Source organism: Antiquaquibacter metalliresistens, from assembly GCF_029211225.1.
Taxonomy (GTDB): domain Bacteria; phylum Actinomycetota; class Actinomycetes; order Actinomycetales; family Microbacteriaceae; genus Rhodoglobus; species Rhodoglobus metalliresistens.
Genome location: NZ_JARGEM010000003.1, coordinates 165,876 through 276,955, shown reverse-complemented (window position 1 = coordinate 276,955; position 111,080 = coordinate 165,876). Strand labels below are relative to the sequence as shown.

Annotated in this window: 118 protein-coding genes, 1 tRNA gene and 2 pseudogenes (2 of these 121 cut by a window edge); 44 read left to right on the top strand and 77 right to left on the bottom strand. The window is 67.3% G+C overall.

Annotation, left to right across the window (positions count from 1 at the left end; genetic code table 11):
• On the bottom strand, positions 1 to 264 hold the 5' portion of the coding sequence (locus PYV02_RS06950; RefSeq protein ID WP_275757533.1) for a low molecular weight protein tyrosine phosphatase family protein. It extends 48 nt beyond the left edge of the window; 264 of the gene's 312 nt are visible here — the first part of the coding sequence; its start codon is at positions 262 to 264; the stop codon falls past the left edge of the window.
• Between the two features lie 601 nt (positions 265 to 865).
• Between PYV02_RS06950 and PYV02_RS06945 the strand changes: the two genes are divergently transcribed.
• Positions 866 to 2,323 (top strand): SDR family NAD(P)-dependent oxidoreductase, encoded by a 1,458-nt coding sequence (locus PYV02_RS06945; RefSeq protein ID WP_275757531.1) that lies wholly within the window; start codon positions 866 to 868, stop codon positions 2,321 to 2,323.
• Positions 2,317 to 2,517, top strand: a complete 201-nt coding sequence (locus PYV02_RS06940; RefSeq protein ID WP_275757529.1) for a putative acetyltransferase — start codon at positions 2,317 to 2,319, stop codon at positions 2,515 to 2,517. The genes PYV02_RS06945 and PYV02_RS06940 overlap by 7 nt, the downstream gene beginning before the upstream one ends.
• Here PYV02_RS06940 and PYV02_RS06935 read toward each other — a convergent pair.
• The 3 genes from PYV02_RS06935 to PYV02_RS06925 all read right to left on the bottom strand — a co-directional run bounded on the left by PYV02_RS06935 (position 2,506) and on the right by PYV02_RS06925 (position 4,644).
• On the bottom strand, positions 2,506 to 3,144 hold the full coding sequence (locus PYV02_RS06935) for a MarC family protein (RefSeq protein WP_275757528.1): 639 nt from the start codon (positions 3,142 to 3,144) through the stop codon (positions 2,506 to 2,508). The genes PYV02_RS06940 and PYV02_RS06935 overlap by 12 nt on opposite strands.
• 131 nt (positions 3,145 to 3,275) lie before the next feature.
• Entirely contained in the window at positions 3,276 to 4,211 is a 936-nt protein-coding gene (locus PYV02_RS06930; RefSeq protein WP_275757526.1) for an ice-binding family protein, read from the bottom strand.
• A gap of 166 nt (positions 4,212 to 4,377) precedes the next feature.
• Positions 4,378 to 4,644 carry a putative antibiotic biosynthesis monooxygenase gene (locus PYV02_RS06925; RefSeq protein ID WP_275757524.1) on the bottom strand — a complete coding sequence of 89 codons (267 nt, stop codon included), beginning with the start codon at positions 4,642 to 4,644 and terminating at the stop codon, positions 4,378 to 4,380.
• An 88-nt stretch (positions 4,645 to 4,732) separates the two neighbouring features.
• Here PYV02_RS06925 and PYV02_RS06920 point away from each other — a divergent pair, with 88 nt between their 5' ends.
• Together PYV02_RS06920 and PYV02_RS06915 are read left to right on the top strand one after the other, a co-directional pair.
• The gene (locus tag PYV02_RS06920) at positions 4,733 to 5,338 is read left to right on the top strand and encodes a TetR/AcrR family transcriptional regulator (protein ID WP_275757522.1); all 606 of its coding nucleotides are present in this window, start codon (positions 4,733 to 4,735) and stop codon (positions 5,336 to 5,338) included.
• Between the two features lie 4 nt (positions 5,339 to 5,342).
• Positions 5,343 to 5,912 carry a TetR/AcrR family transcriptional regulator gene (locus PYV02_RS06915; protein WP_275757520.1) on the top strand — a complete coding sequence of 190 codons (570 nt, stop codon included), beginning with the start codon at positions 5,343 to 5,345 and terminating at the stop codon, positions 5,910 to 5,912.
• Position 5,913: 1 nt separating this feature from the next.
• Here PYV02_RS06915 and PYV02_RS06910 read toward each other — a convergent pair whose 3' ends face one another.
• Genes PYV02_RS06910 through PYV02_RS06900 form a run of 3 tightly spaced genes read right to left on the bottom strand, consistent with a single transcriptional unit; the run spans position 5,914 to position 9,101 of the window.
• Complete coding sequence (locus PYV02_RS06910) at positions 5,914 to 7,584, bottom strand: FAD-binding oxidoreductase (protein ID WP_275757518.1); 1,671 nt, start codon at positions 7,582 to 7,584, stop codon at positions 5,914 to 5,916.
• 11 nt (positions 7,585 to 7,595) lie between these two features.
• Positions 7,596 to 8,255, bottom strand: a complete 660-nt coding sequence (locus PYV02_RS06905; RefSeq protein ID WP_275757516.1) for a lysophospholipid acyltransferase family protein — start codon at positions 8,253 to 8,255, stop codon at positions 7,596 to 7,598.
• 33 nt (positions 8,256 to 8,288) lie between these two features.
• Entirely contained in the window at positions 8,289 to 9,101 is an 813-nt protein-coding gene (locus PYV02_RS06900) for an SDR family NAD(P)-dependent oxidoreductase (protein ID WP_275757514.1), read from the bottom strand.
• An 81-nt stretch (positions 9,102 to 9,182) separates the two neighbouring features.
• Between PYV02_RS06900 and PYV02_RS06895 the strand changes: the two genes are divergently transcribed.
• From PYV02_RS06895 to PYV02_RS06875, 5 genes are all read left to right on the top strand, one after another.
• Positions 9,183 to 9,989: a hypothetical protein gene (locus tag PYV02_RS06895; RefSeq protein ID WP_275757512.1), complete on the top strand. Its 807-nt coding sequence runs from the start codon at positions 9,183 to 9,185 to the stop codon at positions 9,987 to 9,989.
• On the top strand, positions 9,986 to 12,313 hold the full coding sequence (locus tag PYV02_RS06890) for an SDR family oxidoreductase (RefSeq protein WP_275757510.1): 2,328 nt from the start codon (positions 9,986 to 9,988) through the stop codon (positions 12,311 to 12,313). The genes PYV02_RS06895 and PYV02_RS06890 overlap by 4 nt, the downstream gene beginning before the upstream one ends.
• A gap of 16 nt (positions 12,314 to 12,329) precedes the next feature.
• Positions 12,330 to 13,124 carry a ferritin-like domain-containing protein gene (locus PYV02_RS06885; RefSeq protein ID WP_275757509.1) on the top strand — a complete coding sequence of 265 codons (795 nt, stop codon included), beginning with the start codon at positions 12,330 to 12,332 and terminating at the stop codon, positions 13,122 to 13,124.
• An 85-nt stretch (positions 13,125 to 13,209) separates the two neighbouring features.
• A complete protein-coding gene (locus PYV02_RS06880) occupies positions 13,210 to 13,704 on the top strand; it encodes a cation:proton antiporter regulatory subunit (RefSeq protein ID WP_275757507.1) in 495 nt (164 codons plus the stop codon).
• Positions 13,705 to 13,708: 4 nt separating this feature from the next.
• On the top strand, positions 13,709 to 14,902 hold the full coding sequence (locus PYV02_RS06875; RefSeq protein WP_275757506.1) for a cation:proton antiporter: 1,194 nt from the start codon (positions 13,709 to 13,711) through the stop codon (positions 14,900 to 14,902).
• Between the two features lie 6 nt (positions 14,903 to 14,908).
• On the opposite strand, the gene PYV02_RS06870 is transcribed toward PYV02_RS06875, so the two are convergent.
• The 15 genes from PYV02_RS06870 to PYV02_RS06800 form a co-directional block, all read right to left on the bottom strand.
• A complete protein-coding gene (locus PYV02_RS06870) occupies positions 14,909 to 15,541 on the bottom strand; it encodes an alpha-ketoglutarate-dependent dioxygenase AlkB (protein WP_275757504.1) in 633 nt (210 codons plus the stop codon).
• 45 nt (positions 15,542 to 15,586) lie between these two features.
• The gene (locus tag PYV02_RS06865) at positions 15,587 to 16,354 is read right to left on the bottom strand and encodes a hypothetical protein (RefSeq protein ID WP_275757502.1); all 768 of its coding nucleotides are present in this window, start codon (positions 16,352 to 16,354) and stop codon (positions 15,587 to 15,589) included.
• Positions 16,355 to 16,936: 582 nt separating this feature from the next.
• The gene (locus PYV02_RS06860) at positions 16,937 to 18,151 is read right to left on the bottom strand and encodes a hypothetical protein (protein WP_275757500.1); all 1,215 of its coding nucleotides are present in this window, start codon (positions 18,149 to 18,151) and stop codon (positions 16,937 to 16,939) included.
• A 60-nt stretch (positions 18,152 to 18,211) separates the two neighbouring features.
• A complete protein-coding gene (locus PYV02_RS06855; RefSeq protein WP_275757498.1) occupies positions 18,212 to 19,024 on the bottom strand; it encodes a GIY-YIG nuclease family protein in 813 nt (270 codons plus the stop codon).
• 28 nt (positions 19,025 to 19,052) lie between these two features.
• Positions 19,053 to 20,735, bottom strand: a complete 1,683-nt coding sequence (locus tag PYV02_RS06850) for a UvrD-helicase domain-containing protein (protein WP_275757496.1) — start codon at positions 20,733 to 20,735, stop codon at positions 19,053 to 19,055.
• Positions 20,736 to 22,343 (bottom strand): ATP-dependent nuclease, encoded by a 1,608-nt coding sequence (locus tag PYV02_RS06845; protein ID WP_275757494.1) that lies wholly within the window; start codon positions 22,341 to 22,343, stop codon positions 20,736 to 20,738.
• Positions 22,340 to 24,160 (bottom strand): hypothetical protein, encoded by a 1,821-nt coding sequence (locus PYV02_RS06840; RefSeq protein WP_275757492.1) that lies wholly within the window; start codon positions 24,158 to 24,160, stop codon positions 22,340 to 22,342. Before PYV02_RS06840 ends, PYV02_RS06845 begins: the two co-directional genes overlap by 4 nt.
• Positions 24,157 to 24,882, bottom strand: coding sequence for a M48 family metallopeptidase (locus PYV02_RS06835; RefSeq protein ID WP_275757490.1), 726 nt, complete (start codon positions 24,880 to 24,882; stop codon positions 24,157 to 24,159). Before PYV02_RS06835 ends, PYV02_RS06840 begins: the two co-directional genes overlap by 4 nt.
• Entirely contained in the window at positions 24,869 to 27,955 is a 3,087-nt protein-coding gene (locus PYV02_RS06830) for a type I restriction endonuclease subunit R (RefSeq protein ID WP_275757489.1), read from the bottom strand. Before PYV02_RS06830 ends, PYV02_RS06835 begins: the two co-directional genes overlap by 14 nt.
• Positions 27,952 to 28,680: a TIGR02391 family protein gene (locus PYV02_RS06825; RefSeq protein WP_275757487.1), complete on the bottom strand. Its 729-nt coding sequence runs from the start codon at positions 28,678 to 28,680 to the stop codon at positions 27,952 to 27,954. The genes PYV02_RS06830 and PYV02_RS06825 overlap by 4 nt, the downstream gene beginning before the upstream one ends.
• Positions 28,677 to 29,885 carry a restriction endonuclease subunit S gene (locus PYV02_RS06820; RefSeq protein WP_275757484.1) on the bottom strand — a complete coding sequence of 403 codons (1,209 nt, stop codon included), beginning with the start codon at positions 29,883 to 29,885 and terminating at the stop codon, positions 28,677 to 28,679. Before PYV02_RS06820 ends, PYV02_RS06825 begins: the two co-directional genes overlap by 4 nt.
• Positions 29,882 to 32,338, bottom strand: coding sequence for a type I restriction-modification system subunit M (locus tag PYV02_RS06815; RefSeq protein ID WP_275757482.1), 2,457 nt, complete (start codon positions 32,336 to 32,338; stop codon positions 29,882 to 29,884). The genes PYV02_RS06820 and PYV02_RS06815 overlap by 4 nt, the downstream gene beginning before the upstream one ends.
• Positions 32,339 to 32,775: 437 nt before the next feature.
• A complete protein-coding gene (locus PYV02_RS06810; protein ID WP_275757480.1) occupies positions 32,776 to 33,282 on the bottom strand; it encodes a DUF3846 domain-containing protein in 507 nt (168 codons plus the stop codon).
• Positions 33,282 to 33,827: a DUF3846 domain-containing protein gene (locus tag PYV02_RS06805; protein WP_275757478.1), complete on the bottom strand. Its 546-nt coding sequence runs from the start codon at positions 33,825 to 33,827 to the stop codon at positions 33,282 to 33,284. The genes PYV02_RS06810 and PYV02_RS06805 overlap by 1 nt, the downstream gene beginning before the upstream one ends.
• A 142-nt stretch (positions 33,828 to 33,969) precedes the next feature.
• Positions 33,970 to 34,287, bottom strand: coding sequence for a hypothetical protein (locus PYV02_RS06800; RefSeq protein WP_275757476.1), 318 nt, complete (start codon positions 34,285 to 34,287; stop codon positions 33,970 to 33,972).
• A 362-nt stretch (positions 34,288 to 34,649) separates the two neighbouring features.
• On the opposite strand from PYV02_RS06800, the gene PYV02_RS06795 reads away from it, so the two are divergent.
• Positions 34,650 to 35,399: a hypothetical protein gene (locus tag PYV02_RS06795; protein ID WP_275757474.1), complete on the top strand. Its 750-nt coding sequence runs from the start codon at positions 34,650 to 34,652 to the stop codon at positions 35,397 to 35,399.
• 6 nt (positions 35,400 to 35,405) lie between these two features.
• On the opposite strand, the gene PYV02_RS06790 is transcribed toward PYV02_RS06795, so the two are convergent.
• Entirely contained in the window at positions 35,406 to 36,224 is an 819-nt protein-coding gene (locus tag PYV02_RS06790; RefSeq protein WP_275757472.1) for a helix-turn-helix domain-containing protein, read from the bottom strand.
• Positions 36,225 to 36,317: 93 nt separating this feature from the next.
• Here PYV02_RS06790 and PYV02_RS06785 point away from each other — a divergent pair, with 93 nt between their 5' ends.
• Both PYV02_RS06785 and PYV02_RS06780 read left to right on the top strand, forming a co-directional pair.
• Entirely contained in the window at positions 36,318 to 36,575 is a 258-nt protein-coding gene (locus PYV02_RS06785) for a hypothetical protein (protein ID WP_275757471.1), read from the top strand.
• Positions 36,572 to 37,120 (top strand): uracil-DNA glycosylase family protein, encoded by a 549-nt coding sequence (locus PYV02_RS06780; protein ID WP_275757469.1) that lies wholly within the window; start codon positions 36,572 to 36,574, stop codon positions 37,118 to 37,120. The genes PYV02_RS06785 and PYV02_RS06780 overlap by 4 nt, the downstream gene beginning before the upstream one ends.
• A 4-nt stretch (positions 37,121 to 37,124) precedes the next feature.
• On the opposite strand, the gene PYV02_RS06775 is transcribed toward PYV02_RS06780, so the two are convergent.
• A complete protein-coding gene (locus PYV02_RS06775; RefSeq protein ID WP_275757467.1) occupies positions 37,125 to 37,898 on the bottom strand; it encodes a hypothetical protein in 774 nt (257 codons plus the stop codon).
• On the bottom strand, positions 37,895 to 38,614 hold the full coding sequence (locus tag PYV02_RS06770; RefSeq protein ID WP_275757465.1) for a hypothetical protein: 720 nt from the start codon (positions 38,612 to 38,614) through the stop codon (positions 37,895 to 37,897). The genes PYV02_RS06775 and PYV02_RS06770 overlap by 4 nt, the downstream gene beginning before the upstream one ends.
• Positions 38,615 to 38,682: 68 nt before the next feature.
• Between PYV02_RS06770 and PYV02_RS06765 the strand changes: the two genes are divergently transcribed.
• Positions 38,683 to 39,872 (top strand): IS3 family transposase gene (locus PYV02_RS06765; protein ID WP_275757463.1). Its coding sequence is split into 2 segments (ribosomal slippage): positions 38,683 to 38,961 and positions 38,964 to 39,872, totalling 1,188 coding nucleotides; the frame shifts between segments, so codons are not numbered across the junction.
• Between the two features lie 429 nt (positions 39,873 to 40,301).
• Here PYV02_RS06765 and PYV02_RS06760 read toward each other — a convergent pair.
• Entirely contained in the window at positions 40,302 to 41,123 is an 822-nt protein-coding gene (locus tag PYV02_RS06760; protein WP_275757461.1) for a hypothetical protein, read from the bottom strand.
• A gap of 105 nt (positions 41,124 to 41,228) precedes the next feature.
• Here PYV02_RS06760 and PYV02_RS06755 point away from each other — a divergent pair, with 105 nt between their 5' ends.
• Both PYV02_RS06755 and PYV02_RS06750 read left to right on the top strand, forming a co-directional pair.
• Entirely contained in the window at positions 41,229 to 41,510 is a 282-nt protein-coding gene (locus PYV02_RS06755; protein ID WP_275757459.1) for a helix-turn-helix domain-containing protein, read from the top strand.
• 325 nt (positions 41,511 to 41,835) lie between these two features.
• Positions 41,836 to 42,336: a hypothetical protein gene (locus PYV02_RS06750; protein WP_275757457.1), complete on the top strand. Its 501-nt coding sequence runs from the start codon at positions 41,836 to 41,838 to the stop codon at positions 42,334 to 42,336.
• A gap of 64 nt (positions 42,337 to 42,400) precedes the next feature.
• Here PYV02_RS06750 and PYV02_RS06745 read toward each other — a convergent pair whose 3' ends face one another.
• The gene (locus PYV02_RS06745; protein WP_275757455.1) at positions 42,401 to 43,441 is read right to left on the bottom strand and encodes a hypothetical protein; all 1,041 of its coding nucleotides are present in this window, start codon (positions 43,439 to 43,441) and stop codon (positions 42,401 to 42,403) included.
• Positions 43,442 to 43,577: 136 nt separating this feature from the next.
• Between PYV02_RS06745 and PYV02_RS06740 the strand changes: the two genes are divergently transcribed.
• The 14 genes and pseudogenes from PYV02_RS06740 to PYV02_RS15380 form a co-directional block, all read left to right on the top strand.
• A complete protein-coding gene (locus tag PYV02_RS06740; protein ID WP_275757453.1) occupies positions 43,578 to 43,754 on the top strand; it encodes a hypothetical protein in 177 nt (58 codons plus the stop codon).
• Between the two features lie 11 nt (positions 43,755 to 43,765).
• A complete protein-coding gene (locus PYV02_RS06735; protein ID WP_275757451.1) occupies positions 43,766 to 44,047 on the top strand; it encodes a hypothetical protein in 282 nt (93 codons plus the stop codon).
• A gap of 18 nt (positions 44,048 to 44,065) precedes the next feature.
• Positions 44,066 to 44,380: a hypothetical protein gene (locus PYV02_RS06730; protein WP_275757449.1), complete on the top strand. Its 315-nt coding sequence runs from the start codon at positions 44,066 to 44,068 to the stop codon at positions 44,378 to 44,380.
• A complete protein-coding gene (locus tag PYV02_RS06725) occupies positions 44,380 to 44,673 on the top strand; it encodes a hypothetical protein (protein WP_275757447.1) in 294 nt (97 codons plus the stop codon). The genes PYV02_RS06730 and PYV02_RS06725 overlap by 1 nt, the downstream gene beginning before the upstream one ends.
• Before the next feature lie 72 nt (positions 44,674 to 44,745).
• On the top strand, positions 44,746 to 45,138 hold the full coding sequence (locus PYV02_RS06720; RefSeq protein WP_275757446.1) for a hypothetical protein: 393 nt from the start codon (positions 44,746 to 44,748) through the stop codon (positions 45,136 to 45,138).
• A gap of 108 nt (positions 45,139 to 45,246) precedes the next feature.
• A complete protein-coding gene (locus PYV02_RS06715; protein WP_275757444.1) occupies positions 45,247 to 45,624 on the top strand; it encodes a hypothetical protein in 378 nt (125 codons plus the stop codon).
• A 184-nt stretch (positions 45,625 to 45,808) separates the two neighbouring features.
• Complete coding sequence (locus PYV02_RS06710; protein ID WP_275757442.1) at positions 45,809 to 46,432, top strand: MT-A70 family methyltransferase; 624 nt, start codon at positions 45,809 to 45,811, stop codon at positions 46,430 to 46,432.
• The gene (locus PYV02_RS06705; protein WP_275757440.1) at positions 46,432 to 46,629 is read left to right on the top strand and encodes a hypothetical protein; all 198 of its coding nucleotides are present in this window, start codon (positions 46,432 to 46,434) and stop codon (positions 46,627 to 46,629) included. The genes PYV02_RS06710 and PYV02_RS06705 overlap by 1 nt, the downstream gene beginning before the upstream one ends.
• Before the next feature lie 193 nt (positions 46,630 to 46,822).
• Positions 46,823 to 47,029, top strand: coding sequence for a hypothetical protein (locus tag PYV02_RS06700; protein ID WP_275757438.1), 207 nt, complete (start codon positions 46,823 to 46,825; stop codon positions 47,027 to 47,029).
• Positions 47,022 to 49,166 carry a type IV secretory system conjugative DNA transfer family protein gene (locus PYV02_RS06695; protein ID WP_275757437.1) on the top strand — a complete coding sequence of 715 codons (2,145 nt, stop codon included), beginning with the start codon at positions 47,022 to 47,024 and terminating at the stop codon, positions 49,164 to 49,166. Before PYV02_RS06700 ends, PYV02_RS06695 begins: the two co-directional genes overlap by 8 nt.
• A gap of 166 nt (positions 49,167 to 49,332) precedes the next feature.
• Positions 49,333 to 50,154, top strand: coding sequence for a replication-relaxation family protein (locus tag PYV02_RS06690; RefSeq protein WP_275757435.1), 822 nt, complete (start codon positions 49,333 to 49,335; stop codon positions 50,152 to 50,154).
• An 18-nt stretch (positions 50,155 to 50,172) separates the two neighbouring features.
• The gene (locus PYV02_RS06685; RefSeq protein ID WP_275757433.1) at positions 50,173 to 50,466 is read left to right on the top strand and encodes a hypothetical protein; all 294 of its coding nucleotides are present in this window, start codon (positions 50,173 to 50,175) and stop codon (positions 50,464 to 50,466) included.
• Positions 50,463 to 51,287 carry a hypothetical protein gene (locus PYV02_RS06680; RefSeq protein ID WP_275757431.1) on the top strand — a complete coding sequence of 275 codons (825 nt, stop codon included), beginning with the start codon at positions 50,463 to 50,465 and terminating at the stop codon, positions 51,285 to 51,287. Before PYV02_RS06685 ends, PYV02_RS06680 begins: the two co-directional genes overlap by 4 nt.
• Positions 51,190 to 52,362: pseudogene (locus PYV02_RS15380) on the top strand (recombinase family protein); the annotation flags it as partial. The gene PYV02_RS06680 and the pseudogene PYV02_RS15380, both read left to right, overlap by 98 nt.
• Here PYV02_RS15380 and PYV02_RS06670 read toward each other — a convergent pair.
• Together PYV02_RS06670 and PYV02_RS06665 are read right to left on the bottom strand one after the other, a co-directional pair.
• Positions 52,333 to 52,650: a hypothetical protein gene (locus PYV02_RS06670; RefSeq protein ID WP_275757427.1), complete on the bottom strand. Its 318-nt coding sequence runs from the start codon at positions 52,648 to 52,650 to the stop codon at positions 52,333 to 52,335. The pseudogene PYV02_RS15380 and the gene PYV02_RS06670 overlap by 30 nt on opposite strands.
• Before the next feature lie 655 nt (positions 52,651 to 53,305).
• A tRNA-Ala gene (locus tag PYV02_RS06665) sits at positions 53,306 to 53,381 on the bottom strand.
• 78 nt (positions 53,382 to 53,459) lie between these two features.
• Here PYV02_RS06665 and PYV02_RS06660 point away from each other — a divergent pair.
• The gene (locus PYV02_RS06660) at positions 53,460 to 54,035 is read left to right on the top strand and encodes an antibiotic biosynthesis monooxygenase (RefSeq protein WP_275757425.1); all 576 of its coding nucleotides are present in this window, start codon (positions 53,460 to 53,462) and stop codon (positions 54,033 to 54,035) included.
• Here the strand turns inward: PYV02_RS06660 and rsfS are convergent.
• From rsfS to rplU, 9 genes are all read right to left on the bottom strand, one after another.
• Positions 54,004 to 54,381, bottom strand: a complete 378-nt coding sequence (gene rsfS / locus PYV02_RS06655; protein WP_275757423.1) for a ribosome silencing factor — start codon at positions 54,379 to 54,381, stop codon at positions 54,004 to 54,006. The genes PYV02_RS06660 and rsfS overlap by 32 nt on opposite strands.
• Before the next feature lie 43 nt (positions 54,382 to 54,424).
• Positions 54,425 to 55,963, bottom strand: coding sequence for a hypothetical protein (locus tag PYV02_RS06650; protein ID WP_275757421.1), 1,539 nt, complete (start codon positions 55,961 to 55,963; stop codon positions 54,425 to 54,427).
• Positions 55,960 to 56,562, bottom strand: a complete 603-nt coding sequence (gene nadD / locus PYV02_RS06645; protein ID WP_275757419.1) for a nicotinate-nucleotide adenylyltransferase — start codon at positions 56,560 to 56,562, stop codon at positions 55,960 to 55,962. Before nadD ends, PYV02_RS06650 begins: the two co-directional genes overlap by 4 nt.
• Positions 56,563 to 56,577: 15 nt before the next feature.
• Complete coding sequence (locus PYV02_RS06640; protein ID WP_275757417.1) at positions 56,578 to 56,778, bottom strand: hypothetical protein; 201 nt, start codon at positions 56,776 to 56,778, stop codon at positions 56,578 to 56,580.
• Positions 56,779 to 56,787: 9 nt separating this feature from the next.
• A complete protein-coding gene (locus tag PYV02_RS06635) occupies positions 56,788 to 58,056 on the bottom strand; it encodes a glutamate-5-semialdehyde dehydrogenase (RefSeq protein WP_275757415.1) in 1,269 nt (422 codons plus the stop codon).
• Between the two features lie 26 nt (positions 58,057 to 58,082).
• Positions 58,083 to 58,865 (bottom strand): glutamate 5-kinase, encoded by a 783-nt coding sequence (proB, locus tag PYV02_RS06630; protein WP_275757413.1) that lies wholly within the window; start codon positions 58,863 to 58,865, stop codon positions 58,083 to 58,085.
• Positions 58,862 to 60,385 carry a GTPase ObgE gene (obgE, locus tag PYV02_RS06625; RefSeq protein ID WP_275757411.1) on the bottom strand — a complete coding sequence of 508 codons (1,524 nt, stop codon included), beginning with the start codon at positions 60,383 to 60,385 and terminating at the stop codon, positions 58,862 to 58,864. Before obgE ends, proB begins: the two co-directional genes overlap by 4 nt.
• Positions 60,386 to 60,509: 124 nt before the next feature.
• The gene (gene rpmA, locus PYV02_RS06620) at positions 60,510 to 60,764 is read right to left on the bottom strand and encodes a 50S ribosomal protein L27 (RefSeq protein WP_275757410.1); all 255 of its coding nucleotides are present in this window, start codon (positions 60,762 to 60,764) and stop codon (positions 60,510 to 60,512) included.
• A 14-nt stretch (positions 60,765 to 60,778) separates the two neighbouring features.
• A complete protein-coding gene (rplU, locus tag PYV02_RS06615; RefSeq protein ID WP_275757408.1) occupies positions 60,779 to 61,087 on the bottom strand; it encodes a 50S ribosomal protein L21 in 309 nt (102 codons plus the stop codon).
• Between the two features lie 149 nt (positions 61,088 to 61,236).
• Here rplU and PYV02_RS06610 point away from each other — a divergent pair, with 149 nt between their 5' ends.
• On the top strand, positions 61,237 to 61,500 hold the full coding sequence (locus PYV02_RS06610; RefSeq protein ID WP_275757406.1) for a DUF4031 domain-containing protein: 264 nt from the start codon (positions 61,237 to 61,239) through the stop codon (positions 61,498 to 61,500).
• Here the strand turns inward: PYV02_RS06610 and PYV02_RS06605 are convergent.
• From PYV02_RS06605 to PYV02_RS06590, 4 genes are read right to left on the bottom strand one after another with little or no spacing between them, the layout of a single operon-like run.
• A complete protein-coding gene (locus PYV02_RS06605; RefSeq protein WP_275757404.1) occupies positions 61,497 to 62,882 on the bottom strand; it encodes a hypothetical protein in 1,386 nt (461 codons plus the stop codon). The genes PYV02_RS06610 and PYV02_RS06605 overlap by 4 nt on opposite strands.
• Positions 62,863 to 63,573 carry a TIGR03943 family putative permease subunit gene (locus tag PYV02_RS06600; protein ID WP_275757402.1) on the bottom strand — a complete coding sequence of 237 codons (711 nt, stop codon included), beginning with the start codon at positions 63,571 to 63,573 and terminating at the stop codon, positions 62,863 to 62,865. The genes PYV02_RS06605 and PYV02_RS06600 overlap by 20 nt, the downstream gene beginning before the upstream one ends.
• Positions 63,574 to 63,592: 19 nt before the next feature.
• Positions 63,593 to 64,633: a permease gene (locus PYV02_RS06595; RefSeq protein WP_275757400.1), complete on the bottom strand. Its 1,041-nt coding sequence runs from the start codon at positions 64,631 to 64,633 to the stop codon at positions 63,593 to 63,595.
• A gap of 28 nt (positions 64,634 to 64,661) precedes the next feature.
• Positions 64,662 to 67,148, bottom strand: coding sequence for an Rne/Rng family ribonuclease (locus PYV02_RS06590; RefSeq protein WP_275757398.1), 2,487 nt, complete (start codon positions 67,146 to 67,148; stop codon positions 64,662 to 64,664).
• A 346-nt stretch (positions 67,149 to 67,494) separates the two neighbouring features.
• Between PYV02_RS06590 and PYV02_RS06585 the strand changes: the two genes are divergently transcribed.
• Positions 67,495 to 68,091 (top strand): vitamin K epoxide reductase family protein, encoded by a 597-nt coding sequence (locus PYV02_RS06585; RefSeq protein WP_275757397.1) that lies wholly within the window; start codon positions 67,495 to 67,497, stop codon positions 68,089 to 68,091.
• Positions 68,092 to 68,099: 8 nt separating this feature from the next.
• Here the strand turns inward: PYV02_RS06585 and PYV02_RS06580 are convergent, their stop codons facing one another.
• The 5 genes from PYV02_RS06580 to ileS all read right to left on the bottom strand — a co-directional run bounded on the left by PYV02_RS06580 (position 68,100) and on the right by ileS (position 74,953).
• Positions 68,100 to 69,269 carry an Acg family FMN-binding oxidoreductase gene (locus PYV02_RS06580; protein WP_275757395.1) on the bottom strand — a complete coding sequence of 390 codons (1,170 nt, stop codon included), beginning with the start codon at positions 69,267 to 69,269 and terminating at the stop codon, positions 68,100 to 68,102.
• 123 nt (positions 69,270 to 69,392) lie between these two features.
• Positions 69,393 to 69,815 carry a nucleoside-diphosphate kinase gene (gene ndk, locus PYV02_RS06575; RefSeq protein WP_275757393.1) on the bottom strand — a complete coding sequence of 141 codons (423 nt, stop codon included), beginning with the start codon at positions 69,813 to 69,815 and terminating at the stop codon, positions 69,393 to 69,395.
• Positions 69,812 to 70,198: a DUF4233 domain-containing protein gene (locus tag PYV02_RS06570; RefSeq protein WP_275757391.1), complete on the bottom strand. Its 387-nt coding sequence runs from the start codon at positions 70,196 to 70,198 to the stop codon at positions 69,812 to 69,814. Before PYV02_RS06570 ends, ndk begins: the two co-directional genes overlap by 4 nt.
• Positions 70,195 to 71,688 (bottom strand): bifunctional folylpolyglutamate synthase/dihydrofolate synthase, encoded by a 1,494-nt coding sequence (locus PYV02_RS06565; RefSeq protein ID WP_275757389.1) that lies wholly within the window; start codon positions 71,686 to 71,688, stop codon positions 70,195 to 70,197. The genes PYV02_RS06570 and PYV02_RS06565 overlap by 4 nt, the downstream gene beginning before the upstream one ends.
• Complete coding sequence (gene ileS, locus PYV02_RS06560; RefSeq protein WP_275757387.1) at positions 71,681 to 74,953, bottom strand: isoleucine--tRNA ligase; 3,273 nt, start codon at positions 74,951 to 74,953, stop codon at positions 71,681 to 71,683. Before ileS ends, PYV02_RS06565 begins: the two co-directional genes overlap by 8 nt.
• Before the next feature lie 295 nt (positions 74,954 to 75,248).
• On the opposite strand from ileS, the gene PYV02_RS06555 reads away from it, so the two are divergent.
• The 3 genes from PYV02_RS06555 (at position 75,249) to PYV02_RS06545 (ending at position 77,925) form a co-directional block, all read left to right on the top strand.
• Positions 75,249 to 75,773, top strand: coding sequence for a hypothetical protein (locus PYV02_RS06555; protein WP_275757385.1), 525 nt, complete (start codon positions 75,249 to 75,251; stop codon positions 75,771 to 75,773).
• A gap of 113 nt (positions 75,774 to 75,886) precedes the next feature.
• Positions 75,887 to 76,540, top strand: coding sequence for a hypothetical protein (locus PYV02_RS06550; RefSeq protein WP_275757383.1), 654 nt, complete (start codon positions 75,887 to 75,889; stop codon positions 76,538 to 76,540).
• A gap of 65 nt (positions 76,541 to 76,605) precedes the next feature.
• Positions 76,606 to 77,925 carry an MFS transporter gene (locus tag PYV02_RS06545; RefSeq protein ID WP_275757381.1) on the top strand — a complete coding sequence of 440 codons (1,320 nt, stop codon included), beginning with the start codon at positions 76,606 to 76,608 and terminating at the stop codon, positions 77,923 to 77,925.
• On the opposite strand, the gene PYV02_RS06540 is transcribed toward PYV02_RS06545, so the two are convergent.
• A complete protein-coding gene (locus tag PYV02_RS06540) occupies positions 77,926 to 78,900 on the bottom strand; it encodes a DUF1648 domain-containing protein (RefSeq protein ID WP_275757379.1) in 975 nt (324 codons plus the stop codon).
• Positions 78,897 to 79,247, bottom strand: a complete 351-nt coding sequence (locus PYV02_RS06535) for a GntR family transcriptional regulator (RefSeq protein ID WP_275757377.1) — start codon at positions 79,245 to 79,247, stop codon at positions 78,897 to 78,899. Before PYV02_RS06535 ends, PYV02_RS06540 begins: the two co-directional genes overlap by 4 nt.
• Positions 79,248 to 79,374: 127 nt before the next feature.
• On the opposite strand from PYV02_RS06535, the gene PYV02_RS06530 reads away from it, so the two are divergent.
• The 5 genes from PYV02_RS06530 (at position 79,375) to PYV02_RS06510 (ending at position 83,808) form a co-directional block, all read left to right on the top strand.
• Positions 79,375 to 79,989 carry a hypothetical protein gene (locus tag PYV02_RS06530; RefSeq protein ID WP_275757375.1) on the top strand — a complete coding sequence of 205 codons (615 nt, stop codon included), beginning with the start codon at positions 79,375 to 79,377 and terminating at the stop codon, positions 79,987 to 79,989.
• Positions 79,990 to 80,109: 120 nt separating this feature from the next.
• Positions 80,110 to 82,656, top strand: a complete 2,547-nt coding sequence (gene valS, locus PYV02_RS06525) for a valine--tRNA ligase (protein ID WP_275757374.1) — start codon at positions 80,110 to 80,112, stop codon at positions 82,654 to 82,656.
• A complete protein-coding gene (locus PYV02_RS06520; protein ID WP_275757372.1) occupies positions 82,653 to 83,144 on the top strand; it encodes a hypothetical protein in 492 nt (163 codons plus the stop codon). The genes valS and PYV02_RS06520 overlap by 4 nt, the downstream gene beginning before the upstream one ends.
• Positions 83,141 to 83,587 (top strand): GNAT family N-acetyltransferase, encoded by a 447-nt coding sequence (locus tag PYV02_RS06515; protein WP_275757370.1) that lies wholly within the window; start codon positions 83,141 to 83,143, stop codon positions 83,585 to 83,587. Before PYV02_RS06520 ends, PYV02_RS06515 begins: the two co-directional genes overlap by 4 nt.
• Positions 83,587 to 83,808 (top strand): hypothetical protein, encoded by a 222-nt coding sequence (locus PYV02_RS06510; protein ID WP_275757368.1) that lies wholly within the window; start codon positions 83,587 to 83,589, stop codon positions 83,806 to 83,808. The genes PYV02_RS06515 and PYV02_RS06510 overlap by 1 nt, the downstream gene beginning before the upstream one ends.
• Positions 83,809 to 83,907: 99 nt before the next feature.
• On the opposite strand, the gene PYV02_RS06505 is transcribed toward PYV02_RS06510, so the two are convergent.
• The 3 genes from PYV02_RS06505 to PYV02_RS06495 all read right to left on the bottom strand — a co-directional run bounded on the left by PYV02_RS06505 (position 83,908) and on the right by PYV02_RS06495 (position 85,901).
• Complete coding sequence (locus PYV02_RS06505; protein ID WP_275757366.1) at positions 83,908 to 84,126, bottom strand: hypothetical protein; 219 nt, start codon at positions 84,124 to 84,126, stop codon at positions 83,908 to 83,910.
• An 86-nt stretch (positions 84,127 to 84,212) separates the two neighbouring features.
• Positions 84,213 to 85,028 carry an ArsR/SmtB family transcription factor gene (locus tag PYV02_RS06500; protein ID WP_275757364.1) on the bottom strand — a complete coding sequence of 272 codons (816 nt, stop codon included), beginning with the start codon at positions 85,026 to 85,028 and terminating at the stop codon, positions 84,213 to 84,215.
• 72 nt (positions 85,029 to 85,100) lie between these two features.
• A complete protein-coding gene (locus PYV02_RS06495) occupies positions 85,101 to 85,901 on the bottom strand; it encodes a methyltransferase domain-containing protein (RefSeq protein ID WP_275757362.1) in 801 nt (266 codons plus the stop codon).
• A gap of 22 nt (positions 85,902 to 85,923) precedes the next feature.
• On the opposite strand from PYV02_RS06495, the gene PYV02_RS06490 reads away from it, so the two are divergent.
• Positions 85,924 to 87,963, top strand: a complete 2,040-nt coding sequence (locus tag PYV02_RS06490) for a M3 family metallopeptidase (RefSeq protein WP_275757360.1) — start codon at positions 85,924 to 85,926, stop codon at positions 87,961 to 87,963.
• On the opposite strand, the gene dprA is transcribed toward PYV02_RS06490, so the two are convergent.
• The 12 genes from dprA to rplS all read right to left on the bottom strand — a co-directional run bounded on the left by dprA (position 87,960) and on the right by rplS (position 97,242).
• Positions 87,960 to 89,159, bottom strand: a complete 1,200-nt coding sequence (gene dprA / locus PYV02_RS06485; RefSeq protein ID WP_275757358.1) for a DNA-processing protein DprA — start codon at positions 89,157 to 89,159, stop codon at positions 87,960 to 87,962. The two genes, PYV02_RS06490 and dprA, sit on opposite strands and share 4 nt — an antisense overlap.
• The gene (locus tag PYV02_RS06480; protein ID WP_275757356.1) at positions 89,156 to 90,691 is read right to left on the bottom strand and encodes a YifB family Mg chelatase-like AAA ATPase; all 1,536 of its coding nucleotides are present in this window, start codon (positions 90,689 to 90,691) and stop codon (positions 89,156 to 89,158) included. Before PYV02_RS06480 ends, dprA begins: the two co-directional genes overlap by 4 nt.
• Before the next feature lie 13 nt (positions 90,692 to 90,704).
• The gene (locus tag PYV02_RS06475) at positions 90,705 to 91,061 is read right to left on the bottom strand and encodes a YraN family protein (RefSeq protein ID WP_275757354.1); all 357 of its coding nucleotides are present in this window, start codon (positions 91,059 to 91,061) and stop codon (positions 90,705 to 90,707) included.
• Between the two features lie 277 nt (positions 91,062 to 91,338).
• Positions 91,339 to 91,974, bottom strand: coding sequence for a DsbA family protein (locus PYV02_RS06470; RefSeq protein WP_275757352.1), 636 nt, complete (start codon positions 91,972 to 91,974; stop codon positions 91,339 to 91,341).
• A 62-nt stretch (positions 91,975 to 92,036) separates the two neighbouring features.
• Complete coding sequence (locus tag PYV02_RS06465; protein WP_275757350.1) at positions 92,037 to 92,396, bottom strand: hypothetical protein; 360 nt, start codon at positions 92,394 to 92,396, stop codon at positions 92,037 to 92,039.
• Positions 92,393 to 93,283, bottom strand: a complete 891-nt coding sequence (locus tag PYV02_RS06460; RefSeq protein ID WP_275757348.1) for a TIGR03620 family F420-dependent LLM class oxidoreductase — start codon at positions 93,281 to 93,283, stop codon at positions 92,393 to 92,395. Before PYV02_RS06460 ends, PYV02_RS06465 begins: the two co-directional genes overlap by 4 nt.
• Positions 93,280 to 93,603, bottom strand: coding sequence for a DUF2469 family protein (locus tag PYV02_RS06455; protein ID WP_275757346.1), 324 nt, complete (start codon positions 93,601 to 93,603; stop codon positions 93,280 to 93,282). Before PYV02_RS06455 ends, PYV02_RS06460 begins: the two co-directional genes overlap by 4 nt.
• A gap of 12 nt (positions 93,604 to 93,615) precedes the next feature.
• Positions 93,616 to 94,308 (bottom strand): YoaK family protein, encoded by a 693-nt coding sequence (locus PYV02_RS06450; RefSeq protein WP_275757344.1) that lies wholly within the window; start codon positions 94,306 to 94,308, stop codon positions 93,616 to 93,618.
• A 10-nt stretch (positions 94,309 to 94,318) separates the two neighbouring features.
• Positions 94,319 to 95,359, bottom strand: coding sequence for a cupin domain-containing protein (locus tag PYV02_RS06445; protein ID WP_275757341.1), 1,041 nt, complete (start codon positions 95,357 to 95,359; stop codon positions 94,319 to 94,321).
• Between the two features lie 66 nt (positions 95,360 to 95,425).
• Positions 95,426 to 96,091, bottom strand: a complete 666-nt coding sequence (locus tag PYV02_RS06440; protein WP_275757339.1) for a ribonuclease HII — start codon at positions 96,089 to 96,091, stop codon at positions 95,426 to 95,428.
• Positions 96,088 to 96,828 (bottom strand): signal peptidase I, encoded by a 741-nt coding sequence (lepB, locus tag PYV02_RS06435; protein WP_275757337.1) that lies wholly within the window; start codon positions 96,826 to 96,828, stop codon positions 96,088 to 96,090. Before lepB ends, PYV02_RS06440 begins: the two co-directional genes overlap by 4 nt.
• 66 nt (positions 96,829 to 96,894) lie before the next feature.
• A complete protein-coding gene (rplS, locus tag PYV02_RS06430; protein ID WP_275757335.1) occupies positions 96,895 to 97,242 on the bottom strand; it encodes a 50S ribosomal protein L19 in 348 nt (115 codons plus the stop codon).
• Positions 97,243 to 97,462: 220 nt separating this feature from the next.
• Here rplS and PYV02_RS06425 point away from each other — a divergent pair, with 220 nt between their 5' ends.
• Both PYV02_RS06425 and map read left to right on the top strand, forming a co-directional pair.
• On the top strand, positions 97,463 to 98,128 hold the full coding sequence (locus tag PYV02_RS06425) for a TetR/AcrR family transcriptional regulator (protein ID WP_275757333.1): 666 nt from the start codon (positions 97,463 to 97,465) through the stop codon (positions 98,126 to 98,128).
• A complete protein-coding gene (map, locus tag PYV02_RS06420; protein ID WP_275757331.1) occupies positions 98,125 to 98,892 on the top strand; it encodes a type I methionyl aminopeptidase in 768 nt (255 codons plus the stop codon). The genes PYV02_RS06425 and map overlap by 4 nt, the downstream gene beginning before the upstream one ends.
• 5 nt (positions 98,893 to 98,897) lie before the next feature.
• Here the strand turns inward: map and trmD are convergent, their stop codons facing one another.
• Complete coding sequence (gene trmD / locus PYV02_RS06415) at positions 98,898 to 99,587, bottom strand: tRNA (guanosine(37)-N1)-methyltransferase TrmD (protein ID WP_275757329.1); 690 nt, start codon at positions 99,585 to 99,587, stop codon at positions 98,898 to 98,900.
• A gap of 304 nt (positions 99,588 to 99,891) precedes the next feature.
• Here trmD and PYV02_RS06410 point away from each other — a divergent pair, with 304 nt between their 5' ends.
• On the top strand, positions 99,892 to 100,707 hold the full coding sequence (locus PYV02_RS06410; RefSeq protein WP_275757327.1) for an endonuclease domain-containing protein: 816 nt from the start codon (positions 99,892 to 99,894) through the stop codon (positions 100,705 to 100,707).
• Positions 100,708 to 100,775: 68 nt separating this feature from the next.
• Here the strand turns inward: PYV02_RS06410 and rimM are convergent, their stop codons facing one another.
• The 12 genes and pseudogenes from rimM to PYV02_RS06350 form a co-directional block, all read right to left on the bottom strand.
• A complete protein-coding gene (rimM, locus tag PYV02_RS06405) occupies positions 100,776 to 101,369 on the bottom strand; it encodes a ribosome maturation factor RimM (RefSeq protein ID WP_275757325.1) in 594 nt (197 codons plus the stop codon).
• Position 101,370: 1 nt separating this feature from the next.
• Positions 101,371 to 101,607: an RNA-binding protein gene (locus PYV02_RS06400; protein WP_275757324.1), complete on the bottom strand. Its 237-nt coding sequence runs from the start codon at positions 101,605 to 101,607 to the stop codon at positions 101,371 to 101,373.
• 140 nt (positions 101,608 to 101,747) lie between these two features.
• Positions 101,748 to 102,146: pseudogene (gene rpsP, locus PYV02_RS06395) on the bottom strand (30S ribosomal protein S16); the annotation flags it as partial.
• A 135-nt stretch (positions 102,147 to 102,281) separates the two neighbouring features.
• Complete coding sequence (locus PYV02_RS06390) at positions 102,282 to 103,214, bottom strand: DMT family transporter (RefSeq protein ID WP_275757320.1); 933 nt, start codon at positions 103,212 to 103,214, stop codon at positions 102,282 to 102,284.
• 78 nt (positions 103,215 to 103,292) lie between these two features.
• Complete coding sequence (locus PYV02_RS06385) at positions 103,293 to 104,642, bottom strand: amidase (RefSeq protein ID WP_275757318.1); 1,350 nt, start codon at positions 104,640 to 104,642, stop codon at positions 103,293 to 103,295.
• Positions 104,643 to 104,687: 45 nt separating this feature from the next.
• The gene (locus PYV02_RS06380; protein ID WP_275757316.1) at positions 104,688 to 105,470 is read right to left on the bottom strand and encodes an LLM class F420-dependent oxidoreductase; all 783 of its coding nucleotides are present in this window, start codon (positions 105,468 to 105,470) and stop codon (positions 104,688 to 104,690) included.
• 10 nt (positions 105,471 to 105,480) lie between these two features.
• Positions 105,481 to 106,221, bottom strand: a complete 741-nt coding sequence (locus PYV02_RS06375) for a glycoside hydrolase family 16 protein (RefSeq protein ID WP_275757314.1) — start codon at positions 106,219 to 106,221, stop codon at positions 105,481 to 105,483.
• A 12-nt stretch (positions 106,222 to 106,233) separates the two neighbouring features.
• Positions 106,234 to 107,277, bottom strand: a complete 1,044-nt coding sequence (locus PYV02_RS06370) for a LacI family DNA-binding transcriptional regulator (RefSeq protein ID WP_275757949.1) — start codon at positions 107,275 to 107,277, stop codon at positions 106,234 to 106,236.
• 17 nt (positions 107,278 to 107,294) lie between these two features.
• On the bottom strand, positions 107,295 to 108,653 hold the full coding sequence (locus PYV02_RS06365; RefSeq protein WP_275757312.1) for a glycoside hydrolase family 13 protein: 1,359 nt from the start codon (positions 108,651 to 108,653) through the stop codon (positions 107,295 to 107,297).
• A gap of 4 nt (positions 108,654 to 108,657) precedes the next feature.
• Positions 108,658 to 109,479: a carbohydrate ABC transporter permease gene (locus PYV02_RS06360; RefSeq protein ID WP_275757310.1), complete on the bottom strand. Its 822-nt coding sequence runs from the start codon at positions 109,477 to 109,479 to the stop codon at positions 108,658 to 108,660.
• Positions 109,476 to 110,417 (bottom strand): carbohydrate ABC transporter permease, encoded by a 942-nt coding sequence (locus PYV02_RS06355; protein ID WP_275757307.1) that lies wholly within the window; start codon positions 110,415 to 110,417, stop codon positions 109,476 to 109,478. Before PYV02_RS06355 ends, PYV02_RS06360 begins: the two co-directional genes overlap by 4 nt.
• A gap of 3 nt (positions 110,418 to 110,420) precedes the next feature.
• Positions 110,421 to 111,080, bottom strand: the 3' portion of a protein-coding gene (locus PYV02_RS06350; protein ID WP_275757305.1) for an ABC transporter substrate-binding protein. It continues 606 nt past the right edge of the window; only the last 660 of its 1,266 coding nucleotides appear in the window; its start codon lies off the right edge, out of view; its stop codon occupies positions 110,421 to 110,423.

The following is a 111,080-nucleotide window of genomic DNA, read 5'->3' as shown; positions in this document are numbered from 1 at the left end:
CTGCATGAACGTGTAGTCGTCTGGGATGTCGAGACACACGACCCGCTTGCCCGCCAACTGTCGCGGGAACGCCCGCTTCAGCTTCGATCGGTGCGACTTCTCCATCACAACGATGAGATCGGCCCACTGCACCTGGTCGCCCGAGAGACGCAGCTCGGCGTCGGGTGCGAGGCCCGCCGAATCCGTCTCGGCATGGTCGGCGAACACACGCTCGGCAGTCGGACTGCGCAGGCGGTTACGGCTGCAGAGGAACAGGATGTTCACGGGGTCAACCAGTCAGATGAATCGGACGACCGCAAGGACCGCTCCGCAAGATAGTTGTGAGCTCCGTCTACGGACCGCTTGCGGCGCCGGCGTTCTCACGACTGCATCAGGCCTTTCCTTCAGCCACCGCCCGTCGGGCAATCTCGAGGCGGCCTCGAAGCCAACCTTTCGGATCGCAATCGTATGCTGCGCAGTCCGCCTTCCACCGTTCGAAGTCCTGCCTCATCTCGAGATCAGACTTGCGCAGCACCTCGTAGCCGTGGATGTACTGCAGGCCGCGCATAACCATGAGTTCCCGTGGCTCGACACTACGCTCCACCCATTGGGCAGCCCATTGATGCCCCTCACCACGTGTCGTGCCCCCAGCAATCATGCCCATCCAGACGCGCTCGACGTCGGCCCTCTGGGGCGCACCCTCAGATTCCACCTAAACCAGATGCCCTTCTCGACTTACCCACCAGCGACCCAGCAGTCAAGGCCCCGCAACCCAGCGCCGCCCCGACGGGCCACAGTCAACAAGCTGTGCATCCACCGCGTCAAGAGTATTGGAGAGAAGAACTCACATCCCGTGAGCTCACGGGTCGCCCGGGTACAATCTTCTGTGACCTCCGAGACCCCCGCCATCGATCCCGCAGATCTGGAGGCGACCCTCCGAGTGCTGCGCGGCATGGCCGAGCTCGATGAGGAACACCCCGACTTCGTGGCCGTGCGCCAGGCCACCGCGAAGATGTTCAAGGCCGTCAAGAAGGCCCGCCGCCTCGAACTGCGGGCGGTCGTCGCCGATGCCGATCGGGCGGTCGTGGCCGCGACCGCCACGGGTGCACCGGACCGCATCGATGACGAGACCCGCGGCATCCCCCTCGAACAGCGCATCAGCGCGCCCACCGCGGGCACCCTGATCAAGGCGCGCGCCTGCTACATCTGCAAGCAGCCGTACACGGTCGTCGACGCGTTCTATCACCAGCTCTGCCCGGACTGCGCGGCGATGAGCCACGCCAAGCGCGACGCCCGCGCCGACCTCACCGGCAAGCGCGCGCTGCTCACCGGCGGCCGCGCGAAGATCGGCATGTACATCGCGCTGCGGCTGCTGCGCGACGGCGCACACACCACGATCACGACGCGCTTTCCCCGGGATGCCGTGCGCCGCTTCACGAGCCTGCCCGACTCCCCCGAGTGGATCGACCGCCTCAAGGTCGTCGGCATCGACCTGCGCGACCCCGCCCAGGTGATCGGACTGGCCGAAGATGTCGCGGCCGCCGGCCCCCTCGACATCCTCATCAACAACGCCACCCAGACGGTGCGCCGCTCCCCCGGCGCCTACCAGCCGCTCGTGGATGCCGAGCTCGCCCCGCTGCCAGACGGTCCCCTGCCCGAGCTGGTCACCTTCGGTCACACCAACGACGCCCACCCGCTCGCGCTCGCCCGCTCGGTGACGGCGCACCCCATCCTCGCCGCCGCGGCGGCGAAGGCCGAGGAACTCACCGAGCAGGCGATGGCCGCGGGGTCGAGTTCGCTCGAGCGCCTCGCGGCGGGTACCGCGATCGACGCGGGCGGGCTTGTGCCCGACCTGCACGACGTGAACTCGTGGACGCAGAAGGTCGACGAGGTCGAACCGATCGAGTTGCTCGAGGTGCAGCTGGCGAACTCGACGGCGCCGTTCATCCTGATCTCCAAGCTGCGGCCTGCGATGCGTGCGTCCGCGGCCCGTCGAAAGTACGTGGTCAACGTGAGCGCGATGGAGGGGGTGTTCGGTCGCGGGTACAAGGGGCCGGGGCATCCGCACACCAACATGGCCAAGGCCGCGGTGAACATGCTCACCCGCACGAGCGCGCGCGAGATGTTCGAGTCGGACGGCATTCTCATGACGAGCGTCGACACCGGCTGGATCACCGACGAGCGACCGCACCCGACGAAGGTGCGCCTCGCGGAGGAGGGCTTCCACGCCCCGCTCGACCTCGTCGACGGCGCCGCGCGCGTGTACGACCCGATCGTGCGCGGCGAGGCCGGCGAAGACGTGTTCGGCGTGTTCCTGAAGGACTACCGGCCCGGCCAGTGGTGAACCTGCTGCCCGGAATGCGCGTGGTCGTGCGCTACCGGCTGCCCGACGGACGGGCCACCGACGCGCTCGGGATGCTGCTGACCGCGGACGAGTCGCATCTCGTGGTCGACGGCAAGCGCGGCGTGGAGACGATCGCGATCGCCGACGTCATCGCGGCGAAGCCGGTGCCACCGCCACCGCAATCACGACCCTGAGGTCGGAGCGGACCCCGCCCAGGCCGGGAACGCCAGTGCAAGCGCGGCGAGGATCGCCTGCAGAGCGATGGCCAGCAGCAGCAACCCGAACACTCGGGTGAGCACGCTCATCCCCGTGGACTTGAGCCCCCGCGCCACCCAGGGCCCCGCGGCGTAGACGAGCGCGACCGCGGCGCCGATCACGATGACGGTGGCGATGCCGAGCAGGTAGTCGACGAGGCCGGTGTACTCGTGCGCGAAGGTGATCACGAGCGCGATCGCACCAGGACCGGCGAGCACCGGAATCGCGAGCGGCACGACGACCGGCGATTGGCCCGGCTCGACGGCGACCGGATCGGACTTCGCGGTGAGCATCGCCCAGCCGATCGAGGCGACGAGCAGATTGCCGGCGATCTTGAACGCGGTCATGTCGATGCCGAAGGCGTCGAGCACGAAGGTGCCGCCGACGAGGGCCACCACCAGCACCACCACGACGGCGATCGCGACGAGCACGGCGGTGCGCCGCTGCTTCGCGGGCGGCATGTCCTTGGTGAGTTCGAGGAAGATCGGCAACGTGCCGATCGGATTCGTGATCGTGAACAGGGCGATGGCGCCGGTGACGAGCGAAGGGGCGCTGATCGAATCCATGGCAGGAGCCTAGCGAGCAGGGACTTCCCCCGGAGCCGAGACCCGCGTACCCCTCTGGTGGTCTCGACCCCGTGCTACGGATGCCCCCCGGCATCCCATTCGCGCCCGCGAACCCGACTGCGGGCGAGCGCCTATGAACGACGCGGTCGTCGACTCCGGAGGCCGAGGAAGACGCCGCCGAGCGCGAGCACGGCGACTGCGAAGGCACCCAGTGCGAGGGATGTGGTCTCCCCGGTCGCGGGAAGCCCGGGGGCGGCCGCGGTGCCGGTATCGGCCGTGACCACGGCTCGGGGAACGCCCGTGGCGGTGTCGAGCGGCGCGATCGCCGTTCCGATGGTCGTGCCGTCGCCACCGCCGGAACAACCCGGAGTCGTGAAGACGTTGTCGAGCAGCGTCACGGCCGCGGTCTGGGCGAAGAGGCGCCCCTCGATGGTCGCATTCGTGCCCACGGTCGCGCTCGCCTGTGCGATCGCGGTGCCGACGAATGCGGCACCGGTGCCGATCGAGACGGAGCTGCCGACTCGCCAGAAGATGTTGCAGGCCTGCACGGGGCCGATGAACGCGAAGTCCGCGCCCGCGCCGGAGGTGAGCGAGCTCACCGCGGTGAAGATGAACACGTCGTCTTCGTCGCCCTGAAGGGTGATGGTGCCGGTGTGGTCGAGCGAGGTCGCCGACGAGTACGAACCGGAGGTGTAGGTGAATCCGCCGAGGTTCGCGGAGCCGACGTCGTAGTTCGGCACGGCCATGAGCGCGTTGGCCGCCGTGGTCACGTCGTCCTGCGCCGTGAGCGCCACCGGTCCGGCCGAATAGGATGCCCCACCGAGGTTCGCCGGAACGAAGCCAACGAGCGCCGTGCCCGGGCTGACGCCCAGGTCGCCGGGGAGGAAGGTGCCTGCACCGGAGTTGGTCACGCTCGAGCCGGCAAGCACCGAGAACGTCTCAGCGGTGCCGAGGAATCCGACGTCGCCAGGCGCAGCGTGCGCCGCGCCGGCGGTGCCTGCGAAGGTGAGGGCACCGGCGAGCAGTGCCACCCCGGATGCGCGGAGAAGGGTTGGACGAAGAAGCATTTGCACCTGCTTTGATCATGAGTTCGGTCGCACCGTTCATGATCAGCGGGATGTGCGTCCCTCGGTTCGTGCCAACTGATCCTGTGCCCAGGCTGCGCTCCGCACCGGTAGATGTCAAGGTCTAGCCCCGTTCGGGGGGTGCGCAGTTCGGTAACGGGCGCGCGGCTCAGGAACGGCCGGCGCGCAGTCTCACGTAGAGGGCGAGGAGCCTCGGCACGACGATGTACACGGCGGTCGGCACCACCACGGCGGTGAGCACGAGCGCGCGGAGCACGGGATGCCACTCGGACGCGAACGAGGCCATGACGCTGAGGCCGACGGCCACGAGCGGGAAGATCGCGAGCCAGGTGATCAGCGCGCGCACGTGCACGGAAGGCGGGGCGGCTGGCGACGACGGCGCGGCGGCACGCTGGGGTGTTTCGAGTTCGGTCATGCTGTTCTCCAACTGTCTGGTTGGCAAAACCATACCGCCGGTGTCGCGAATCTGCAACTATTCGGTTGGAATCGCGTACCATGGCGATATGGCCTGGGACATCGAACGCACGAAGCAGCGGCTGCTCGACGCCGGCACCGCCGAGTTCAGCGCGCGCGGCCTCGCCGGCGCCCGAGTCGACCGCATCGCCGCGACCGCCGGTGTCAACAAGGAACGCATCTACCAGTACTTCGGCAACAAGGAGCAGTTCTTCGGCGCCGTGCTCTCCAACCAGCTCGCGCTCGTGATGGATGCCGTGCCGATCACCGGGCACGGGATCGAAGCGATCACCGACTATGCCGCGCGGGTCTTCGACTACCAGTGCGCGCATCCCGAGCTGGCCAGACTCACCTTCTGGGAGGGCCTCGAACTCGGCACCCCGGTGGACGAGGAGTCCCGACGCGAGCGCTCGACGGTGAAGGTGGAGCGCGTGCTCGACGCCGTTCCCGCGCTGACTCGCGAACAGGCGGAAGAACTACTGCTGACGATCCTGACCCTCGCCGACGGGTATCAGGCGCTGCCGAATCTCGACCGCCTGTACACGGGGATGACCTGGCCCGACCCCGGCCGTCTCACCCGTCGCCGCGCCGCCGTCGTCGCGACCGCTCGCGCAGCCCTCGACGCGATGCTCGCGGACCCGTCGCCCGTATCATGAGCACATGACGAGCCCGCTCGTGCAGCCCGCTCGCCGCTCCAAGGCGGACGAGCGCATCGTCGCGGCGACGCTCGACATTCTGCGCAGTCGTGGGCCGCTCGCGGTGAGCGTCGAATCCGTGGCCGCCGCCTCCGGTGTCGCCAAGACCACGATCTACCGCCGGTTCTCCAACCGCGCCTCGCTGCTGACCGGGGTGGTGACCTCGGCGTCGGCGGCCGTCGCGATCCCCACCGACCTGACGACCCGTGAGACGCTCGGCTGGGTGCTGCGCAACGCCAGCGACACGATCGAGCAGGTGATCGGCCGCGGTACGGTCGCCGCGGTGCTCGCCAACGAAGACCCGGAGTTCACCACCCTGCTGCTGGAGATGATCCGCACCTCCACCCGCCCCCTCCGCGACACGCTGCGTGCCCGGGTCGAGGCCGGCGAGATCCCCGACGAGATCGACATCGAACTCGTGATGAGCATGCTGCTCGGCGTGGTGATCGCCGAGCTCATCCGTGGACGGGAGACCGACGACGCCTGGGTCGAGTCCGTGCTCGGCTTGATCTGGCCGGCGTTCGAGGCACGCTGACTCAGCGCGGCAGCACCTTGCCCGGGTTGAAGTTGGCCCCGGCATCCGCACCCTCGAGCAGCGCGCGCATCACGACCACGCCCTGCTCGGAGATGTCCTGCGACAGCCACGGCGAATGCTCGACGCCCACGCCGTGGTGGTGCGAGATCGTCGCGCCGCTGTCGACGAAGGACTGCTGGATCGCGTTCTTCACCAGGTTGTACTCGGCGATCGGATCCTTGTCGAACACGAAGGCGAAGGTGAAGTAGAGGCACGCCCCCGAGTGGTACGAGTGCGAGAGGTGCGACATGATCCAGCCCTTGATGCCGAGCTGGTCGTAGGCGCCCTGGGCCGCGGCGTAGGCGTTCTCGTGCACGGCGATGAGCTTCGACCACGGCGCCGCGGTCTCCGAGACGTCGCCGGCCGCCCCCCGGTCGAGCAGGAAGTCGCGCAGATAGGGGGTGTCGAACTTCTTCTGGTCGTAGAGGATGCCGGGGCCCGTGCCCACGCCCATGCCGCCGTGCTTCTTGACGATCGCATCGACGAGCTTCTTCTGACGCTTGGCGTGGGACACGCTGCCCTCGTACCCGATGAAGCTCAAGCAGATGTCGTCGAGGTTCCAGCCCTTCGACTTCATGAGCCCGGGCAGCACCGTGCCCGCGAGGAACTTGTCGAAGCCCTTGCGGTCCTTGCTCGTCGCGAGCGAGAAGCCGGTCTCGTTGGAGTCGGAGATGCGGGTGATCGATGGCGTGGCATCCGACTCGCTGATCTCCTGCATCGCGGCGATGCCGGCCTTCCAGTTCGGGAAGAAGTAGGCGTAGACGTCGCGCTTGGCCGGGATGCGATGCACCTGCACGGTGACCTCGGTGATGACGCCGAGGCGGCCCTCCGAGCCGAGGATCATCTCGCGCACACTCGGTCCGCTCGACGTGCTCGGCAGCGGACGCAGCACCAGCACGCCGCCGGGACGCACCACGCGCATGCCGCGCGCGATGTCGGCGATGTCGCCGTACTTGTCGGACTGCATGCCGCTCGAGCGCGTCGCGACCCAGCCGCCGACGGTCGAGTGCGTGAAGGAGTCCGGGAAGTGACCGATGGTCCACCCCTTGGCCTTGAGCTGGGCCTCGAGGTCCGGCCCTTGTGCGCCGGCCTGGATGCGGGCGAGGCCCGAATCGGCGTCGATGTCGACGACCTCGCGCAGCCGGCCGAGGTCGAGCGAGACGATGGTGCGCTTCTCCGCGGGGATCGGCTCGAGGCTGCCGGCGATGTTGCTGCCGCCGCCGAACGGGATGATGACCGCGTCTGCGGCGACCGCAGCATCCACGATCGCCTGCACCTGGGCCTCGTCGGCCGGGTACACCACGACGTCGGGCGCACGCAGGATCATGTTGCCGCGAATGCGCACCAGGTCGCGCAGCGACTTGCCATAGGTGTGGATGACGCGCACCATGTCGTCGGTGGTCGCGTGCTCGGCGCCGACGATGGCGGTGAGCGCCTTCACGAACGCCGCCGACGCCTTGGACTTCGGCACCTCGAGCTCGTCGAACGAGGGCTCGACCGCGGTGGTCGCCGTCTTCAGGTCGAGGCCGACGGCCTCGAGCACGAAGGGCGCGAAGCCGGGCTTGTCCTCGTGGTGGAACCCCACCCCGTCGAGGCCCCAGCCCCACCACTTCATGTGCTTGACGTCGGTCATGCCTGCTCCTGTCATCGGGTACCTCGGTGCGATCCGGCCGGCAGCGGCAGGATCCTCTCGTGCAGTATCTGCACCGCGTCGTGGATGCGGTGGGTGAATTCTTCCGCGGTTTCGCCCTCGGCGCGCGTCATCGGCGCCCCGAACACCACGGCCACCGGCAGTCTGCCGCGTTTCGGCCAGTTCACGCCACGCGGCATCGCGGTGCTCGCTCCCACGATCGCCGTCGGCAGGCAGGGCGCGCCCGTCGCGATCGACAGCGCAGCGGCTCCCGGCTTGAAGCGACCGAGCTGCCCGGTCTTCGAACGCCCGCCCTCCGGGAAGATCAGCAGCGGCACCCCGCGCTCGAGCAGCGAACGGGATGACCCGGTGCGCTTGCCCTCGGAATTGCGCTCGATCGCGAACGCGTTGAAGAAGAGGGTCGTGAGCCACTTGCGCCAGCGGACGTCGAAGAAGTAGTCGGCGGCGGCACCGGCGGCGAGGTACCGGGCCTTGCGCCGCGGCAGCGCCCCGATGATCAACGGCGCATCCAGGTGGCTGGAGTGGTTGGCGACCACGATGAACGGTGCGTCCAGCGCGGCGATGTCGTCGAGCCCGTGCACCGAGACCCTGGTGAGCCGCCAGACGAGGGGCTTGAGCAGCCCGCGCTGCGCGACGAACCGCGCGGTCGCCATCGTCCGCGAAGTGAACCGGTCGTACGTGGGCATCTAGGGTCGGGCCTTCGCGGGGGTCACATCCTGCTGTTCGGAGCCGCCCGCCCTTCCGGATGAGGAGATACCGGCCGAGACCCACCGGATCGTGCGTTGCGGAAGGTGCCGGGCAAACCATCCGAGCACTCGGTACCGAACCGTGGGTATGCACACCACCTTGCCGCGGCGCGAATCGCGCAAGGCGATGCGCACCACCGCCTGCGGTTGCGTCCACAGGAACCCGGGCAGGTTGCTGCGGCGGCCGCCGGAGCGCTCGTGCCACTCGGTGCGCACCCACCCCGGCAACACGGCGGTCACCGTGATGCCGGTGCCGCGCAGTTCGACGGCCAAGCTCTGGCTGTATGCGGTGACCCAGGCCTTGATCGCCGCGTACGAGCCGGTCGCGAGGAAGCTCTGCAGGCTGGAGATGGTGATGATGCGGCCACCACGACCGCGCATCGCCCGGGCCGCCGCGCCGCCGAGCACCAGAATCGCGCGACACATGACTTCGAAGGCATGTTCATGCTGGGCCGTGTCCGCCGAGGCGAGCGGGGCGTGCACCGCGAACCCGGCGCTGTTGACGAGCACATCGATGGGACGCGCGGCGTCGCCGATGCGGGCTGCGACACGGGCGACATCCGCACGATCGCCGAGATCGGCGCGAAGACTCTCGACATTGATGCCGTACGCGGCATGGAGTTGGGCGGCACTCGTCTCGAGACGCGCCGCGTCCCTCGCCACGAGCACGAGATCGTGCCCTTCGGCAGCCAGCTGGCGGGCGAACTCTGCACCGATGCCGGAGGTTCCGCCCGTGATCAGAGCCGTTGCCATGACGCTGAGCTTACGCTACGGGCCCCGTAGCGTCAGGCGGCTAGACTCGTGAAAATCAGCGACGCAGCCATGGAGGAATCAATGCCGGAGCAGAAGGAGGCGCCCGTCGACATCATGCGCTTCCCGGCCCCCGACTTCGACGTGCGGGAGTACGCGCGCACCGCCGCCGGCACGCACCGCGAGCAGCTCGGACTCGACGCCTACCGGGCAACGCCGCTCAGCGCGGACGTGCTGCGCCTGCTGCGCTATCTGCAGATCGTCGAACGCGCCACCATGACCCATCTGCGCAGCGTGCTCGTGACGGCGACGCACAAGGATGCGCGCATCACCGCATTCCTGACCACCTGGGCGTTCGAGAAGTACTGGATCGCGGACGCGCTCGAGCAGATCCAGCTCGTTCATGCCCCGGAAGGCACACAACCCGACCGCGCCCCGTTCACCACCCCCGAGGAACGCACGATCCGGGAGTCGATCGTGGCCAACATCATCGGCCTGCCGATGATCACCGTGCACATGACGCTCGGCACGGTCGACCAATGGCTCAACATGGCCGCCTACACGCGCATCGAGCAACTCGCCGGCAACGCGCGACTGTCGGCCACGATCGCCGAGCTGCTGACCATCAAGCAGCGTCAGCTCGACTTCTTCGAGGCGCAGTCCCGGTTCCGGCTGACCGACGCCCCCCGCTCGCAGCGCCTGGTGCGTCGGCGGCTCGCCAAGACGCCGTGGCCGATCGGCGCGAAGGCCGAGCCCGCCCACGAGACCGAGTTCTTCTTCGACACCCTGTTCCGTTCCGCACCGGAGCTCGTCGCCGCGCTCGACGCCCGCGTGGACACGCTGCCCGGCCAGGCCAGCCTCGGGCTGATCCGGAAGGCCGCGCGACTGTGAGTCCCAAGAAGATCGTGAGCCCCGCGAACAGCGAGTACGCGCCCGTGCTCACGAACGAGCACGTGTTTCTCACGGGCGGCACCGGGTTTCTCGGGCAGGCGATTCTCGAGCGACTGCTGTCGTCGCATCCCGACACCCGCATCACCGTGCTCGTGCGCGGCAAGGGCAGCCTGAGCCCGGCGGCGCGCCTGACGAACATGCTGCGCAAGCCCGTGTTCGCCTCCTGGATCGAACGGGTCGGCGAGGATGAGGCCAAGCGCCAGTGGGCCCGTCGCGTCGTCGCCCACGACGGCTCGCTCTCAAACGTGGGCACCCTGCCCGACGACATCGACGTCGTGCTGCACAGTGCATCCACCGTCTCGTTCGACCCGCCCATCGACGAGGCGTTCGACACCAACGTCGGCGGCGCGCACGGCGTCTACGGGGCGCTCCTGGCCTCGAAGAGCGACCCGCACGTCGTGCACATCTCCACGGCGTACGTCGGCGGCATCCGTAAGGGCATCGCGCCCGAGGCATCCCTCACCCATGACGTCGACTGGCGGGCCGAGTACGAGGCCGCGAAGTCGGCCCGCGTGCGCGTCGAGCTCGAGTCCCGGCAGCCGGAGGCGCTGCGCCGCCAGCTGGAGCGGGCGAAGGCGCGGCACGGCAAGACCGGTCCGCAGGCGGTCGCCGCCTTCGCGGAGACCGCGCGCACCGAGTGGGTGCGCGAGCGGCTCGTGGACTACGGCCGCACCCGCGCCGAGAGCCTCGGCTGGACCGACGTCTACACGCTCACGAAGGCCTTCGCCGAGCGCGCGGCCGAAGAGCTCTGGGCCGACGCCGGGCACCGACTGTCGGTCGTGCGCCCCTCGATCATCGAGAGCGCGCTGCACCACCCCTTCCCGGGGTGGATCGACGGCTTCAAGGTCGCCGACCCGCTCATCATCGCCTACGGTCGCGGACAGCTGCCCGACTTCCCGGGCCTGCCCGATTCGGTGCTCGACGTCATCCCCGTCGACTTCGTCGTCAACGCCGCCCTCGCGGTCGCCGCCCGCACGGCCGTGCCGCGTGAACCGAAGTACTTCCAGGTGGTCTCGGGCAAGACTAATCCGCTGCCGTTCCACCGCATGTACGAGAACGTGCACACCTACTTCACGGCGAATCCTCTGCCCGACGAGAAGGGCGAGATCCGGGTGCCGAAGTGGCGCTTCCCGGGTGGGCAGAAGGTCGAGAAGGCGCTCACGCAGCGTGAGCGCCAGGCCGCGCGCGCCCAGCGCTGGGTCGAGAAGCTGCCGACCACCCCGCGCACCCGGCGTTGGCTCGACACCCTAGTCAAGGGCCAGCACGGGCTGCAGCAGTTGCGCGCCTTCACGGAGCTCTACCGCGCCTACGTGCAGACCGAGATCATCTTCGACGACACCAACACCAGGGCGCTGCTGGCGACCCTCTCCCCCGAGGTGCGCGCCGACGAGGGCTTCGACGTGCTCGAGATCGACTGGGAGCACTACTTCCAGCAAATCCACTTCCCCGCCGTCACCACCCTCACCCGCGCGTTCGGCAAGCGGCCCGCGGCCAAGGCGCGGGGCGCGCGGATGCTGCCCGCGCGATCCGATGTCGTCGCCGTCTTCGACCTCGAGGGCACCGTGCTCGAGTCGAACCTCGTCAAGCAATACCTCACGCTGTGGGCCGGCACCGTGCCGCGTTCACGGGTCGCGCACGACCTCGCCAACTTCGCGTTCTCGCTGCGCAAGTACCTGCGCGCCGAACGTCGGGACCGCGGCGAGTTCATCCGCACCTTCATGCGTCGCTACCAGGGCTTCAAGGTGGCCGAGATCGAGCGCGAGGTGCGCGGCGGGTTCGGGCGCGCCATGCTGCGCCGCGCCCTGCCCGAGGCGCTCGCGCGCGTGCAGGAGCACCGGGATGCCGGCCACCGCACCATCCTCGTCACCGGCTCGATCGACCTCATGGTCACCCCCTTCCTGCCGTTCTTCGACGAGGTGGTCGCGGGCCGCATGCAGGAGCGCGATGGCGTGCTCACCGGCTTCCTCGCCGACCCCCCGCTCGTCGACGAGGCACGTGCCGCCTGGCTGCGGCACTACGCGGCGCAGCACGGCTACGACCTCGCACACTCCTACGGTTACGGCGACAGTCACGCCGATCTGGTGTGGCTGCAGTTGCTCGGGCATCCGAACGCCGTGAACCCGGACATCCAGCTCTATCGACACGCGCGTGAGAAGCACTGGAACGTGCTTGACTGGAAGCGCCGACCCGCCCCGGCGCCTCGTGCAACCAGCTCCACACCCGAAACCCCGAGCGTCACGGAAGGAGTCGAGCGGGCGTCTTGACGCCGCTTCGGTAGCCATGGCCTTTGACATCGACAAGTACACGAGCACCTCGACGAAGGTCGCCTGGCAGGATCTCGACTTCGGGGACTTCGCCGAGCATCCGCTGCCGCCCGACACCCTGCGCGCGCTGCGCTACATGGCCGAGATCGAGTACCACACGGTCTGCTACCTGCGCGACCTGCTGGTCACCCCGTCCCACAAGGAGGCCGACGTCTCGGCCTTCATGACGATGTGGAATCGCGAGGAGTTCTGGCACGGCGAGGCGCTCGCCGCCGTGCTCGCCGCCCACGGCATCACGATGGACTTCGACGAGCTCAAGGCCACCCGCCTCAAGCTCGGCTGGAAGGACCGCCTCGACCCGATCAAGCAGTCGCTGCTGGGCAACATCGTCGGCAAGGACTTCATCGCGGTGCACATGATCTGGGGCGCCGCGAACGAGTGGTCGGCCGTCGCGGCCTACAACCGGCTGGCCGACCTCGAGAACCACCCCGTGCTCGCCGAACTGCTGCGCCGTATCGCCAAGCAGGAGGCGCGGCACGTCGCGTTCTACGCCACCCAGGCGCGCGAGCGGCTCGCCGGCAGCAAGAAGGCCCAGGTGCTCGCACGCTTCGCGCTCAAGAACGCGTGGGGCCCGGTCGGCTCGAGCGTGATGGGCCCGGTCGAGGTCAACTTCGTGATGGGCCACATCTTCTCCGGCGAGGAAGGGATGCGCGAGATCCGCAAGCTCGACGAGCACATCTCCCGCATGCCGGGGCTCGAGGGGCTCACCATCGTCGAGACGGCGATGAAGAAGTACGGGGTCGCGGCCTAGACACGCCTCGTCGCCCGCGGGATCGGGCTGGGTTCCGGCCGCAGCACGTGCGGAGCCGAGCGCCGCGCACTGCTACCGTAGCCCCGTGGGAGTGCGCATCGAGCGGGTCGATCTGCCGGGCATCGGCGTGCGCAACGACGTGATCACGGCGAGCGGTCGCCGCATCGCGGTGGTGTCGCACCGCTCGGGCGAGCGCGACCTGGCCCTCTTCGATGTTGACGATCCCGATGCCAGCACCGACTCCATCCCGCTCACCGACGACGAGGCGGCCGCCCTCGCGGAGGTGCTCGGCGCATCCCTGACGCTCAGTCGGCTCTCGAGCCTTGGCGAGAAGGCGACCGGACTCTACACGGAGGAGATCGCCCTCCCGGTCGGCTCCAAGTTCATCGGCAGGCCGATGGGCGACACGAAGGCGCGCACGCTCACCGGCTCCTCCATCGTCGCGATCGCGCGCGGCACCCAGGCGGTGCCATCGCCCACCCCGGACGTGATCTTCGAGCCGGGAGACGTGCTCCTCGCCGTCGGCACCCGCAAGGGCCTGGATGCCCTCGCCCAACTGATCGACCGCGGGCCGAGCTGACCGCATGCACGAGACCACCGTGCTGCTCATCGAGGTCGGCGCCCTGCTGCTCGTCTTGAGCATTCTCAGTCGCCTCGCCGCGCGGTTCGGGTTCTCGCCGATTCCCCTCTACCTGCTCGCTGGTCTCGCCGTCGGCGAAGGCGGCCTGCTGCCGCTGGATGCCAGCACCGAGTTCTTCGAGGTCGGCTCGCAGCTCGGCGTCATCCTGCTGCTGGCCATGCTGGGCCTGGAGTACTCGGCGACCGAACTCGTGCAGAGCCTCAAGCAGTCGCGCGTCGCGGGGGTGCTCGACGCACTGCTCAACGCCCTGCCGGGGGCGGCGTTCGCGCTGCTGCTCGGGTGGGGCCCGATCGCGGCGGTCGCGCTCGCGGGTGTGACGTGGGTGTCATCATCCGGGGTGATCGCCAAGGTGCTGCGGGATCTCGGCCGACTCGGCAACCGCGAGACGCCGGTCGTGCTGTCGGTGCTCGTGATCGAAGACCTCGCGATGGCCTTCTACCTGCCGATCCTCTCCGCGCTCGTCATCGGTGCAGGCCTGCTGCAGGGCGCGACGACGGTCGTGATCGCGGTCGGCGTGGTGGTCGTGATCCTCTTCCTGGCCCTGCGCCACGGCCGCATCGTCTCGGCGCTCTTCTCCGCCAACCATGGCGAATCGCTCCTGCTGGGGGTGCTCGGGCTAACCATGCTCATCGCGGGGCTCGCCGAGCAGGTGAGCGTCTCGGCGGCGGTCGGGGCCTTCCTGGTGGGCATCGCGCTCTCCGGGCAGGTCGCGCACCAGGCCGGCCGCGTGCTCACGCCCCTGCGCGACCTCTTCGCGGCCGTGTTCTTCGTGTTCTTCGGCATCTCCACGAGCCCCGCCGACATCGTGCCGGTGCTGGTTCCCGCCGCGGTGCTGGCGACCCTCACGATCGCGAGCAAGGTGCTCTCCGGGTACCTCGCCGCCAAGCGTGCGGGCATCGCCGTGCCCGGCCGTTGGCGCGCCGGGCTCGTGCTCACCCCGCGCGGCGAGTTCTCGATCGTCATCGCCGGCCTCGCCGTCACCGCGGGAATCGAACCGATGCTCGCGCCGCTCGCTGCCGCCTACGTGCTCATCACGATCATCGCGGGCCCGCTGCTGGCCAGGATCCCGGATGCCGCGTGGTTCAAGGCCGCCGTCAAGCGGCGACGCCTGGCGGCCGAGGCGCGAGCCGCGGCCTGAGGAGCGCTACCGCGGCCACACCGGCCGGAACTGGATGCTGATCCTCGGCCCGACCGCGCTCTTCGTCTTCAGGATCGCGTGCTCGTAGGTGCGCTGGCAGCTGCCGCCCATCACCACCAGATCGCCATGCCCCACCGGGAACCGCATCGTGGCGCCGCCGCCCTTCGGCCGCACCGACAGGGTGCGCTCCGCGCCGACCGAGAGGATCGCCACCATCGTGTCGCGGTCGATCGCGCGGCCCACCCGGTCGCCGTGCCAGGCGACCGAGTCATCGCCGGTGCGGTAGAAGCACAGCCCGGCGGTCTCGAAGACCTGACCGGGCGGCCGCCCATAGTGGTCGTTGAGCGCGTGCTGCGCCTCCGCGAGCACGGGGTCGGGCAGCGGCATCCCCGCCCCGAACCACGAGACGAGCCTCGGCACGTCGACCACGCGGTCGTACATCTCGCGCCGATCGGCCTTCCACGGCACCTGCACCGCGAGCCGCTCGAACAGTGCGTCGGAGTTCGACAGCCAGCCGGGTCGCACATCGATCCAGGCGCCCTCGTCGAGGGTGCGGCGCTCCACCATCGCACCGAGCGGCCGCAGTTCGGGCTCGGAGAAGATGTCGTCGAGAAGCGAGGTCTGGAACGCGATGCTCATGGCATCGAGCGTAGCAACATTCGAACGTGTGTTCGAGCGTTTCTTTCAGTCGAGGCCGCCCATGCGGCGCAGCACGGCCTCGAGCAGCGTCCCCTCCGCCGCCGGGATGACGTGATGGTTGAGGTAGATGCTGGCGAACCACTCGAGCACCTCGTCTTGGGGCAGGCCCACGGCATCCCAGTCCACACCGGGCACCGCGCGCATGATCGGCTCCTCGGTCTCCGCGTCGAGCCGCGCCTCCGCGATGGGCTGGTCGGGCTCGCCGGCGCCGTCGCCCCAATACAGCGCGACCGGATGCCCCTCCCCGTCCACGTGGTCGTTCGCCACCGTGCCGGCCCCGAGCCACGGCAGGGTCATGAGCTCGCCCTCGATCTCTACCTCGACCAGGTCGAGCTGCACCGGCTCCTCGACCTCGCACACGTAGAGGTCGAAGCCCGCCTCGTGCCAGGCCGCGGCATCCGTGATGTCGTCGAAGATGCCGGGGAGCAGCGCGTGGAAGTCCGCCAGCAGCAGGGATGCCCACCGCGTCAGCACCGCGGTGTCGTCGACCGGCCACGGGCTGCGGTCGCTCTCCGCGCCGTCACGGTCGTGGAAGTGGGAGTCGACGATGTCGTCGCCGCGCGTCTCCAGGTGCAACTGACCGTCGTCGTACTCCACGAACAGCGAGGCCACACCGTCGTCGGGATCCCAATCGGCGTAGAGATCGGGGGCGGCGAACCGGGTCGGCAGCGTGATGCTCGCCGCCCGCTTCGGGCCGAGGAGGAGCACCGCGCGAAGGCGCGTGTTCGGCAGACGCAGGCTGAGGTCGGTCACCGAGCAACTGTAGCCGAGTCTCCCCAGCGAGCACGGCCGTGCACTCCGGACCACGAAACGAGAAGAACCCCGACCTTGCGGCCGGGATTCTTCTCGTTGGTGGGCGTCCTGGGCGCTTACTCGAATACGAAAGTGACAACCCGTCAAGTTCAGTCTCTGATCGAGAAAGCACGAGCGGAACGTATCGAGCGAGAACCAACCGTTGCCAGGGTTCGACCACCGAAAGAGCTTCCCGCTGAGATTCAGCAAGCCATCTTGGAGGGCTACCGATCCGGGACTTCGATGAAGGACCTGGCGTGGCGATATGACGTTCATCGCACCACCATTCGTGCAGCGCTCAAGCGTCACGGAGAACTCCCAAGGGTTCACGCGATCTCCTCGGCGCAAGTTGCTACGGCCAGCCAGCTCTACCAGTCTGGACTGTCGCTTGCGGCGGTTGGCGAGAAGCTCGGCTTCAACGCGGCAACCATCGCGACCCATCTTCGGCGAGCCGGTGTCTCAATTCGTGATCCACACGGTCGCGTTCGGTGAGCGCAACACCGCCTGATTATGAAGCAATCGAGCAGAAAGTCAACACCCTGCTCAAGTGCTGGATTTGGAGGCGCCCTTCGCACCGGCGAAGACAGTCAGCGCCACGGCCCCGACCGCGCCAACACTGACCAGGGCCTTCTGTCCAATCTCTTTGCCAGCGGTCGCCCGCTGCTGCGGATCGCGGAACGCCTCGCGCCTCGTGATCGTCGTCATGGCGTCGCGAGAAGATTCGATACCGAGCGGGCCGTGAAAGTCGTCGAGGGTCGTCGCCGTTGCGTTGAGCGACCCGACCACCGCCCGCGCTGCTCCGGCGTGAAGCAGGATGTTCTCGTTCGCGATGCCGCCTGCCGCATCCATCTGTGCCATCAGTCGCGATGTCTGCGCTGTCACGACCGAACGTCGCTTCTCCCGCGCAATGGCCAGGCCCCGACGATGGCTTTCAAGGCGATCCGGCGCCGTTGCGAGCACATGGTCCAGCTCGACCACACGAAACTCATCCTGGAGCTCGAAGCACCGCGCCAGTACGGCGAGGTGGAGTGCGACCTCTCGCTCGATCTCTTGGGTCGCCTTCTTCAGCTCGCCAGCCTTGCGCTTGCCTTCGACCTTGTCGGCAAGGGCGCCTAGCGCGAGAAGCGCTTCTTCCTCGACGTTCGGAATCCACTTGGAGACGCCGCTCACTTTGTCCCAGATGGTTAGGGGGTCTCCACCTTCCGCGCGGAGAATCATCGCTTCCTCGATTGCGGCTGCGGAGCTTTTCATCCTGGCGAGCACGGCATCACGCTGCGCGCGGCGCACATCGTCGAGCTTCTCATCGATGCGGACCAACAGCTCTTGCAGCTCCCGAGCCTCCGCTTGCTGCGCGAACTGGCTCATGAGACCGCCCACACCTGCGAGTACCGCTGGATTAGTCAGAAGAGCACCAGCGCCGTCCTCGACTTGGAGCCACTTCAGCGAGTCCTTGCCCGTTTGACCGAGCATCGCGTGGCTCACGCCCTTGGTCTTCGTCTTCATCAGACCATCGGCATCCTTGAGTCGCTTCGCGGACTCCGGCGTGAGCTTTAGGTACATCGCCGACTGTTCAGCGACCTGCGAGACTGATGCCGCGAGATTGGAACCTGTCTTGAGGATCGGCCCCAGCTTGCTCAGGCTGAAGTCCTGCGCACGATCAAGCAGTCCAAGCTGCTTGAGGTACCGCTCAACTGCGGACCGCTTGCCCGCGATAATGGCACCATCGCCGTCGCTGACGATCTCAACTTCCCCAGCCATCATTCGATCCCTTCGCAGTCACGAGCAAACCTATCGGGTCGCACCGACACCAAGGGGAACCTAGTTGCGGTTCAATCCGTGCCGCCGCGAGTCGAGCGCGACCTTGAAATGGCTCTCCGACGCGTCAATCGCCGATGTCGGCGTCGACGGATCGAACACGCGCAGCAACGAGTAGCGGAACGTCGATGGATCGAGTCCCCTCAGTTCAACGTTGCCGCCGTGACCGTTCGTCGCATAGACGGTCCAGCGCTGACGGATGTTCTCTTCTCCATCCGCCTTGCCAACGTAGTGACGCCCATCGCGAGTGTCTGTGATCAGATAGATACCCACGACAGACGAGAGCGCCGTGCGCCACGAGGCGTAGCGATGCTCGCGCATGACTGCCTGCAGCTGCGAGTAGTCGAGCACGAGTCGATCGAAGCCGGGGAAGGGCACCGGCTCGGCATCGGCGATGCCCATCACGGGGTAGCTCGCGGCGGTACTGGCACGCATCCACCAGGTGCGTGGGGACCGCCAACCAATGACTAGACGCCCACGCAGATCCGCCATGTGTTCGGAGACGGCCATGTCGAAGATGCGGCGTACCCCGTCGTTCGCGATCTCGCTGCGGTTCTCGACCACTGCCCAGAGCCGAGCTTGGTCGCCTCCCTCCCGGATGAAGACCACCCAGAAGCGCGGTGGGTCGGCCGGGAAGCGCCGCGGGTTCGCCGACTGGTTGCGCGTGTACTCGAGAATCTCCGCGTCCGTCGAGTCCGCATGAATGCCCGAGATCCCGCTGTCCTCATGCTCACGCACATATGCATGACGGATCACCAGCGCGTCCGACAGGTCGATGCCTGCGTCGAGCAGGATCGGTCCGAGCGTCAAAGCCACGAGCTGACCTCCCTTTCAGTGGTGCGGTCTATCGGACCGCGATCGCCGCCCAATCAGCCGCGTTGAACCACTCGACCAGGCCTGTGTCGTTCAGCGGGCTCGCCGCCGCGATTTTGGTAAGGAATGAGGACGGCGTCCGATTCATCGGACGGCCAGCATTCGTCGGCACGGACGCCGCCCGACTGACGACAACTCCGTGACGCGCGCGAGAGAGCATCACTGAGAGCACTCTCGCTTCCTCGGTTTTCTCTTCTGCACTCGTCGCACGGAAGTCGGGAATGACGCCTTCTTCAAGACCCACCACTACGACCCAGTCAAACTGCTGGCCTTTGCCAACATGACCCGTCAGCAGATGGACTCCGGACGCCGTAATCAACGTGTTCGCATCACCGACTTGGATCCGGGAACGGATATCGGCCGCTGTTGCCCCGTCACGAAGAAGGTCATGGCACCAATGCAGGGCACCAAGTAGGCTCTCCCGCCCCGCCGGATCCGTGACTGATTCGAACCCGGCCGCGTCGCGAAGGAACGTCATCTTGTCGCCCGCTGCGTCATACCCTCGAGCGTCGAACCGCGCGAGCATGGACTTCATCGTGCGGGCCGTATCCGTGTCGAGGACACCATCGTCCCAGCGATAAAAGGCAACGCCAGCGATGGTCAAGGCGTCCTCTACGAAGCGGCGTCGACCGAGCGTCCTTGCGATGATTCCCACTCTCTGGCCGGGTACACGAGCAACCAGCGCGTTGGCCACCTGTGCCACCCATGTTCCCTCCGCGTCCGCTGTGGAGTGCGCCACGGAGGCCGCGAGCCCTCCGCTGGGCCATGAGGCAGGGTCGGCTGCTGTGAGCGGCGTTCCGGCTGTCAGCGTTGTCATGGCATTCACCATCGCCAGCACCGCGGGCGACGAACGATGCGACTCCGAGAACTCAATCACCTTGGTGCATTCGGCTCGGATTGCGGCATCAATCTCGGTCGGTTTCGCGCCGGCAAAGCCGTAGATGCCCTGAGCCAGGTCGCCCGCGTAGGTGGTCTTCTTGTACCCGATTCGGTTCACGATGCGCAGTTGCTGCGGAGTGAGGTCCTGGAACTCATCAACGACGACGCTCCCGAAATGTGCCTGGTACAGGTCCGCCACGAGGTCGTTCGCGAGGATTAGTTCTGCCAACCGTGGGAGGTCGTCGTACGTCAGCCGTCCTTCGGTGACGCGTAGTCGTTCGATTGCGAGCGCGGCTTCTCGCCCAGGTGCGCTGAGATAGGCTTCCACCTCTTCATCTGTTCGGGGTTCCTGCTTAGCCTTTCGCAGCGTCGTCTGCACGGCGGCCGACGTGTTGAAGTCGAACCCCTGGGCACGGCACTGTGCGCCGACCCAATCTCCGTCCGGAATGATCATCGACGGGTCAAGCCCGATGACGTTGGCGTGTGCCCGGAAGAGACGAGCCGCGAGCCCATGAAAGTTGGTGATGGTGACGCGATCACGAAGGGTCGCGCTCGGGAGGTAATCCTGCAGACGCTCGCGGATGTTGTCTCGTGCACGGTTCGAGAACGTGGTCACGAGAATTCTCTGCGGAGCGCTCACGTCGCCGCGCTGAAGGAGCCCCTGGATGCGCAGGGCCAATGCCTCGGTCTTGCCGCAACCGGCAGGGGCTATGACCAGGAGGTCCCGAGCAGCTGCGTCCCGGATCGCGGTCTGAGAGGGTGTCGGTTTGATCATTTACAGCGCGATCTCCGTGAGGAGGTCATCGATGCTCGTTATCGCGGACGCATTCGACGCAGTCAAGACCGGGAGCACGGAGAGCGCCGCTCGCACCTTGCGTTTGTTGACGCGGCAGAAGGACGCAACGTCTTCATCCGTGAATGCGCCTCCATCACCGGTCGGCACGCAGTTGCTGAGTTCGTTCTTCGAGAAGTGCCCGCCGCTTACCAGCGCGGTGTGGACGTTCGCGCCGCCGAGTGCTCGGACATATTCATCCTCGAGATCTCGTTGCGAGGTATGGACCGAGTAGGAGCGGAGGTCACCGACGGCAACGCCGAGCGTGTCTGCCAGTTCCTGCTCCGCGTCGAGATCTATGAGGCGCGAGACCGCCAGGTTGAAGCCGGTCGGGCCGAAGAGCTTGGCAATCGGCCGAATCTCACTCGCGCCGTCCGTTTCGATTACTGAAACGCCGAGGCGGTCAAGGTTGCGGTCCGTAAGGTCGGCGACACGCTCAAGGATGATGCGATCCGAGAGCCCCTCTACCGTGACGACGTGAGTCGCGGTGAGCGGCTCCAGCTTGTCTCTGACCCACCACTTGACGAATGTTCGCTCATCCGCCGCAAGGAAGCCAGCATCGGGCTGGACGATCTTGCCGCCCGGACGGACCACGACGATCGAGTCCGCATCGAACGCGCCGACGATATCCGAAGAGTGAGTCGCCAGCACTTTCTGGTTGCTGCTGGCCCGGAGCAATCGCGCCAGGCTGCGCTGAGACGTGGGGTGCAGATGAATCTCTGGCTCATCGATCCCTACGACGTTTGCGCCCGCGCTCATAAGGTCGTATAGAGCAATCGCATACAAGGCGCGCGTACCGTCGGACTGCTCGGAAAGCTCGTGCTCAACCCCGCCCTTTGTGACTCTGAGTCGGACATCGCTGAGTACGTCATCGTCAGCAGAAGCGCCGCTGACAAACGAAAGGTCCTTCTTCCTGAGCTTCTCGGGCAGAGCTTTCGAAAGCTGACGAGCTAGCTGCTTACGAAGGTCGCCGAGCGTATCCGACTCGTTGAGTGCGTTCTGAAAGCTCGTGGCGATTGCGTCAAAATCCGCCTTTTCCCTGCCAAGTTCGACCGCGCGCAACATGTCGTCAAGTGCAGAGCGCCGGTCCTCTCGAAGATCCCGCGTCTGAGCCGTTGCGCTGAGGAACTTCCACCCGAGCCCCGTGATTTGATCGCGGGACAGCTGACGCCCAGTGCCGGCATGCGGCCCAATTCTCGCGATACTGAGCGACTCACTCGCGTCGACCGAGGCCGTCAGCTGAATCGTGAGCGACCGGTCGTTCGTCACAGGGTCGACGAAGATCTCGTCGGCAAACAACGTCTTCTCGTCGGGGCTGAAGTCGACAAGCTCAACCTCGAAGCGGAGCTCCTGCTCTGGATCGCGGAAGTCGTCTACGCTCAGATTCGCGTACAGCTGGGCCGTGCTGGCGCCCAGCACGAGGTCGATCGCGCGCAGTAGCGATGACTTGCCGACATCGTTCGCACCCACGAGGACGAGGTGGTCCCGGACCTCGATTTCCGTATCCTCGAGTCGGCGATAGTTCTCAAGTTTGATTCGAGTCAGTTTCATCGACGGCCTCCTGCTTCAAGCCCAGGTTCCTTCTCTTCATCAATAGCCGAGTCGGTACTCTCCCGTAGGTCCGCCATCAAGGTCAGGTTCTGAGGCACAAGTGGTCCTCGACGGCCGACGAGTATCCCAAGAACGATCACCAGGAACCGCAACGCCCACCAGACCTTGCGGAAAAGCCACCAGGCAACGACAGCAGCGAGGATCACGGCGATGATCATCCAGGGCCCCCACCCACCGAGGCTCGCAAACCACTTGAACGGCGCGAGAAGCCAGGGGGCCTGCGCGAGGTCTGGAGTGTGCGAAGCCAGGGTGAGCAGATCCTGAAGTGCAGGTATCGCGACCAGCACTGCGAGGGTTGTGGCGATCACAGTCAGCACCATGGATCGGCGAGATTGGATCGTCGCCTGATGAGTTGCATCACTCTGTGACGCCAGGCCTAAAGCAGTTTCGATCGTGCGCCGCATGTCCTGGGCACCGAGTTCGTTGAGCAGACGCGTCGCGATCTCACGGGCCGAGCCGTATCGCAACTCGTGTTGCCGCATGTCGGTGAAGACGTCAACGCTGTCTCGCTGAAGCCGTGTGAGCTTCTTTCCGTAGAGACGCGGCTTAGCCACACGACCCTCGATGTCTTGCAGTCGAGCGTACTGAAGCATGACGTGCTCGACGAGCAAGACCGTGTTGAGTTCGTGGAACGGCTCGCGATCATCACTGATGAAGTCAATCAGCGTAGTCGAGCCGATATTCGTCGTCAGCAAACGATCGGTCTCCAGCGCGAGATTGATGCCTCGCAGGCGTTTACGGTCAAAACCTCCGTTGGGCTGATACCGCGCGGCCACTTGAGCAGCATCGTTCGGGTGTACGTTGCGCCAAGAGTCGTGCTCCCTGCAACACGCTCCTGCGGACGCAAAGACCGTTGCGTGGATGTTCCACTGCGCACTACCCATGCGCTTGAGGGCCTTGCGAACCACAAGCAAATGCTCGTGAATAAGGTCTGCGAGTGTCAGTCCCTCGCCCGCATCTCGCGCGAACAGACGCGCACCAGCATCTAGGTCGTCTGTCCACGTCCCTTCGGCCTGTAGCGCAAGGAGGGGCTCCGGGACTTGCGATGCCGCAACCGCCATCCTGTCCGATCGAGACAAATGAATCAGTTGAGACGTCGTAAGACTGGCGTGGAGCGGCACTGCGATGGTGAGTTGTAAGACGCCCGATGAATGTAGTAGGAGACGTGGTTCGAAGACGACATGTGCGGTTTCTGACGACGCAGGCAACCGAATATCGTGGTACGAGCCGCGGAGATTCAGACGCACGAAGCGGTCGAAGTCGCGACTCTGTCCACCAAACAGCCGTGCGTCCATCTCTCGCTCGACGGCCGATATCTTCTGTGCGTTGAGAATGACTTCTTGGCCAAACTCGAGTGCTTCATCGATCGACCCATCACCGCTGCTGGATTCCAGCTCTTCAGTAGACCCGCTGCTTCGAGCGAGTCCCCTCCACATGATCAGCGGATGCCTCAGCACGAAGCGCATCAAGGACCTCGCAGTGCGCTCCCGTCGATACAGATCCGCGTCGTCCTTCAGCCGTCTTGTCCGCTCCAACGTGCGCGCGAGCTTTCGCATCGACGGCGTTACACGGATCCCTAACTCTGAGGGCCAGGCCGCAGAGACCGCTACGTCATCCCCAAGAAGCCGTCGCACCGCAGTCCGTAGATCAAGGTCGCGGCCGAGGTGTGTCGTGAGCGTGAAATGCACCGTTGGCTGCGCAAACAGCGCCTCGTGCGCAGCCGTCTTCGCTTTGGCTGAGACCTTCGCCTTCTTCACGCGTACCAATCCTCTTCCGCAAGCGGCGCGCCATTGAGCTCGTCGCGGCGCGATCGCCAGTCCGGCAGACTACGGTCCATCAGGGCTGCGAAGCGCGCACCGTGGCTACCGTCGAAGTAGTGCGTGAGCTCGTGCACCACGATGTACTCAAGGCAATCCGGGTGCTTCTTTGCAAGCTCGACGTTGAACCAGAGGCCGTGGGTTTCACGGTTACACGAGCCCCATTTCGTCTTCATCTTTCGGATGGTCCACCTTGGGACAGTCACGTCGAGGCGCTGCTCCCACTTAACGATCAAACCAGGCAAAGCGGAGCGAAGCTGATCGCGATACCACCGTTCGAGATAGGTGCGGCGCTGCTCAACTGAGGCGTCTGGCGCGACGTACAGCGTGAGCCGATCACCGTCGACCTCAACATGCGCGCGTCCGGGTCGTTCGACTACTTTCAGCCGCTTCCGGAGCCCCCACACGTAGTGCGACTCGCCCGTAACCATCTCGCGAACGGATTGGCGTGCGGCGCTCTGCAACTCCTTGCGCTGACGTCGAATCCAAGCAAGGCGCTGAATCACGGCCAGCCGGATGTGCTCGTCATCGAAGCCCAACGGCGCAGCTACGCGAACTCGACCCGCGGGCGGGTAGACGCCGACGTGAAGATGTTTGATGTCCTTGCGGATGATGTCGATGTCGAGGCCGCGGACGCTGAGGTACGCGCTAGCGGTATTCATCGCGCGACCTCATGAGATCAAAGACCGCCTCGACCCGGGCATCGCCGTCGGGCAGCGAGCGGGCAATGGCTTGCTTAACTTGCTTCCGCTTCATCGGATTGTCGACCCAGTCGTGCTTCTTCACGTTGCGCACAGCGGAATCGATCACGAACGCGAGGTCGGCGTCGTCGTCAAGCGTGTCGATAAGCGCCCTCTGCCCACCGTGTTTCACCCACGTCGGGTAGCTCTTGCCGGATTCCTTGTTGCCGAGCTGCTGCGCGGCATCGAGGATCTTGGCGAGATAGGCCTCGTAGTCGAGCGCCTGTTTGCGTCGTTCTTCGAGGATCGCGTCGAGCAGTTCGCTCATCCGGTCGTAGAACTTCGGATTCAGCGCGTGCTCGTCGATGATGACTTTGCGCATGTTGTTGACGATGGTCTCGGCGACCGCGTCCTTGCTCTTCCTGATGCCGGGCGGGAGCTTGTCGATCGCCGCAGGACCGAGCTTCACGATCAGGTCGATAAGTCCGGTGTCTTCGAAGTTTGACACCACCTCCGACGCGCCGGCCTTGATGTAGGTGTCGAGCAGGAAGCGCATGTCGGCTTCGTAGGCCTTGAAGTCGACGTCTTCGCCAGCGGCGAGCTTCACTTCGGCACGCACGTCACTGTAATGCGCGATTTCCTTCTTGATCTTCTCGACGTCTGCAGGGCTGTAGCCGGCCTCCGCCATGTCGTTGGCAATGTTTGCGAAGGCGCGCGTGACCGCCGAGACCGCCTTATAGAGTTCGACGCGCTTCGGCTCGTTGGCCTTAATCTGATCGGCGCTGCCCGCGTCTTTCGCGACAAAATACGCACGGTACTGATCCGTGCCCTTGGGCGGGAGCACCGGCTCGCAGAGAGCACGGATCCGCTCCAGGGCATCGTCAAGATCATCCCGAGCCTTGTCGATGCGGTCTGTCAGCAATCCCTCGATGTCTTGCTTCTCATACCCCTCGAGTGCGCCCGAGGTGTAGTCATTGATGGCGCTTTCGAGTGAGTTGAACAGGTCCCGGTAGTCGACGATGTAGCCGTAGTCCTTGTCGTCGCCGTCGAGGCGGTTCACGCGGCAGATCGCTTGGAACAGCCCGTGGTCTTGCATCTTCTTGTCGATGTAGAGATAGGTGGCGCTCGGCGCGTCGAAGCCTGTGAGGAGCTTGTCCACCACAATGAGCAGCCGCATCTGTCCCGGCTCCTCGATGAACTGCTTCTTGACTGCAGCCTCGAACTCTTCTACGCGTCCCATGGCAGCGTCTTCGGATTCGTCGAAGTAGTCGGCCAGCATGCGGCGATAGATGTCGTACTGCGCAAGTTTCTCGGTCTTGCCCGCGCCCGCATCCTCTTTCGAGATCTCCGTAACGTTGGGCTGATAGCTCGTGACGATCGCGCACTTGCCTTTGAAGCCTGCGTTGACGAACAGGTCGTAGAACTTGCATGCCTGATAGATGCTGGCGCCGACGAGCATCGCGTTGCCGCGGCGGTCCATGAGCCGCGGCTTCGTCTCCATGTCGAGCAGGATGTCGGCGACGATCTGCTCCGCGCGAGACTTGCTGGAGACGACCTTCTGCATGGTGCCCCAGCGCTTCTTGAGCTCGGCGCGGGACAGGTCGGTCATGCCCTTCGTCTTTGCTTCGAACCACTTATCGACGTGTGCTGGCGAAGTCAGGTCCTGATCGATGTCGCGCGCTTCGTAGCGGAGGTCAAGTACGACGCCGTCGCTCACCGCCTCGTTGAACTTGTACGTGTGGATGAATGACCCGAAGGTCTCAATGCTGGTCGCCTTGTCAGCCTTCAAGAGCGGCGTGCCGGTGAAGCCGATGAACATTGCGTCGGGCAAGAGCTGCTTCATAGCGCGGTGCATCTTGCCGGACTGGGTACGGTGAGCCTCATCGACGAAGACGAAGATGTTGCCCTTGGCTCGGAAGTCCTTCGGAAGTGCGGCGCTGAGTTCCGCGATGTAGTCGTCGGTATCGGCGTCCATGTTGTCACCGCTGTCGCGGAACTTGTGAACGAGCGAGCTGATGAGCCACTCTTCCGACGTGTTCAGCGTCGAGATGAGATCGGTACCGCTCTTGGTTCGATAGATGGACTCGTTGACTCCCTTGAAGACCTTCTCGATCTGATCATCGAGTTCGGTGCGGTCAGTGATGATGAGCACGCGTGGATCGGTGCCGACTTGCGACTCGCGGATCCACTTTGCCAGCCACACCATCGTCAGGCTCTTGCCCGAACCTTGGGTGTGCCAGATGATGCCGCCCTCTCGTTGTGCGATGCGCTTCTGCGCCGCCTTGACGCCGAAGTACTGGTTGTGGCGCGGCCCCTTCTTGACGCCCTTATCGAACACAATGAAGTTGTGGATCAGTTCAAGGAAGCGGTCTTTCCCGCACATCTGCAGGAGCGCGCGATCCAGTGGCGAGTCGACTTCCGACTCTTCCTTCCACTCGAGCCAGTACTTCTCAGGCGTGTCGATGACGCCGTATCGAAGCCCCTCGGCGTCGTTGCCGGCGAACAGGTACTGGACGGTTGAGAAGAACGGACGGATGAAGTCCTTGCTCTGATTGCCGATGGACTGGCGAATGCCCTCGGTAAGGGACACCTTGGAGCGCTTCAGCTCGATGACGCCGAGTGCCAGCCCGTTGACGTAGAGGACGATGTCCGGGCGCTTGGAGTGGTGGCCGAGCACCGTGACCTCTTCAGCTAGCGCGAAGTGATTGGCGGACGGAGTCTGCCAATCGATGAGCCAAACCGTCTGCGTTGATTCACCAGCAGCTGCCTTGACCTTCACGCCGTAACGAAGTAGCTGGTAGACGTCCCGGTTCGCCTCGTACAAGTTGTGGCCGACACCAACGGCGGCCGCCTTCTCGAGCTGCTCAACCGCGCGAGTGATGAGAGCATCGTCGTAGTTCCGAGCGCGCAGGTTCTGACTGAGGAGATCGACCTCGATGCCGTTCGTCCGGTTGCCGTCGTGCCAGTCTCCGAGGTACTCGTAGCTAAGCTGCTCCGTGAACAGCCTCACGATGCGATCCTGTGTCTTCTTTTCGATCTGTCCTACTGTGCTCATGACGCGCCCCCTGCGTGCTCCACTGTTGATTCATCTACCCAGCGCGCGAGCACGCTCAGCGCTGCCAGGTACTCAAGCGCCACCTGCTCGGAAAGCTCCTGATCAGCCTCATGCGAGAGCGGGTTGCGGATGCCGGCAAAAACCCCCTCGGCAAACGCCATCGCCCCGCGCTGCAGCGACCGGTAGGTGTCGCTGTCTTCGGGCAGCATCCGCCGCAACCGCGATTTCCCGTGCTTCGCTTCATCGAGTGAGAACGACTGCTTAAAGAGATCCGTCTCGCTGACGTCCCGACGGCTAACCTTGTTCTGCGTCTCGGCGTTCAGCTTCGTCGCGGCGTCGCGTACAGCCTGGACGAAGTGGCCCGACTGCCACAGCGAACGCGCACCGCTCCAGATCCATGGGTGCAGGTTGGCTGCCGAGATTTCTGGAGCGTTCTCGCCGAGCTTTTCGCGCAGCTCTTGCTCTCGCTCGAGCTGAGTCCGTCCACGGCTGGCGGCCTCGCGCAAGCCATCCCACTTCCGAGACGTCTCACGGAGTCGTGCCCGCCAACCCGGAGTCGCTCGTTCGAGAATCTGTTCCACTACCTGCGCTTGGCCGGCGATCTCATCCGGTTTACCCCGGATGAAGGAACCGATGACACCAGGCGTACTTGAAGCCACATATGCGGTCATGTGGATAAACGCGTCGAGCTGTTCGATGGCCCAGTCCCGATCCATGCTGCTCATACCGCAGCCTCCACAGGCAAGCGGGTGCGGCCGGTTAGGAGTTGCTGCATCATGCCTTGCTTGACGTTCCGCGCCTTCGTTAGGCGCAGCTGCAGGCCCCGAAGGTCAGCGTCAGCATCCGAAAGTACCGCGCCGATCGCTGCTTGCTCATCGGCGGCAGGTGCCAAAATCTCGATCGTTGCTACCTTGGAACCGCTGATCTCCAGAAAGGTGCTTCCTGCGGCGCGAGAGACGAATCGAGATCTATGCTGCTGGACCCAGTAGTAGAGAAACTCGGTCGATCGCCGGTCGCTCGGAACGAGCGATGTAAATCCCTGGTTCGTTGCCACTGGACGGCCTGCGATCGCGCAGTGGCCAATGCTGGCACGCGAAGTCACCAGCACAGTGCCCTCGGGAAGCATCTTTGCGGCGCTCTTCTGGAGTCCAGCCTTGGTAATTGTGCGATCGGACGTCGTGACGACTCCTGCACCGGACTCAGGGATCTCTGCCGGAGTAAACCATGGAATCCCACCGCCCCACAGACTGGAGTCGCGGGTGGACGGTGTACCGCCACCTGACACGCTTGCCAGGTCACCGATGGTGGCCTGGCGCCAGGATGCGGTGAAGCCGGGGAGGCGAGTGGTACCCGTGAGGAGCTGCTGCATCATGCCCTGCTTGATCGCCTGCTTCTTGACGATGAGGCGTTCCAGCGCGGCAATCAGGTTGTCGGCGTCGTCGAGCGCCTTTCCGATCGCGCGCTGTTCAGCACCCCCGGGGGTACGCATCCGATACTCGGCGAGTTCCTCGCGATTGATCTTGGGAATGCCGCTTCTCGCAGAAACACTGACGGCGAAGTTGGTGAAGTCATGCCCGAGGAGCGAGTGCAGGATGAAGGAGGAGTCCACGTCGCCACGAGGCGTGAGCGGGTACATATCCGCGCTACAGAGGGCTTCAAAGTCACACCTGTATGCCTTCTGCAGGTATGGACGAATCTTGCTATAAATGACGTCACCGGGTCGCACGAAGTACTTGCCGCTGATAGCGCCCTGCGTCGATGCAGACTCCTTCTTGACGAGTCGGCCAGTTCCGGTGGCGATGTGATCCGGCGCAATCAGTGGCAAGTCTCGATAAGGAGACGCTCGAGGATCGACCTGACCACTCTTGATCGTCACTAATTCGAGCAGCGCCGTGTCGCGCCACCTCGGGGCGTCAGCCGTAGCGCTCACAACCCGACCCCCATTGCGGAAAGATGATTGGCGACCTTAGCCTCGAGCTCTTGCACCTTGGCGTCGAGGTCTGCGACGGTCGCCGCGTAGCGTTCCCCTAGCTGCTGAATACGAGCGCCGAGCGCGAGCGTCAACGCGTTGACTTCGCCTTCGATCTTCGTCGCGATGGCTGCATGCCACTTGTCGTCCAACACGATCGATCTGACGTCATCATCTGCAAGCTCGCCATACTTGCGGAGCGTCTGCTCATCCAGTGCTGCCTGGGCCTCCTTAGCCGCCTTCTTTACAGCGGCTTCGCGATTCAGCAGCTCAAGAGCAGCGTTGGCGCAGCCGAGAGTCTCCTGGTCGCCGCTCGCTTTCGCTTCCCGGATCACCGCGCTGACCACCTGCCTGGTGTACGCACCCTTGTCGTTGGTGGCCTCGGCGAGAATCGCCTCGTCGACGCCGTGCTCTTCGGCGTGTTCCACAACTGCGGCAGAGACCGACTCGAGGTTCGCATTGAGCTTATCGACGCGAGCCTGTTCGTCCGCGAAGTACCGTCCCACAATCAGAACTGGCGGGACGAGGTCCATCTTGTACTTCGTCTTGCTACGGCCGGTGCCGATCTCGAGGTCCGGATCCTCAGAGAGCTTTCGCTCCTTGTCCTCGACAGTCTTGCGAGGCTTAGCAGCGCTGGCCCATGAGCCACCGTTTCCGAGTTCTGTCATGAGCAGATACACGTCGTCGTGCATCGTGTCGTTCCAGTAGCTCATGAGCTGCTGGTAGACGTCGTACTCGTCGAGCAAAGGCACGTCCTTGAATCGAGCCAGCAGATCGTCGCCGAAAACTCGAATCAGGTCGTTCGGCGTAGTCTCGGCATCGATCGCGAGGAGCGCCGCGCGGTGCGCTTCGAACCATTCACTTACGACCGTCGCGACGTCCGCGCGGATGAACTCGAGACCACTGCGATTCAGCGCGTAGTCTTGCACCTCGGTCGGGTCCACCGTGAGCTTCGAATAGCCCTCGCGGAACGGCTCGAAGAGAGCGTCCTTAAGGGCTGGCAGCGCGTCCCAGTAGGTCTGCAAGGCTTCGATATCGCGGTTCGGAATGCCGCCGTGCAGATGTGCCGACAGATCCTGAAGGTCCTCAGGCTCCGAGCTATCGATGTAGCGCGGGATGTTGAGGTTGTAGTTGTTCTTGGGGTCGGCAATTTCGCTCATCGACACCATGCGTGAGTAGCCGTCGATCGGCAACTGGCGGTTGAAGGTGTCGACGATCTTGTGGATGTCCTGGTCACGGAGTCGGTTCTTATTGCCGTCCTTGATGAAACCCCTGCTGGCGTCCACCATGAAGACGCCCGTGCGGCTAACAGCGTTCTCCTTGTCGAGAAGCACGATGCACGCGGGGATTCCCGTGCCATAGAAGAGGTTCGCCGGCAGACCGATGATGCCCTTGATGAAGCCGCGCTTGAGAAGTTCGCGACGGATGTTCCCCTCCGCGTTACCGCGGAAGAGCACGCCGTGCGGCAGGATGACGGCCGCCTTGCCCTCGGACTTCAGTGATGTGAGGGCGTGGAGGAGGAAGGCGTAGTCGCCGTTTTTTTCAGGCGGAATGCCGTACTCGAACCTGCCGAAGTCCTCTTCGAGTCCGTTGTTCCACGACTTGATGGAGAACGGAGGATTCATGACGACGTAGTCGAACGTCTTCAGGCTCTTACCGTTGGTGAGCTGGGGGCTTGGGCTCGTGATTGTGTCGCCCTTGAAGATCTCCGCAGTCGCGTTGCCGTGGAGGATCATGTTCATCCTGGCCAGCGCCCAGGTCGCGTTGTCCTTCTCCTGCCCGTAGATCGTCATCCCACGGGGGGCCTCCGCGGCGGCCTTCAGTAGCAAAGATCCTGAACCACACGCTGGGTCGTAGACGGTCTCGTCTTGACTAGTCGAGCGACCGATCCCGACAACCTTGGCGAGCACGCGCGAGACCTCGGCAGGCGTATAGAACTGTCCCTTGCTCTTGCCCGACTCCGTGGCAAAGTGACGCATCAGGTACTCGTACGCGTCGCCGAGCAAGTCGTCTCCCTCTGCCCGAGAACCACGGAAGTCCAGATCTCGGAAGATCGTTACGAGCTTCGAGAGACGATCTTGCATCTCCTTACCGTTGCCGAGCTTCTCCGGATCGTTGAAGTCGGCCTGATCGATGACGTTTCGGAGACCGTTGGCATCGGCGAGCTTGCCGATGATCTTGTTGAAGCGGTCGCCGATCTCCTTGTCGTTCTTGGCGGCAAACATGTCGTCGAACGAACCACCTTCAGGCACCTCGATCAGGCTGTCGGGATCCGACTTCGCCTTGTCCGAGACGTACTTCATGAACAACATCGTCAGGATGTAGTCCTTGTACTGGCTCGCGTCCATGCCGCCACGGAGCTGGTCGCAGCTCGCCCACAGCGAGCTATAGAGGTCCGACTTCTTGAGAGCCACTACCACGTCACCACCTTCGGCGACAGATCAGTCGCGGTGTGCTCGGTAACGTGCCGCCCGGACGGGCGCTTCGCTCGACTGAATGTGGCTCGGGTCATGCTGTGTGGTTCCTCCTACGCGCGTCTGTGCGCGCACTACGGTTACGTCCCCAGGAGACTGCTCTCAGGGTATCGGGGCAGACGGACATCGCCTTGGATGCGTCTAGTCCGGGGTGGCGTGCGGTCAGGAGCGAGGCTCAACTGTCGCATATCCCTGCCTATATTTATACCTTGACCTGGTACTTTATGCTAGCCCTCATCCGCGGCTGCACTCGCGGTGGCGACTCGGTGCCAGGGGTCATCGCGCACGGAGGTGAAGACGGCGGCGACCGTTCCAGCCGAGAGCGCGTAGCTCTCGAAGCTGGGCAGTCGCCGCCGTAGCGGATGAGTTGGTGTGAGTCAGGCTGCCTCGACCGCGTCGCCATCCACAGGGACGACTCGCGTATCCACGACCTCCGCCATCCGTTCGAGCAGCACCATCGCCCAGACGATCGCTTCCCAGTAGTTGGGATAGGTCGCCCGGTTGCGGTGCCAGGTGGGGTCATCTGCCGTCCGCACCTCGACGCGGAAGCGCCGCGGCGAGAGCAACAGCTCGCGAGCAGTCGTCGACACCTCGGTGTCGGCGCCGTTGTCGTCCGGCAGGCCCACGATGACCGCGTCGCCGACGAGCATGGCTCGCTGGCGTGCAGACGGGACGTGGTACCACCAGAGGAACGAGGCACGGCTGTTGAACGGCAGATGCTGCAGCAGCCCCGACTCGTTGACATAGACCGTGACGCGGAGACCGTGCAGGTCGACGGCTTCCATGAGGCCACCGACTGCCGTAGCGATGGCGTCCGGCACGGCGGTGTCGATCTCCCGCACTGGCTCGTTGGCGTCTGCCGGTATGACGATTCCGGTGACCATCAGCGCGTCTCCTTTTGGAGGTGCTGGGCGCAGGCATCCAGCGCCTCGATGCGGACGTCGACGCCTTCAACGAGGACGCCGTCGATAAGCATCGCCCAGAGCTTCGCTTCGAAGATCGAGGCGAAGCGCAATGGCGTATCCGCCCAGCGGCGTCCGTCCGGGCTGATCTGCACCACGAACTCATGGTGGTCCATCAGTGCGTGGATGAGCCAAGGCAGCACCCTTCCGCGCTCACCGGACTGCGTGCCGACAATCACGGCGTCGCCCAGGAGCAGCGCCCTGTCGCGGTGCAGGCCGTGGTACCAGTGCAGCGTCGTGGCCCGAGAGTTGAATGGACCGGGGTGGCGCTGCGCTTCGCCGTTGATGTAGATCGTGGCGTCGATGCCGTCGAGCTCGATAGGTTCGATCCAGCCGCCGGTGACTTCTTGGAAGTCCCGGAGGCCGGCGAGCTCTTCGAGTCGAAGGTCACCGCCGCCGTCCTGCGGGATGACGATTCCGAGAACCATCGCTCCCACCTCCTTACCGTTGTCGCGGCCGAGAACCATCCGGTTCTCTGACAAGCCGCGGGGCAGCAACGAGGGCGTGAAGTTGTTTGAGGGCAGCTGCCCGAGGAGAGCGTGCGCATCGCTCAATCCTCGGGACAGCCGCCCCTCTCTCCGTTCCCCACGACGGGGAGGGGAGTTTTCGTCAGGCGGAGCCCGACTTGGCACGCGGAGCCTTCGCTCCGGTGCCGCCGAAGATCGCCTCGATCGCGCTCTGCTTGGTCTTGGCCTCGCGCTCGATCTCGGCACGCACCGTCTCCGCCCTGGCGAGCACCTTGGGGTCGGACTTGCTGGTCTCGACCCAGGCCTCGAGGGCGATACGAATCTCTTCGGTGACGGAGCGGTCGTTGAGCTGGGCGATGACATCCAGCTGCGCCCGCAGTCCGTCGGTGAGCCGCACCGCAAGGGTGCGAATCGGGCCGAGCGCCGTGGAGGGCGTCTCGGCGGGGTTGTTCTCACTCATGGTGAGCCTCCTCATCGGGAGCGGCCGGCGAACCCGGTGGTTCTCCTACGAGCCGCATGCCGACGAGGAACGTCGCTGAGTATGAACCGATGGTTCCGAGTGTCAATCTTCCGGTCGTGATCGTTGTAAAAACTACGGCGGCTCAGGCCTTGAATGCTTCGCGTTCATGGTTCATAGCCAGGCACAGTTATGGCGCGAACTTCACCACGCACCAATCCGAATCTCGATCAAGAGCCAGCCCGAGGCCCCCGCGTGTCTGATGAGTTCGAGTTCCCTGACACGCAGGGAATCGCGTCATGCGGTCGTGTGAGTAGCGCGACGATCAGCCGCACGATGTCCGCAGGTACCGGCATCCTGGAGTCATGACTGAACTTGCCTACATGGTCCGTAGCGACTGGGCCCAGCGTGGCACTGCAATGGAACCTCAGAGCGCCGTGATCCGCGACTGGCTCGGCGACGCGCCATACCTGTTCGCTGCGCCCGACCTCAAGAAGCACGAAACGGAGAACGATGCAGACCGCGAGTTCGTCGACTTCGTTGCTCCCGACCCGGCCTCGCGCCGGGTATTCGCGCTCTCCGAGCTCGGGCAATTGCGCCGCAGTGGCGACGACGAGCTCGGCCACGCCGTGATGATCATCCACCCATACAAGGAGAAGGATTGCGAACTGCTCCGAGAGATCATCTTGGCTGGACGAGTCGCCCGCATCTTCGTCATCATCTGGGCTCGCGCCGACGATGTGTGCGTCATGCTCGATGGCCTCGGTGCGGTCGACCTCGATACCGGTGAGAGCGCGCCGCCTCTTGATCCCGTCCAGCTTGAGGCGGCCGTGAGCATGGTCGACGAACAGTACAACGGTCTGGGTTCGGGGCGGGGCAAGGACGCTGTGATTCAGCTGCTCCGCGCCTTCACCAAGACGGGCTATCCGCTCGACGAGGAAGCCTGGCTCCGCGCCTTCTATGCGGCCGGCGGCGAGTTCGAGGAAGCCCTGAAAATCGGGAAATTCATCAAGGAGATGCAGAAGGGCGTGAAACACCGGGTGAAGCAGCGCTTCGTGCCCGAGATCGTCGATGTGCTCCGTGCGCGCGTCGCCGAGAAGGCAAACGCGTCGTAGCGGTCCTCAGCCCGGGTAGTACCCACGGTGCGTATTGGCCGCGATGAAGTTCATCAGCGACTCCCGCTGGATGTACTTGCGCGAGCCCATCTTTGTGTACTCGATTTCGCCGCGATTCGTCAGTTCATAGAGCGCCGAGTACGGGATCCCGAGTGCCGCCGCGGCGTCCTTCAAACTGAGCAGCATCGGCCCAGACTCCGACAGCGTGTTCGGGTGGATGACCGTGGTCTGCTCAGCCTCGATGATCTCGACCTCCGATGCCTTCGTCTCCCAGTTGCCGAAGTACGAGTACGGCTTGGCGAACTCCTCCTGGACCTTGCGGGCGGCATCTTCCTCATCGGTGGCGCGCACCCACTTCTCGGCGACCTGCACCCGCGTGACCACGACCTTGTAGCGCATGTACGTCTCCTGCCTGTTGACCTGCTTAACGGGGAGTTTCTTCTTCGGACGAGCGGGATCCTTGCGCGGCATCCGGCGAAGCGCCCGTCCCAAGGCACCAGATTGAGCGTCGACGTCACCCTGCTCTGTGATGAGACGTCGGTGCGGTTGCTCAAGGCGTTGGCGCTCGTGCTCGTCTTCCACCGTCGCCTGCGGCCACACCTGGCCGCGTGCGGTCGGGTGTGCCCGCCAGTTCCTGCCGTGACCGGAAAGCTCGATAAGGCCGCGGTTCTTGAGCGCACGCGCCGTCACTCGATGACTGAAGTCATCGTCCGGGTACACGCCAGGCGGGCACCCCTGCACGACCCAGGCGAGCACCGCTTGCTGCTTGTCGTTGAGACGGATCATGCTCCGGCCGTCTATCCCCGTCGCGCCGGTGCCGTCCACTATTCCATTGTCGTCGGATCCGCATCCGACTCGCCAGCGATCTCGGCGGCGATGCGCCCCTGCTTCGTTCCAACGGCCCCTATCGTTGAGGGTATGACCGCGCCCGAGGACTGCATCGCCGCTCGTGGCCTTTGGCCGCTGACGGACGATAAGGCCGGCATCCCGATTCCAGATCATGTCCTCGCGGACCGCGATTTGTCGTTGATTGCAAAGGGCTTGTTCACTCTGCTGCTGGCCAACAACGGTCAGCCAGTCAACCCGTATGAGGACGCATACGAGGATGCAGCTGACATCGCAGTTGCGATTGAGGAGCTGATCGCAGCTGGACTCGCCGTGCGGGTAGGGCCTTGAGCGATCTCCACGGGTATCAGGAACGCACCACGTGGATGGGAGAAGAGATCCTGACCCTCGCGGACATCTGGCCTGAGCGTCCGCGCGCCATGATCGTCGGCCTGAATCCCGCACAGACCAGCGTCGACGTCGGTCACTACTACCAAGGCAAGGCTGGTCAAGGACAGCTACGGCGCCTTGCGAGTGCTGGCCTCTTCGCACTGCCTCGCGGGCGGTACTTCGAGGACGCAGCCGTCGAAGCAGGCGTCGGCTTCACCGACATCGTGAAGCGCCCCACCAAAGGCGAGGACGGCGTGACCAAGGCGGAGATCGCCCACGGATCAGAGTCGCTTCTCGAGAAACTAAAGTCCCACGCGATCGGACTCGTCATCTGCGTTTTCCGGCACCCGGTGAAGGCGCTTCTCGGCAGCGAGGGCGCGCCGGGGATGCAAGCAAAGCGCACCTCGTGGGGTGCGCAAGTATTTCGAATGCCAGGACCATACGACAAGCGTGAGAACGTCGAACGAGTGATGGCCCAACTGAAAGATGCGCTACGCGCCTCCTGATCCGCTACTGGCCAGGCCCCGTCGATGTCGATGCATGAGGCGTGCCATTCCAGATCCAGTTCGGACTGTCGCCATTGCGGGCTGGGCCGGTGTAGGTGCCCTCGACGACCATGAGATCATCGAACCAGACGTCGCCCGAACCTTGTACTCCTCCGTGATACAGGCGAAGCGAACTGTTGCCGTTATGTGTCCAGGTGACGCGCACCTCATATTCCCCTGCTTCATTTGGAGGCGTGTTCGAGTCCGCGGCGACTGCACCGCCCGTCGTTCGTATCTGCAGTCGGAGTCTTTCGCTTCGGAGCGCGCCGGATAGCGGCGCTTCCAGCCGGACTTTCGCAACCGCCGTATAGGTGCGACCGGTAACGAGCTGAGCGTTGAGGTTGTTGACTGAAATGAACGACCCGGGATCTGTGGCCGTGTAGGCCGACCGCAAGCGGACGCTGTTCGCACCGGTGCTCTTCCAGCTCGAGGACTGGAAGTACATCAAGTTGGTGGCGCTTCCCGATGTGAAATCCGATGGCTTCTGGGCGCTGAGCACTGACTCGCTCTGATTCGCCGCGCCAGTCCAAGCTGCAGTGAGGTCGGGGTCGGGAGATATCGAGCCGTCGAAGTAGTCACTAAGCGCCGGGGCGTTTTCATTGAGCGCATCATCAACGTAGAAGGTGATCGCCTGAGCTGTCGATCGCGTTCGGACGTAACTACGCAGGATGTTCGTGGCTGTCGCCTTGGTACCTCCGACCGAGACGCGCTGCCATCCGCCCGTGCCGGTAAAGTTCACCGTCCCACGCGTGGCAACGAAGGCGCCATCCGGCACATACTCCTCGGCAGCGAATACAAGGTGGCGCCCGCTGGAGCATGTACCCAGACGGACAAAGTTTCCGCTGTCGCCACGCCCGAAGACGCCGGCCCCATTGCGGCGGATCCCGCCTGAGATATCCCTTCGCTTGTCGCGACGCCGGGTGTCACGACCTTGTATGAACGCGTCCCAGAGTGCGCGAGTTCCGACACTGAAGAGATCGTGCTGCCTGCTGAGGGGCCCCAACCTGCGGTGGTGCCCATCTCGGCGTTGGGGTAGCGAGTGAGATTGCGCCGTACTTCAATCGTGCTGGACCCAGCTTCGAAGCTCGGGTTCACCGCGAGGTTGGTTATCGAGGCGACACCGCCCTGCCCGTGGCCGGGGCAACCACCCTCCGTTGGAGACTGCTGAGTACTCGAGATGAAGTATGAGATATCCGAGACGCTGACGGTGACGCAGTAGGTGCGTGGACTGGCGCTGTTGTTGACGCTGTACTGATAGCTCGTCGAACCGTCGTCGGTCACGCCGATCGTCGCAAGGTCAGACGGGTAGTCCTCACCGTTCGTAATTGCGTACGTTGCAATCTTCTTTGCAATCTGTTGCGCCGCAGACTGGGCGGTGGAAGCCTTCGCTCTCTTGGAGATTCCGTTGTAGGCGACGATCGTGACAGCTGCAAGAATCGCGATCACGACGATCACGAGGGTCTGCCCCGAGTTTGGTTGACATCTGATCTGTGAGGATTCGTCCTCGCTGGAAGGATGTCCCTGTGGCAAAGCCGTATCCCAAGGAGTTCCGAGACGACATCGTGGCGGTGGCCCGGCAGGGCCAGGCGCCGCTGTCGCAGATTGCGAAGGACTTCGGTGTCTCCGAAGGGTCCTTGTCGAACTGGATGAAGCAAGCAGACATCGAGGACGGACGCCGTCCCGGACTCACCGGAGCCGACCAGGCCGACCTGCGCGAGGCGAAGAAGCGCATACGTCTGCTCGAGCAGGAGAACGAGGTGCTCCGCCGTGCGGCCGCGTATCTGTCGCAGGCGAACCTGCCGGGAAAATAGTCTTCCCGCTCGTCCGTGAGATGGCCGCGGCCGGCGCCCCGATCAGGGTGCCGGTCGCGGTGGCGTGCAGGGTTCTGGGTCTATCGACCCAGGGGTATTACAAGTGGCTGAAGGCTCCGATCTCCCAGCGGGACTGGGACGATGCTCACCTCATCGACGTCCTCTACGAGGCTCACCGCGACGACGCGACCCTCGGCTACAGATTCCTCACCGACGAACTGTCCGACGAGTACGGCATCACCGTCGGCGAGAACCGTGTGCACCGGCTGTGTCGGATCGCGGGGATCCACGCGTCGCCCCATAAGAAGCGGAGCAAGCCCGGCAGCACCGGCCCCGCACCCCACGACGATCTCCTCGCGGTCGTCGACGAGCACGGCGTCGTCCGGCACGAGTTCGTCGCCGACGGGCCGAACAAGGTGTGGCTGTGGGACATCTCGGAGCACCCGACCCGGGAAGGCAAGCTCTACATCTGCGCGATCAAAGACGTCTGGTCGAACAAGATCGTCGGCTACTCCATCGACACCCGCATGAAGTCATCCCTCGCACGGGCGGCGATGCGCAACGCGATCGCACTGCGCTCACCGACAGAAACAATCTGCCACTCCGACCGAGGCGGTCAGTTCCGCGCGAAGCGCACCCAGCGGCTGCTGCGCAACAACGGCCTGGTCGGGTCGATGGGCCGGTCTTACGGGGCCGGAGACAACGCGAGCATGGAGAGCTTCTTCAGCCTGCTCCAAAAGAACGTCCTCAACACCAGACGCTGGGACACCCGCGAGGACCTCCGCCTCGCGATGGTCATCTGGATCGAGACGAAGTACAACCGTCGGCGCCGTCAGCGCGGCCTCCGCAAACTCACCCCCATCGAGTTTGAGATGATCTACACGGACGCGAAAGCGGCCTGATCACCCCAAACCCCGACTGTCAACAAGACTCGGGGCAGACCCCGATGAGGAGCTCCACGATGGTGAAGCCACGGCGAAGGCTTAAAGCGTTCTCGCTCAGAACACTTGAAGAGCGAGGGTACACGAAGTCTGCGCCTCGGGCTGGCTCCTGATCGGGATTCGGAGTGGTGCGTAGTGAAGTTCGCGCCACAACTGCGCCTGACTATGAAGCATGAGCGCAATCCGTTCAAGGGTTCGGCCGTCGTAGTTTTCACAACATCGGCAGAGCAGGAGAGGCACCCACCGAGTCGCAAGATGGCCGGTTGTCTCGGTCTTCGCGATACGGCCCAGCCACCGCAGGTTGCGCGGTCCTAAGGGTTTCCGAAGGACGGGCAGTTCTGCGCTGCGGAGGCTATGTCCACCGGTCTATCCCGATGGCGTCGCTTCCGATCACGGCTGTGCCGCGAGCACGTCGCGCAGAACGTCGGCGGCATCCTGAGCGGTCTCCGGCATGTCCCGGGCACCGGTCTGGGTCGCGCTCGACCACAGCACACCGTCGACGACTGTCCAGCACATCCATTCCCGGGGCTGGCTGCAGCTGAAACCGTTGATCGTGGCGGTTGCGCCCGTAGGTTCCTGCTGTCCCGTCTGACGCAGTACGGCCACCATCCTCGTATCACGGCACTCCACAGCACCGATCGCCTCGTCGCTCGCCGAGTAATACGCCCGGATGTAGTCAGTGCTCTCGAGATCCCGCTGGAGCAGGATGCCGCACCAGGGGTTGTCGACTCCGCCACTGCCGTGCGCGGCGAGGAACGTCGCGTACTCGTCGGCAGGGATCACGCGGAACCCGCCGGCCTGGCCGGGGAAGGTCACGCCGCCGATCTGCGTTGACGCGACGTGTTTGGCATCGTCCGAACCGTCCGGCGCTTCACTGGCCTGGACCTGGCCGCCGGTGAGTTCCTCAATGATCTCCCCTAGCGGACGGTCGGGGGTGGCGTCGCAGGCGAACCAGACGCCGTTAAGCAGATCATTCCCGCTGTTCTCGTCGATCCTTTGGCCCGTAGCGGACGACAGCACGCCCAGCGCGTCGACCTCATCCAGTGCCATGAACTCAGCGCAGCTCGGCAGTTCTACCGCGACCGGCTGGGCTGCGCTGCTCTGCTCGCCGTCTGGCGCGGGAGAAGCCGTCGTCGCCGCGGGCGTCGCCATGCATCCGGACAGTATGAGCAGCATCGTGGCTGCGGCAGCGGAGAGGGCCAGCCGGGACATAGGACCGCCTTCGAGTAGGGTCGCGTGCGGCCGGTCGGCCAGCAGCTTGAACTTACCAATTCTTATTGGTTCCTACCAACTCTCATTGGTTTGAGGCTGGAGGGGATGGTTTCCGGTCCCGCCTCTGTTCCCGCCTGGGCGGATTTCGCGACCGCGCTCGGCCACAATCTGCGGCGTGCGCGAGCCGCCAGGAACCTGACGCAGGAGGAACTCGTCGAGCTGGCTGGCATCTCGCTGTATTCGTACCAGCAGTACGAGCGCGGAGCTGCCACGCGCGGCGGAGCGCCGACGAACCCGAGGCTGGCCACGATCCTCGCGATCTGTCAGGCGCTGGACGTCGAGATCGGCGACGTGCTCCCTGGGCAGCCCCGGCTGACGACCACGTAGGTGCGATGCTGCGCCCGCGATGGCACGGCGCGGGATGACGTCTACCTAGGAGAGGGAGCCCTCGCGTCACACTGGACGAGTTCGTCTCGTCACGACGTCGGACCTGAAGATCTGGCCGGGCGCAGTACGCCAGTACTCCACTCGATGCTTGCGCGCCAGCCGACTGATGCAGCTCATGCTTGCAAAATCTGCGCGAATGGCGCATAACTAGCGTCAGCTCTCCTCCAAGAGGCACGGTTCGGGGCTTTCGGCTGCCTTGGCAGCCCGGAGCCCTGCACCGTGCAGGCGGCGGGCATTGCCCACTGACCACCAGAAGGAGTGAGCAATGTTCTACACCGTGGGGTATGACGTGTCATACGCGTTTGGCGCCGTCGTGATGACACCCGCCGATCCCGTCGAAGTCGACCCGGCGCGAATGGACGAGATCGTGACACACGCGGAGTATCTGATCGCGCGCAGAGGCGACGGCAAATGGAACTTGATCAACCGGTACGACGGCGTCAAGTACGACGAACGCACCTCGCTCGCCGAGTTGACGATCGTCATCCCAACTGGCCCTGACGAGCGTCGCGAGCTCTTCGATGCCATTCGGATGATCGAGGAGGCCATCACCGACGAAGGCGACGCGGTCTACACCGACCTACGCACCGTCGAGTCGTCCGGCATGCGCTGCTGCGCCTGCGACGAGCCGTCCCGTTGGCTACGCCGCACGAGATCCAACAGCGACCGCTATTTCTGCGACGACCACGCGAAGCGCGAGGCAGACTTCGGGCGTCAGAACCCTGGCTACTTCGTCTGGAAGGAACTGCGGCCGGTCGAACCCTGAGCTCGCGTCTGCGGGCGGAGATGAACTCCACGTGAGTCCTCCGCCCGCCGACTGCGGGCTCTTTTCATGCCCCAGCTTCGAAAGCCCTCCCGCCCTCTGTGAGGACAGGCGATGTATCCTCCACTTGCGCCATCGGGGCGGGAGCTTCATTCAGGGTCTTGGAAATCGCTCGCTCCCACTCGTCGTGCTCTTCAATCTCGATGATGAGGTTTGCGATCAGCTCGGCGGTGTCACGGACGAGCCGGCTGACCTCGATCATCGAAATGCCAAGCCAATTCAACACTTCATAGAGGCGGAGGTCTCGGACCTCGGAGGGTAGGTCGACGCCTCGCGGCGGCGTGGTCTCAAGTAACGCTGGCAGGAAAGGCAGGTACTCGAGAAACTCGGGCGGCGTGTAGATGCCTGCCCAGTGCTCACGATAGAACTCGACCGTGAACGGGTAGCGCGACCCCGCGAGCGTCCGCAGCATGGCCGCCAAGCCCTGCACCGTGCTCACCCCCGCGGAGAAGAACCGCCGCGCGGCCTTAGGCGCGTACTCCTCGACGATCTCGCGCAGATGCGGGTAGGCGGCTGCATCGCGGCCCTTGAACAAGCTGGCGACCACAGTCTCAATGGCGGCGCGAGCGCCACGCCTCGCGTTCTCAACGTCGATATCGAGTTCCCCGCCGCCCGGCGAGGTCGGCGGCTCTTTCGGAGTGCAGGGAGACTTTTCTGCTCGAGCCAGCCTGGCGATGAATGCCTTGTAAACATCCTCCTCGTAGGCTTCATACTGCTTGACCCTGTCGTGCGTTTCCAACCGCACATAAAGGTCCGCCTTGCGCTCCTCCAGGATGGTCAGCGAAACCGTGTAGTTGAGGGTGGTCCGCAGAAGATCCTGCGCGCGTGAGTCGAACCCACCGTTCTCGACGAGGCACCACACAACGTCAACCGCCGTGTGAGCACGCTCCGATTCAGAACGGCCGCGCCGCAGCATTTCAGCGTCGACGCACGGGAGGTGCATCAGCCGCGGCGCATACTTCCGCACCCGGTCGATGGTCAAGCCTCGGTCGCCGCGAATCTTGACCAACTCCGCTCGGAGCGCCTTCAAGCTGTCCTGACCGCTCACGTTGCTCCTGTCGTCGTTGCGTCGTTGGTCTGGCTCGACAACCCTCCAGACATCCCTCGACCCGTCCTCTCATTGTGTCGGAACGAGGGATGTCTGGAGAGATGTCTAGCGCGCGCATCCGGACGAAAGTCGAGCTATGACCACGCAGCCCACCCCTATTCCGCATCTCATCGACGCGGCGAACGCCCTGAGCCTCGCACTCCGCGAGCTCAACACTCTGTCTCCCGGTGTCCGTCAGGACGGCTTGGAGCACCTCTCGGAAGTCGAGCTTCTCACGGAGCTCCTCAATCGTCAGCTCGCCCACAAGCAGTGAAAGGAACTCCAATGTCCCACTCCATCCAGCACTCGAGCGCAAGCCGCTTCCACCGCTTCGATCACGTCAGCGGATCGCTCGATTCGCTGGTCAAGCGCCATCTCGTGGAGGCCCGCACCGCCGTGATGCGCACCATCCACGCCGCTCACGAAGACCTCGACGAGCTCGCCGCTGACCAACTGCTCGCCCGCGAGGTCGACGCACTCATCGGAGAACTCGCCGAGCACCTCCAGATCCTGCACCGCCTTACCCAGATGGCCGGCGACCCGCGCATGCGTCGCCTGCGCCGCTAACCCCGAAGGAGAACCACCATGAACACCTCGAACCAACTGCAGTCAACGAGCGGCGGCTCCGCCGTCGCCCCGCAGGCTTTCCGCGGCCTGTCCATGGGCATCCAGCGCCAGACCCGCCGCGAGGTGGAGCAGGTGCAGTCCCGCGCCGTCGTCGCCAAGCTCATCGAGGACGGCCGCGCCCATCTCGCCAACACGGCGCTGGAGCATGTCGGTGCGCTGACCGCGCTCGAGCAGCACCTCATCACTGTTGCCCCGCTGGGCGAGCCGCGCTACCGGGAGATCGTCGACAGCTTCACCGTCGCGACCTCGGCCTCGATCCGGAGGTGGGGCTGATGCCTGCGCCGACGCTTCCGAAGGCGCTGCCCATGAAGGTGCTCCGTCGCCTCTGGGCCATCGGTCAGCACGCCGTGACGTGGACGCGCGACGCTTCCCTGGCCGCGACGCTGGCCGCGGAGAAGCAGGCCGCCGAGGTGCAGCTGGCCCGCGAGTGGGACGAGTGGAACGCCGGGATGCTTCGCCTTGCCGACGCGCTCGGCATGGACGCACATGAGGCGCGGCAAGCACTCATCCGCGAGTCGTTCCGCGCCGCGCAAGCCACAGCGTCCGACCATCCGTCGGATTCCTGAACCAGCCGGGCGGCGAGCCCTGAGCACCGACTCGCTCGCCGTCCGGCCACCACCTCACAGCAAATACCTGACATGAAGGACGAACTCATGCACACCGACATGGTCGCCAACGCCACCAGCCCGGGCACTCACGTGGCGGGAGCGCTCGTCTGGCTCAAGAGCCCGCAGCGGCGCCTCATCGCAGATCCGCCCGGCTCGCTCACCATCGAGTACCAAGAACGCGTGACGCGAAGTCGCGCCCGTGCCGATGGCCTCACGATCACGAGCGTCCTCTACGGGCTCGACCCCGGCTCCGAGACGCTCGACCAGCGTCTGCGCGTCCTGCGCGACGACCTTGCCCGGATCCCGATCGCTCGGCTGTACGCGACCGGCGCGGTCTTGATTGACGGCGCGGACGCAGAGATCGAGCGGTTCAGCGCGGAGCTGTCACGCGTCGGCACCGACCTCATCATTTGCGACGGCTGATCATCGCAGACCACCAGCCACCGCTCCGGCGGTACCAGGCCTCGCGGAAGCGAGGAACACAACTGAACAGGCAGCCACTGCTGCCAGGCCTCATGGAAGGAGGGCGATATGACCACCAAGACACCAACACCGAGCAAGAGGGAGGCGGCGTCGGTCGGCGCCATCCTCTGGATCACGAGCATGGACCACCAGGTAGCGCCCGAGTCACTCGGTGGGCAATCGGCGAAGGAGCAGGAGCGGATCATGCGGGAGTACATGGACAGAGATGGCCTCGCACCAGACCGCATCCACTTCGCCGTCGGCCCATCCGCTGGCGACTCCGAGCAGCGCCTACGAATCATGCTGGCGATGCTCGACGCCGCGCCGATCCGGCACGTCTACGTCACCGGGGCGGTTTATGCGAACGACTCAGAAGAGGACCGCATGAAGCACCACCTGGTGCTTGTCATGCACGGGACGCGTTTGACCATCTGCGAAGACGAGTGAGGCCGGCCGTGCTCGCCGCCCGCTTCCTGGCGGCGGGCGCGGCACCCCTGACAGACGCACGCGCTCACGTTGTGGATTTCGCAACGGACGCGAACGGAATCTTGACGGCTCCCGCCCGGGAGCGCATAACCAGTCATCGTCGCTGCCCGCCCTTCGCGCGGGCTGGAGAGAGGAGTACTGAAATATGACCAGCAACCAGACGAGCGAGACCGAACCGGCCGCTCCGCAGAAGAAGTTCAAAGTGATCTACGCCGACCCGCCCTGGGACATCGCCCAGAAGGGAGCGCGGGGTGCGCAGCGCTATTACGACCTGATGACGCTTGATCGGATCAAGGCAATGCCGATCGCGGATCTGGCTGCCGAAGACGCCACGCTACTACTGTGGACAACCAACGCTGCTTGGCCGCAGGCGCTCGAAGTCGCCAGGGCCTGGGGCTTCCGCTACGTCGGCCAAGCCATCTGGAACAAGCGACGTCTCGGGCTCGGGAACTACTTCCGCAACATGCACGAGCCGCTCCTGCACGCCGTCCGCGGCAAAGCACCATGGGAGTTCCATGGGCAGGCATCTGTCGTCGAGTTCCCCGTGCAAGATCATTCCCATAAGCCGGAGGAGATGATCCCGCTCATCGAGCGCGTTCTAGACGGGCCCTACCTCGAACTCTTCGCGCGTCGACGCCCGAACAGTCACGCGGACTGGTCGGTGTGGGGCAACGAGATCGAGTCGGACATCTCGATCCCGGGCTATCCGGTGCCCAGCGACTTCGCCCGCCAGGACGCGCCGGCCGACGGAGGAAGCGAGGATGTGTGATGGCCGACGATACTCCGCCCACCATCGTGCAGCGCTTCTTCCGCGCCTGCCTGCTCATCCTCGGCGGCATCGTCGCGCTCTGGCTCGCGCTGGAGCTCCTGGCCCAGTTCTGGGGCTGGATTCTGATGATCAGCGTGCTCGCGCTCGTCTTGTGTGCCGCGGTCCGAGCCTACCGCTACTGGTGGGGTCAGCGATGAAAAGCTCAAGCACGTTCACCCCTGTGAAGTCGTTGCGGAATCGACAACGACCGCTCAAAACGCTTGACAACTCGACCGTTCGAGTTCATAACAGGGCCCATTGCGCTCATTCGGCTTATGCCTGCGAGCCATCCCAACGTCCTTCCGCGACCGTCACGCGAACCCGAAGCAGAGGTGGGAAGGAGGTTCACGCATGAGTAGTCATGCCCGCGGTCCTCGTCGCCGCTATCGCAAGAGCTCCGGACGTCGCGTCTGGGTGTTCTCGGAACTCAACCACGACCTGCGCCCTGACCAGGTCGCGAAGATCATCACCACTGCCGGTCTGGAGCAGGCCCGGCTCGAGGCCGCCGCACAGGCGGACGCCGCTCACGAAAGCACCAAGGAGGCCGGCGATGCCTGATTCCTACGTCTTCACTCGCCTGTACCTACCCCGACCGATCGACGCGTCGACCGTCACGGTCCTGCTGACGCGCCTGGCGGGCAGCGACGTGCCGCGCCCGATCGCCTTCGAAATGGCCGCCAGCGCGGATGGGGTGGTGGCCGCATTCGGTTGCGCACCAATGGCCGTTCACCGCCTGAAGCGCCTCCTGGGCGGCCTGGTACCCGGCCTCGGTTTTGGGCCCGCCGTGCGCCCGCACGTGGCCGCTGTCAGCCGAGTCACGGCCCGGCCCGGTGGTCTCCCCTTGGCGGAGGTTGACCCGGAGCAGGTCGTCGGCGGCGTCTATCAGGCGCTGGCGGCAAGGCGGGGCGAGGAGGTAGTCGGCGTGCAGTTGATCCTTGGACGAGCCCACCGTCCGCAGCAGCTCACAGCAACCCCGCTCGACCCGCTACAACCGCTCGGCTCCATGCTCATCGACGGTGTCCGCCCGGCACCGACCGACACCAAGCGACGCCTCCACGCCCACGCCGGTCAGGCCCGGTTTGATGTCACGCTGCGCATCGGCGTCACCGCCGAGACCGTCAAACGCCGCCACGGCCTCCTCTGGGAGGTCTTCGGTGCACTGCAACCGCTCGAGAGCCCTGGCGTTCGCCTTTCCCTTGTCCATGACACGGCTCCCCGCTGGAAGGCAGGCCAGTCAGGCGGAGGTGGAAGACTCCGCCTCACCGCCTCCGAGATTGTGCCGCTGCTGGCCTGGCCGCTCGGCGAACGCCAATACGCCGGTGTCCCACCGCTGCATCCGCGACTCCTGCCGGTGCCAGAGATCGTCTCCCGCACCCAAGCGGTCTTCGCGCTCGGCACTGCGCCTGGACCCGACCGTCCCATCGGCCTCGACCCGCAGAGCCGCCTGCAGCATCTCGTCGCGATCGGCCCGACCGGATCCGGCAAGTCCACGCTCCTCGAACACCTCATTCTCTCCGACATCGCCGCGGGGCGCGCCTGCTGCGTCATCGAGCCGAAGAAGCAGCTGGTCGACCGGATCCTCGCCACGGCACCTACCGACGCGGCAGGGCGGATCGTCGTGCTCGACGCCACCGATAAGGACGCTCCTATCGGATTCAACCCGCTGGACGTCGGTGATCGCGACCCCGACATCGTCGTCGACGGCATCCTCTCCGCCCTCGGCGCTGTGTTCCACGAGGGCTGGGGGCCGCGCACGGAATACCTCGTCCAAGGCGCGTTACTGTCGCTTGCTCGCGCCGGGCAGAAGCGCACCGAGCCGTTCACCCTAATCGACCTTCCCCGGCTTCTATCCGATGCCGCCTTCCGCCGCCCCGTCGTCGCCGCGGTGCAGGACGATGCGACGCTGGCAGCGTTCTGGGCGGACTTCGAAGCAATGAGCCCAGGACAGCGTGCCGCCGCCATCGCCTCGCCCTTGAACAAGCTCCGCAAGATCGTGATGCGCCAGCCGCTGGTTCGGGTGCTCGGCCAGTCCCAGCCTCGCTTCCGGCTCCGCGACGTTTTCCGTGAGAAGAAGACCGTCCTCGTGCCCCTCAACGACGCACTCATCGGGGAAGGCGCCTCCAAACTCCTCGGCAGTCTCATCGTCGCTGAACTGTTCCTCGCCGCGACAGAACGAGCAGCGGAGAAGGAGCCGATGAAGCGCCCCGGCATGATCTTCATCGACGAAGTGCAGAACTACCTGCATCTGCCCACGAGCGTCGAGAACGCGATGAGCGTGTTCCGCTCCTATGGGGTAGGCGTGCACGTCGCGCACCAGTACCGGAAGCAGCTGCCCGACGGCCTGCGCAGCGGCTTGGATGCCAACGCGCGCTCCAAGCTCTGCTTCGCCCTCGACACCGAAGACGCCCAGGCGATGGCCAAGCGTGCGCCCTCGCTGACGGCGGACGACTTCGAGACGCTGCCCAAGCACCATGTCTACGCACGCCTCATGGCAGGTGCGTCGCCGACCGAGTGGTGCTCCGCCGCCATCCTCCCGCCTACCCCTGAGAGCGGTGCCGCCGATCTCATCCGTGAAGCCAGCCGACAGCGCTATGGCGCATTGCCGCCGATCCAGCCTGCTGAGCTCTCGATGCCGAAGGGCGTCACCTCAGATCCGGAGCCTCGGCGAAGCCACCAGAAGGTGAGGGCGACATGAGCAGATTCCTTCTTCGGAGGGCTTCTGGCCGGTATTCCGTTCAGCCTTCCCGTCACCACGAACACCCACCGCCAGCATCGCCCCGGTTCCGGCTGTCTTCGGCCACTTCAGGCGGGGACTCCCGCTGCGTTGCAGCGGACCCTGGCGCACGGCGCGGAGGGACGCCATGACCGCCCTCCGCCTGCACGTCCTGGAGCTGCACCTCACCGATCGGGACATCCGCATTCTCGAAGACCTCGAGCAGTTCCGGCTGCTCACGACCCGCCAGATTCAACGGCTCCATCTCCCGGCCAAGCCCTTCGGCGATCACGCGACCGCCAGCGCCGCCACCAGAGGAACCACCCGCATCCTCACCCGGCTCGAAGGCCTCGGCGCAGTCGCGCGCCTCGAGCGTCGCATCGGCGGACTCAAGCACGGCTCCGCGCTCACCGTCTGGCACCTCGGCGGTGCCGGAGAACGGTTCCTACGCGCCCGACGCGGTGACAGCGCACGTAGGCGCTACAGCGAGCCCGGCCGCACCTTCATGGCGCACACGCTCGCAGTCGGAGACATTGCCGTACTGCTTCGCGAACGCACCCATACCGGCCGCTTCGAACTCCTCGAGCTCGCAGCCGAACCGTCCAACTGGCGACCCTTCACTGCACCGGGCGGTACGGCGATCACCCTCAAGCCTGACCTCACCGTGGTCACAGCCGACGCTCGGACCGAGACGCATTCGTTTGTCGAGATCGACTGCGGCACGGAACACCTGCCGGTCGTGATCCGCAAGTGCCGCCTCTACCAGCAGTACTTCGCCACCGGCATCGAGCAGGACGCCCGCGGGCTGTTCCCGGCCGTGGTCTGGCTCGTACCGACCACCAAGCGCGCCGACGCCATCCGCGCAGCCATCACAGCCGACGGCGCCCTCGACGCATCACTCTTCTGGGTCGCACTGGCGGAACAGGCCCTCGACCAACTCGCTCCCTACGAGAGCAAACACCACCCGTAATCCGAAAGGAGGATTCTCATGAACTCATCAACCATCATCACGGCGACGCCGGACCAGACCGACAAGGCTCGGCAGCTCATCGAGATCGGGCTCGCCATGGACCCCGAAGCCCGCTCCGAAACGCTCGCCCGACTCATCGCGGCCAGCCTGCACCACGGCGTCGGCACCGCACTCGAACGCTTCGCGTCAACGGGAGTCCTCAACCGGCAGGACAGCCTGAACGAACTGAACCAGCTGCGCGTTCCTCTCGAACAAGAAGGATGGATCGACGCGCTCGGCCGACACATCCTCACGCGAGGAGGCCGGTCATGAACGAACACGAAGCACAGCATCAGCATGAGGCGCGAACAGCGACAGACCGTGAGATCCCGGACTTCCGACGTCTTGAAGTGGCCACTCGCCGGTTCACGCAGTACATTGTCGATGGCATCGCGGCCGCCCAAACTGAAGGGCGCGAGATCAGTCAAGAGACAGCTCGGTGCATCGCCCACGTCCTCGGACGGGCGTACGGCCGCGAATCGGCGCTCGCGGACTTCGGACGCACTGGTGAGGGGCAGTACCTCACGCTCCGCGACGAGTACCTGGACCTCTACGGCGACCCCGACACTCCCGCCGAAGTAAAGGAGTGGATCGACTGGCTCGGCACCTACCTCGTGCAGCGCGAGAACACCGGCAGCGGCCGGCGCTTCATGAACGAACACCTGCAACCGAAGCTGGAGCAGTTGCTCGTGCGGACCAGCGTCCGTGTCGGCAGTGAGCACTTCACCGTCAACGTTCCGGCTGACTGGGACAGTGGCGATGAAGACGGCCTGATCGAACTGCTCACCGACCTCCACTTACCCGAGGACGAAGCGCTGCAGGCATTCCTCATGCTCCCGGACGTCAGCGTCGGAGCCGACGACGTCATGGAGAGCTTCCACGAAAGCTACGTCAACGCCTATCCGTTCCTCGAGGACGCCGTGCGCGACCTGGCAGAAGTCGACAGCCTCGAGCTCGCGATCTACGAAGCCACCGAATCACGATCGCTGCCCGACAATGCGGTGCTCATCGACTACAGCCTCATCGAAGACCACGTCCGCGAAGGCTACGACCTCATCGAATGGAAGGGGCGCACCTTTGTATTCAACAAGTGAGGTGGAGGCCGCGTCACAGACCGAGGAACGAGGTAGAAATTACGACGGTCACGCACCCCCGATACGTGGCGCTGAACCTGCTGTGGAAGCCGCCGAAGGACTGGACTTCCTGGGCCGGAAGAGCGTTAATCCGGAGGACCCAGCCGCAGGAAGGAGCCCCATGTCGAATCAAACCAGCTACCCATCAGGTGTTTTCAGCGCCTCGCCGCCACCGCTGAAGCCAATCGTCGTTGAGCTCAACGAGAACGAGATCACGACATACGGAACGCCCAACATCCTCGAAGGCGCTGACGCGCCACCGGGCTCACGAGCCGTGACCTACCTGCGCGTTTCAAGCAAAGGACAGGTCAACACCGACTACGACCCCGAGGGGATCTCTATCCCCGCTCAGCGCACGTCGTGCCAGCGGAAAGCTGAGCAACTTGGACTCACCATCGTCGCCGAGTATGTCGAGCCTGGCCGCTCCGCTACCGAGATGACCAAACGCGTCGCGTTCCAGCAGATGCTGGAACGCATCCGCCGCGACCGCGACGTCGACTACGTCATCGTGTACAAGCTCTCCCGCTTCGCGCGAAACCGTACCGATGATGCCATCGTCATGGCCGACCTCCAGAAGCGTGGCGTCACTCTCATCTCCGCGACCGAGTCCATCGACGCCACACCCGTCGGACAGCTCATGCACGGCATCCTTGCGGCGTTCAACGAGTACCGCTCCCGGGAAGACGGCGCGGATATCGCCTACAAGATGGCGCAGAAGGCCAAGAACGGCGGCACGCTTGGCCGCGCACCGCTCGGGTACGTCAACGTCACCGAGAACATCGATGGCCGCAAGGTCAACACCGTCGCCATCGACGAAGAACGAGCACCGTACGTCAAGCTCGCCTTCGAGCTCTATGCCACGAACGCCTACACGTTCCAGGACATCGCTGATGAGCTCACTGAGCGTGGGCTGCGCACCCGCCCCACAGCTCGACGACCTGCAGGCCCGGTGTCAGACAGCAAGATCCAGTCGATGCTCCGCGACCGCTACTACATCGGCGAAGTCTCATACAAGGACGAAGTGTTCAAGGGACGTCACACCCCGCTGATCCAGCCGGATCTCTTCGACGTCGTACAAGGCATCCTCGAAACGCGAGCCGTCTCCGGCGAACGTCGACGCGTCCACACCCATTACCTGAAGGGAAGCCTCTGGTGCGGGCACTGCCGACTGGAGCGGAACGCCAACCGACGCCTCATCCAGCAGCGCACAGTCAACCGGCACGGCGATGAGTACTGGTACTTCTTTTGCCGCGGCAACCAGGATGGCACCTGCGACGCGCCCTTCGCCAAGCTCGACAACATCGAAGCGGCGGTCGAAGAGCACTATAAGCAGGTCGAACTGAGCACCGACTTCATTCAGGTGGTCCGCGATCAGCTCGAACAGGCCCTTCTCGACGAAGTGCGGGCCGAACAGCTTCGCCGCACACAGCTTGAAGACCGCCTGTCCGTGCTCCGCGCCAAAGAAGAGAACTTGCTCGATCTCGCAGCCGACGCTTCACTCCCGCGCGAACGCATCCGCGAACGCCTGCGAGAGCTCGGCCGCGAACGCGAAACAGTGACAGAACAACTCAACGCCGTGTCCGCAGACCTCACCACCGGACGCAACCACGTCGACGGCTTCCTCGAACTCTTGACCGACATCCGTGCGCTCTACATCGCCTCAAGCGACGACGTACGGCGCTCACTCAATCAGGCCATCTTCAACAACCTCTACGTCGCCAACGACGATGTCATCGGCGACGACGTGAAGCAGCCGCTCCGCGAGCTCCTCGCAGCACAGCGCGGCTGGACCGCATACAACGCCGATCTGCCGTTGTCTGCGGCACAGGCAAGCGCACAGGCCGAACTGGCACGGCACATAGGGGAACAACCAAAAGAGACCGCCCACGCGGGCGGTCTCTTGGGATCAAATCAATCGGGACTTACTGATGCGCTCCTCGCTGGCATCTACCAGGACGGCGATTCTAGTAAGACTCTTATGGTGGATCTGAGGGGACTCGAACCCCTGACCCCCTGCATGCCATGCAGGTGCGCTACCAGCTGCGCCACAGACCCATCTCGTGATCCTCCGGGGAAGATCAACTTGTCAAGATTACACCACGGCAAGCGTCGCGCGAACCGCACAATGGAGCCATGGGCTCCCCGATCACCGTCTCCATCACGCGCATCGTCGATCCTGCCCGGGCGAAGGAGGTCGCGGCGTGGGCGCGCGCCGGCCAGGACCTGCTCAGCGCCTCCCCCGGCTACCTCGGCTCCGGGTGGATCCGCCCCGACCCGAACAGCCCCGAGTGGCACATGCTGTTCCGGTTCGCGGATGCCGAGTCCCTGGCCGCGTGGGAGGCGTCGCCCGAGCGGGCCTGGTGGGTGGCATCCGCGCTCGGGATGGTGGAGCACAGTCCCGAAGAGCGCCGCACCGGCATCGAGGGCTGGTTCGATACCCCCACGAGCGTGGAGGTGATCGGGCCCGAGGCATCCACCCCGCCGCGTTGGAAGCAGATGGTCTCGATCTTCATCGTTTTCTACCCGCTGAGTCTGCTCGCCAACTGGGCGCTGCTGCCGCTGGCCGGCGCCTGGTCGCTGGCGTTGCGCATCCTCGTGACGGTCGCGCTCGTGACGCCGGTGATGACCTATCTGGCCATGCCGCTGGTGACCCGGGCCCTGCGGCCTTGGCTGAACGCTACTCGGCGCCCTTCGCGACGGGCAGGTTGAGCGGGATCGCGGGGCAGTCCTTCCAGAGCCGCTCCAGTGAGTAGTACATGCGGTCCTCCTCGTGGAAGACGTGCACGATGAGGTCGCCGAAGTCGAGCAGCACCCAGCGGCCCTCCGCCTTGCCCTCGCGGCGGAGCGTCTTGACCCCGGCCTCTGCGAGCTTGTCCTCGATCTCGTCGGAGATGGCCTGAACCTGGCGCTCGTTTCGGCCGGTGGCCAGCAGGAAGATGTCGGTCAGCGGCAGCGGACCCGACACGTCGAGCGCGACGAGATCCTCGCCTTGCTTCGCGTCGGCGGCGAGGGCCGCCACGGCCAGGAGTTCGCGTGCGCGCGCGGATGCAGTCACAGGGTCCTTCGGGGTACTGGGATGAGGGAGGCGTTCAAGCGAATCAGAACACGTTGAACGCGAAGGCGGCAATAAGCAGACCGGCGACGACGACGGCCATGCTGGATGCCGCGATGAGCAGTGCCGTGAGGGCCTTGGTGCCCTTGGGCTTCTGGGTGTGGGTGACGCCGTGGCCGGAGTTGTGGGTGCTCACGGCCCGGATCGCGCGCACCGGCGACGAGTCGGTGGAGTTGATCTCGGCGTCGTTGGCATCGAACAGAGTGTCTATGCCGTCGTGTTCCATGCGCGCGGTGGCCCCGGTGGATGCGAGGCTGCGCGGCAGGTCGATGGAACCGGTGAGCATGACCTCGCCGGTGCTCGTCAGGGGACCGCGGATGTCGGTCTCCTTGGGCATGCCCGGCAGCACGAGCGCGTTGGTCGCCGTGTGCCCGCTGCCGATCGAACGGCTCAGGGTGGTCTCGAACGGATCGTCGTCCGCGTCGAGCTGCGCCGACCAGTGACCGGCCGGGGGCGTCCAGGTGGACTCGACACCCATCTGCTGCTGCGCAGCGGCGGGGGCGGGCGCGGCCGTGAGCGCGTCGAACTCGGCGAGCGCGTTGGTCATCGCCGTGTTCGTGGACGGCTCCGGTGCCACGAGCGGCAGCGGCGCCTCGGCGGCCGGCGGCTGAGCCTGGAAGAGGGCCTCGAACGCGCTGGGCTGCTCGGCGGGCGGGGCCTGCGGGGGTGCCGCGGGTGCCTGGAAGGCGGGCGCCTGTTCGGCGGGCGGCTCGTACGCGGCGGGTGCCTCGTAGGTCGGCGCCTCGTACGCAGGGGCCTCGTACGCGGGGATCTCGTACGCAGGGGCCTCGTACGCTGCGGGCGGCTGGTACGCGGGCACCTCTTGCGCGGGCGGCTGGTAGGTGGGTACCTCCGCCGGGGCCCGATACTCGGGCGCCGGCGGCGTGACGAGCGGGTAGGCCGCCTGCGGTGCCGGGTAGGAGGCCGGTGCGTCAGCGGCATCCGGCTCGACGTGCTGCATGGCGCGCAACTCGCGCCGCGTGAGGGTCTGCTCGGTGGGCTGCGGTGCCGGAGCGATCGGCTGCGGGGCGCGTGCCTCGGTGTGGTACTCGAGGTCCGTCGGCGCCGGGAACGACGGTGCGGCCTCTGCGGCACGCGCGGCGCGGCGACCCTCGGGGCTGAAATCGCGCACGCGGTACGCGGGCTGCTCCTGGATGGCTTCGGTCGGCGGCAGCACCGGCTGCGCGGCAGGCGGGGCCGGCTGGTAGGCGGGCGCCTCGAAGACCGGAGCGTTGCCACCCTGGGTCGTGTAGGTCAGGGGCTCGGCCTCAGGCTGCGGGGCGGCAGCGGCGCGACGGCCAGAGGTCGTGGGCGTCTCGGTGCGCGGAGCGGCTGGCGGCTGCGCGGCTCGTCGCGCCGTCGTGTCCCACATGTCGCGCGGCGCATTCGGGTCGGCGAAGTAGTTGGGGGCCGTTGCGGCCTGGTTCGGCGGGAACGGAACGAAACCGGAGCCGGAGGTCTCAGCGCGCTCGTTCTGCCGCACCGCACGCCGCGATTGCGGTTGCGGTTCGTGGAACGTGGTCATGAAGCACTCCGATACAGATGGTGCTTGGCGATGTACTGGACCACTCCATCGGGTACCAGGTACCACACCGGGTAGCCCCGACTGACTCTGTTGCGACAGTCCGTGGACGATATCGCCAGCGCCGGCACTTCAAGCGAGCTTACGCCCTGCTCTGGCAATCCGCTAATGGTCAGCCTGTGTCCTGGCCGGGAAACCGCGACGAAGTGGGCGAGCGACCAGACTTCCTCGACGTCCTTCCACTCGAGGATCTGGGCCACCGCATCCGCGCCCGTGATGAAGAACAGGTCGGCATCGGGCCGGGCCCGGCGGATGTCGCGCAGCGTGTCGATCGTGTACGTGGGGCCGCTGCGCTCGATGTCGACGCGGCTGACGGTGAACCGCGGATTCGCGGCCGTGGCGATGACGGCCATGAGGTAGCGGTGCTCCCCCGCGGTCACCGTGCGCTTCATCCACGGCTGGCCGGTGGGCACGAAGATGACCTCGTCGAGGTCGAACTGCTGCTGCACTTCGCTCGCGGCCACGAGGTGGCCGTTGTGGATGGGATCGAAGGTGCCACCCATGACGCCGACGCGCGGTCGCCGCGTGGCTGCGTCGGTCATACGGGGCGTGAAACCCTAGTGGCCCGCACCGTGCGAGTCGGAGCCGGGCTTGGCCCACTTCTCGCTGTGACGGTTGGCGACATCGCGGAAGCTCCAGGTCACGAAGCCGAGCGCGATGAAGGCGACCACGGCGATGCCGGCGAACACCAGCGGCGGCATGAGCAACGGGGCGAGGTGTTCCTCGGTCTCGGCGAGGACGACGGCGAGCTGCAGCATTCGACCAGTCTAGCCGCGCACCTGGCCGCTGCCGCGCACGACCCACTTCGTGCTCGTGAGCTCCGGCAGACCCATCGGGCCGCGGGCGTGCAGCTTCTGGGTGGAGATGCCGACCTCGGCGCCGAACCCGAACTCTCCCCCGTCGGTGAACCGCGTCGAGGCGTTGACCATGACGACGGCCGAATCCACCTCGGCGAGGAAGCGCTCCGCGTTGGCGAGGTCGTTGGTGATGATCGACTCGGTGTGATGGGTGGAGTAACGGCGGATGTGCTCGAGCGCGGCATCCAGGTCGTCGACGACGGCGACGGCGAGATCGAGGGACATGTACTCGGTGGCCCAGTCGTCCTCGGTGGCCGGCAGCGCATCCGGGAAGATCGCGAGCGTGCGCTCATCGGCGTGGATGGTCACCCCGGATTCCCGCAGGCGCTGCAGCACGGTCGGCAGCAGGCGCGGCGCGGCATCGACGTGCACGAGCAGCGTCTCGAGCGCGTTGCAGACGCTCGGGCGCTGCACCTTGGCGTTGTGGACGATGGATGCCGCAACCTCGACGTCGGCCGACTCGTCCAGGAACACGTGCACAACCCCGGCCCCGGTCTCGATCACGGGCACCGTGGACTCGCGCACCACCGAATCGATGAGCCTGGCGCTGCCCCGCGGGATGAGCACGTCGACGTACCCCCGCGCGCGCATGAGCTCGGTCGCACCCTCACGCCCGAACTCGTCGATCGTCTGCACGGCCTCGGCGGGCAGTCCGGCCTCGACGAGGGCGGACTGGATGACGCGCACGAGCACCCGGTTGGTCTGCTCCGCCGCCGAGCCCCCGCGCAGCACCGAGGCGTTGCCGCTCTTGAGCGCGAGCGCCGCGATGTCGATCGTCACGTTCGGTCGCGCCTCGTAGATCGCGCCGACAACGCCGAAGGGCACGCGCACCTGCGTGAGCTGCAGTCCGTTCGCGAGCGTCGAGCCGCGCACCACGTTGCCGACCGGGTCGGGCAGGGCGACGATGTCGAGCACGGCGGTCGCGAGCGCGGCGAGGCGCTTCTCGTCGAGGCGAAGTCGGTCTTGAAGGCCCTCGCTCAGGCCGTTCTCGCGACCATTGGCGAGGTCTAGGGCGTTCGCCTCGAGAATCGGCTCCTGGTTGCGCATGATCGCATCGGCGATCGTCTCGAGGGCGCGATTGCGGGTCGCGGTGGTGCTCGTCGCGAGCACCCGGGAGGCGTCGCGAGCGGCGACGAGCTTGTCGGTCAGCGACGGGGCGTCCACGAGCGTCTCGGTCATGGCATCCAGTCTAGAACCGTCGCTTTTCAGACCGAGGCCTCGAACCAGGTGCCGAGCTGCTCGCCCGCGAGGGCCTGTGCGACGCTGCCGGTGGCCGCGAGCAGCACCGGAATGCCGGATGCCGCCGCGAGCTTCGCCGCCGCCACCTTCGTGCCCGCGCCGCCACTGCCGACACCCGCGGCGCCGATGTCCCCGAATTGCACGCCCGCGAGGTCGTCGTCGAAGGCCACCTCGGTGATCTTGCGCGCGCCGGGCTCGCCGGGCGGGCGGGAGTACAGCGCATCGATGTCGCTGAGCAGTACGAGCACGTCCGCGTGCACGAGCACCGAGACCATGGCGGCGAGCCGGTCGTTGTCGCCGAAGCGGATCTCCTGCGTGGCCACCGTGTCGTTCTCGTTGACGATCGGCAGGATGCGCAGGCCCAGCAGCCGCTCGAGCGCGCGCTGCGCGTTGCTGCGGTGCGTGGGGTTCTCCATGTCGCCGGCGGTCAGCAGGATCTGCCCGGCGACGATGCCGTAGCGGTCCAGCGAGTCCTGGTAGCGGAAGATGAGCACGTTCTGGCCGACCGCGGCCGCGGCCTGCTGGGTCGCCAGATCGGTGGGGCGGGACTCGAGCTTGAGGTACGGGATGCCCGTGGCGATGGCCCCGGAGGACACCAGGATGACCTCGGACCCGCGTCCGTGGGCTGCGGCGAGGGCATCCACGAGCGGGGCGATCTGGCCCACGTTGGGGCCGCTGATCGACGAGGAGCCCACCTTCACCACGATGCGACGTGCCGACGGGATGTCGGCACGACCCTGCACACTCACTCCTCGCGCTCCCTCTCCACTGCGAATCCCTCGTCGTCGACCCAGATGCCGGCGGCGCGCTCGGCCTCGAGCTCTGCCCGGGCGGCGGCCTTGGCATCCATGCGCTCGAGGTAGGTCTCGCGGCGCTTCTTGTGCGTCGGCCGGGCGTGGTCGGCGAAGCGCGCATCGGTGCCGCGCGGGCTCGTGATGAGCTCGGCCGCCGACGACAGCGTGGGCTCCCAATCGAACTCGCGGCCGGCGATCGTCACGCTCGAACCGGGCACCGCGCCGGCCTTGAACAGCTCGTCCTCGACGCCGAGCTTGGCGAGACGGTCGGCGAGGAAGCCCACCGCCTCTTCGTTCTCGAAGTCGGTCTGCTGCACCCAGCGCTCGGGCTTGTCGCCCAGGATCGTGTAGGTGTCGCCGTAGGTGCCGCCGTCGACGCGCACCGTGAACTCGCGCTCGTTGACGGCGCGCGGGCGGATGACGATGCGCTGTTTGGCGGGGATGGCCGCCTTCACGGCGCGGTCGGCCCCCACCAGCTCGGCGAGCGCGAACGAGAGCTCACGCAGCCCGGCACGCGACACCGCGGACACCTCGAACACGCGGTAGCCGCGCGACTCGAGGTCGGGCCGCACGAGGTCGGCGAGTTCCTTGCCCTCGGGCACGTCGATCTTGTTCAGCGCGATGAGCTGCGGGCGCTCCAGCAGCGGCACCTGGCCTTCGGGCACGGGGTACGCGGCGAGCTCACCGAGGATCACGTCGAGGTCGCTGATCGGGTCGCGACCGGGCTCCAGCGTCGCGCAGTCCAGCACGTGCAGCAGGGCGGTGCAGCGCTCGACGTGGCGCAGGAACTCCAGGCCCAGACCCTTGCCCTCGCTCGCGCCCTCGATGAGACCGGGCACGTCGGCGATCGTGTAGCGCACGTCACCGGATTCGACGACGCCGAGATTGGGATGCAGCGTGGTGAACGGATAGTCGGCGATCTTCGGCTTCGCGGCGCTCATGGCGGCGATGAGGCTGGACTTGCCCGCCGACGGGTAGCCGACGAGCGCGACGTCGGCCACGGTCTTGAGCTCGAGGTAGATATCCCCCTCGAACCCGGGGGTGCCGAGCAGCGCGAAGCCGGGCGCCTTGCGCTTCGTGGTGGCGAGGGCGGCGTTGCCGAGGCCGCCCTGGCCGCCGGGGCCGGCGATGAAACGCAGGCCGGGGGCATCCATGTCGATGAGCTCGTTGCCCTCGGCGTCGCGCACGACGGTGCCGATCGGCACGTGCAGCTCGACGTCTTCGCCGGAGGCGCCGCTGCGGTGGTCGCCCATGCCGGGCTGGCCGTTGTCGGACTTGCGGTGCGGGGCGCGGTGGAAGCCGAGCAGCGTCGTCACCTGCGGGTCGGAGACGAGGATGATGTCGCCGCCGTTGCCGCCATTGCCGCCGTCCGGGCCCGCGAGCGGCTTGAACTTCTCGCGCTTGACCGACACACAGCCGTTGCCGCCGTGGCCGGCGTTCAGGTGCAACGTCACCTGGTCGACGAATGTCGCCATGTTCGTGCCTCCTGTGTGTTAAACGGCAATGGCGAGCCGTCCCCTACTGAGCCGCCGACCGATTCATCGAATCGTCCGGACTGCTCAGCGGGGGCCCAGCTCGCCGTGACCTGTGGAACTGAACCTACTCGGCGGTGACGATGTTGATGACCTTGCGGCCACCCTTGTTGCCGAACTCGACGGCACCGGCCGCGAGCGCGAACAGCGTGTCGTCGCCACCGCGGCCGACGTTGGCGCCGGGGTGGAAGTGGGTGCCGCGCTGGCGGACGAGGATCTCCCCCGCGCCGACGACCTGGCCGCCGAAACGCTTCACGCCGAGGCGCTGGGCGTTGGAGTCGCGGCCGTTGCGGGTGGAGCTAGCTCCCTTTTTGTGTGCCATGGATGCTCAGCCCCTTACGCGATCTTGGTGATCTTCAGACGGGTGAGCTCCTGGCGGTGGCCCTGGCGCTTCTTGTACCCGGTCTTGTTCTTGAACTTCTGGATGACGATCTTCGGCCCGCGCTCGTTGCCGAGCACCTCGCCGACGACCTTGACCTTCGCGAGGTCCTTGGCGACGTGGGTGATCTTGTCGCCATCGACGAGCAGCACGGGGGTGAGCTCGACGTTGCCGTCCTTGTCGCCCGCGATGCGGTCGAGCACGACGATCGAGCCGACCTCGACCTTCTCCTGCCGCCCACCGGCGCGCACAACTGCGTAAACCATTTGTTTCCCTGACTGTGGAAGCTGTCGGTGTTCGAACTGCGGGTTCGACCCAGCAGACACCAAGGGTCAAGAGTACGCGATCGGGAGGGGTTCGGTCAAACCTCGGCCCCACGAGCGCCCGCCGTGCGCCGACGGCTTAGGATCAGCGGATGACCGTGCTCATCGACCAGCCGATCTGGCCGGCGCACGACACCCTCTGGGCGCACATCGTCAGCGACACCTCCCTCGAGGAGTTGCACGCGTTCGCAGCGCGGGCGGGCATCCCCCGACGCGGTTTCGATCTCGACCACTACGACGTGCCCGCCCACAAGTGGGGCGAGCTCGTCGCGCTCGGCGCCCAGCCGGTGAGCGTGCGGGAGTTCGTGCGACGCCTGGAGGCGAGCGGGCTGCGCGTGCCGCAGCGCGACCGCTAGTCCCAGAGCAGCCCGAAGCCCTCGAAGCTGCGCACCTGCCGCCCGGTGGCGATCTCGACGATCACGGTCGTCACACTCGTGGAGCGAGCGTCGTAGTAGTACCCGTCGGACACGCTCACCGTGGTGTCCGGGATCGTCTCGATCGCCACGTACTGGCCGTTCGGCGAGATGCTGATCTCGCCGATGCTGCCGCGATCCTCCACCGTGCGGTAGACGATGTCGGCCGCCGTGCCGTCGTCGTGCACGAGCAGGGTGCTGAACCGGGTGCCCGTCTCGTCCGCGAGGAGGGCCTTGCCCAGCCGCGTGCCGTCCGGCAGCAGCTGGCTCGCACCGGAGAACGCGCGCCGACCCTCCACGGGCGAAGGATCGATCGGCTGCTCGTCCCCGGTGACGAGATCGACCACGCGCGGTGCGAACTGGTTGCTCACGATCACGGTCGTGCCGTCGAGCGAGACCGCGCCGAACTCCTCGTACTGGCCGAGCGGCAGCACCGCGCCCGAGCTCGTGTCCACGGACACCAGGGTGAGATCGGTGGTGAGCGCCGCGATGCGCGCGGTGCCGGGCACGAAGCCCCAGCCGAGCACCTCCATCGGCTCGCCATCCAGGCCGAGCACGGGGCGCAGCTCGCGCACGCCGCCCAGATCGAGCGTGTAGAGCGTCGACGCGTTGGCCTGCCCGGGGCCGGCGTCCGCGCTCGAGAACGCGAAGCCGAGCGTGCCCGCGGAGGCGGCCAGTTGCTGGATCACGCCCTCCTCGGGCAGCAGCACGTTCTCCAGGATCACATCGCCCGGGCGCACGAGCGCGAGCTGGTTCGTGCGCTGGGCGGTGACGGTCACCACCGCGAGCAGGTCGTCGACGAGCGCGAAATCCTGGATGCCCGCCGCCGAGTACACCGCCTCCCCGCCCTGCCCGTCCAGCGTGGAGCGCAGGATCGTGTCATCCGGCTGGCCGCGATCCAGCCAGAACACCTGCGGCTGGGTCGTCGTGAAGCGGTGCTCGATCGCGGAGGTCCGCCCGGTGTAGGTGCTCGCCACATCGTCAACGCGCACGAGGTATTCGGTGCCGTATTGCAGCCGCGCGCCGAACTGCACCGCGATGAGGTCGCCCTCGCTCGAGACGGTGAACGGTACCGCAGGCTCGATGTGCACCTGCGAGGCCGTGACGGGCTCGACGGTCTGGTTCGCGAACAGCCGCAGCTGCTGGTCGTCGGCGGAGGTCACCCGCACGACGTCGACCTGCGCGTCCTCCAGCCGGGGGCCCTGCAGATAGCTCGCGCCGAGCAGCAGCAGGCAGGCGACGGACAGCGCGACGAGGGTGATGGCGAGGGCGCGGCGGAACGCGGCATCCGACCGCGGCCTGCGCTCAGTAGAGGTACGGCTCACTCGGCTGCTCCACGATCTCGACCGATGCGGGATCGACGGCGAGCGGTTGCGTGGACGCCGCCGCCGGGTTGGTGGCGAACTCCCCCGTCACCCGCACCCAGTCGTCCACGGCCAGCCGCTGCTGCCAGCCGGGCGAGTAGACCGGAACGCCGATGGGCTGCGCGTCGACGGCGCAGCAGGTGACGATGAAGCGCGAGACGAGGAACACGTCCTGCGGGGCATCCGCGTCGGCGACGATGAAGCCGACGACATCCACCGGCTTGTCGGCGTAGAACGCCAGATCGCCCGTCTGTCGAAGCAGCGAAGACCAGTCGACCACGGTGAACTTGGCGAAGGCCTCCGTGGGGGTCGCATCCGCGCTCTCGATGGATTGCGCGTCGGAGCCCGCGGTGGAGCCCACGATGTCCCGCTGACTCGCGGTCTCGGCCGAGAGGGTGGCCGGCGGCACCACCACCAGCCCCACGACGAACACGGCGGCCACGACCACCGCCGCGATGCCGAAGGGGCCCGGCCGTTGCGGTTGCTCGTCGTCGTCGTGCGGCTGCACGATCGCTGCGGCGATCGCCAGGCCCAACGCGACGACCGACATCACCACGGTGAACACGATGTAGCGGGGATGGATGTAGAGCACCAGCTGCCCGGACAGCGCGAGCCACGCGGTCGCGGCCACGATCGCCGTGGTGAGGATCACGCCCCGCCACCGTTGGACGCTACGCAAGAACGTTCACCACCAGACCCACGAGAGCGCTGAGGAGCGCGACGATCGCCGTCAGTTGCACGAGCACCTTCGTGGTGAAGGTGGTGCGCATGATCGCGAGCATCTTGATGTCGATGATCGGGCCGAAGACCAGGAAGGTGGCGATCGAGCCCGGCATGAACGTGGAGGCGAACGGCAGGATGAAGAACGCGTCGACGTTGGAGCAGACCGCGATCACGAAGGCGAGCACCATCATCGCGAGCACCGACCAGAGCGGGTTGCTGCCGACCTCGACGAGCACGTCGCGCGGCACGACGACCTGGATCGCGCCGGCCACGAGGGCGCCGATCAGCAGCGCGGGCATGATCACGCTCGTCTCGCGCACGAAGATGTCGAGGCTCTTGCCCGTGCGGGTGTGCGCGTGGTCGCCGTCGGGACGACGGCATTCCGCGGCGAAGCGGGGCGTGAGCAGCTCGTCCTGCCGCGGGTGCAGGCTGAACAACCAGCCGACCACGTTCGCGATCGCGATGCCGCCGAGCACGCGGGCCACGAGAATGCCGTCATCGAACCCGAAGGCCTGGTGCGTCGTGATGATGGTGATCGGGTTCACGATCGGAGCGGCGAGCAGGAAGGTCATCGCCTCGGGCACCGTGAAGCCGCCGACGATCAGACCGCGCGCGAGCGGCACATTGCCGCACTCGCACACCGGCAGGAAGATGCCGAACATCGAGATGCCGAGTCGGCGCAGCACGGGATTGCGGGGCAGGATGCGCTGCAGCAGCCCCGCGGGCAGCCACACCTGCACGACGATCGAGAGCACGATGCCGAGGATCACGAACGGCAGGGACTCGATGACGACGCTGATCGCGAGCGTCAGCAGATCCTGCACCCGATTCGGCAGCAGGGTCGCACCGCTGCCCTCGAGCGCGCCGCGCGCCACCAGCAGCCCGCCGATGCCGAGCACGGCGACGGCGATCCACACCCACGGCGCGCGAGAACGTCGCTCGCCGTGGGTGTGCGCCGTGTGCTCCTGAACGGGGGCGGGCGAGGTCACGCGGAAAGCCTACGTGGCCTCTGCCCGCTCAGTCCTGCGGCTCGCTCGGCTCGGTGGTGACGGGCGCGCTCACGATCGCCCCGGCGCTGCCGGCGCGGCGCGAGACGCGCGAGCGCCCCTGCCCCGGCTGCTTCGGCTCGGGGAGGGCATCGAGCACGGAGCCGAGGATCTGCTCGGCATCCTTCGGCAGGGCCCGACGCGGCTGGCGCGCGGCCTTCGCGACGGGGATGTCGAGAATCGCCACGGTCTCCTCCACGACGGGCACGGCCGACTCGACGGGGGCGGATGCCGCGGCATCCACGATCGCGATCGACTCGGTGTGCACCGTGCTCGCCGCGACCCGGGCCAGGGCGTTGCGCACGTCCTCCGTGATCGCGTGCGTGCCCGCGCTGCCCACGCCGTTCTTCACGGCAGGGGTCTGGGCGCCACCGCCGCCGCCACCGCGGTTGCGGTTGCGGCGTCCGCCGCCCTGCTCGGGCTGCGCAGTCTGCACCTGTTGGCGGTGCTTGGTGACGGGGTCGTGGTGCACGATGATGCCGCGACCCGCGCACGTCTCGCAGGGCTCGCTGAAGGTCTCGAGCAGGCCGAGTCCCAGCTTCTTGCGGGTCATCTGCACGAGGCCCAGCGAGGTGACCTCGGCGACCTGGTGCTTGGTGCGGTCGCGCGAGAGGCACTCGACGAGCCGGCGCAGCACGAGGTCGCGGTTGGTCTCGAGCACCATGTCGATGAAGTCGACCACGATGATGCCGCCGATGTCGCGCAGACGCAGCTGGCGCACGATCTCCTCGGCCGCCTCGAGGTTGTTCTTGGTGACGGTCTCCTCGAGGTTGCCGCCCGAGCCGACGAACTTGCCCGTGTTGACGTCGACGACCGTCATCGCCTCGGTGCGGTCGATGACGAGCGAACCGCCGGAGGGCAGCCAGACCTTGCGGTCGAGCGCCTTCTCGATCTGCTCACTGACCCGGAACTCGTCGAAGGAGTCCGCGGAACCCTCGTAGCTGGCGACCCGGTCGATGAGGTCGGGGGCGACGGCACGCAGGTAGCTCTCGATCGTCTGGCGAGCATCGTCGCCCTCGATCACGAGCCGGTGGAAGTCCTCGTTGAAGACGTCGCGGATGATCTTGATGAGCAGGTCGGGCTCGCTGTGCAGCAGCGCCGGAGCCTGCACGGTCTCGACCTGGCGGCTGATCTCGGCCCACTGGTTCGTCAGTCGCTGCACGTCGAGCGTGAGCTGCTCCTCGGTGGCACCCTCGGCTGCGGTGCGCACGATCACGCCCACGTTCTCGGGCAGCACCTCCTTGAGGATCTTCTTGAGGCGGGCGCGCTCGGTGTCGGGCAGCTTGCGGCTGATGCCCGACATGGAGCCGTTCGGCACGTAGACGAGGTAGCGGCCGGGCAGGCTCACCTGGCTCGTGAGCCGGGCACCCTTGTGTCCGACGGGGTCCTTCGTGACCTGCACGAGCACACGGTCGCCGGGCTTGAGCGCGAGTTCGATGCGGCGGGCCTGGTTCTTGCCCTCGGCGGAGTTCTCCGCCGCGGCATCCCAGTCCACCTCGCCCGAGTAGAGCACGGCGTTGCGGCCGCGACCGATGTCAACGAAGGCGGCCTCCATGCTCGGCAGCACGTTCTGCACGCGGCCGAGGTAGACGTTGCCGATGAGGCTCGCCTCCTGCGAACGCGCGACGTAGTGCTCCACGAGCACGCCGTCTTCGAGCACGGCGATCTGGATGCGCCCGAACTTCGAGCGCACCACCATCACGCGGTCGACGGCCTCGCGGCGGGCCAGGAACTCGCTCTCGGTGACGACGGGGCGCCGGCGGCCGGCATCCCGTCCGTCGCGGCGGCGCTGCTTCTTGGCCTCGAGGCGCGTGGAGCCCTTGACCCGCTGCGGCTCGGTGATGAGCTCGGGCTGCTGCTGGCGGCGGGGCTCCCGCACCCGCACGACGGTGTTCGGGGCGTCATCGCCCGGGCGGGCGTCCTCACCCGGGCGGCGCCGCGAGCGACGACGCACCGAACCGGGCTCCTCCGGCAGCTCGAGCGGGCCGGAGCGCTCCGGCAACGGCGGCAGATCGGGTGCCTGAAAGAGCAGGGATGTCGTGGGCCGACGAACCGGTGCGACCGGCTCGCTCGGCGTCTCGATGTCGGGCGCCTCGGTGTTCATCTCGGGCGCGGGCTCGGTGATCGGCTTCTTGCGCGTGCGGGGACGGGACTTCGGCGCCGCTTCCTCCGCCGACTCGGTGCCCGGCGAGCTCGACTCGCTGGGCTCGGTCGTGCTCGCGACGTGCTCCGCGGCGCTCTTGGCCGGCGCGGAGCGCGGGGCGCGCTTGCGGGGCTCGGCGGCTTCGGCCCGCGGGGCCTCGACCTGCTGCACCTCGGGCGCTGCGGCCTGCGCAGCCTCGGCGGGTGCAGCCGGCGGCGTCTGCGGCTCGGGCGCCGCGGCATCCGCACTCGCACGCCGCCCACCGAACAATCGGCTGCGCTTCTTCGGGGTCTCTTCTTCGTTTGTGTTCACCATCGCTGGTGTACTCCTAGCCCGGGTGGGCAACCGCGCCGCCCACCGGGTACTCTCTCGTGCGCCATCCCCGCATCCGCGGTGGACCGCTACCTAATCCTTCATGTCCTGCGGCGGGCCTGCCTTGGTGACCGCTCGCGCCGCAGTTGTGCGCTGTCACCGCACTTCGGAACTGGCTATCCGAATCGTGCGACTGGTGTCGCATCCTGCCCGGTTCTCTGCCCGGTAAGCCTTCTCTGGCGTCATTCCGAGCGCGGCTCAGATGACTGCCGTCCATTATCGCACGCGCGAGTGGTAACGGGACCTTCGGCCTCAGGCCGTGTCCCGGCGCGCATGGAATAATCCGACCATGACCGATGCCCCGGCGGCGCGCCGACCCCTGACCCTGGCCATTCTGCTCATCGTCACCGGAGCCCTCGGGTGGTGGGCGTCGTTCGCCCTCACGATCGACAAGATCGCGGTGCTCATGAACCCGGAGGCGGACCTCGACTGCAACCTCAGCGTGATCGTGCAGTGCGGCAAGAACCTCGACTCCTGGCAGGGGGCCATTCTCGGATTCCCGAACCCCATCCTCGGCCTCGGCGGATTCGTCGCCCCGATCGCGGTCGGCACGGCGCTGCTCGCGGGTGCGAGCTTCGCCCGCTGGTTCTGGATCACCTTCAACGTGGGCGTGTTCGGCGCGTTCCTGTTCTGCATCTGGCTGCCCTACCAGAGCATCTTCAACCTCGGCACGCTGTGCCCCTGGTGCCTGCTGGTGTGGACCGTCGTGATCCCGATGTTCTGGACGCTCACGCTGCGCAATGCTCGTGAGGGCGTGTTCGGCGCGCGGCTCATGCCGCTCGGTGAGCGCCTGTACACCTGGGTGCCGGCGATCACCGTGCTCGGCTACCTGATCATCCTCATCACCGCGCAGGTGCGACTGGACGTGCTGTCGACCCTGGTCTGATCGCGCGCTCAGCGCACCAGGTCTTCGACGGTGCGGCGCATCGTCACCGGGTAGTCCTTGGTGGGGGTGCCGACCCGCGCGATCATCTGGATGGTGCCCCCATCGGGCGCGAACCGAGCGTGCACCGCGGCGTACTCCTCGCTCATCGCCGGGTACTCCTCGAGCACCTGGCTCAGCGGCTGCACCACGAGGCCGAGGGTGCGCGCTCGCAACTGGAACCGCGCGTACAGTTCGCCCGCCTCGACCTGCTCGGCGCGGGTGTTGCCGTCGGTGGTGATGAGCGCGTACGCCGGCGTCGCGGCCACCTCGGACGTGGTGAGGTCGATCGCGCGCTGCGCGGCCGCATCGCCCTCGTTCATGCCCGGGAACAGGGTGAGCAGCCCCTGCAGCAGGTACTTCATGAACCCGCTGGTGCCCTGCCCCTCCACGGCGAAGCCCCAGGGGCGTTCGTTCTTCTGCCACTCGTTGGAGCGGAACACGGCGGCCGTCTCGGCGATGGCCGCGGCATCCGCCGCCTCGATCGTCGTGCCGCGCACGCCGAACCCGGCGAGCGCATCGAGGTCGGCGGGGTCTTCGAGGAGCTCGAGGCCGGGACCGCCGTCTGCGGCGAGCCCAGCGAGCGCCTCGCGCTGCTCGACGCTCAGCGGCGTCGCCGCATACGGATCGCGGTTCGTGTCCGAGAGATACAGGGCCTCATAGTCGCCGCCCCTCGTGGGCGCGGCTTCGCTGATCGTGACGCGCGCGGCCGGGAGCTCCGTCATGCTGCGCTCGAGTCGGCCCTCGTCATAGTCGCCCTCGGGGAACAGTGCGACGTCGACGCTCCAGCCGAGCCGGTCCCCCGCCACTCGCAGGTACTCGAGGAAGGTGCCGACGGAGACCAGGGTCTGGCGCGCGAGCGGATCGACCGCAGGGGTCAGTCGCTCGGCATCCACGTAGACGTCGAATGCATGCGGGTCGTCGGCATCGAGCCGCACGATCCACGGCTGCATGTTGTGGCCGCTCGGCGCCAGGATGCCGTGCGCCACCAACTGCAGGCGCGGATCGTCGAAGCGCTCGTAGGCCGAGCGATCCCAAGAATCGAGGTAGCGCGCGGGCACGAGGAGTCCCCCGACGGCGAGGATGCCGACGAGCCCGAGCGCGACAACGCCGACCACTGCCCCGATGATCGCCAAGGTCACCCTTCGCGCCCTCCCCTTCGCCCGCTGCGCCCGCTGCGCCATGTCGCCCCTCTCGGTCCTCGACCAGTGTGGGCATCACGCAGCGATCCTCGCAGGGCTGAAGGTCCCGTCAGCCGCCCGGGGTCAGCCGAACCAGAGCGCGAGTTCCCGCGCGGCCGACTCGGGCGAGTCGCTGCCGTGCACGAGGTTCTGCTGCACCTTCACGCCCCAGTCGCGGCCGAGGTCGCCGCGGATGGTGCCGGGCGCGGCCGTCGTCGGATCGGTCGTACCGGCGAGCGAGCGGAAGCCCTCGATCACGCGGTGACCGGCGATGCGCAGCGCGACGATGGCGCCGGACTGCATGAACTCCACGAGCGGCTCGTAGAACGGCTTGCCCTGGTGCTCCTCGTAGTGCGCCGCGAGCAGCTCGAGATCGGCCTCGACGAGCTTGATGTCGACGAGCTGGTAGCCCTTCGCCTCGATGCGGCGCAGGATCTCGCCCGTGAGGTTGCGGGCGACTCCGTCGGGCTTGACGAGCACGAGGGTCTCTTCGATGGCGGTGGTCACGATGACTCCTGTTCGGGGTGGTGGTTGAGTTTGGCGGCGTCGAGCTGACGCCCCTTGACGAAGCAGAACACCCAGATGCCGGCGAATCCGGCACCGATGAAGAACATCACCGGCAGCAGGATGCCCGTCGCGATGAGCACGGCCTGCAGCCCCCACCCCAGCCACACTCCCCACCGGTACCGCAGGAGGCGGCCGGTGACGATCAGCAGCACGATGAGCGCCGCTCCCCCGGCGAACGCCGCGACGGGCGGCAGGGCGCGCAACCCGTAGGCGGTGAGGGTGACGAAGAACACGAGGGCGGCTTCGAGACCGAGCGCGATCGACAGCAGCGACTCGGTCGCCGAACGCTCGCGCCGGGGCCGGCTGGCGGAGGCCGTGGTCATCGCTTCCAGCTCTCGGCCGCGGCGAGGGCGATGGCCTCGCCCACGAGCGTGATCGAGCCGGTGACGACCACGGCACGGCGCGGGGACTCGCTGGCCCAGACGCGCGCATCCTGCACCGCGAACTCGAAGGACTCGTAGGCGGACGTCGCGTCTTCGGGCACCCACTCGCGCACGACGGCGGCGAGGTCGTCCGGGTCGATGGCGCGGTCGGACTGCGAGCGGGTGACGTGGAAGCGCGTCGCGATCGGGGCGAGCGCTTCGACGATGCCGGCGGCATCCTTGTCCTGCAGCACACCGATCACCACGCAGAACTCGTCGAACGTGAAATACGTCGAGAGGGCCGAGGCGAGCGCCGTGGCACCGTGCGGATTGTGCGCGGCATCGACGATCACGGTCGGCTCGATGCCGATCAGGTGCAGGCGTCCCGGCGAGGTCGCCAGGGCGAGGCCCTCCTCGAGCACGTCGCCGACCAGAGCCTGAGTGCCCGCGCCGAGGAACGACTCGACGGCGGCGATGGCCAGCGCCGCGTTGTGGCCCTGGTGCTCCCCGAACAGCGGCAGGAACAGGTCCCGGTACGTGCCCGCGAGTCCGCGCACGGTGATCAGCTGCCCGCCGACGGCCACGGCGGTGGATTCGAGCGCGAAGGCGTCGCCCTCCACCGCGAGGCTCGACTCGGTGAGTTCACTCGCACGTTCGAGTTCGGCGAGCGCCTCTGGCACCTGCACGGCGGAGACGACGGAGGCCACCGGCTTGATGATGCCCGCCTTGGTGCGCGCGATCTCCGCGACCGTCGCGCCGAGCCGCTGGGTGTGATCGAGGGCGATCGGTGCGAAGACGGCGACCTGACCGTCGGCGACGTTCGTGGAATCCCACTCCCCGCCCATGCCGACCTCGATCACCGCGACATCGACCGGCGCGTCGGCGAAGCTCGCGAAGGCGAGCACGGTGAGCGCCTCGAAGTAGGTCAGCGGCTCCTCGGAGTTGGCGATGAGCTCCGCGTCGGCCATGTCGATGAACGGGCGGATGTCGGCCCAGTTCGCGGCGAGCGCTCGGTTCGAGATCGGCTGGCCGTCGATCACGATCCGCTCGTTCACGCGCTGCAGGTGCGGGCTGGTCATGAGCCCGGTGCGCAACCCGTAGGCGCGCAGGATGGACTCGATGATGCGACTCGTCGACGTCTTGCCGTTCGTGCCGGTGACGTGGATGATCGGGTAGCTGCGCTGCGGGTCGCCCAGCAGCTCGACCACCCGTCGCGTGGCCTCCAGCCGCGGTTGCGGGGCGACCTCACCGACCCGCTCGAGCAGTTCCTCGAACACGCGGTCGGCGTCCTCCTGGTACTCGGCGTCTTCGAGATCCCAGTCGGAGTCCTCGTCGAGGTTGTCGCCTTCGTCGCCGCCGGCGAAGGGGCTCAGGTCGGCGAGCGGGTTCTGCTCGTCGTCGCCGAGGTCGCGCTCGTCGGCGAACTCGTCATCGCGGTCCCGTTCAGACATCCACAGCTCCCGACTTCCATACGTCAACGACCAGTACACCAGCATTCGCCCCCGCGCCGACAGCCAGCACCGTGCGGGCGCCGGCGGCGGAGTCGAGTGCGGCCGCGGCCTCGGGATCGGTTGTGAACGCGAAGTCGCTCTCCACCGCGAGGGTCTCGGCATCGATCATCGGCGCGAAGTCGACGAGCGCCATGATGTCCGATTCCGCCGAACCCTTGATCGAGAGCACGATGCGGTCGCTCACCTCGAGTCCCGCCGCCTTTCGCGTGTCCTGGATGGCGCGGATCAGGTCGCGCGCGAGCCCCTCCGCCTCGAGCTCGGGGGTCGTGACGGTGTCGAGGATCACGAAGCCTCCGTCGCCGAGGAACGCGATCGCGCTCGTCGGGTCGGCGGCATCCAGCTCCAGCTCGAACTCGCCCGGCAGCAGCTCGACGCCACCGGCGGTGACCGTCTCGCCGTCCAACCGCCAATCGCCGGCCTTCGCGGCCTGGATGATGCGCTGCACGTCTTTGCCGACGCGCGGGCCCAGGGCGCGTGCGTTGACGCTCAGGCGCCGCGTGATGCCGTACGCGGCGAGCGAGTGCTCCTCGAGCGGCTGGAACGAGACGGACTTCACGTTGAGCTCGTCGCGCAGCACCTCGGCGAAGGCATCCAGGCCCTCGCTCGGGCTGACGACGGTGAGTGCGGCCAACGGCAGCCGCACCCGCAGGCCGCGCGCCTTGCGCAGCGCGAGCCCAGCGCTGGCGACCTCGCGCACCCGGTCCATCGCGGCCACGAGCGCGTCGTCCGCGGGGAACGCCTCGGCGTCCGGCCAGTCGGTCAGGTGCACGCTGCGCCCGCCGGTGAGCCCACGCCAGATCTCCTCGGAGACCAGCGGCAGCAGCGGGGCGGAGACCCGCGCGACGGTCTCGAGCACCGTGTACAGCGTGTCGAAGGCCGCCATGTCGTCGCCGGACCAGAACCGGTCGCGACTGCGGCGCACGTACCAGTTGGTGAGCACGTCGGCGAAGTCGCGCAGGCGGGCCGCGGCGAACGGGCTGTCGAGCGCCTCGAGATCGTTCGTGACGTCGACGATCAGCTGCCGGGTCTTCGCGAGCAGGTAGCGGTCGAGCACGTGCTCGGAGTCGGTGCGCCAGGTGGCCTGGTAGCCGCCGGCGGCGTTCGCATAGAGGGCGAAGAAGTAGTACGTGCTCCACAGCGGCAGCAGCAGCTCGCGCACGCCCGAGCGGATGCCCTCCTCCGTGACCACGAGGTTGCCGCCGCGGATCACCGAGCTGGACATCAGGAACCAGCGCATCGCATCCGCGCCGTCCCGGTCGAAGACCTCGGAGACATCGGGGTAGTTGCGCAAGCTCTTCGACATCTTCTGCCCGTCGCTGCCGAGCACGATGCCGTGGCTGATCACGTTCTTGTAGGCGGGCCGGTCGAAGAGCGCCGTCGAGAGCACGTGCATCGTGTAGAACCAGCCGCGGGTCTGCCCGATGTACTCCACGATGAAGTCGGCGGGGTTGTGGCTGTCGAACCACTCCTGGTTCTCGAAGGGGTAGTGCACCTGGGCGAAGGGCATCGAGCCCGAGTCGAACCAGACGTCGAGCACATCGGGGATGCGGCGCATCGTCGAACGGCCGGTCGGGTCATCCGGGTTCGGCCTCGTCAACTCGTCGATGTACGGGCGGTGCAGGTCGGCCGGGCGCACCCCGAAGTCGGCCTCGAGCTCGTCGAGCGAGCCGTAGACGTCGACGCGCGGGTAAGCGGGGTCGTCGCTCTTCCACACCGGGATGGGGCTGCCCCAGTAGCGGTTGCGGCTGATCGACCAGTCGCGGGCGTTCGCGAGCCACTTGCCGAACTGGCCGTCCTTGACGTTCTCGGGCACCCAGTTGATCTGTTGGTTCAGCTCGCCCATGCGGTCGCGGAACTCGGGCACCTTCACGAACCAGCTCGAGACGGCCTTGTAGATCAGCGGGTTGCGGCAGCGCCAGCAGTGCGGGTAGCTGTGCTCGTAGCTCTTGACCTGCAGCAGCCGGCCGTCGGCGCGCAGCCGCTGGGTGAGCGGCTTGTTCGCGTCGAAGACCTGCAGGCCCGCGACATCCTCGATGTTCGGCAGAAAGCGGCCGGCGTCGTCGACCGAGAGGATCACCGGGATGCCGGCTGCCGCACACACCACCTGGTCGTCTTCACCGTAGGCGGGCGCCTGGTGCACGATGCCCGTGCCCTCCCCGGTGGCGACGTAGTCGGCCACGAGGATCTGCCAGGCGTGCTCGGTGCCCCACTCCTCGGTGTCCGCGTAATAGTCCCAGAGGCGGTCGTAGTGCACTCCGGCCAGGTCGGCGCCCGCGAGCACGCGCGTGACCGCCGCCTTCGCGACCTCGACGGAGTCGTAGCCGAGGTCTTTCGCATAGGCGGGGATGGTGTCGGTCGCGAGCAGGAACTCCGAGGTCGTCGACCCGTCGGCGGCGCCGTTCGGGCCGGCTGGGAGCACCGCGTACTCGATCGCGGGTCCCACCGCGAGCGCGAGGTTCGTCGGCAGGGTCCACGGAGTGGTCGTCCACGCGAGCGCCTTGACGGCGGTGAGGCCGAGCGCCTCCGCCTTCTCGCCGACGAGCGGGAAGGTGACGGTGACCGACTGGTCCTGGCGCATCTTGTAGACGTCGTCGTCCATGCGCAGCTCGTGGTTCGACAGCGGCGTCTGGTCGCGCCAGCAGTAGGGCAGCACGCGGTAGCCCTCGTAGGCCAGGCCCTTGTCGTACAGGCGCTTGAAGGCCCACATGACCGACTCCATGAAGCCTGGGTCGAGGGTCTTGTAGTCGTTCTCGAAGTCCACCCAGCGCGCCTGGCGCGTGACGTACTCCTCCCACTCCTTGGTGTACTTGAGCACCGACTCCTTGGCTGCGGCGTTGAAGGCGGCGATGCCCATCTGCTCGATCTGGCTCTTGTCGGTGATGCCGAGCTGGCGCTCGGCCTCAAGTTCGGCGGGCAGGCCGTGGGTGTCCCAGCCGAAACGACGGTGCACCTGCTTGCCGCGCATGGTCTGGAAACGCGGGAAGAGGTCTTTGGCGTAGCCGGTGAGCAGGTGGCCATAGTGCGGCAGGCCGTTGGCGAACGGGGGGCCGTCGTAGAACACCCACTCCGGGCATCCGTCGCGTTGCTCGACCGAGGCCTGGAACGTGCCGTCGTGCTTCCAGTAGGCCAGCACCTGCTCCTCGATCGAGGGGAAGCGCGGCGAGGGCTGAACGGGCTCGTCGGGGGTGTGGCGGGGGTACGACATGCGGCTCCTGGTGTTCTTCAACACGAGGACGACCTCTCGGCCGCGGTACCACCCCGCTTGCGCCGGATCTCGACTTCGCTCGATCTCCGATGCCACTCAGACTGCTGGTTCGGTTCTAGTGAGCGCTCGCGCGCCGTTCTTCCGAAGGCTCCCCGGTGATAGCGGATCACGGCCTGTGTGTCGATTGTAGCGGCAGGTCGGTTCCAGCGCCGAGCTGGGACTGTCGCGCGCGATCACCCATCCCGATTGCACGTATCGCGCCAGGGTAGGGTCGCTCACGGAGGGTGCTCAACGGATGAAAGAAAGCGCCAGTCGCGGGTACGCGGTCGCCATTGCCGTATGTGCGTCGGCGACCGTTCTCGCGCTCGTGGCGCTCAACTTCGCACTCACAACGCCAGCGCTGGTACTCGGCTGCACGGCATTCGTCGCTGCGATCGTCGCCACCGTCGCGGGCAGCCGCAGTGCCGGCTCGGGCGAGCGCGAAATCGCCGGAGGTTTTCTCGCCGTCTTCGGCGTTCTCGGAGCGTCCGCCTGGGTATGGCTCGTCACCTTCGCGGTCTTCTACGACAAGGATCCGATCTATCTGTGCGGCCATCTCTTGGGGCGCGACTACGATTCGCTCGAGTTCCAGCGAAGCTACATCCCGCCGGCGATCCTGTGCTCCGCAGACTCCTCCTTCCCGACGAGTGCGACTGCGCCGCAGACCACCCTCTTGTGGAGCGTTGGCCTGCTGATCCCCCTTGTAATGATCGGCATCGCGAGCGTCATCGCGCTACGGCGGCATCCCTCACGCGAGGTCGTCGGCACGCAGGAGCCGTGACACCGCCGCGCCGCGTGGGGCATGACGAGCGCCGGACATGCACCGCGAACCGGGGTGTTGCCCGGCGTGCGGGGCGCCGATACGCTGGCGCGGCCCAGAGAGAAAGCGACGACGTGAGCGACATCATCCCAGACGGCGACCCGAAGACCGTGCAGCTGCCCGAAACCGGTGTCCCCACCCACGAGCACGCCACGCACGGCGACCATAACGTCGTGGATGACGCGCGCCGCGTCGCTCGGCGCCGCAACATCATCCTGGCCTCCGTCGGCGGCGCGCTGCTCGTGATCCTCGTCGTCGTGCTCGCCCTACTGTTCTCGCGAGGAGGGGCGCCTGTACCGACCCCGACGCCGAGCCCCACGACGACACCGACCCCCACCCCCACACCCACGCCGACCCCCACCCCGACGCCGACGTCGTCCCCGACGAGCCCACCGGCGCCGCCGGCGCCGACCATCAGCGCCTTCACTGTGACCCCCGACGACATCGAGTGCGCCGCGGCCGGCACGCAGTGGCCGGAACTGGAGGTCAACTGGACGGCGACCAACGTCGATCGCGTCTTCTTCGGCGTCGACACCACCGATGCCTCGAAGCAGCCGCTGTTCAGCAACCTGCCGCCGAGTGGCGACAGCTCCGACTTCCCGAGCGGTTACGACCCGTTCCGGTTCGCCTGCCCGGCCGCCTCGCACGTGTACACGATCACCGTGCTCGGCAACGGCCAGACGGTCAGCAAATCGGTCACCATCACCAACAGCGGCCAGACGGAGTGAGCGCCCTGGCGCGCCGAACAGGGCGCGTCAGGAATATGTCGGCCACCCCGTAGGCTGCTGTACTCGTGACTACTACGACAAGTGGCAAAGCGCCAACCACTCCGTCTTCCTCGGTCCAGACCTCCCGCAGGGTCGTCTGGGCATCGTTCGTCGGGACCGCTCTCGAGTCCTACGACTTCTATGTGTTCGCCTACTTCGCCGCGTTCTTCGTGGGCCCGCTGTTCTTCGAACCCTTCGGGGTCGTCGGTGGCACGCTCGCGGCGTTCCTGTCGATCGCCGCGGCCTTTGTGATCCGCCCTATCGGGGCCATCGTCTTCGGGCAGCTCGGCGACCGGCTCGGCCGCCGCACGACGCTGCTCATCACGATCGCGCTCATGGGTGTGGCCACGGGCCTCATCGGCGTACTGCCGACCTATGCGACCGTCGGCTGGATCGCGCCGATCCTGCTCGTGCTGCTGCGCCTCGTGCAGGGCCTTTCGCTCGGCGGTGAATGGGGCGGGGCGATCCTGCTCGCGACCGAGCACGCCGAACCACGCCGCCGCGGCTTCGTGGCCGCGATCCCGCAGCTCGGCTCCCCCGTCGGCTCGATCCTCTCCGCCGCCCTCTTCATCGTGATGACGCTGCTGGTCTCGAGTGAGGACATGGTCGCGTGGGGCTGGCGCATCCCATTCCTGACGGCGATCCCGCTGCTGCTGGTCTCGCTGTACCTGCGCTGGTCGATCGAGGAGACCCCGGTCTTCAAGGCGGTGGATGCCGCGGGCATCAAGCCGCGCTTCCCTCTCGTCGCCGTGTTCAAGGCCCAGCCGCTCGCCCTCGTCGTGGCCGTCGGAGCCGCCCTGCTCGGCATCGGCTCGTACTCGCTCATGAACACCTACACGGTCAACTACGGGGTGGCCGAACTCGGCTTCTCGTTCCAGGACCTGCTCGTGGCGACCACGATCGGCGGACTGCTGCAACTGGTGACGATCCCGCTGTTCGGGGTGTGGGCCACGCGCATCGGTTCGGCGAAGGTCGTCGCGATCGGTGCGATCGGCACGCTGCTGGTGGCGTTCCCGATGTACTTCCTGCTGCAGTTCGCCACGTTCCCGATCCTGGTCGGCACCATGATCATCGGCGGCATCCTGCCGACGCTCAGCTGGGCCGCCCTCGGCGGGCTCATGCACGACCTCTTCGAGCCGAGGTTCAGCTACTCGGCGCTGTCGTTCGCGTACAGCATCGCGGCGACGCTCACCGCGTTCGTGCCGACGCTCACGCTGCTGCTCGGCCAGGCCTCGGGCTTCGCCTGGTGGCACCCGGGCGTCGTGCTCGCGGTGCTGTCGATCCTGACCCTGGGCGCCTCGCTCGCGGCGGTGCGCCTGCGCCGTCGCGAGGCCGTCGAGGCCTGATCATCCCCGCCCGGCGAGGGAGGCCAGCAACGAGCCCCCCTCGCCGGCGTCGGGCACCGTGACGACGAACGCGCTGCCGTTGCGTCGGCGCACCTCGATCGCATCGCCCCTGCGGGTGATCACGCCCCAGCGCCGATCGCCTCCCCACCGGATGCCCCAGCCGCCGAAATCGCGCACCGGATCGACGTCGATCGTCGACACCGACACGATGTCGTCGAGCGGAACGCGGTAGTCCGGCCAGCCCACCCGGGAGCGCACCCGCAGCCCGCCGGCGCCGACGGTGACGCGCCAGACGAGCGTGCTCGAGACGAGCGCGGTGATCAGCAGCACGAAGAGCGTGAAGCCGAGCGCGATCGGTGTGGCGACGAGTGCCCACATGGCCGCGGCGGCGATGACGAGCACCCCGACGGCGATGGAGAGCACGACCAGCGCGCCGCGGGACGGGGAGATGCGCTGCATCCATGCCGCCTTCTCGCTGGCGGCCAGCGGCATCGCGGTCACGGGCTGCTCGGTGACCTCGCTCGGCGCGCCCTTCGGCAGCACGAACCACGATGCGACCGCGAGCAGGATGCCCGACCCGAAGCCTGCGGCGACCAGCCATCCGATGTTCGGGGCATCGGCCGCCGAGGCGATGCCGCGCTGCAACACGACGCTGCCCGCGATCGTGATCGAGAGCGTGGCCGACAGGAACGGCGCCGTGGCCGCCATGAGCCGCATCGCCGTGGTGATGCCCTCTCCCGGGCGCGGTCGCGCCATGAGGATCACGAACGCCGAATACGCCAAGGGCATCACCCCGACGGCGATGAAGGCGAACCACACCGGCCCGGTGCCGTCGACCTCCCCCGCGAAGTTCCAGTGCGTGGCGATCGGATCGGGCAGGTCGGGCAGCACGACGAGGATCGCGACGATGGCGGCGATCGAGATCACCAGCGGGACGATCACCGCGACGATCACGGTGCGCACGAGCGCGTTCATTGGTAGGCCTCTCGGATGAGGGCGCCGAGGGCGCCGGGGGTGAGCTCGAGTCGTCGCGCTTCTTGCACGACCCGGTCGATGTCGCGCATGAGTTGCACGTAGTCGTGGGCGCGGGATGTCACGACCGCGCCGCGACCGCGCCGCAGATCGACGAAGCCCTCGTCGCGCAGCAACTGATAGGCGTGCAGCACGGTGTGGACGTTGACATCCAGCGACTCGGCGAGCTCACGGGCCGCCGGCAACCGTTGTCCCGCCGAAACCGTGCCCGTGACGATGTGCGAGCGGATGCCGGCGGCCAGCTGCTCGAAGAGCGGCACGCTCGACGCGGCGTCGATGGTCAGAAGCACGGATCCATCCTATTTTTCTATTTGCACTAGAGCAATGTTGGCGATGCGGCGAAGGGGTGTCGCTCGCGCCGGAACCGGCCCTATGCTGTCGGCATCCCGGGACCACCGGGCTCGCGCGGAGGAATCCATGAGCGACGACACGCCAACCGCCAAGTTCGACCCGACCGGGGATGCACCCACCGAGCGTCTCGACGCCGCCGGGGCCGAGGCACCCGTCGAAGCGGTCGAGCAGCGCAAGTCCCGCAGGCTCACGGTGATCCTCGGGATCGTCGGCGGCGTGCTGCTGCTCGGTGTGATCATCCTGCTCGTGCTGCTGCTGACACGCGGCGGCGGCGCACCGGTCGTGCCGACCGCGCGCCCCACGGCCACGGCGACCCCGACGACGACCCCGAGCCCCACCCCCACCGCCACCGAGATGCCCTCGCCGACCCCCACCCAGACGGTCGCTCCGCCACCGCCCGTCGATCCGATTAGGAGCTTCACGGTCGACGACGATTCCGTCGACTGCGAAGGCGTCTCATCCGTGCCCATGCAGTTCGTCTGGGAGACCAGCGGGGTCACCCTGTGGTTCGGCGTGGGCACGGACAACGCGAAGAACGCCCCCTACGACACGTTCCCGCTGGTCTACACGCTCGACTTCGACTACCAGTGCGGACAGGCGGACGGTCAGCAGAAGTACACCATCACCGTCGAGCAGTCCAACGGCGACCTGCAGTCCAAGACGATCGTCGTCAAGGAGTAGCCGCCGGCACGGGCATCGCGACGGGCCGTAGAATCGGGTTCGGAACCCCCACACTCAGGCACCCCATCGCGCCGCGGCGCGAACCGACTCGGTGCCGCACATAGCGAACCGGAGCCGCATTTGTCTGCCATCCCAGAAAAGCCCGCCCTCGAAGGTCTCGAGCACAAGTGGGGAGCGGCCTGGGAGTCCAGCGGCACCTATCGGTTCGATCGCGAGCGCGCCACCAAGCAGAACGTCTTCTCCATCGACACGCCGCCGCCGACCGCCTCCGGCAGCCTGCACATCGGCCACGTGTTCAGCTACACCCACATGGACCTCATCGCCCGCTACCAGCGCATGCGCGGTCGCACCCTGTTCTACCCGATGGGCTGGGACGACAACGGCCTGCCCACCGAGCGTCGCGTGCAGAACTACTACGGCGTGCGCTGCGACCCGACCCTGCCCTACGACCCCGATTTCACCCCGCCGCTCGAGGGTGGCGAAGGGGCATCGACGAAGGCCGCGGACCAGAAGCCGATCTCGCGCCGCAACTTCATCGAGCTGTGCGAGCGCCTCACCGCCGAAGACGAGCAGCAGTTCGAAGACCTGTGGCGCCAGTTGGGGCTCAGCGTCGACTGGTCGCTGACCTACCGCACCATCGGCGACGAGTCGCAGCGGGTCGCCCAGCGCGCGTTCCTGCGCAACCTCGCCCGCGGTGAGGCCTACCAGGCGGATGCGCCGACCCTGTGGGATGTCACCTTCCGCACGGCCGTCGCCCAGGCCGAGCTCGAGGACCGCGAGCAGTCGGCCGCCTACCACCGGCTCGCGTTCCACCGGCCGGACGGCAGCGACATCCACATCGAGACCACCCGCCCCGAACTGCTGCCCGCGTGCGTCGCCCTCGTCGCCCACCCCGACGACGAGCGCTACCGCGACCTGTTCGGCACCACCGTGACGACACCGCTGTTCGGCGTCGAGGTGCCGATCCTCGCCCACCACCTCGCCCAGCCCGACAAGGGCTCCGGCATCGCCATGATCTGCACGTTCGGCGACGTGACCGACGTGGTGTGGTGGCGAGAGCTCGACCTGCCCAACCGCACGATCGTCGGTGCGGACGGCCGCATCATCCCGGACCCCCCGGAGGCGATCGCGAGCGACGCGGCCAAGGCCGCGTACGCCGAGCTCGCCGGCAAGACGGTGTTCAGCGCGAAGCAGAGCGTCGTCGAACTGCTGCGCGACTCGGGCGAGCTGATCGGCGACCCGAAGCCGATCGAGCACGCCGTGAAGTTCTTCGAGAAGGGCGACCGGCCGCTCGAGATCATCTCCACCCGCCAGTGGTACATCGCCAACGGCGCCCGCGACGAGGCGCTGCGCGAGCGGCTCATCGAGGCCGGTCGACAGATCGGCTTCACCCCCGAGCACATGCGGGTGCGCTACGAGAACTGGGTCGGCGGCCTCACCGGCGACTGGCTCATCTCGCGCCAGCGTTTCTTCGGCGTGCCGATCCCGGTCTGGTACGAGCTGGATGCCGAGGGCAACAAGGGCGCAGTGATCGTGCCTTCCGAAGACGCGCTGCCCGTCGACCCGTCGACGGACGTGCCGCCGGGCTACACCGAGGCGGACCGCGGCACGAGATTCGCCGGCGAGCTCGACATCATGGACACCTGGGCCACCTCGAGCCTCACCCCCCAGATCGCGGGCGGCTGGGGCACCGACCCCGAGCTGTTCGAGCTGGTGTTCCCGTACCACCTGCGCAGCCAGGGACAGGACATCATCCGCACCTGGCTGTTCTCCACGGTGCTGCGCGCCGAGCTCGAGGAGCACGAGATCCCGTGGCGCAACGCAGGCATCTCCGGCTTCATCGTCGACCCGGACCGCAAGAAGATGTCCAAGTCCAAGGGCAACGTCGTCACCCCGAAGGCCATGCTCGACGACCACGGTTCGGATGCCGTGCGCTACTGGGCGGCGTCGAGTCGCCTCGGCACGGATGCCGCCTTCGATCCGCAGAATCCGAAGCAGATGAAGATCGGTCGGCGCCTGGCGATCAAGGTGCTCAACGCGGCGAAGTTCGTCTACTCGTTCCCGTCGCCGGCGATCGAGCCCGCCGAGATCACCGAGCCCCTCGACCTCGACATGCTCGCCAACCTCGACACGGTGATCGCGACCGCGACGACCGCGTTCGACGAGTTCGACCACGCCCGCGCGCTCGAGACGACCGAGCAGTTCTTCTGGACCTTCTGTGACGACTACCTCGAACTCGTCAAGGAGCGCGCCTACGGCTCGGCGACGCCCGAGGGTCAGGCCTCCGCGGTGCTCGCGCTGCGGGAGGCGGTGGACGTGATGCTGCGGCTGTTCGCGCCGTTCATCCCGTTCGCCACCGAGGAGGTGTGGCGCTGGACGCACGACGACTCGGTGCACACCGCGCCGTGGCCCACCCCGGGCGCGCACGGCGAGCCCACGGGTCTGCTGGCCCTGCTCGGCGAGGCGCTCATAGGCATCCGAGGTGCGAAGACCGAGGCCAAGGTCTCCCAGCGCACCGAGGTCGTCTCGGCGACGCTCACCGGCCCTGCGGTGCTCGCCGGTGGTCTCGGCGACCTCAAGGCGGTCGGCCGCATCGCGAGCCTCGACTTCGCCGAGGCCGAGACGACCGCCTTCGCCGACGTGGTGCTCGCGGAGCCGGTGGAGTGAGCGCGCGGCTCGCGCTCCTGGCCATCGCCGTGGTGGCGTTGGCGGGATGCGCGAGCCCCGGGTATGAGGAGGTGTACCCGCTCGAGCGGTTGCAGCATCCCCACGTCACGCGCACCTGCCCGGACGAGCCCGCCGAGCACTTCGACGGCGACACGAGCGACATCGTGGCGGTCTACCGCTGCACGGCGCAGCTGCTGCCGCCCGATGATCACGGGGTGGTCAAGCTCGAGCACTGGGTCGACCGTGCCGTCGACTGGGATGCCGTGCTCGCCGCCTACGCCGCGCCGAACGCCGCGCACGGAGCGGGCGTGTGCACGCTGCAGGAAGAGGACCCGCTGATCCTCTGGGTCGCCCGCACCGACGGCACGACCCCGGTCTATGCGCCCAAGGACCGCTGCGGGTTCCCGACCGATGCCGCGCGCGCGGCGCTGGAGTCGACCGGGTTCGAGCGCATCCTGGTTGCGAAGATGGTTCCGGAGGAACGATGACGATTCGCCCGATCGAGACCCGCGATAGCGAGGCATGGCGGCGCCTCTTCCACGCCTACGGCGTGTTCTACGAGACCGAGTTCGACGACGCCGTGCTCGACCGGGTGTGGAAACTGCTGCACGACGAGAGTTCCGGCATCCACGCCCTCGTCACCGAGCGCGACGGCGTCGTGGTCGGCTTCGCCCACCACCGTGCACACTTCGACACCTTCACGGGCGGTCGCGACTGGTACCTGGAAGACCTCTATGTCGACCCGGATGCCCGCGGCGGCGGCATAGCGACCGCGCTGATCGAACACCTCGCCGCACTCGCCCGCGACACCGATCACGCCGGCACCCTGCGCTGGATCACCGCTGCGGACAACGTGCGCGCCCAGCGCATCTACGACCGGCTGGCCACAAGAACGACATGGGTCACCTACGAAAAGAGACTGGAGCCCTGATGCAACTCGGTACGCGCTGGAACCTCGGCGGCGAGCCGCCGACCGCCCTGCCCGAATCCGTGGTGGCCGCGATCCGCGCCGTCGAGACCGAGGTCGGCGAGCGCGATGGCTGGCGGTGGACGCTCACCTGGCTCGAGGGACGGCCGGTCGCGGAGCTCGATGACGGCACCGTCGTGCGCCTGGGCCACGACGGCGTGGTCGCCGTCTCCACCCCCGAATAGCACCAGCCCCGGCACTCGCGAGGTCGGTGCACAGGAGGTGGCGCTAGGACGCCGAGTGCTCGGGACGCGAGTCGCCGGGGCTGGGGTCGTGTGGGGTGCTCAAAACACCCTGATCAGCGGCAGCATCGCGTGATCGCGACGCTCGATCTCGAGCTGCACCCGGCGTCGACGCGCCTGCTCGTCGTGCGAGAGCGCGGTGCGGTCGGCGTGGCGACGCGCCCAGAGCAGTGTCGCCAGGCTCAGTCGCATGACGATTCGGTCGAGGCCGCTGGGCCGTGCGCGGCGGTCGTACCGCCGGTCGATCGTTGTGACGCTCATGGATTTCACCTCGTTTCTGGTCCCCACGGTAGCCTCGGCCACCGACACCCCTTGGCTCGTTTCGGGCGGTCTCTGCGCGAGGGCGATCATGCCGGAGTCTCCTCTCCGTCGAGCACCGGGAAGGCGTTGAACTGCACCTGCACCGGCCGTGAACCCGGCGGGTTCTGGCCGCGGTAGCGCACCACGAAGGGGTTGATGAACTCCATCCACGCCTCGGTGATCTCCTTGAACTGCTCGCGGGTGACGCGCAGGTTGATCGTGGAGATGTCGGAGGCTCGCAGCCAGTCCTCGCTGAGCTCGGCCTCCCCGTGCTCGAGGAAGTCGTTGAGCAGCCGCGAACGCGTCCGCTCCCACTCGGCGAGGATCACCCGGGAGGCCGCTTTCGCGGCATCGCTGCGCTCGACATCGTCGGGTGACAGGGCGATGCCGCCGGGCACCCGCTCCCACCAGCGCTCTCGCGCCGTTCCCTTGCCCGGCACTTCGCGCACGAAGCCGTGCTTCTCCAGCTGGCGCAGGTGGTAGCTCGTCGCGCCGCTGGACTCGTCGAGACGCTCGGCGAGTCCGCTCGCGGTGAACTGGCCGTACGTGGAGAGCGTGTCGAAGATCCGCACCCGCAGTGGATGCGCCAGCGCCTTGAGACCCTCCATGTCGAGGGTGCGCTGCACGAGCCCTGCCGGGTGCGTCGCTTCGGCGGTCGTCTCGTCGGCACTGCGCGTCTCGGCGGCGCTCGGCTCAGGGTTGCTCGGCTCGGCGCTGCTCGGCTCGACGCTGCTCGGCTCAGCGCTGCTCGGCTCGGGGTTGCTCAGCTCAGCGCTGCTCAGCTCGGGGTTGCTCGCTTCGGAGCTGCTCGCTTCGGCGGCGCCCTCCTGGGCGGTGCTCGTTCCCGCGGTGCTCGCTTCCATGCGTGCAAAGGTAGCATTGCAAAGTGTTCTTTGCAAGAGTTCCTTTGCAAGCGGTTCTTTGCACCCCGGCGATCAGGCCCGGGCGATGATCTCCCCGTGCGGCATCGCGAGCCAGCCGTCCGCGTCGTCGGCCCAGACGCGCCAGGCGGTGCTGATGCGCTCGAGGTGCTCGGGGGTCGCCAGGCCCTTGGATGTCGCATCCCCCGCGAATGCCGACTTCAGCACCCGCGCCTCCCACATGCCGCCCCACCACTGCCGGTCGTCGGGGTCGGAGAAGTTCCAGATGGATGCCGTGGCCGCGACCTCGACGAAGCCCGCCTCGCGCGCCCAGGCCTTCAACCGCCGACCGGCGTCCGGCTCGCCGCCGTTGCTGCGGTGCACGCGCTCATAGAGGTCGAGCCACTCGTCGAGGCCCGGCAGCAGCGGAAACCAGATCGTGCCCGCGTAGTCCACGTCGCGCGCCGCGACGATGCCGCCGGGCTTGGTCACCCGGCGCAGCTCGCGCAGCACGGCGACCGGGTCGGCGACGTGCTGGAGGGTCTGGTGGGCGTGGGTGATGTCGAAGCTGCCGTCCTCGAAGGGCAGCGCGTAGGCGTCGCCGGTGACGAAGGCGAGGTTGGGGCGGTCGAAGTCGGCGGAGGCCTTGGCGATCACCTCGGGGGAGGCATCCAGCCCCACGACGCGCGCCGGAGCGAGGCGGTCGGCGAACTCGACCGTGATCGTGCCCGGACCACACCCGACATCGAGCAGGCTGAGCCCCGGCGCGAGGTGCGGTTCGAGGTAGGCGGCGGAGTTCGCGATGGTGCGCCAGGTGTGCGACCGCAGCACGCTCTCGTGGTGGCCGTGGGTGTAGTGCTCGCCTGTTCGTGCCATGCCTTGAGCTTAGGGTTGGGGGATGCAGACACCGTTCGACGCCCCGAGCACGCTCCCCTACGGCATGCCGCCGTTCGCCGAGATCCGGGACGAGCACTACGAGCCCGCCTTCGAGCAGGGCATGGCCGACCAACTCGCCGAGATCGCCAACATCACCCGGCGACGCGACATGCCGACCTTCGAGAACACGATGATCCCCCTCGAGCGTTCCGGCCAGTTGCTCATGCGGGTCGCGACGGTGTTCTTCAACAAGGTCTCCGCCGACAGCAACGACGTCACGAGCGAGCTGGAGGAGCGCATCGCGCCGAAGCTCGCCGCCCACTCGGACGCGATCAGCCTCGACTCGCAGCTGTATTGGCGCATCAAGACGCTCTACGACCAGCTCGACGACCTGGGCCTCGACCCGGAGTCGCGCTACCTGGTGGAGCGCTACTACATGGAGTACACGATCGCCGGTGCCGGGCTCGACGACGACGAGAAGGAGCAGCTGAAGGACTACAACCAGCGGCTGTCGACCCTCACCACGCGCTTCGAGAAGAACCTGCTCGCCGACACCAACGACCTCGCCGTGGTGATCGACGACGTCGCCGACCTGGAGGGGTTGGAGCCCGGCGAGATCTCCGCCGCCGCCGAGGCCGCCAAGGAGCGGGGGCTGGATGGCAAGTACCTCGTCACGCTCGTGCTGCCGACCGGGCATCCGTGGCTCGCCTCACTGGTGAAGCCGCAGGTGCGCGAGCGGATCATGGCCGCCTCCCGTGCGCGCGGCAACCGCGGCAACCAGTGGGACAACAGCGAGCTCGTGCTGCAGATCGCCAGGCTGCGTGCCGAGCGCGCGCGGCTGCTCGGGTTCGAGTCGCACGCGCACTGGGTGATCGCGGATGAGACGGCGAAGACCCCCGCGAACGTCGCAGCGATGCTGAACCGGCTCGCCGTGCCCGCCGCCCGCAACGCGCGCGAGGAGCAGGCGGATCTGCAGGCGCAGGCCGGCGAGCCGATCGAGGCCTGGGACTGGGCGTTCTTCACCGAGAAGGTGCGCCAGGCCAAGTACGACGTGGACGAGAACGCGATGCGGCCCTACTTCGAGGCCGAGCGCGTGCTGCAGGACGGCGTGTTCTTCGCCGCCACGAAGCTCTACGGCGTCACGTTCACGGAGCGGCCGGACATCCCCGCCTACCACCCCGACGTGCGCGTGTTCGAGGTGAAGAACGAGGACGGCTCCCCGGTGGGCCTGTACACGCTCGACCTGTACACCCGCGACTCCAAGCGCGGCGGCGCGTGGATGAACTCGCTCATCTCGCAGTCGGCACTGCTCGATCACCCGGTGGTGGTCACGAACAACCTGAACGTGCCGAAGCCCGCCGCGGGCGAGCCGACGCTCTTGACCTACGACGAGGTGAACACGTTCTTCCACGAGTTCGGGCACGCCCTGCATGGCCTGTTCGCTCGGGTGACGTACCCGAAGTTCGCGGGCACCAACACGTACCGCGACTTCGTGGAGTTCCCGAGTCAGGTGAACGAGATGTGGATGCTCTGGCCCGAGGTGCTGGAGAACTACGCCGTGCACTACGTGACCGGTGAGGCGATGCCCAAGGAGTTCGTGGAGAAGATCCAGGCGTCGTCGGCGTTCAACGAGGGATTCCAGACTTCGGAGTACCTCGCCGCGGCGCTGCTCGACCAGGCCTGGCACACCCTGCCCGCCGGCGCCTTCGAGTCGGATGCCACTGTCGGCACGGTCGCGGAGTTCGAGGCCGCGGCGCTGAAGGCGGCCGGGCTCGACAACCCGGCCGTGCCCACCCGGTATTCGAGCACCTACTTCCAGCACGTGTTCGCGACGTCGGCGTACGACGCCGGCTACTACTCGTACATCTGGAGCGAGGTGCTCGACGCGGACACCGTGGAGTGGTTCAAGGCCAACGGCGGGCTGACGCGCGAGAACGGCGACCGATTCCGGCAGCGCCTGCTCGGCGTTGGCGGTTCGAAGGACCCGCTCGAGGCGTTCCGCGACTTCCGGGGACGCGACGCCGACATCCAGCCCCTGCTGGACCGGCGCGGGCTGAACTAGCGGGCCCGACGCAGCCAGCCGCGCTCGGCCTCGTGCACGATGCCGTCGAGGTCGAGCCGGCCGAGCACGGCCTCCACGTCGGCGACGGAGAGCCCGGCTCGCGCGGCGATATCGCGCGGCTGTCTCGGCGAGCGCGTGCTGAGCGCGTCGAGCACGCGGGTGCCGTCGGGGTCGGATGCCGCACCCGCTGCGTGCGGCGCCGCCGGTTGCAGAGGCGCAAGCTCGGCCATCTCCTCGGGGGTGGTGACGAGGGTCGCACCGTGCTCGCGGATCAGGCGGTGGCATCCCGCGGACGCCGCGCTCGTCACCGGGCCCGGCACCGCGCCGACCGGACGCGAGAGGTCGTTGGCGTGCCCGGCGGTGTTGATCGACCCCGACCGCCAGCCCGCCTCGAGCACGATGGTCGCCCGCCCCGCGGCGGCGATGAGCCGATTGCGCTGCAGGAAACGCCACTTGGTCGGCGCCGAGCCCGGGGGAAGCTCGGAGACCACCACCCCGTGCTCGACGATGCGCGTCAGCAGCGCCTCGTGCCCGGTCGGGTAGAAGCGGTCGACGCCGCCGGCGAGGAAGGCGACGGTCTGGCCGTGGCTGGCGAGTGCGGCGCGGTGCGCCATGCCGTCGATGCCGTAGGCGGCGCCGGAGACGATCGCGTAGCCTCGGTCGACGAGCCCGGCGGAGGCCTCCATCGTGATGTGCTCGCCGTAACCTGTGGCCGCCCGCGCGCCGACCAGGGCCATCGAACGCGGGATCGCCTCGAGCGCCGCGTCGGTGCCGCGCGTCCAGAGCGCGAGCGGGGCGTGATCCCCGAGGTCGTCCATGGCATCCGGCCAGAGTGCGTCGCCCGGCACCCGCAGACGCGTGCCGAAGCGTGCGGCCTGTCGCAGGGCGAGCAGGGCATTGCTGGAGTTCAGCCGGGGCTGCCAGCGCTGCTGCGCCTGGTCGAGCTCGGTCTCGGGCAGCCCGTTCACCGCCGCGGCGAGTTCGGCCGGGCTCCAGCGCTCCACCACCGCGGCGAGCGCTCGCGGCGCTCCGAGCACGGCGATGAGCCGCCCCGCGACCCGGTCGCCCGGCTCCGCGATGGCGGTCCAGGTCGCGCGCGCGAATCGCTCCTCGATGGCATCCCGGTCGAGGTCTCGCGCCGTGATCGCCCGCACCAACTCGGCGACCTCGGCCTCCTTCAGTCCGAACATGCTCATGTGGACATCGCCCTCCTCAGGTACAGCGCGCGCCCGACGTGGGCGGCATCCGGTCGCGGGTCGCCGGCGAGGTCGGCGAGCGTCCACGCGAGGCGCAGTACGCGGTCGTATCCGCGCATGGTGATGCCGCCGCGCTCGAGCGCGCGATCGAGTGCGGCGGTGGCGCCGGCGGGGAGCCGCGCGGCCGGCCCGCGCAGCCAGGTGCCGGGCACCTGCGAGTTCAAGCGCCACGGGGTGTCCGCCAGGCGCGTGGCCGAGGCGGCGCGCGCGGTCGCGACGCGGTCTCGGGCCTCGGCCGTCGTCATCCCGCCGCCCTGGGCTGCGAGCCGAAGCTGCGCGGCGGTGATGCGGTGCACCCGCAATTGGATGTCGATGCGGTCCAGCAGCGGACCGGAGAGCTTGCCGAGGTAGCGCCTGCGTGCGTTCGGCGGACATGTGCACTCGGAGTCGCGCGCCCCGTACTGCCCGCACGGGCACGGGTTCGCGGCGAGCACGAGCTGGAACCGGCCCGGGAAGTGCGCGACCGCGTTCGCGCGATGGATGCTGATCACGCCGGACTCGAGCGGTTGCCGCAGCGCGTCCAGGGCGACCGCGGCGAACTCGGGGGCCTCGTCGAGGAACAGCACCCCGTCGGAGGCCCGCGCCGCCGCGCCCGGACGGATCGTCGCGCTCCCCCCGCCGACGAGCGCGGCCGCGGAGGCGGTGTGGTGCGGGGCCTCGAACGGCGGGCGGGCGGCGAGCGTGCCCCCGACCGGCAGGCCGGCGAGGGACCGCACCGAGCTCACCTCGAGCGCCGCGCGCGGGTCGAGATCGGGCAGCAGCCCCGGCAGGCGGGAGGCGAGCATGGTCTTGCCAGCTCCCGGCGGCCCGAGCAGCAGCACGTGGTGTCCGCCCGCCGCCGCGACGAGCATCGCGTCGACGGCATCCGGATTGCCGATGACATCGGCCAGGTCACCGGTGTCGTCGGCGGGAGCATCCGGCAGAGCGCGCAGAATCGGTTCGACCGGCACCGGCTCGAACTCGCCCCCGTGCCAGATCGCAGCATCACGCAGGCAGGCGACCGGCACGACCCGGATGCCGGGCACGAGCGCGGCCTCGTCCGCGTTGCCGGCCGGCACCATCACCGTCTCGAAGCCCGCGCGCGACGCGGCGAGCACGGCGGGCAGGATGCCGTTGACCGGTCGCAAGCGCCCGTCGAGCCCCAACTCCCCCAGGTGCAGCACCCGCTCGATGGACTCGGCGCGCACCTCCCCCGCCGCCGCGAGCGCGGCGAGCGCGATCGCCAGGTCGAAGCCAGAGCCGTGCTTGGGCAGCGCCGCGGGCGACAGGTTCACCGTGATCTTGCGGTTCGGCAGCGGGCAACCGGCGTTCGTCGCCGCGGACCGCACCCGGTCCTTCGCCTCGCCGAGCGCGGCATCCGGCAGTCCGATCAGCACGAACGCGGGCAGGTTGCTGGAGAGGTCGGCCTCGATCTCCACAACCGCACCCTGCAGCCCGAGCAGCGACACCGACCAGGTGCGCCCCATACCCATCAGAGGCCGCCCATCAGAACACCCGCTCCAGGTGCTCGATCTGCACGACGCCGCCCGCTGGCGCGATCACCGCGATCGCGTCGATGCGGATGCGCTCGTGCCGCCCCGGGTGCGCCTCGCACCACGCCGCCGCGAGTCGCCGCAACCGCGCGAGCTTCACCGTCGTGATCGACTCGAGCGGATGCCCGTACCCGAGTCCCGCGCGCGTCTTCACCTCCACGAACACCACCTCGACCCCGTCCCGCGCGACGAGGTCGATCTCGCCCTGCGGACAACGCCAGTTGCGGTCGAGGATGCTCAGCCCGCGCGACTCCAGGTGCCGCGCGGCGATCTGCTCACCGCGTCGCCCGAGCGCGTCCTTCGCTGCCATGGGTCAAGGGTGGCGATGTCGCCGGTCGCGACATCCTGCCTCGCGCGCATCTGTGTCGAGTCGGGGTGGCGCGCCCGCTTGTGAGGAGAGGACGGGCGGGCCGCACCGCCCATCCACTCGCAGGGGCACGCGTGCCGTCACGCACGGATACTGCGCGATTCCCGCGTGTCGGCGCCCACCCGGCGGCGCGCCGCCCCGAATCCGTGCAGGTGCGCACACCCGCGGGCGGCTCGGCGCGCACCCAGGCCGCGCACACCCGCGGGCGGCCCGCCGCGCCCTACCCCACCCGCGCCGCCACGGCATCCCGCAGGTCGTCGTACGCCTGCAGCTGCAACAGCTCGTCGTCCACGAAGAACGACGGCGTCGACTGCACCCCGAGCGCGGCACCGGCGGCCACGTCGGACTGCACGCGTTCGAGCACGGCCGGGTCCGCGACATCCGTGTCGTATTGTGCGAGGTCGAGGCCGAGCTCGGCGGCGTAGTCGCGGAACAGCGGCGCCTGCGACTGCGCGTTGCCGGCCCAATCGGCCTGCCGCGCGAACAGCAGGGTCGCCATCGCCTCGAACTGCCCCTGCCGGGCGGCGGCCTCGGCGGCGATCGCCGCGTTCACGGCGTTGGGATGCTTCGGCAGCGGGTAATACCGCACCGCATACGTCAGGCGCCCCTCGAACTCCGCCCGAAGCTCCTCGACGACGGGAACGAAGGCCGCGCACGCCGGGCACTCGAAGTCGAGGAACTCGACGACGGTCACGGCGTCCCCCTCATCGAGCACGTGGCTGTCCGCGGCGAGCGCCGACCCTCCCGAGGCCGGCGGGGCGGAGGGGGCGGTGGCGGAACGGATCGCGAACATGGTCACGATGGCGATGACGAGCACCGCGGCCGCGGCGATGGTGATGATGATGCCTTTTCTCATGCTGAACTCCAGGTCTGGTCGTGCGGATGGGGTGTGCGAGGGCGCGGCGGACCGCACCGCTCCTACACCCGCAGCAGACCGGGAGTGGCGGAGAACAGTAGGGGCAGCGGCGATCGCCCGGGCGGGCGCGGCCTGGCGGCGAGACGTTCCACGGCGGTGATGACCACGGCCACGAGCAGCACCGCCGCGAGCGCGAGCAGCAGCAGCCCGGCGAGCATGGGGTCGGCGATCGGGAGCACGTCCGGCATGGCGGGGGCCGCGTCATCCGCGACGCAACTGACCGCGTCGAGGGCGGTCACGACGTGCACGTCACCGGTGACGGTGCGGTGCTGCAGCGAGAGCAGCGCGAGGGCGATCACGGCCGCGAGCACGGCGAGTACGAGCACGCGCACCGCGACCGGCACCCGGCGTGCGCCGATCACGCCAGCACCACCGGGGCGAGCACGTCGAGGTCGGCGATCGCCTGCTCGAGGGTCGTCGCAAGCGGCTGGATGCAGACGTGGTCGGCGCCGGCATCCAGGTGTTCCCGGATGCGGGCGCTGATCGCCGCGGGCGAGCCCCAGGCGATGAGGTCGTCGACGAGGCGGTCGCTGCCGCCGTCGGCGAGGTCGGCCTCCGTGTAGCCGAGGCTCAGCAGGTTGTTGGCGTAGTTCGGCAGCGCCAGGTAGGGGGTCATGCTGGTGCGGGCCATCGCGCGCGCCGACACCGGGTCCTCATCGAGCACGACCATCAGCTCGGGGGTCAGCAGCGGCCCCTTCCCGAGCACGGCACGCGCCCGACGAGTGTGCTCCACGGGGGTGAAGTACGGATGCGCCCCCGCGCTGCGATCCCGCGCGAGTTCGAGCATGCGCGGGCGCAGTGCCGCGAGCATGAGCGGCACGGGCGGGTCGGCGCGCGGACCGCGGTAGTCCGCGGCATCCATGCCGTCGAGGTAGGCGCGCATCGCGCTCACCGGCCCGGCGTACTCGTGGCCGCGAGCGGTGACGTTGCGGGCATGGCTGACCCCGATGCCGAACAGGAACCGGCCGGGGTAGGCCTCGCCGAGCGCCTCGCTGCCCGCCTTCGCGGCGTAGGGGTCGCGGGCGTAGATGCTCGCGATGCCGGTCGCGATCGCGAGCGTCGAGGTGCCGGCGAGCAGGATGCCCGCGTTGGAGAGCACCTCTTTGTTGTTCGCGCCCTCGCCGATCCACAGGGTGCCGTACCCGAGTCGCTCGATCTCGGATGCCGCGGCACGAGCCTCCACGGCCCCGACGAGTCCCACGCGCGTCAACCACACCCCCACGGGGCCGCGACCGTCGAAGAACGTCATTCGTCGAGCGCGAGTTCCTTGGGCAGCTCGAGCTCCTTCGAGCTGAGCTCCTCGACGTTGACGTCTTTGAAGGTGAGCACCCGCACCGACTTCACGAACCGGTCGGAGCGGTAGACGTCCCACACCCACACGTCGTTCATGGTCAGCTCGAAGTAGAAGTCGGTCTCGGTGTCCTGGCGCACGAGCTCGACCTCGTTGGCGAGGTAGAAGCGCCGTTCGGTCTCCACGACGTAGCGGAACTGGCCGACGACATCCCGGTACTCCTTGTAGAGCGCCAGTTCGACCTCGCGGTCGTAGTCCTCGAACTCGTCTTCATCCATGAGAAGAACAGTCTAGGCGCTCGGTGCCGCGGGCTGGAGGGTCGCCGCCGGGGCGGGCGCGATGGCGATCAGCACGAGGCCGATCGCGGAGGGCAGCAACGGCAGCGCCGCGCCGAATGTCGGGTCGATGCGCATGAGCATCGACCCGCTCAACGCGCCGAGCACGAGCGCGGGGATGACCGCCGCACGCACCACGTTGTCGCCCTTCGTGCGATCGGCGAACGCCGCCATGAACGCCGTGATCGTGCCGGTGACATAGGTGGTCGTCACCCCGGAACGGGACTCGATGCGCCGCGCGACCGCCGTCTGCGCCCCCATCGCCGCGGCCGAGAGCGAGATCAGCATCACCATGAGCATCAGAGGGCGGGAGGGCGAGAGCGCCCAGCCCGCCAGCACGCCCGCCTGGGCGAGGAACGCCGCGGCGAGCACGATCACCAGGCGCTCACGACCGGCGCCCTTGCGGGCGACGCGCAGGCACAGGTAGACGCTCAGCGCGAACGAAGCGATCGAGACGGATGCGCCGAGCACCGTCTCCGGGTAGTTCGGGCGCTGGGTGAGGCTCGCGATCACGAGGTTGCCGGTCATCATCGCGGTGAAGATGCCGCCGAGGTTCAGAAAGGCGAACGCGTCCGTCGCCCCGGAGCCGAAGGACAGCACGATCGCCACGGCACCGTGCCAGCGGTCGGCGACTGCACCCTGCTCCATCTCGCCGCGCTCAGCCGATCGGGTCGCGCGGATTCGCGCGCCCGACGATCAGCGGATCGACCGGGGTGAACGGGAACTGCGGCAGGTCGCGCTCGGGCACGCCGAACGACGCCGAGAGCACCTCGCGGGAGAACGCGGATGCGGTGGCCCGGTACCCGACGTCGCCGGGGGTGGGCTGGTCGAAGAAGATCAGGAACCGGATGCCGTCGTCCTCGAGCGCCTCGATGTGGTGCGGGTACGCGCGCGGGATGAAGTACGCCTGCCCGGGCTCGAGCTCGTAGGTGTCGAGGCTGCCGTCCGGGTCGAGCACGGTCATGCGCGCGTGCCCCGACTGCACGTAGCCGAGCTCGGCGGTCACGGGATGCCAGTGCGGCTCACGCATGCCGTTGCCGCCGATCGTCAGCTCGTACATCGAGATGTCGTCGAGGGCGGCCCAGAACTGCTTGCGCGCGAGCCGCGCCTGCCCGTAGGCGTACGACAGAGGCGGGTTCTGGCCCCCCATGTCGAACAGGCGGGCGTTGGGCAGTCCGGCGGTGTCTGGGATGCGCGCGGGCCCGTTCCGACGCACGATCTGCGAGGCGTCCCCGCGGCCGAACGCCTCGAAGACGGACGCGGGCTGGTCGTAGGTATTGCCGAGCACGGCATCCGTCATCGCGTTGAAGCTGTTCTGCAGGGAGAAGTGCGCCGGTCGCTCGGTGCGCAGGGCGGCGACGATCTCCGCCTCGACCTCGCCGACGTTCTCGATGTGATACACCGCACCGGACTCGACGTGGTACATCTGGCCGGCGTTCACCACGAAGCTCGAGAACGAGTCGGCGTTGCCGAGGGTCGACACCAGCACCGTGCCGGCGACCACGTAGGCGAGCTGGTTCGCGTTGACGTTCCACTGCGGTTCGCGCATGGCGCCGGGCGCGAGCGTGATGCGCTTGATGGAGAGGCCGCTGAGGATCGGCAGCGACTCGGCCGTCAGCTGGGTGATGCCCCCGGCCTCGCTCTCGAAGACGGACTCCCCACCGATGAGTGAGCCGACGTGACGGGACGGCGTGGACATGCTGACCTCCTCAGATCGATGCGATGAGCGTATTGGCCGACGCTCGATGCGGCTAGTGCGAGCGCCTCACTCGAGCTCGAAGAGCGCGGGGTCGGCCTTGTGCAGCCAGCTGTGGCGATGCAGCGCGCTCGGGCCGAGCTGGTTGATCGCCGCATAGTGCTCGGTCGAGGCGTAGCCCTTGTTGCCCTTCCAGCCGTAGCCGGGAATCTCCTCGTCCGCGTCGATCATGATGCGGTCGCGGTGCACCTTGGCGATCACGGATGCCGCGGCCACCGAGGCGCAGTCCCGGTCCGCCTTCACCTGGGTGCGCACCCGGGGCACACCGTGACCGTGGGCGGTGAGCCAGTCATGGGATCCGTCGAGGATCACCACGGCATCCGCCACCGGGGCGCCCGCGTCGTAGAGCTGCTCCAGGGCGCGAGTGCCGGCGAGTCCCAGGCACGCCATGATGCCCAGGCGATCGACCTCCTCCGCGGAGGCGAGACCCACCGCGGCGTACACCGACCATTCCCTCGCGAGCGGGGCGAGCGCCTCGCGACGCGGTTCGCTGAGCATCTTCGAGTCGCGAAGACCGGTCGGATGCCGCTTCACTCCGGCATCGATCATGCTGAGCCCCACGGCCACCGGGCCCGCGATCGCGCCGCGACCGACCTCGTCGCACCCGATCACCCAGGCGACGCCCTCCTTGTGCAGGGAGCGCTCGAGGCGCATCGTCGGGTCGGCGACGGTCACCGGGCCTCGTCCACCCCTCGGAAGGTGACGGGGTAGTTGTCGAGCCAGGCCCAGTGCTCCAGCGGCCAGCTGATCAGCAGCGCGCGACCCACGACGTTGTCGATGGGCACGAAACCGCCGGTCGGATCGTCGCGGTGGAACGCCGAGTCGGCCGAGTTGTAGCGGTTGTCGCCCATCACCCAGAGCGAGCCCTCGGGCACGGTGACGGAGAAGTCGTCCCGGGTGACCTTCGTCACGTTCTCGGGCAGGGTGACGTACGGCTCCTCGAGGGGCACGCCGTTGACGGTCAGCTGGCCAAAGTCGTTGCAGCACACGACGACGTCACCCGGCAGTCCGATCACGCGCTTGATGAGGTGGTCGTTGCTGTCCGGCGCGCTGAGCCCGACGAAGGCGAGCACGGCATCCACCGCGGACACGAACCAGTTGGTGGGCTGCTCGACCACCGGGCTGAGCCAGCCGCCCGGATCGCGGAAGACGACGACATCGCCATGCTCGATCGGGATCAGCCCGGGTTCGAGCTGGTTGACGATGATGCGGTCGTCGATGTGCAGCGTCTGCTCCATGGAGGACGACGGAATGTAGAACGACCTGATCAGAAACGTCTTGATGAGAAACGAGATGAGCAGCGCCGCCAGGAAGATCAGCAGGATGTCGCGGACGAAGATCTTCCACCCGCGCTTGCGTGCCGGCTTCGCGTCCCGCTCGCCGTCGGCGACGGCCTGTGCATTTTCAGTCATTTAACCCCAGAGCTCCCAGCAAGCATAAGCGGCTGGGAGCTCGGGAAAGACGGTTGAAACGCGGCTTTAGGCGTCGCGCTTCTCCTTGATCTTCGCCTTCTTGCCGCGCAGGTCGCGCAGGTAGTAGAGCTTGGCGCGGCGCACGTCACCGCGGGTGACGATCTCGATGTGGTCGATGATCGGGGAGTGCACCGGGAAGGTGCGCTCGACGCCGACCTGGAAGCTGACCTTGCGCACGGTGAAGGTCTCGCGAACGCCCTCGCCCGAGCGGCCGATGACGACGCCCTGGAAGACCTGGATACGCGAGCGCGTGCCTTCGACGATGTTCACGTGCACCTTGACGGTGTCGCCGGCGCGGAAGTCCGGGATGTTGTCCTTGAGGGACGCGGCGTCGACGTTGTCGAGGATGTGCATGATGATTCGCTCTCTGCGCCCGCCACAAGTCGGACACGGTTCAGTGATTCGTGAAGAATGGATGCGGTGCCGCGAACCTCCGGCCCCCTGTGGCAGTACCGGGGCGGCACACGAACCCCAATTCTCGCACATGAGCGGCGTGCCGTGCCACTCACAGCGAAATAGGACGATCGGCGACGGTATCCTGGGACGGACAGGAAGAGTGCAGCACCCCATGACCATGAGCACCACCAAAGCCGCGATCGTCTCTCCGGTGCCGGTCCAAGCCGCCATCCGCACCGAACCCGTGCAGCAGCGCAGCGCCGACCGCATCACGAACCTGCTCGACACCGCCGCCGCACTCATCGACGAGCAGGGCATCGACGGGCTCACGACGAGCGATGTCGCTGTCGCATCCGGCTCCTCGGTCGGCGTCGTCTACCGCTACTTCCCGAACATCCAGTCGCTGCTGACCGCGCTCGCCGCACGCAACCTCCAGCGCTTCACCGAGCGCGTGTTCGGCGATTCCGCGGATGCGCCCGGCTCGTGGACCTCCGCGATGAACTCGGCGATCGACGCCTACGTGGACCTGTGCCGCCATGAGCCCGGGTTCCGTGCGCTCGGGTTCGGCGATGTGATCGCCCGGCGGGTGCTGAAGCCCGACTCGGACAGCAACAACGCCGCCCTGGCCCGCGCCTTCAACGAGCTGCTCGTGGAACGGTGCGGCCTGCAACCGAGCGACGAGCTCACCTTCGACATCGAGGTCGCGATCGAGATCGGCGATGCGCTGTTGAACCGCGCGTTCCAGACCGATCCGGCCGGCGACATCCGCTTCATCGACAAGCTGCGCGTGATCGTCGACGAGTATCTGGCACCGCACGCCCAGACGGCTAGGCTCGCCGGGTGATCGAACTGCGCACTCCCGCCGAGATCGAGCGGATGCGAGCGGCGGGCGCGTTCGTCGCGAGCGTGCTCGAAGCGACGGCGGCGGCATCCAAGGTCGGGGTCAACCTGTTGACGATCGACCGGATCGCCCACGACATGATCCGCGCCGCCGGTGCGGAGAGCTGCTACATCGACTATCACCCGTCGTTCGGCGGGTCGCCGTTCGGCAAGGTGATCTGCACCTCGGTCAACGACGCCGCGCTGCACGGGCTCCCCCACGACTACACGCTGCAGGATGGCGACCTGCTCTCGCTGGACTTCGCGGCATCCGTCGACGGCTGGGTCGCCGACTCCGCGATCACCTTCGCGGTCGGCACGCCCCGCGATGAGGACCTGCGTCTGGTCGAGGTCACCTCGGCGGCGCTGGATGCCGGCATCGCGGCGGCCACGGTCGGCAACCACATCGGCGACATCTCGGCGGCGATCGGCGATGTCGCGCACGCCGCCGGCTACAAGGTGAACCTGGACTTCGGCGGCCACGGCGTCGGCCATGAGATGCATGGCGATCCGCACATCGCCAACGACGGTCGCCGTGGACGCGGGCTGCCGTTGCGGGCGGGCCTCGTCTTCGCGATCGAGCCGTGGTTCATGCTCGGCACGGACAAGATCTACACGGATGCCGACGGCTGGACCCTGCGCAGCAAGGACGGCTCACGTGCCGCCCACTTCGAGCACACCGTCGCGGTGACCGAGTCGGGTCCCGTGGTGCTCACCGCCCGAGGGTAGACGGGCTAGGTCTCGCCGCCCGGCAACAGGTCGGGCCGCACCCTGCGCGTGCGCTCCAGCTGCTGCTCTCGCCGCCACGCCGCGATCGCGCCGTGGTTGCCGCTGGTCAGCACGGCGGGCACCTCGAGCCCCCGCCACGTCGCCGGCTTCGTGTAACTCGGATACTCGAGCAGCCCGCCCTCGTGGCTCTCCTCGGTGAGGCTCTCCGGGTTGCCGATCACGCCGGGCACGAGCCGGCCGATCGCCTCGATCATGGCCATCGCGGCGACCTCGCCGCCGTTGAGCACGTAGTCGCCGAGGCTCAGCTCACGCACCGTGGCGACGGATGCCGCGTACTCCACCACCCGCTGGTCGATGCCCTCGTACCGCCCGCAGGCGAAGACCAGGCGCGGCGCGGTGGCAAGCTCCCGAGCAATCGCCTGGGTGAAGCGCTCGCCGGCGGGGCTCGGCACGATCACGATGGACTCCGGGCGCAGCACCTCGTCGAGCACCTCGCCCCAGGGCTCGGGACGCATCACCATGCCGGCGCCGCCGCCGTAGGGCGTGTCATCCACCGTGCGATGCCGGTCGTGCGTGTAGTCGCGCAGGTCGTGCACGGCGACGTCGATGAGGCCGGTCTGGCGGGCCTTGCCGAGCAGTGAGACATCGAGCACGCCGAAGAACTCGGGAAAGATCGTGACGATGTCGATGCGCACCCGTCGAGCCTACGGCCCCGACGCCGACCGCGAGCGCGCCGGACCCATCCGACAGCGGAGGACGGCGCGCCGATGGGCGGCTTGCGAGTCGCGCTCGCCGGCGTGTCATCCTCCCGAATGGAGCTGGGTCGGAGTTCTCCCCCGAATCCTGGCTACCGCGATGTCACGCGACGCCATGCGGCCACCATCGGGCATGGATGTCGCCGCCCACCTCCGAAGCACGGAACCCGCCGCGCGAGCCTCGGCCCTCATTCGCGCGGGGTTCACTCGCGCCGGGCTGCGGTCGGCGGTCGCGTCGGGCGCTGTGGTCCAGGTCCGTCCCGGGTGGCTCGCGATCCCGGACGCACCGATCGAGATCGTCGCCGCGGTGCGGCTGGGCGGGCGGCTCGGCTGCGTCTACCTCGCGGACCACCTCGGACTGTGGGCGCCGGCCAGCGACGTGCTCCATGTCGCCGTCCCTCAGCACGCGGGGCGAGCACTGGTCGGCACGCCCGGCGTCGTGCTGCACTGGCGCTCCGCCCGGTGGCGCGACAATCCTTCGCCCCTCGAGTCGCGCGCCGACATGGTGAAGCAGCTGGCGACGTGCCTCGCATCCGAGGATGCCGTGGCGACCATCGACTCGGCGCTCCACGCCGGGGCGGTGAGCTGGCTGGAGGTGGAGTCCGCGCTTGCGTCGGTGCCGTCGATGCTCGCCGAGATCGATGGGGCCGCCGAGAGCGGCGGGGAGTCACTCGCGCGGTGCCGGCTCAGGCGCCGCGGCATCCCGGTGCGGGCACAGGTGCGAATCGGCACCCTCGGCCGTGTCGATCTCCTGGTCGGCGATCGCCTGGTGCTCGAGATCGACGGACGACGATGGCACACCGATCCGAGCTCGTTCGAGCGGGATCGCGAGCGGGACCTCGAGCTGGCGATCCTGGGCTACCGCGTGATTCGACTCAGCCATCTGCAGGTCACGCTGGACTGGGCTCGGGCCGAGCGGGGCATCCTGCAACTGATCGCCCGACGCGAGCACCTCTGGCCCCGTGGACGGGTTCCGCAAACCACCATTGCGGAGGATGGCGCGCCGTCGTGGGGGCGACACCAGGCCTCATGCGGCGTGTCGTCCTCCGAAATGGCTTGAGCGCGCTGAGCGGGAGTGGCGTCCGGGTGCGCTGAGCGGGAAGCGCTGCGCGTGCGGGCCCGAACGGGCTACTGGGCCGAGGGCGCCGGGGCTTCGTCCGGGAGGTCCTCGTCGGGCAGCTCCTCGAAGAGCCCGAGCGGCGGGTCGACGGTGAGCGTGCCCGCCTTGACGTCGACGGCGGTGACGATGGCCTTGACGAACGGCACGAGCACCTCGCCGGTGTCGGTGGCGACCGTGATCAGATCCTGGGCCGGGAAGTGGTCGATGCGCGCGACGGTGCCGACCTTGCGGCCGTCACGCAGCACGTCGAGACCGACGAGCTGCTCGTCGAACCAGGCATCCTCCTCCGTCTCGGCGAGGTCCTGCTCGACCCAGAGGATGGCCTTGATGAGGGTCTCGGCAGTGGATCGGTCGTCGATGCCCTTGAAGAACGCGACGGGCTGCAGGTTGTAGTACCGCAGCTCACGCAACTCGAGGGTCTTGCCGTGCCAGGGCGAGCTTGTCGGCACCTGCAGGGTGAAGACGGCACCGGGAACGAAGCGCTTCTCCGGAACATCGGTGAAGAGCTCGATCTTGATCGCGCCCTTGAGCCCGTGCGCCTTCGTGAGCCGCCCGACCCGCAGTTGGGTGTGACTCGGGCGCGGTGCTGCCGGTGTTGCCACTCTAGAAGTCGGTGTCGACGACGTCGACTCGTACCTTGCGGCCGTCGGCCAGCGCCGCGACCAGGGTGCGCAGAGCCTTGGCCGTACGACCGGCGCGACCGATCACGCGACCGAGGTCCTCGGGGTGCACACGCACCTCGAGGACCTCGCCGCGCTGCGAGTTCTTCGCGACGACCTGCACCTCATCGGGGTGATCGACGATCCCCTTGACGAGGTGTTCGAGAGCGGGAGCCAGCAAGCTCAGGACTCCTCGGCCGGCGCGTCGTCGGTGCCCGCGACGGGCGCCTCGTCGGCGGCGTCGGCGGCCGGGGCCTCCTCGGGGGCGCCGTCGCTGACGACGGATGCCTCGGCGGCGAGGTCGTCGCCGGTTGCGGCAGCGGCATCCTCGTCGGCGGCCTTCGGCTCCTCGGCCTTGGCAGCGGGCTTCTCGGCCTTCGGCTTGAGCACCGGCTTCTTCTTCTCGTCGACGCTGAAGGCGACGGGCGCCTCCTTAGTCTTGACGGTGCTCTTGGCGTTCTTGTCACCCTTGAAGATGCCCCAGTCGCCGGTGAGCTTGAGGATGGCCTCGACCTGCGGGGAGGGCTGAGCGCCGACACCGAGCCAGTACTGGGCGCGGTCGGACTTGACCTCGATGAACGAGGGCTCCTCGGTGGGGTGGTACTTGCCGATCTCCTCGATGACGCGACCGTCGCGCTTGGTGCGCGAGTCGGCGACGACGATGCGGTAGTACGGCGCGCGGATCTTGCCCAGGCGCTTCAAACGGATCTTGACAGCCACAATTCTCCTGAATTGACGTATGTGTATTGGTGGCGAACTGCCAGCCGTGAGCGTGGGGTGCACACTCGGCGTCGAAAGCTCTGATGGTGTCCGTCCGAGCCAGATAGAGGGTCGGGCAGCGGAGGACTCAACCGCCTATTCTGCCACGTTTCCGACGGAACGCGGAACGGGAACGGGAATCCGGCTGCGCCGACGCGACAACCCGACGCCGATGAGGCAGATCACGCCGCCGATGATGGCGATCACGGCCGGAACCTCGCCGAAGATGAGCAGGCCCAGTACGACCGCGAGCGGCGGCACGATGTAGGTGGTGACGCCGAGCTGACCCGCCGGCATCCGGGAGAGGGCATAGGCCCAGGTGCTGAACGCGAGCGCCGTCGGCACCGCACCGAGGTAGATCATGCCGAGCACAGCCTCGGCCGGGGCGGTCTGCACACCGCTGATGAGTTCGCCCGTGAACGGCAGGCAGACCACGAAGCCGATGGCGCAGCCGAGCCACGTCACCTGCGCGTTCGGGAGGCGTTTGAGCGCGGGCTTCTGCAACAGCACGCCCGCGGCGTAGGTGACCGCGGCCAGGAGCGCCCAGAGCACCCCGGCTCCCCCGAGGCTCGCCCCGCTCGTGCCCAGGCCGATGAGCACGACGCCGACGAAGGCCACGCCGGCGCCGATCGCGAGCCACTTCGGGATGCCCTCGCCGAGGAACACGCCGGCCCCGAGCGCGATGAGGATCGGCCCGATGTTGACGATCATCGCGGTCGTTCCCGCATCCAGGGTCTGCTCGGCGATGTTGAGGGCGATGTTGTATGCACCGAACCAGAACACGCCGAAGCCGATGATCTGCAGCCACTCCCGACGATTCGGCGCGACCCACCGCCGACCGATGAGCACCACGATGCCGAGCAGCAGCGTGCCGACGGCGAGACGACCGAGGGCGAGCGCACCGCCGGAGAAATACGAGGCGGTGCCGCGGATCACGATGAACGCGCTCGCCCAAGCGAGGATCGTCACCGCGATCGCGACGAGAACCAGGGGGGCAAGCCCAGTGCGGGCGGTGGAAGCGGTACTCACCGGTTCAGGCTAGGCCCGACCCCCGACGGAGGCGTCGCTGCACGAACGCGATGGCAGAAACCCGCTGATCGCTGGCAGTCAGCGACCGCCGACCGTGAGCGGCCACGGACGCACCCGTTCGAGCTGGGCCGCGAGGCCGAGAATCGTCGCCTCCCCCGCACCATCGGGGCGCGGGAGCACCGCGAGCTGCACCGCGAGCGGCACCCCGGCGCTCGCGTGCCATCCCGCAGGCACGCTCGCCGCCGGCCAGCCGAGCAGGTTGAACAACGAGGGGTAGGGCGCGTAGCGGATGTTGGCCATGAGGTTGGCGTACCAGCTGCGCTCTCCCCAGCGAACCGCCTCGATTCCAGGCTGGGCGAGGGTCGGCGTGATGAGCACGTCGTAGTCCTCGAAGAACGCGGTGACCCGAGCGCGGATCCGCGCCACCGGGCGTGGCGAGAGCCAGCCGAGCCGACGCGCCAGTCGCCCGAGCCGGGCGTGCGTGCGGATGCGCGGCTCGAGCTTGCTCGCATCGAGGCCCGCGACATCCGTCGCCGTGCCCCCGAACCACCGCGCCAGCAGCGGCAGCGGGTTGGCCGGGTACGGGAACGAGACCTCGGTCACGGTGTGCCCCAGCGCGCGGAGCGCCTCGGCGGTCTCGGCGGCACCACGCCGGAACTCCGGGTCGGTGCGCACGAGCGCAGAGGGTTCGTTGGTCGCGAGGGCGACCCGGAGGGGCGCTGTGGGCTCGGTGACGGTCGCGAGGGCCGGGCGGCCCGCGAGCACCGAGAGCATGAGTGCGGCATCCGCGACCGTCGTCGCCAGCGGTCCGTTCTCGCTCATGCCGAACCAGGCGTCGACCCCGATCTCCTGGGGCACGAGCCCCGAACCCGGCTTGAGACCGAACAACCCGCAGTTGGCGGCGGGGATGCGAATCGACCCCATGCCGTCGTTGCCGTGCGCGATCGTCACGAATCCGGATGCCACGGCCGCGGCACTCCCGCCGGACGAGCCACCCGACGTGCGGTCTCGGTTCCACGGGTTGCGGGTGATGCCGAAGACCGAGTCGGTCGCTCCGAAGACGCACAACTCGGGCACGCGGGTGAGACCGACGACGACCGCTCCGGCGTCGCGCAGCCGGGTGACGACGGGATGGTCGGCCGGCTGGGGATCGTCCGAGGTCGCCGCGGAACCGTCGCGCAGCGGCTCCCCCGCGACGGGGATGTTGTCTTTGATCGCCACCGGCACGCCCGCGAGGGGCAGTCGTGCGCGATCGGCGCGGGCATCCACCGCGGCGGCCTCGGCGAGCGCCTTCTCGGCGCGCACGAGCTGGAACGCGCCCACGTCATCCCCCGTGATCCGCTCGAGGGCCGCACGGGTGGCGTCGACGGCGGTGGTCGTTCCCGCGCGTACGGCGGTGGCGAGCTCCACGGCGGTGAGGAGGGTCATGCCCTCATCGTAGGACCGAGTGGTCCGGCGCGAGGAGACCGACGATCAGGCGTTCTGCGCGTCGCGCCAGGCCAGCCAATCCTTGACGATGCCGAGGTCGTAGTCGGGGCCCGAGATGCCCACCGTGAAGAGCGTGACGCCGCGCTCCCGCAGCGCGTCGGCGCTGACGAAGTCCTTCGCACGCTGCTCGTTGGAGATCTCGATCTCCGAGATGTCCCGGCCCACCTCGTCGCACCAGCCGCGCAGCACGTCGAGCTTGTGATCGAGCATCTCCGGACTCACGAACGAGTGCCAGATGTCGGCGTGCTGGGCGACGATGCGCAGCGTCTTCTGCTCGCCACTGCCGCCGATGAGCACGGGGATGTCGCGAACCGGCGCCGGGTTGAGCTTCGCCCACCTCGCCTCGATGCGGGGCAGGGCCTCGGCGAGCGCGTTCAGGCGCTGCCCGGCGGTGCCGAACTCGTAGCCGTATTCGTCGTAGTCGCGCTCGAACCAGCCCGACCCGGTGCCGAAGATGAAGCGGCCGCCGCTGATGTGGTCGAGGGTGCGGGCCATGTCGGCCTGCAGGTCGGGGTTGCGGTAGCTGTTGCAGTTGACGAGCGTGCCGAACTCGATGCGGCTGGTCAGCTCGGCCCACGATCCGAGTTCCGTCCACGCCTCGAAGTGCAGTCCGTCCGGGTCGCCCGAGAGCGGGAAGAAGTGGTCCCAGTTGAACAGGATGTCGGCGCCGAGATCCTCGATCTCGCGCACCCGATCGCGAATCAGAGCGTACGGGGCGTGCTGGGGCTGGAGCTGGATGCCGATGCGGACGGGGCGTTCAGAAGTCACTGAATCAACACTACGACTCCTCGGCAGCGTGCACGGCGTGCACGGTCGCCGACTTCGGGTAGCCGACGGGATCGCGCTGCTCATCGGTCGAAAACTCGAACAGCGCGATCATGAGCTGCTGCGGGTAGGGCGGCGCTTGCCGGAACTCCGCGACCACCTCGCCGTCGATGAGGATTCGGCTCACCCCATCACCCCACTGCGCACCGTAGCGGTGCGGCCCGGTAAAGTCGAAGTCGATCGGGATGTCGCGCACATCCTCACGCAGTCGCGGGTCGTGATGCGGCTTGATGCCCAGTCGCACCGTCGATGCGGACGAACCGAACAACTCGGCGATGCAGATCTCCCCGGATTCCTCGGGCCGCCGTTCCTCCCCGATGAGCCAGATACCGAGCATGCATGTCGGATCCGGGCTCGCCGACACCGTCACCTCGACCCGCCCAGACCTGCCCGCCCAGAGCCGCCGGGGTGGAACGGCGGTGACCACGCGCAGGTCGTCGCGGGGCCGATCCTGGCCGACGGCATCCCCGACTGGGCCCGAGAAGGTGCCGGTCTGGAGGGCCGACACCCGCATGAGGCCGGTGGCCGGTAGCCACGCGGGCTGGTCCGCGTCGATGCGCAAGCGGATGCCGTCGCCCCCGAGCTCATAGCGTGCCAGGGAACGCTCGGGGGTCGTCCAGTGCGGCAGGTACGCGTCCAGCCATGTGCGGGCGTCGAGGGCCGGACCATCGAACCGGTCGTGGATCTCGCGCATCCTCTCAGGGTGTCAGGAACCGCCGACGCGACTCTGTGGTGCCGGGCCGGTGGAGTCCCGCACGAGGAGCGTCGTGTGCAGCCGCTGCTGGTGCGCACGCGAGCTGTCTGCCGCGGAGATCGACTCGACCAGGAACTCGGCCGCCAGTCGCCCCTTGCTCTCGATCGGCTGCCGCACGGTCGTGAGGGATGGCATCGACCAACTCGCCTCCGCAAGATCATCGAAGCCGCTCACCGACACCTCGGCGGGAACGGACACCCCGGCCTCACGCGCCGCGTCCAGCACGCCGAGGGCGATAATGTCGCTGAAGGCGACGATCGCGGTCGGCCGATCTGGCCCTGTCCACAGGCTCTGGAATGCGCGCACGCCTCCCGCTCGCGTGCACGGCACCTCGAGCACGCTGATGCCGTCGCTCTCGGGGGTGAGACCGCGGGTCGCGAGGGCTGCGATCGCTCCCTGCATGCGCCGGAGCATCGGTCCCCGCCAGTGCGCGTATCCGCCGTCGATGCCGGTCTCGATGGCGAGAATCGCGATCGAACGGTGCCCGAGATCGAGAAGATGGAGCACGAGCTGCTCGATGCCGTCACTGTCGTCGATCTCCACCGAGGGCACTCCCTCGTGGATCTCGCTGTCGACGAGCACGAACGGGATGCCGCGCTGCCGCAGCGCGCTCACCTCCCCGCGGTCGTACTCGAGTCCGCTCACGATGAAGCCGTCGACCGCCGCGTACGGAATCGTCTTGAGCATCGAGCCCCGCAGCGGCGGGGCGAGCAGCAGCGTGAACCCCTCGCGTTGGCAGGTCTGCCCGATGCCCTGCAGAAACTGTGAGTAGTACGGGTTCTCGAGCACCTTGTCGAGCTGTTGCGGCAGCAGCAGGCCGAGGCTGTTCGTGCGGCGGGTCCGCAGCATCCGTGCCGCCGGATCCTGCGAGTAGCCGAGTTCGGCGGCGACGGCGAGGATGTGCTTGAGCGTCGCCTCGGACAGGCGCGAGTTGTCGTTGAAGGCGAGCGAGACGGCCGTCTTCGAGACGTTCGCCCGCTCGGCGACGTCTTGCATGGTCACCCGACGCGCCTTCATGCCGGTCGGCCTCCTCTCGCAAGTACGACGATAGCCGTCGGCGGCACCTCGATCGCCCCGTGCATGGCGGTGCCGGCGCCGTAGACGATCCTGCCCAGGCCGCCATCGAGCATCACGGGCTCGGCGCTACGGTTCACCACGAGGGTCACCGCCTCGCCGTCGGCGGCGGTCCGGGTCATGATCGCGACGTCGTCCCCGAGCGACGCCACGTGTTGCGCGCCCCTTCGCAGCGACGGATGCTCCGCTCGCAGCGCGACGAGCTCGCGCAGGTGGGTGAGCAGGTCGTGGTTCCAGTCGGCTTGGTCCCAGGGCATCGTGCCGCGGCATCCGGGGTCGTTGTCGCCGGTGAGCCCGACCTCGTCGCCGTAGTAGATCATCGGGGCGCCCTGCGCCATGAGCAGAAGCGCGTAACAGAGCTTCACCGCGTCGAGATCGCCGCCGAGGCGGGTGACGAGTCGCTCCGTGTCGTGACTGCCGAGCAGGTTGAGCATCGCCGGTCGGGCGGCCTCGGGCACGCGCGCCGTGAGCTCGTTCATTCCCTCCGCGAACTGCTGCGCATCGATCGCGCGGTCGGCGACGAAGCCGAGCACGAGGTCGCGCAAGGTGTAGTTCATGGTGCCGTCGGCGAGGTCGCCCTGCAGCCAGTGCTCGGGCGCGCGCCACTCCTCCGCCACGATGTAGAGGTTCTCGTCGATGCCCTTCACCACGTCACGGAAGCCGCGCCAAAAGTTGTCGTTGATGAAGTACGGCACGTCGAGCCGCCAGCCATCGACGCCCTGTTCGATCCAGTACCGCGCGACCTTGTAGTGGTGCTCGCGCACCTCGGGGTTGTAGGCGTTCCACTTGGGCAGGTAGTAGCAGCCGGAGCACGTGCGGTAGTTCGGCTCGGGGTGCGGCTGCACCGGAAAGCTCTCCACCGAGAACCAGTTGACGTACTCGGATGCCGCCTCCTTCTCCACGACGTCACGAAACGCCCAGTGACCGTCGCCGCAGTGGTTGAGCACCGCGTCGAGCACCACGCGGATGCCCCGCGAGTGGGCCGCGTCGAGGAAGGCCTTGAACGCGTCGAGGTCACCGAGCCGGTGATCGATCGCGAAGTAGTCCTTCGCGTCGTAGCGGTGATTGGTGTCGGCCTCGAAGATCGGGGTCAGGTAGATGGCGTTGGCCCCGAGCGACACGATGTGGTCGAGGTGGCCGGTGATGCCGGCGAGGTCGCCGCCGAAGAAGTTGTCGCGCGTGGGCTCCGCCCCCCAAGGTTCGACCCCTGGCGGATCGAGAGCGGGGTCACCGTTCGCGAATCGCTCCGGGAAGATCTGGTAGAAGACGGCGTCGGCGAGCCAGTCGGGGGTGTGCATGCTGTCAGTCCTTCAATCCGCTGGCGGCGATCCCACGCACCAGGGCGCGCTGGAAGATCATGAACACGATGATGCTGGGCACGGTCGCAGTGAGCGTGCCGGCCATGAGGTAGTTCCAGGAGGTGCCATAGCGTCCCTGGAAGGCAGAGAGTCCGATCTGGATGGTGCGCAGCTCATCCGAGTTGGTCACCAACAGCGGCCAGAGGAAGTCGTTCCAGGCGAACAGGAAGCTGAAGATCGCGAGCGTTGCGAAGGCGGGCATCGCGAGCGGAACCATGATGCGGAAGAACGTACCGATGCGACTGCAGCCGTCGATGCGTGCGGCATCCTCCAGTTCCCCGGGGATCGACGCGAAGTACTGTCGCAGCAGGATGATGCCGAAGACGTCCGCCAGTCGCGGCACGATGAGGCCGGTGTAGCTGTCGATCCAACCGAACGAGGCCACGAGCGAATACGCGGGGATGATCGTGACGAACGTGGGCACGATGAGCGCCGCCAACAGGATCACGAACAGCGCGTTCTTGAACGGGAAGCGCAAGCGCGCGAAGGCGTAGGCGGCGAAGGCGTCGAGCACGAGATGACCGGTGACGATGCCGGCCGCCATGATCAGGCTGTTGAGGTAGTACTGCCCGAAGGGCGCGGCCTCCCAGGCGACGACGTAGTTCTCCCAGTGCCACGAGGTGGGGAAGATCGAGCCGTTGGAGTAGGTCTCGGCACGGGTCTGCAGCGAGGTGGTGAACATCCAGAGGAACGGCAGCACCACGAAGGCCGCGCCGACGATGAGCACGGCGTGGCGGGCGAGGGCGATTGCAGTGGTTCGCTTCATCGCAGCGGGGACTTTCCCGAGCCGGAGGCTCGCCAGTTGACCAGGGAGACCCCGAGCACGAGGAACAGCGTCACGAACGCGATCGAAGTGCCGTAGCCGAAGTCGCTCAACCGGAAGGCCTCGCGATACATGATCATGCCGAGCACCTCGGTGCCGCCCTGTGGTCCGCCACCGGTGAGGATGTAAACCAGGTCGAACGCCTGGAAGCTCGTGATGAGGGCCTGTACGACGACGAAGAAGGTCATGGGCTTCAGCAGCGGGATCGTCATGAACCGGATGCGCTGCCAGAAGCTCGCGCCGTCGATCTGCGCCGCCTCGAAGACGCCCTCCGGCAGCGCCTGCAGCGCGGTGAGATACAGAATCGCATTGAATCCGACGTTCTTCCAGACCGTCAGCAGGGTGAGCGCACCGAGCGCGAGCCAGCGATCCTGCAACCAGTCGGGACCTTGGATGCCCACCTGCCCCAACACCGTGTTGACGAAGCCCGAGGGGTCGAGCATGTACCGCCAGACGATCGCCGCGGCCACGGACGAGGTGACCGCGGGGAGGAAGTACACGCCGCGGTAGAAGCCGCGGCCCCGCAGCGGCGCATCCAGCAGCAAGGCCACGACGAGTCCGGAGGCCACGCTCAGCACGCACACCCCGAAGGCGTAGATGCAGGTGACCGTGAGCGAGTTCCAGAATTCCGGGTCCTGCGCCAGTCGCACGTAGTTGTCGAAGCCGATGAATTCCTTGACCGGCGAGAACCCGTTCCACGAGGTGAGGCTGATGTATCCGGCCGAGACGATCGGATAGATCACGAAGATGCCGAGCACCGCGAGCGCGGGCAGCAGGAACAGTCCGGCGGTGAGCACCTCTTCGCGGTTGTACCGCTCCCGCGGGGAACCGCCCCGGCCGCCTGAGCGACCGGGGCGGATACCGGACTGCAACTGGGTCAACGACTAACCCTTGGCGATCACGTCGTTGACGGCCTGCTCGGCGTTCGCGAGGGCATCCTCGACCGAGACGGCACCGGTGAGGGCCTTCTCGATCTCCTTCGCGAAGGCCAGCGAGATCGCCGGGTACAGCGGAGTGTTCGGTCGGGCGTGGGCGACGGCCATCTGCTCTACGTACGGGCGCAGACGCGGCTGGTTCTCGTCCACCCAGCCCAGGTACTCGTCGCTCGTGGCGATCGAGTTGGTGACCGGAAGCATGCCGGTCGCCTCACTCCAGCTGAGCACCTGCTCGGGCTCGAGGAACCAGGCCAAGAAGTCCGCCGCCGCCTTCGTCGTGGCCTCGCCGTTGTCGAAGACCATCGCCTGCTCGCCGCCGAGGTTGGTGGCCGGCGTGCCGTTTTCCGGGTACGGGGCCGTGCTCACGCCGAAGTCGAAGGGCGGGTCGGGGGCCCAGATGCCGACCATCCACGATCCGTCGGTCGCCGAGGCAACCTCGCTCTTGCCCAGCTCGCCCCACGCGCCGACCTTGCTCAGGCCGGAGTCGATGAGTTCCTTCCAGTACCCCAGGGCCTCCTCGCCCGCCGCGGTGTTGAAGGCGGCCGCGCTGTTGTCGGCGGTGAGGAATTCGCCGCCGGCCTGCCAGAGGTTGACCTGGAAGTTCCAGGT

Bases quoted from the DNA above. Each gene is read 5' to 3' on its own strand.
- PYV02_RS06935 (WP_275757528.1), bottom strand. From the start codon at position 3,144: ATGGATTCGATCAGCGCCCCTTCGCTCGTCACCGGCGCCATCGCCCTG.
- PYV02_RS06930 (WP_275757526.1), bottom strand. From the start codon at position 4,211: ATGCTTCTTCGTCCAACCCTTCTCCGCGCATCCGGGGTGGCACTGCTC.
- PYV02_RS06925 (WP_275757524.1), bottom strand. From the start codon at position 4,644: ATGACCGAACTCGAAACACCCCAGCGTGCCGCCGCGCCGTCGTCGCCA.
- PYV02_RS06920 (WP_275757522.1), top strand. From the start codon at position 4,733: ATGGCCTGGGACATCGAACGCACGAAGCAGCGGCTGCTCGACGCCGGC.
- PYV02_RS06915 (WP_275757520.1), top strand. From the start codon at position 5,343: ATGACGAGCCCGCTCGTGCAGCCCGCTCGCCGCTCCAAGGCGGACGAG.
- PYV02_RS06910 (WP_275757518.1), bottom strand. From the start codon at position 7,584: ATGACCGACGTCAAGCACATGAAGTGGTGGGGCTGGGGCCTCGACGGG.
- PYV02_RS06905 (WP_275757516.1), bottom strand. From the start codon at position 8,255: ATGGCGACCGCGCGGTTCGTCGCGCAGCGCGGGCTGCTCAAGCCCCTC.
- PYV02_RS06900 (WP_275757514.1), bottom strand. From the start codon at position 9,101: ATGGCAACGGCTCTGATCACGGGCGGAACCTCCGGCATCGGTGCAGAG.
- PYV02_RS06895 (WP_275757512.1), top strand. From the start codon at position 9,183: ATGCCGGAGCAGAAGGAGGCGCCCGTCGACATCATGCGCTTCCCGGCC.
- PYV02_RS06885 (WP_275757509.1), top strand. From the start codon at position 12,330: ATGGCCTTTGACATCGACAAGTACACGAGCACCTCGACGAAGGTCGCC.
- PYV02_RS06875 (WP_275757506.1), top strand. From the start codon at position 13,709: ATGCACGAGACCACCGTGCTGCTCATCGAGGTCGGCGCCCTGCTGCTC.
- PYV02_RS06870 (WP_275757504.1), bottom strand. From the start codon at position 15,541: ATGAGCATCGCGTTCCAGACCTCGCTTCTCGACGACATCTTCTCCGAG.
- PYV02_RS06860 (WP_275757500.1), bottom strand. From the start codon at position 18,151: ATGGCTGGGGAAGTTGAGATCGTCAGCGACGGCGATGGTGCCATTATC.
- PYV02_RS06850 (WP_275757496.1), bottom strand. From the start codon at position 20,735: ATGATCAAACCGACACCCTCTCAGACCGCGATCCGGGACGCAGCTGCT.
- PYV02_RS06845 (WP_275757494.1), bottom strand. From the start codon at position 22,343: ATGAAACTGACTCGAATCAAACTTGAGAACTATCGCCGACTCGAGGAT.
- PYV02_RS06835 (WP_275757490.1), bottom strand. From the start codon at position 24,882: ATGAATACCGCTAGCGCGTACCTCAGCGTCCGCGGCCTCGACATCGAC.
- PYV02_RS06830 (WP_275757489.1), bottom strand. From the start codon at position 27,955: ATGAGCACAGTAGGACAGATCGAAAAGAAGACACAGGATCGCATCGTG.
- PYV02_RS06825 (WP_275757487.1), bottom strand. From the start codon at position 28,680: ATGAGCAGCATGGATCGGGACTGGGCCATCGAACAGCTCGACGCGTTT.
- PYV02_RS06810 (WP_275757480.1), bottom strand. From the start codon at position 33,282: ATGGTCACCGGAATCGTCATACCGGCAGACGCCAACGAGCCAGTGCGG.
- PYV02_RS06805 (WP_275757478.1), bottom strand. From the start codon at position 33,827: ATGGTTCTCGGCCGCGACAACGGTAAGGAGGTGGGAGCGATGGTTCTC.
- PYV02_RS06800 (WP_275757476.1), bottom strand. From the start codon at position 34,287: ATGAGTGAGAACAACCCCGCCGAGACGCCCTCCACGGCGCTCGGCCCG.
- PYV02_RS06795 (WP_275757474.1), top strand. From the start codon at position 34,650: ATGACTGAACTTGCCTACATGGTCCGTAGCGACTGGGCCCAGCGTGGC.
- PYV02_RS06785 (WP_275757471.1), top strand. From the start codon at position 36,318: ATGACCGCGCCCGAGGACTGCATCGCCGCTCGTGGCCTTTGGCCGCTG.
- PYV02_RS06760 (WP_275757461.1), bottom strand. From the start codon at position 41,123: ATGTCCCGGCTGGCCCTCTCCGCTGCCGCAGCCACGATGCTGCTCATA.
- PYV02_RS06755 (WP_275757459.1), top strand. From the start codon at position 41,229: ATGGTTTCCGGTCCCGCCTCTGTTCCCGCCTGGGCGGATTTCGCGACC.
- PYV02_RS06750 (WP_275757457.1), top strand. From the start codon at position 41,836: ATGTTCTACACCGTGGGGTATGACGTGTCATACGCGTTTGGCGCCGTC.
- PYV02_RS06740 (WP_275757453.1), top strand. From the start codon at position 43,578: ATGACCACGCAGCCCACCCCTATTCCGCATCTCATCGACGCGGCGAAC.
- PYV02_RS06735 (WP_275757451.1), top strand. From the start codon at position 43,766: ATGTCCCACTCCATCCAGCACTCGAGCGCAAGCCGCTTCCACCGCTTC.
- PYV02_RS06730 (WP_275757449.1), top strand. From the start codon at position 44,066: ATGAACACCTCGAACCAACTGCAGTCAACGAGCGGCGGCTCCGCCGTC.
- PYV02_RS06725 (WP_275757447.1), top strand. From the start codon at position 44,380: ATGCCTGCGCCGACGCTTCCGAAGGCGCTGCCCATGAAGGTGCTCCGT.
- PYV02_RS06720 (WP_275757446.1), top strand. From the start codon at position 44,746: ATGAAGGACGAACTCATGCACACCGACATGGTCGCCAACGCCACCAGC.
- PYV02_RS06715 (WP_275757444.1), top strand. From the start codon at position 45,247: ATGACCACCAAGACACCAACACCGAGCAAGAGGGAGGCGGCGTCGGTC.
- PYV02_RS06710 (WP_275757442.1), top strand. From the start codon at position 45,809: ATGACCAGCAACCAGACGAGCGAGACCGAACCGGCCGCTCCGCAGAAG.
- PYV02_RS06705 (WP_275757440.1), top strand. From the start codon at position 46,432: ATGGCCGACGATACTCCGCCCACCATCGTGCAGCGCTTCTTCCGCGCC.
- PYV02_RS06700 (WP_275757438.1), top strand. From the start codon at position 46,823: ATGAGTAGTCATGCCCGCGGTCCTCGTCGCCGCTATCGCAAGAGCTCC.
- PYV02_RS06695 (WP_275757437.1), top strand. From the start codon at position 47,022: ATGCCTGATTCCTACGTCTTCACTCGCCTGTACCTACCCCGACCGATC.
- PYV02_RS06690 (WP_275757435.1), top strand. From the start codon at position 49,333: ATGACCGCCCTCCGCCTGCACGTCCTGGAGCTGCACCTCACCGATCGG.
- PYV02_RS06685 (WP_275757433.1), top strand. From the start codon at position 50,173: ATGAACTCATCAACCATCATCACGGCGACGCCGGACCAGACCGACAAG.
- PYV02_RS06680 (WP_275757431.1), top strand. From the start codon at position 50,463: ATGAACGAACACGAAGCACAGCATCAGCATGAGGCGCGAACAGCGACA.
- PYV02_RS06660 (WP_275757425.1), top strand. From the start codon at position 53,460: ATGGGCTCCCCGATCACCGTCTCCATCACGCGCATCGTCGATCCTGCC.
- PYV02_RS06650 (WP_275757421.1), bottom strand. From the start codon at position 55,963: ATGACCACGTTCCACGAACCGCAACCGCAATCGCGGCGTGCGGTGCGG.
- nadD (WP_275757419.1), bottom strand. From the start codon at position 56,562: ATGACCGACGCAGCCACGCGGCGACCGCGCGTCGGCGTCATGGGTGGC.
- PYV02_RS06640 (WP_275757417.1), bottom strand. From the start codon at position 56,778: ATGCTGCAGCTCGCCGTCGTCCTCGCCGAGACCGAGGAACACCTCGCC.
- PYV02_RS06635 (WP_275757415.1), bottom strand. From the start codon at position 58,056: ATGACCGAGACGCTCGTGGACGCCCCGTCGCTGACCGACAAGCTCGTC.
- obgE (WP_275757411.1), bottom strand. From the start codon at position 60,385: ATGGCGACATTCGTCGACCAGGTGACGTTGCACCTGAACGCCGGCCAC.
- rpmA (WP_275757410.1), bottom strand. From the start codon at position 60,764: ATGGCACACAAAAAGGGAGCTAGCTCCACCCGCAACGGCCGCGACTCC.
- rplU (WP_275757408.1), bottom strand. From the start codon at position 61,087: ATGGTTTACGCAGTTGTGCGCGCCGGTGGGCGGCAGGAGAAGGTCGAG.
- PYV02_RS06610 (WP_275757406.1), top strand. From the start codon at position 61,237: ATGACCGTGCTCATCGACCAGCCGATCTGGCCGGCGCACGACACCCTC.
- PYV02_RS06590 (WP_275757398.1), bottom strand. From the start codon at position 67,148: ATGGTGAACACAAACGAAGAAGAGACCCCGAAGAAGCGCAGCCGATTG.
- PYV02_RS06585 (WP_275757397.1), top strand. From the start codon at position 67,495: ATGACCGATGCCCCGGCGGCGCGCCGACCCCTGACCCTGGCCATTCTG.
- PYV02_RS06570 (WP_275757391.1), bottom strand. From the start codon at position 70,198: ATGACCACGGCCTCCGCCAGCCGGCCCCGGCGCGAGCGTTCGGCGACC.
- PYV02_RS06565 (WP_275757389.1), bottom strand. From the start codon at position 71,688: ATGTCTGAACGGGACCGCGATGACGAGTTCGCCGACGAGCGCGACCTC.
- ileS (WP_275757387.1), bottom strand. From the start codon at position 74,953: ATGTCGTACCCCCGCCACACCCCCGACGAGCCCGTTCAGCCCTCGCCG.
- PYV02_RS06555 (WP_275757385.1), top strand. From the start codon at position 75,249: ATGAAAGAAAGCGCCAGTCGCGGGTACGCGGTCGCCATTGCCGTATGT.
- PYV02_RS06540 (WP_275757379.1), bottom strand. From the start codon at position 78,900: ATGAACGCGCTCGTGCGCACCGTGATCGTCGCGGTGATCGTCCCGCTG.
- PYV02_RS06530 (WP_275757375.1), top strand. From the start codon at position 79,375: ATGAGCGACGACACGCCAACCGCCAAGTTCGACCCGACCGGGGATGCA.
- PYV02_RS06515 (WP_275757370.1), top strand. From the start codon at position 83,141: ATGACGATTCGCCCGATCGAGACCCGCGATAGCGAGGCATGGCGGCGC.
- PYV02_RS06510 (WP_275757368.1), top strand. From the start codon at position 83,587: ATGCAACTCGGTACGCGCTGGAACCTCGGCGGCGAGCCGCCGACCGCC.
- PYV02_RS06505 (WP_275757366.1), bottom strand. From the start codon at position 84,126: ATGAGCGTCACAACGATCGACCGGCGGTACGACCGCCGCGCACGGCCC.
- PYV02_RS06500 (WP_275757364.1), bottom strand. From the start codon at position 85,028: ATGGAAGCGAGCACCGCGGGAACGAGCACCGCCCAGGAGGGCGCCGCC.
- PYV02_RS06495 (WP_275757362.1), bottom strand. From the start codon at position 85,901: ATGGCACGAACAGGCGAGCACTACACCCACGGCCACCACGAGAGCGTG.
- PYV02_RS06490 (WP_275757360.1), top strand. From the start codon at position 85,924: ATGCAGACACCGTTCGACGCCCCGAGCACGCTCCCCTACGGCATGCCG.
- dprA (WP_275757358.1), bottom strand. From the start codon at position 89,159: ATGAGCATGTTCGGACTGAAGGAGGCCGAGGTCGCCGAGTTGGTGCGG.
- PYV02_RS06480 (WP_275757356.1), bottom strand. From the start codon at position 90,691: ATGGGTATGGGGCGCACCTGGTCGGTGTCGCTGCTCGGGCTGCAGGGT.
- PYV02_RS06475 (WP_275757354.1), bottom strand. From the start codon at position 91,061: ATGGCAGCGAAGGACGCGCTCGGGCGACGCGGTGAGCAGATCGCCGCG.
- PYV02_RS06470 (WP_275757352.1), bottom strand. From the start codon at position 91,974: ATGAGAAAAGGCATCATCATCACCATCGCCGCGGCCGCGGTGCTCGTC.
- PYV02_RS06460 (WP_275757348.1), bottom strand. From the start codon at position 93,283: ATGACGTTCTTCGACGGTCGCGGCCCCGTGGGGGTGTGGTTGACGCGC.
- PYV02_RS06455 (WP_275757346.1), bottom strand. From the start codon at position 93,603: ATGGATGAAGACGAGTTCGAGGACTACGACCGCGAGGTCGAACTGGCG.
- PYV02_RS06450 (WP_275757344.1), bottom strand. From the start codon at position 94,308: ATGGAGCAGGGTGCAGTCGCCGACCGCTGGCACGGTGCCGTGGCGATC.
- PYV02_RS06445 (WP_275757341.1), bottom strand. From the start codon at position 95,359: ATGTCCACGCCGTCCCGTCACGTCGGCTCACTCATCGGTGGGGAGTCC.
- lepB (WP_275757337.1), bottom strand. From the start codon at position 96,828: ATGACTGAAAATGCACAGGCCGTCGCCGACGGCGAGCGGGACGCGAAG.
- rplS (WP_275757335.1), bottom strand. From the start codon at position 97,242: ATGCACATCCTCGACAACGTCGACGCCGCGTCCCTCAAGGACAACATC.
- PYV02_RS06425 (WP_275757333.1), top strand. From the start codon at position 97,463: ATGAGCACCACCAAAGCCGCGATCGTCTCTCCGGTGCCGGTCCAAGCC.
- PYV02_RS06385 (WP_275757318.1), bottom strand. From the start codon at position 104,642: ATGACCCTCCTCACCGCCGTGGAGCTCGCCACCGCCGTACGCGCGGGA.
- PYV02_RS06375 (WP_275757314.1), bottom strand. From the start codon at position 106,221: ATGCGCGAGATCCACGACCGGTTCGATGGTCCGGCCCTCGACGCCCGC.
- PYV02_RS06370 (WP_275757949.1), bottom strand. From the start codon at position 107,277: ATGCAAGACGTCGCCGAGCGGGCGAACGTCTCGAAGACGGCCGTCTCG.
- PYV02_RS06365 (WP_275757312.1), bottom strand. From the start codon at position 108,653: ATGCACACCCCCGACTGGCTCGCCGACGCCGTCTTCTACCAGATCTTC.
- PYV02_RS06360 (WP_275757310.1), bottom strand. From the start codon at position 109,479: ATGAAGCGAACCACTGCAATCGCCCTCGCCCGCCACGCCGTGCTCATC.